We start from the raw sequence: 115,343 nt of genomic DNA, 5'->3' as shown, positions 1-115,343 counted from the left end.
CCCGCCTGGGAGCTTCGGCCAAGGAAATCGAACGGGAAATTGCAGCGGGCGCCGGCGAAGGGGCGGCTTCGCCGACAGAGCTTTCCCGCGTCCTGGATAAAGCGTCAATCATGATTCTTTTTGCAATCGCTGCGCTGACGCCGTTCGCCGTCCGGCCTGCTTTATACGACCAGACCAACCTGCCCCAGACGGTATTCTTCATTATGGGCGCCTTGCTGTTGAGCGCCGTCTTTTGCCTGAAGAGTTACTTTTCCCCAAAAAGCGCAGTCGCGCTCCCCACTGTTTTTTATCCCCTGGCGGCTTTTACCGCGTGGGGCGGCCTTAGCATCTTCTGGGCGGCGAACGCCTATGAGGCTGTTACAATCTGGCTCCCCTGGGCCGCGTGCCTGTTTTTTTTCTCGGCGGCATTCAATATTTCGGACTCCAGGGAACGGCGGCTTTTGTTGCTGAAAGGGCTCTTTTTTTCCGGAACGGCCGTAGCCCTGCTTGGCATACTGCAACATCTGGGTGGAGACGTCCTGCAGCATATGGGCGGGGAAAACTGGTTCGGCGTCAAGCAGGCGGAGCCTCCCGCCTCCACCTTCACCAACCGGAACATGGCGGTCCACTTCATCGTCTTGACCCTGCCCTTGGGCGCCGGCTTTTTTTTGCAGGAAAAAAGGGGCTGGCCAGCCGCTGCATTCCTTGTCTGTACAACCTTGATGCTGAATTATCTGTTTTACACCTCCAACAGGGCCGGTTGGCTTTGCCTGCTCCTGCAGATCGCCGTATTCGCGGCCCTGTTGCTTCTCTATAAAATAAAAACCGGCGCCATTGGCGTGAATCGGGGAAAAAGGATCTCCCTGGCCGTGTGCCTGGCGCTTTTTCTGGTTTTGTTCAATTGCGGGCCCAAGGGCTTGGAATGGCAATTCGGCAAGATTTTCCAGAGAGTTTCGGTTCTCACCCAATCAAACATGGAGAGTCCGGGGACGAGCCCCAAAACGTCGCCTTCGGCGGAAAAATGGCAAGACTCCCCGGCGGCGCCCGGGAAGTATGACGCCTCCAAAAGATTGCGTCTGGACATCTGGGCCAATACCCTGGCCATGATCAAGGAGCATCCCCTGCTTGGGGTTGGAATGGGCTCCCACAAGGTGCTTTACCCCATCTACTCCCGGCGGGCGAAGGTGGAAGGCGTCTTCTCGGAGGAGTCCCAATTATCCAACGTGCATAACGACTACCTGCAGATTGCGGCGGAGTTGGGCCTGCCCGGGCTTGCCATGGCCCTGTGGCTCGGCGTTTCAGCCTTTTTCATCCTGCTCAGGCTTTTCAGGAAGGAAAACGGGGAAGAAAAATTTCTCGTGATCGCCCTTGCAGCCTGCCTGGCCGGCATTAGCTTAAACGCTGCGGCGTCCTTTCCGTTTCAACGGATGGTCCCTTTACTGGTCGTAAGCCTCTATCTGGCGATGTTGGCGGGTTGGGATTCCAAGTATCAGGAAAAGCCTCCCCGCATAACGGCGCCGCCCGCCCGGGTCTGGCTGGTTTGCGCCGCCGCGTTCACGGGGTTGCTCATCGCCGCCGGCTGGGCGGGAAACCGGGCCATGAAAGCAGATGAGCAGTACAAATGGCTGGATGTGGGCGAGTCGGCGGCAAACTGGAACCTGGTCATCTCAAAAGGCAAGCAGGTTTTGGCGGACGATCCTTACAGGGTGAAGGCGCGTTCGTACTTAGGCAGGGCGTATTTGGAAAAACGAATGCCGGAAAAGGCGGCGCCCGAACTGGAAAAGGTCGTTCAGGCATATCCTTATCATATGAACGCCTTGCTGAATCTGGGCGTGGCGTACGGGACCATGGGAGAAAACGAAAAAGCCCTGGAAGTGTACGAAAAGGTGCTGCAAATCAAACCCGACTATGCCAAAGTCCATAACAACATCGGCAACGTGCAGATGAACACGGGAAAAATTCCGGAAGCCATGGAGGCCTTTACAAAGGCTGCGGAGCTGGACGGCGGAAATCCCCAAATCTGGATGAATCTGGGCGTGGCCGCTTTCAAGGCCCGGGATTTTGAGAAAGCAGCCACGGCCTTTGAAAAATGCGCCGTTTTAGCCCCCGGCTGGGCCCGGGCGAACCGGAACGCGGGGCATTTATTGATGCAAATCGGCCAGAGGGAAAAGGGCCTTCGTTACTTGCAAATCGCCGACGCCCTGGAAAAAGCGGAAAAGCAACCCAATGCAACGCAATAAGTTTTTGTAACGTGCGGATGAAGCCATGAGTCGTGTGGAAATGGGCTCCGGCCCCCAAAATATGCTCCCAGCAGTTCCAGGCCGTAAAAAGGTTTACACCTGCCAGGCCTGCGGCACGGATCAAAACATGGGGCGGAGAAAGTATTGCTCCAGAGCCTGCAGGCAAAAGCTCTTGTGGCGCCTGGAAGTGACCGCGAATCTGCTGCGCGCCATGCACACCCGGTACGCGTCCTTTTCGTTCACCCGGGACACGCTCATGCTGCACGTAGTGGCTTCAGGAGCCCCGCATGTGTACACCTACCTCTGGAAGCGCACTCCGGGCAAAAAACCGGTGGACGACCTGGGAGCGCTTGTAGAGCAGTTGGGACGGCTGTGGTGGAAGGAGCATGACAAACTGAGGTCCAGGCATCAGGCTTCCCAATGCGTATTGGAGCAGGCGCGCACCAGCGTGGTCAAGCCCGGGCAGGTTCGCCCTCAGGACGCCTCCCATCCGGTGGTCAGCCAAAGGCATCTGTCCGTTCTTAAGTTAAAAAAATCCGAAGTTATCGGCCCGGAACCCCAAAAGGCCTTGCGATCCGCCTACCGCAAACAGGTTATGGCCCACCACCCCGACCACAACGGCGACCCAGCCCTGTTCCGCAAGGTGCACGCCGCGTATGAGGAAATGAAGGAATGGCTTGAAAATCCCGTGGTGCGCAGCCAGAGGGGCCTTCCCGACAAGTGGAGTTACGACGGCCGCAAATGGGCGCCGCCCAGGAACGCCCCCGTCCCCCATAAGACGGGTTAGGCCTCTTGCGCCCCGAAAAAGCCGAAAAAACTTTTCTCATCAAAATAATAATCAAAAACGGAATATTAGAGTATTCCCCTTTAGAATCTCCTGAACAGCCTTGCCTTTATAGTCAAGATTCCATCCTTTACTGCCGATCATTAAAAATAACCAGGAAGGCGCCCTTGCGCCGCCGCCGGCTTGATGCACAGGCGAAACAGCCCGGGAAGGATGGCTGCTCCCGGCAAAACCCAAAGCACGGCATTTTCAATATTTTCTCTGACAACCTATTGGATGTCAACGTTGACAAGGCCTGTCAGGCCGATACGAACGCCAAAACCGGAGACGGATTTCATGCAGCAATCCAAAGCCAACATTCTGCTTGTCGACGATGAACCTGCAATTCATCGTTTAATGCAGCATATTCTTGAGCGGGAAGGCTACCGCCTCCTCTCCGTCTACTCAGGGGAAGAGGCCTTGGAAACAGTCGCCCAGGGCGGCATCGACCTTGTGATTCTGGACTTATCCATGCCGGGCATGGATGGTTTTGAGGTTGCCAGGCAAATCAAGGAGCAACCGCAGGCGTTCCTCATTCCCATCATCCTGTTTACAGGCCGGGATACGGTGGAAAACCACGCCAAGGCCCTGGAAATGGGGGTGGACGACTTCTTGTCCAAGACGGAGCATAAGGAAGTGATTTTGGCCCGGGTTCGGCTGCATTTAAAATTAAAAGGAATGCACGACAGGCTGGCGGATTATCAAAGCAACCTGGAAAAAAAGGTCGAGCAGCAGACCTGGCAATTGAAAACCGCCTCTTTGGAAACCATCGTGAAGCTGTCGGCAGCGTCGGAATTCCGGGATAACGAAACCGGCGCCCATATTCGCCGTATGAGCCATTATGCGGCGGCCATCGCCAAGACCATGGGATTCAACAAAAAGGTCCAGGAGTCCATCCTGTATTCGGCGCCCATGCACGACATCGGTAAAATCGGCATCCCCGACCGCATCCTGCTCAAGCCCGGGCCATTGACGGACAAAGAATGGAAAATCATGAAGAGGCATCCGCAAATCGGCGCCAGCATTCTTTCCGGCGCCCAAAGCGGCTTCATCCGCATGGCCGAAATGATCGCTTTGACCCATCACGAAAAATGGGACGGGTCCGGATATCCCAACGGCCTTAAGGGCAGGCAAATCCCCATTGCCGGCCAAATAGCCGCCATTGCGGACGTGTTTGACGCCCTGACCTCGGAAAGGCCATACAAGAGGGCGTTTTCAGGCATCGAGGCCATCCGGATCATCCAGGAAGGCAGAGGAAAACACTTTTCGCCGGAGGTGACGGACGCCTTCTTCACCACCCTGGACGAAATCCTGGTCATCAAGGACAAGTTCCAGGACACGGAGCAAGACAAGCAAAACCTGTATGCCAGAACCTATCAGGCTTTGGCCAAAGACGCCCAGGCCCCGATCCATCAGACGGCCTCGGCAATGCCGGGAAAAAACGGCGTTGGAATGCAGCCCGGCTCATCCCGTTTTCAAGAAAATCATTCCGGACCGCGGGTTTCCCTGACCTCCGTAGGTTAGCCTCAAAAGACACAACCCCGCTCCCTCGAGGACGGAAGCCCTTTGCACTGGGTTTCTCTATCGGGCGGACTCCCATCTATTGCCTCCGACATGCATCACAGTTGTTTTTTTATTAATTAATTATTGACAAACGATAATTTTTTCTTGATAATCGTCCCGCCATGGCGAAAAGGCCTATCCTTAATTTTTTGCTAACAGCCACGAAGGAGGCGTGTATCTTGGAAAAAATCGTTCGCGTCAGCCGCGCGCTAAGCGGCTTGTTTTTGGTTTTACTGGCGGCCGTTCCCTTTTTGTACGGGTTATTCTGGCTTTTCTTCAATCACCTGATGCAGTTTGACGGATTAGGCGCCTTTCAGGCATTGGCTTGTGCGGGCGTTCCCTTTCAACTGCCTGTGCCCGGATGGTCCAGGCTTTTGGGTTTTGCGGCGTCCCTGCCGGCCCTGTGCGTGGACTTATACGTGCTGAACCGGCTCAGGATGCTTTTTGGGCTCTACGCCAAAGGGGTCATTTTCGGCGCCGGCAATGTCCGGTGCATCCGATTGCTGGGGATTGCGTTGCTGGTTAAGCAAGGGCTGAATCCCATAGTGCAGGCCATGACCAGCGTCGCTTTGACCCTGCCTAATCCCCCCGGGCAGCGGGTTCTTCAATTTGGATTCAGCGACGCCAACTTTACGGCCTTGATCATCGGCGTGATGGTCATTGTGGTGGCCTGGATCATGGATGAGGGGCGGAAGATTCAGGAGGAGCAATCCCTCACCATTTGATCGCCGGTATGAAAAGGAGTGCATTATGCCGATTGTAGTCAATTTGGACGTCATGCTGGCCAAACGCAAAATGGCCTCCAAGGATTTGGCCGAGGCTGTGGGCATCACGCCGCAGAATCTGTCGATCCTGAAAAAAGGCCGGGCCAAGGCCATCCGCTTTTCCACCCTGGAGGCCATTTGCCTCCACCTGGACTGCCAGCCCGGCGATATCTTGGAATATGAACCCTAAAATGAAATACACCCAGTGCGCTCGTGCCGATGCAGCCGGAGAATCGCTACTGCGCATTGGGGCGGAAGCAGTAATAAGGGAGGCGTGACCATTTTTCGGTGGCCTTGCTTTTCTTACCACGAAGAGGCAAAATGCATGCTGCAAAAAAAAGCCTCTTTGCATATTTAAGGGGCACAGCTCACGTTGCCGGCCGGGGAATAAGCCTTGACACAACGGAGAGGCGCCCCTATTATAAAAAACAATGTTTTACTTAAGCGCAAACCCATTAGCCGGAAAATAACCATGGCCCCAGAAAAGCAGGACGAAAAAAAACTGCCGGTTCCCCAAAAAATCAAAGACCGCCTGTACCCCATTGTCCTGAACTTTTTCGCCCAAAACGACTTCCACCAGGTTAACATCCGAAAAATCAGCCATGCCTCGGGCGTCAGCACCCGGACCATGTACAAGTATTTTCACTCCAAAGAAGATTTGCTCCTGGACGTTCTGGAAGAAAAAATCGGAGAGCTCAAAATCCTGACGGCCATGCACGGCCAGGGGGTGAAAGAAACAAAAGACCGGTTTTACAAGGCTTTTTGGGTGGCTTTGGACTATTACGACCGGAATCCTGAACTGGCCATCACCTTTTTCATCACCGTCCCCACCCGGACCTGGATGCAGCGGGAATCCTACGCCCGGTACGACATCCATGAACTGCTGCGCCAAATCATCAAAACAGGCCGGGAAAGGGGCGATCTGGACCCCAACGTGGACGACGCCCAGATCACCGGCCTTTACTTCATGCACATGCAGCGCGAGGTCACCATCTGGTATTACCGGGGCCAGCAATGGAAGCTGGTGGAGGCCATGCGCTTCTTTTTTCCCTTGTTTTGGAAGACCATTTCCGCGCCTTCGCAGTCATAGTCCTTTTTTATATTCAATTCTAAACAGTTACTTATAAAACGCCTCTTCATCAAGCGGGTTGCGCCGTATTTTTTTATTGACAGAAGAGAAAACATTGTTTTACATACGCCATAGATAAAACATCGTTTTACTTCCCCCGGAGCACAGCACTTTTTTTCACCAGGAGGTTACAATGGCCGAAGCATTATCTCACCAAAAATTCGACCCCTCTTGGGGCGCCGTTCCCCCGAAGGATACTGCGAAAACCCCGGTTTTTGAATTCCTGCGCCAGGCAGCCAGGGAGCAACCCGAAAAGGACGCCCTGATTTTCCTGCACAAAACCACTTCCTACAAGGAGCTGGATCAGTGCAGCGACCGCATTGCAGCCTGGCTGGCCTCCCTGGGCCTGGGCAAAGGCGATAAGGTCGCCACCATGCTTCCCAATTGCACCCAGCATGTCATGGTCATTTACGGCATCCTGAAGGCGGGCTGCACCATGGTTCCTTTTAACGTCATGCTCAAGGACCAGGAAATCCGGTATATCTGCGAGCAATCCGGGGCCAAGGCGATCTTCTGCCTGGACATCTTGGCGCCCATGGTTTTGCCTGTTGCAAAGGATCTGGGCATGCTTGCGGCGGCGAGCGTGCATGCTGCGGATTTCAGCGAGTCCACAGCCAAGGTTCCGCCCCTGCTGGCCATGCCCAAGCAGGACGTGGAAGGCGCGGTGGATTTCATGGAGATTATCGGCGCGGACCAGGATCCGGTTCCCCAGGTGGAAATCGATCCGGAAAACGATCTGGCCTGCCTGTTGTATACGTCGGGCACCACGGGCTTTCCCAAAGGCGCCATGATCACCCATTGCAATTACAATCACGCATCCGGGCTGTTGGTGGACCTCATCGGCCTGGACGATACGGACCGGCTATACATGCTGTTTCCGCTCTTTCATGTGGCCGGCCAAACCCTGATTCTTTTCCCCGCGGTCATGGCCAAGGCGACCTGCGCGGCCATCCCCATGTTCGATCCGGAAGACATGCTGGACCTGATCCAGCGCTTCAAGTTGACCTTTGGATTCGCCCCGCCCACGGCTTATATCGGTCTGCTGAATCACCCGTCCTTTGACAAGTTCGACCTTTCCAGCCTGAAGCACACCCTGGCCAGCGGAGCGCCTGTGCCTCCCGCGTTGCAGGACGAATGGCAGCAGAAAGTCGGGACCTATCTTTACGCCGGATACGGCTGCACCGAGTCCACGGCCTGCGGCCCCGGCATAGTGGAAATGGTCAACAAGAAAAAGCCGGGCTGCGGCGCCCTGGGCGTATGCACCGGCGAGGTCAAGGTGGTGGACGAAAACGGAAAGATCGTGCCCCGGGGCGTGGTCGGGGAATTCGTGCTGCGGGGCGAGGGCATCGTCCAAGGGTACTGGCGAAACCAGGAGGAAACGGACAAGCTCTTCACCAAAGACGGCTGGTGGTACACGGGAGACGCGGGATACATGGACGAGGACGGGTTCCTCTTTTTTGTGGAGCGCATCAAGGACCTGATTGTGGCTTCCGGCTACAACATCGCTCCGGCGGAGGTGGAAAACTATCTCTACCAGCACCCAGCCGTCCTGGAAGCGGCCGTGATCGGGGTTCCCGACGACTACCGGGGAGAAACCGTCAAGGCCTTTATCGTGCCCAAGCCCAACGTCCAGGCGAGCGAGCAGGATATCCTGGATTTTTGCAAAGAGAAAATGGCCGCATACAAGGCGCCCAAGATGGTGGAGTTTATCGGCGAACTGCCCAAGAATCAAAGCGGAAAGCTGCTGCGCCGCATGCTGCGCGAACGTGACTCCCAATAACCCGCGAGCTAAGGAGAGATAGACTCATGACCGGACCTTTTCCAAACATCATCAAACAGCACGCCCAGGAGCGGCCCGACCATATCGCCTATTATTTTTTCGAGCAGCCCGTAACCTATGGGGAATTCGACCGCCAGATCGACCAGGCGGCCAACGCGCTTCTGAACATGGGCATGAAGCCCGGCGACAAAATCGCCACCCTGCTTCCCCAGTCTCCGGCATTTTCCACCCTGTTTATGGCCGCCGGCCGCATTGGCATGGTGGTGGTTCCCTTGGACCCCCGGTTCAAGGCGGGAGAGATGCAGGCCTTGTGCGAACGCACCAGGCCGAGAATCCTGGCGACATTGGCCTATCCTGAGGAAATCAAGGCCGAAGTGGAGCAACTGCTTGGGCTGTATTCTTTTGAGCAGGTATTTTTTTACCTGGGGGCCCTGGATCATCCCGGCGTCCAGCCTTATGAAAAACTCCTGGAGGGCGAAGCCAAGCCCGTCCCGGAAGAGTTCCACCCGGCGGACGAAGACCCGTACATCATCATTTTCACCAGCGGAACCACGGGCAGGCCCAAAGGGGCCGTCATCAGCCACAAGAACTCCTGGGCCATATCCAAGGCCACTACGGATATGTGGGGCATCCTGCACACGGACAAGGTGCTTTGCAACATGCCCACCAGCCACGTGGCCGGAACCCACGATCTGCTGGCCGCCCAGTATTATGCGGGCGCCACCGGGATTCTCATGCCCAAGTTCGACCCCATGGAAACCCTGGCGGCCATCGAAAAATACGGCGTTTCCTACTTCGGCGGAGTGCCGACCATGTATCGGCTGATCTTCAAAAACGCCGACGTGACCGCCCACGACCTTTCCTCCGTCCGCCTGGCCGTGCTCTCCGGAGAGCCTTCCTCCCAGGAATTGGTCCAGCAGGTTTCCCAAGCCTTTCCCAACGGCAAGATTGTGGCCTCCTTCGGCATGAGCGAAACCGCGGGTTTCTTCACCTTCACCACGCCTGATGATCCGCCGGAACGGGCCGAAAAAACCGAGGGCAAACCCGCGCCCGGCTTTGAAATGAAAATCGTGGACCTCCACGGCGCCGACCTGCCCGTGGGCGAGGTGGGGGAATTGTTCGTGCGCGGCGACAGCGTCATCAGCGGTTACATGGACCCGGAGGACGACAAGAGCGTCTTCATGGACGGCGGATGGATGGCCACCGGCGACCTGGGCAGGCTGGACGATCAGGGATACCTGATCTTCATGGGCCGCATCAAGGAGATGTACATCAGCGGCGGCTACAACGTGTATCCCCAGGAGATCGAGGCTTTTCTCAACGCCTATCCGGGAGTCAACACTTCCGCCGTCATGGAAACTCCCGACGAGGTCTGGGGGGAGATCGGCGTGGCCTTTGTGATTCCCGAGCCCGGCGTGGACCTGGACATCGAGGCGCTGAAAGCCCATTGCAAAAAGCACCTCGCCGACTACAAGCGGCCGCGCAAGTTCATCGTGACCGAAGACGTGCCCCGTTCGCTCATCGGCAAGGTGGTGAAAAAGGAACTGAAAAAGAACCTGGATAAATACCTGGATTGATAGCTGAGCAAAATGGGGTCAAGTCTACGTTTGACGTTTGAGCGCGAATTTCAGTCTCAAACGTCAAACGTAGACTTGACCCCATATAGAATGAAAGGAAGAAAACCTATATGGCTAACCCAAAACGATTCAAATTCTCCCGGTCCCGATGCACCAGCGTGGAAGCGGCCGGGGACAACCTCTTGCGCACCGTTTGCCGCCTGAACGACATGTTTTGCGAAATGCGCGTCACGGTGGAAGTGCAATTGCCGGACATGGAAATCAAAAAGGTGGAAGGCGCCATCGAGCGTTGCTACGACCCTGCAGAGCATCGCGCAATTCCGCTTTTGCCCCAACTGGCCGGAATCCGCGTGGGTCCCGGCATGGCCAAGATTTTCAAGGGCCTGGTGGGGGAGGAGGCGGCGGACAGCCAGCTTTTGTTCATGGTGGAGGAGGCCTGCCACGGAGTCATTTTAAGCTCCACCAAGGATATGGCGGCCATGGCCCCCAACGAAGACGATCTGCCGGCGGAAATCTTTCAAAGCATGGCCAAGGCCAACACCCGGCTTATCGGCCGGTGTGCGGCCTACGCTCCGGAATCCTCCATGGTCCGGGGCGCCCTGGAAGAAGGGTAGGAGGAGAAGAACGATGCTAAAATATTTACGCAACAAAACCATGAGCGTGGACCGCACCGCGCCCGATGAACTGACCGTGTTCGGCGTGTTGGACGACGACCTGTACGGCGTGGAAATGACGGCTGTCTTCAGCCAGAGCGCCCTGGAAATTCTATCCGTCTCCGGCAAGTGGCACAGGTACACCACCCCGGAGTGCCCCCGGGCTTTGGACATGCTTCAGCCCGCCGTGGGCATGCGTCTGGAGCCGGGATTCCGGGCCCGGGTCGCCAAGGTGATCGGCCGGGGCGCTTGCCGCCATTTCGCCAATCTGCTATTAGAAATGGGGCACGCCGCAAAAAACGCCAAAATGGCCATTGAATATCAGGAAGCCGCAGCCCTGGACCCGGGGCTCAGCCTGGAAGCCTTTATTGCGGATTGGCGCCCGGACCAGGCGCCGCCCAAGGCCGCAGCCCAATCCATTCACGTGAAGGCTCCTGCGCCGCCCCAGCCCGCTCCGGAAACGCCGCCCCTTGCGGACGCGCCCCGTCCAAGCGGAGGCATGGTCATTGACCTGCACGTCCATACGGCCCCGGCCTCCCCTTGCGCCTCGGCGCCGATTGACGAGATTATCCGGGAAGCCAAGGACCTTGGCGTGCACGGCATGGTGGTGACGGATCACAACTATGTTTGGACATCGGACGACATAAAGCGTTTACGGGATAAACACGGCTTCCTGCTCCTACGGGGCAACGAAGTCATCACCGACCAGGGCGACGTTCTCGTCTACGGCCTGGAGCGCGACATAAAGGGGGTGATCAGGATTGCGGATTTGCGGGCCCAAGTGATTGAGGCCAAAGGATTCATGGTCATGGCCCACCCTTTCCGGGGCTTTCTGATCACCGGCGCCGAACAAATGGGGCTGAGCGTGGAGCAGGCCGCCCAAAGGGAAATGTTCAAGCACGTGGACGCCATCGAAGTGTTGAACGGCAAGGTAACGCCTGATGAAAACGGTTTTGCAGCCAAAGTGGCCGACGCCCTCAGCCTGCCCGGCACGGGCGGCAGCGACTGCCACGAGATGGGAACCATCGGCTGCTACGCCACGGAATTCACGGTAGACATAAACAGCGAGGCCGACCTGGTGCAAGCCCTGCATGCAGGAAGCTATCGTCCGGTCCGGTTTCGGGATTAGGAGGCCTGCAATGGAAACTAACGATCTGAAAGCCGCAAGAAACTGGGAGCCCGTCATCCGGCGCATGGAATTGCTCATGCGCCTCAAGTCCTTTCCCGTCGCGTTTAAAATGCTGGAAAACAAAGAGGATATCGACAAAGTCCCCTTCATGCGCAGATTGAGCCATAAAGCCACCATGTGCCAGCTCACCAATCTGGTGCGCAACTTCGACTGGACCGTGGGCGCCACGGCCGAGGAGTTCATCTCCGTCATGTGCCCCTCCATCATCGGCCTGGCCAAACTGCCCGAGTTCATGACCGACGGCACCTTCCGCAGCATCGTCTGGGCGAAATCCCGGGCGGACGGAAAGAAATACGAAAACGGCATCCCCCGCATTCCCACGGGAAAATACGAAGCCGTGATCATGGCGCCCCTGGTTTACAACCCCTTTGAGCCGGACATCGTGCTCATTTACGCCAATCCGGCTCAGATGATGCTCCTGATCAACGCGCTCCAGTTTGAAGACTACGAAGTCATGCAGTTTTTCTGCGTGGGAGAAAGCTCCTGCTCCGACGCCATCGCTCGCTGCTACAACACGGGCAAGCCGTCGCTGACCATCCCCTGCTACGGGGAGCGCCGGTACGGACACGCCCAGGACGACGAGCTGGTCATGGCACTGCCCGTGGGCCTCATGGACAAGGCTCTGGCCGGCCTGGAATCCCTGTACAAACGGGGCATCCGGTATCCAATCAGCTACGCGGGCGCCGAAGCCGACGTCACCGCCGCCTTTCCGGCAGCCTACGGCGCGGAAGCCATGGTCGCAGCCCTTAGGGGCAATAAACGCCGCCTGCTTTTGGGCGTCACCGGCAGCATCGCCACCGGCAAATCCACGGTGGCGAAAATGCTGGAGGAAAAAGGCGCCTTCACCATCGATTTTGACGTCTTAAGCCGGGTGGTTGTGGAGCCGGGAACCCAGGGCTACAATGACATCGTCGCCTATTTCGGCGAACAGGTTCTGCAGGAAGATAAAACCCTGGACCGGGACAAGCTGCGGGAAATTGTGTTCTCGGACATGGAGAAGCGCAAAAGGCTGGAAGGCTTCACTCATCCCCGCATCGGCGAGGAGTTTTTCAAGCTGGTGGAGGAGTACACGGCAAAGGATCCCGAAGCCATCATCCAGGTGGTCATCCCCCTGCTCATTGAAATAAATATGCAGGGCATGTTCGACAACCTGCTTATGGTCTACGCTCCCGAAGACACCCAGCTGAAACGCCTCATAGAACGCGACGGCAACAGCGAGGATCTGGCCAAGAGCATTATCAAATCCCAGATGCACGTGGACGACAAAAAAGGCTATTGCGACCTTTTGGTGGATAACTCCGAAAGCCTGGAAAAAACCCAAGCCCAGGTGGACGCCCTGTGGGACAAGCTGAAAGCCATCCAGAAGGAGCGCATTGCGGAAGTGGAAAAGCAAAAATAACTGCGCGCCTCCGGCGACTTATAAAAGAGCCTCCGGCGGTAGTAAAAAAAACTGCCTCCGGCGGCAAACTTTTGAAAAAGTTTGATCAAAACCTTTCAACTGCGCTTCGCGCAAAGGATTATTATAGGCGCCGGCCTTACACATTTTAGGGCGCACAGGAACAATGCGTCGGCCGCGTCCTTGCACGCCTTTGCTGGGCAGCCCAGGCAGCGCTGTTTGCTGCCTGGGTCTCCCGCTGCATGATTCAACTGCCTGAGAATCCCGCCTAAATCGATTGCCAGTTCCGGACAATTTTGATAGGAATAATCTCCTGGAGTTATTCAGAAAATAGCCTTTGGATTGTTTGTTGAATTTTGGGCGACGGCACGGAATGGAATTAAAGGCAATGAAGAAAAAAATCGGAATCGTCGGCGGGCTAAGCCCGGAATCCACGGTAAGCTATTATTTGCATATTACAAGAACCTATTCTGAGCGGTTTGGCGATTATGAATATCCTGAAATCATAATCTATAGCGCCAATCTGGAAAGATATCATGCATGGAGAAGCGACAACAGGTGGGACCTCATTGCCGACGACCTGGCCGCCTCATTCCAAAAACTGAAAAACGCCGGCGCGGAATTCGGCCTTATCGCCACGAACACCATGCACAAGGTGTATGACCAAGTTGCAGAAAAAGCAGGTCTTCCATTGATCAACATCATCGACGAAACGGCGGGCAAAGCCAAAGAGTTGGGGCTGAAAACGCTGGGCCTCCTTGGCACCCGCTACACGATGAGCGACGGATTCTATCAAAACCGGCTTTCGCGTTTTGGATTGGAAACTGTGGCGCCGAATCCGCTGCAGCAGGAAGTCATACATAAAATCATTGTTGAGGAGTTGGTCAGAGGCCGCTTTTTGGACAAGTCCAGGCAAAGGTATCTTGATATAATGGAGGAGTTAGTCGCAAAGGGCGCCCAGGGCGTCATCCTGGGCTGCACGGAAATTCCCCTGCTGGTTAGGCAGGAGGACCTTTCCGCCCCGCTTTTGGACACAGCCATCATTCATGCTGAAGCGGCCCTTAAATACGCCCTTAGTTGACCCTGTTCCTTATTTCACCCCGTCCAAAACCCAGGCGGGCACGTCTTTGATGCGGGAGACGGAGCAATCCGTTAACGGAACCTTGGCGGCGAGGTCGCGCACGTCGTCCAGATCCAGGGACGGGCCCGACACTTTCAGCAGGAAAAAGGACCTGAAAATCGGCCTGAGCAGGGCGGGAATTTTCGTGTGCCGGAATAAATTGTCCACGTCCTTGTGGCGGCAGCCCCGGTCCGCCTCCATGATCAGCAGCCTGCCGCCGGGCTTTAGCACCCGCAGGCATTCGGACAATCCGAGGACCTTGTCCGGCCAGTGCTTGATGGAGCCGGTGCTTAATATGACGTCGAACTTGTCCGGGGGATAAGGCAGGTTCAGGGCGCTGCCCTGGCGGATCTGAGTGCGGCTGACGTAAGGGCGCAAACGCTCGTTGGCCCGGTCCACCTGTTCCTCGGAAAGATCCACTCCGGCCAGGGTCAATTGGGGAAATTTTTCCGCCAGGCGTTCCAGGATATGCCCTCCCCCGCAGCCCACGTCCAGCAAAGAGCCTTTTTCCGGGGCCTCGAGCTTCAAGTCGGCCTGCACGCGATCCATAAAAGGAAGCATGCCTTGCGCGATGAAGGCGTTGTAAAACCAGGATTCAAACTTGGTGTATGGAGCGGTTGCGTCATTCCACATGGACAGGCCTCCCCCCTTAGGCTTGTTGTCGTTTTAGTTCTTCCCTCGCCCTTTTTTTCAAAGCGTCCTTAAAGCTGCGGGTCATCATCCATTGCATGAGCGTGGGTGAAATCCGGTTGATTACGGCCAGCATCTTGGCGAATTTGGTCACCACAATGGTGGCTTTGTTTTTTTCCACGCCCTTAAGGACGATTTCGGCGCATTGCTCGGGCGTGACGCCGATCCACTCCGGCGGCCTGACCTTGTCCAACTCATAATCGGTCATCCCCACGAGTTTGGAGTCGTCGAATATGGCGGTCTTGACATAGCCGGGACAGATAACGCTGACTTTCACGCCCCGTGCGGCGCCTTCCAGGCGCAGGGAATGGGAAAGCCCCACCACGCCGTATTTGCTGGCCACGTAGGAAGCTGTTCCGGGAAAGGGGCACAGCCCTTCCACGGAGGCCGTGTTGACGATATGCCCGAAGCCCTGCTCCACCATCATGGGATAGGCCGCGGCCACGCCGTTCACCACGCCGTAGAGGTTGATGTCCAGGACGTTTTGCCAGTCCTCCAGTTCGCAGTCCTTGGCCTCGCCGCCTATGGCTATGCCCGCGTTGTTAAACAAGAAATCCAGGCGGCCGTATTTTTGCACGGCGGAGTCCACCATGTCCTTCACCGCCTGGGCGTCCCGTACGTCCAGGGCGAGGGAATCGCAATCCCATCCCTTAATCGCAAACTCCTTTTCCACCTGAGCGATTCGTTCCGCATTCACGTCGCTGGCAACCACCTTCGCCCCTCGCTCCGCCAGGGCTTGCGCCAACCCTTTTCCAATGCCGGAGCCCGCCCCGGTCACGATGGCTATCTTATCCTTAAAATGCGGCATGTCTTCCCCTCATAAAATGGACGGTTAGTCGGTCCCGATGCCGTCTTCCAGCCAGTCGGCGAAGCCCAAAAGCTGATCCGATGAAAAGCCGGCAAAGGATTTACGTGCGATTTTTGTAAACATGGATAAGCCGGTTTTGATGCCCATGGCCGCTGCCTTGCGTGAGACCGCCCCGGCGTTCACCCGATTGAGCGGTTCTATGAACAAATGCTCCAGGATGATGCCAATGGTCCCGGAGGACACTTGCAGCATTTCGTCCGTGTGCTTGCCCTTGACCGGGTCTTCCCGCAGGGTTTGAGCCAAATTTTGCATTTTGGCGACTTGCGCCTCAGGCATGGGCGCTTTAAGATAATACCCCATACAATCCCCTCCTGTTTTTTTCAATAAAAATGGCCGCTTTTCACAATTTCTTCAAGGCCTTTTCCAAGGCGGCCTGGTGCACATGCCCGGCGAAATGCACCGGGCTCTTTCCATAAATCGGGTCCCATCCCGCAGGATCGGCCACGCAATAAAACTGGACTTTCAGCCCAATGGCCACGCCGGCCTCTTCCACCGGCTTGCCTAAAACGTCTTTGACCGCCTCCCAGGTGGCGCCGCAGGGCGCTCCCCGGATGACGCGGATTTCCTTGACCACCCCGTCCTCGGCCGCGGCTTCCAGTTCGGGCGCTCCAAAAGAGCAGGCGTAGGCGCCCAATTCGCCGTTTTTCGGCAGGCCGCAGCATGTGGGCGGCGTAAAAACGTGGGGCCTGCGCCATTTTTTGGTGGGGGAAACCACGGGTATTCCCCGTTCGGAGCAAATGCGGCATAAATCGTAGGAAAGGTCCGGGTGCTTGAGATAGTCCAGAACCAGGTCCGCCTCCATTTCCCACGCTTCCTTGAGATACGCCTCCGTGTCGTCCAAAACCATGGGCAGGGCATGGTCAATATTGATGACGTCCAGGATCAAGTCGTCCCCGGCCCTTTCCCTGACTGCTGCTATTTTGCGAGCCCCGCTATTGTTCTGCTGAAAAACCTTGATGACCTGCATGCGTTCCTTTTTTCCGGCCCGCCGCCGCAAAGGGTTATGGGCGCCGGCGGCGTCCGCAATGGCTGTTGTGTTTGCGTAATTGCTGTAAAAACGGTATGATCATACCATAGGAATCAAATGCAGACAATCGCCTCAAAGCCGGGAGCAGCCATGAACCAGGGGAAAAACATGCTCAGACAATCCATAATAACCGTTGCAGCCGGAGCCTTAGTTCTGGCCGTGGTTTTGCTGTGGGCGCCGGAGCGGGTTCACCGCACCGTCGCCGTTGTATGCTTTTCCATCTGCGCGGCGGGCTTTTTGGCGGCCGCCTGCGTATATTTTTTCACCCCAAAATTTCTCCCCTATCATCAGCAGGCCTCCGGCCTGGAGTGGGAAGAGCTTTCCCCCCAGTTTCAGGGCATGATTCTTTCCGCGCTTCGTATAGTGGCCGGCGGATTTTTCTGCTCCAGTGCAGCCGTAATCATTTTACTGGCCATACCCTATCGCCAGGGGGAGCCCTGGGCGGCCCCGGCTTTATTTGTCATATACAATTTCATGGCCGTTCCGGCATTGTACGGAACCTATATCGTGGCCGCCAGGACGCCCGCGAAGCCGCCTTTAATCCCTGTAATATTGGCGATAACGCTTTCGTCCATGGGCTTGGTTCTTTCGCTCTAACTGCCAATGAAGTTTTTTTTCAAGAAGCATTTGTATTGTTTTTATTTAAATGTTATATACAAATCAGCCTGGCGCTGAAAGCAAAAAGGAATTTAGCCCATGAGCGATCTGATTCAACAACATGAAATGCTTGTCCGGCTTGGATCGTTTTTTGGGGTTTTTCTTCTGATGGCCTTGTGGGAGGTTCTGGCGCCAAAAAGACGTTTGAACGCATCCAAGCCCAAAAGATGGGCGACCAACCTGGGGATAACGGCCACGGGCAGTTTGGCTGTGCGGTATCTCTTTTCCGCAGGCGCCACGGGATTTGCGGTCCTGGCGCAGGCAAAAGGGTGGGGCGTTCTTGCTCTCATCGATGCGCCTTACTGGTTGAAGGTCTTGGGGGCCTTCCTGGTCCTTGATTTCGCCATTTATATGCAGCACATGATTTTTCATCATCTGCCCCTGTTGTGGCGGCTGCATATGATGCATCATGCGGACCTGGATATTGACCTGACCACCGGCGCCAGGTTTCATCCTGTGGAGATTCTGCTCTCCATGGGAATCAAAATCGGGGTGATTTTCCTGATCGGAGCGCCTGTCCTGGCCGTGCTGGCCTTTGAAGTGATTTTAAACGCTTCAGCCATGTTCAACCATTCCAATGTTCGCATGCCCGCGGGGCTGGATAAAATCCTGCGGCTGTTTCTGGTTACGCCGGATATGCACCGGGTGCATCATTCGGTGATAATCAGGGAGTTCAATTCCAATTTCGGATTTTGCCTGCCGTGGTGGGACCGGCTGATGGGCACGTACCGCGCCGCTCCCTTGAAGGGCCACCAGGGCATGACCATCGGGCTGGCGAAATTCCGGGAGGAAGACAAACTCCAGTATCTCGCCTTGCTTATCATGCCGTTTGGAAAGGAGGTCCAGCGAAACTCCTGACCGAGGGCGTATTACATGCACCATATTTTTCGGGAGGGTAACATGCTATACAAAGTCCTGGCCTTTTTTCAATTCATCATCATTGTTGTGCTGATCGTCGCTTTAGGCAGCCATTACGTGTCCTTTGGAGGATCCAGCCTGGTTGTACGAACCCCGGAGGCGCCCGGCGAGTCGACGGTGGAGTACACGCCTCCGCCGCCGCCCAAGGTCATGGTGGAATCCCTGGCCCAGATCAAAGAGTTGAAAGAAGCGTTTACGCCCACCATCGTCAAAGTCACGGATGACATCTATTACGCCCGGGGATACTCTCTGGGAGGCGTCCAGATGGTTATTACGGACGAAGGCCTGGTCATCATCGACACCACGGAAAGCCTGGACGCAGCCCGGGAAATCCTGGCCGAATTCCGGAAAATCACGGACAGGCCCGTCAAATACATCATATACACCCACGGCCACGTGGATCACATCGTGGGCGCGCCTGTTTTTATGGGGCCCGACACCCAGGTGATCGCCACGGAGGATTGCGTGGAGTTCATGAAAAAGGATTTCGGCTGGCTGGCGCCCTTCCAAAGACGCTGCCGGAAAATCCAGTCCGGCGACATGGATTCGGAATACGCCCGGAAGCCGCCCATGCAGTCCAAGGTGCGCCTGTCCCATACGGCCGGCGAAAAAGACATTGTGTGGCCCACCATTACCTTTGACCAGGAATACTCCTTTGAACTGGGCGGCAAGGAATTCAAGCTGTACCACACCATCGGAGAGACGCCCGATCATCTCATGGTCTGGCTGCCCCGGGAAAAGGCCCTGTTTCCCGGCGATTTGTATTACGCCAGCTTTCCCAACCTCCATACGCCCATGCTGGAGCCCAGGCCGGTGAGGGGCTGGTACGAGTCCCTGGACCGCATGGCGCAGATGGACGCCGAATACCTCATCCCCGGCCATTCCTTTGAAATTATTGGGGCGCCGAAAATCAAGGAAACCTTGGAGGCCCACTCCGCCGGAATCAAATCCGTATTCGACCAGACCATTGAATGCATCAACCAGGGCCTGTCCGTAGACGAAGCCGCGGCCAAAGTCAAACTGCCGCCGGACCTCGCCGCGCGCAAGCATCTGCAGGAGGTTTACGGCCGGGTGGACTGGTCCGTGCGCGGCATCTACCAGGGCGAAACGGGCTGGTACGACGGCCATGGCTCCGGGCTCAATCCCCTTCCTCCGTCCTATACAAACCGGGAAGTCGTCAAATTGGCCGGCGGAGCGGACAAACTGCTGGTCCGGGCTATAGAGTTGCAAAAAGCCAATGAACATCAGCTTGCATGCGAGTTATGCGACGTGGTCATCAAGGCCAATCCCAAGGATAAAACCGCCAGGGCTATTAAGGCGGATTCCCTGGACTATCTGGGATATCAAAGCGGCAACCTGAACATGTTCGGGTTTTATCGCTCCGCCGCGGCCATGGAACGCAAAGCTGCCGGGGTGAAGCCACATTAAATTAGGAATTTTCGTTTTACGCAGCCTATTTCGGACGCTGCTTGTCCCCGGCCTTGATTAGCTGTTGAAATCGCCCCTACTGCGCTGCGCGCCCAGGCAAGGTACTGCTTTGCCTGGGCCACCCCCCCAAAAAAATAGGCCCGCCGCGACATGCAATGCCCGGGGCCAAAGGGGACGGTTGAAATCCCGTTCCCATGCCGTGCGTGGGGATGTACACTTAACTATTTGAAATATTTAATTTTAATATACATGATAGACTATAGAAAACTCCTTGAATTCAATTGCCGTATGGGTTGAAATAAAAGGCGCTCATGCGCCCCGGCAGGGTACTGCTCCGCCGCGGCCGCCTCCAAAAGAAAGCAGGGCAAGCCCTGCATCTACAGAGCTGCCTCAACATAGGCGGAGCAGATAGCCGTCCAGCCAAATCCAGCAGGCATGAACATTATCTTTCCCTTGCAGATACCGCACGGCATAAAACCCGGTTTTAAAAAAGAATGTTGTGAGGCGCCGGCTGTTTTGCTACATTAAAAGCAAAGCAAGCCAATGCAAACCCGCGCCGGTAAAGCGGCGCATCGGGAAATGAGGGGGAATCATGGGAAAAGCCGCGTCTCCCAATGCAGAAGTTCATAAAGCCAATCCTTATTTGGAAAATCCGTGCCTGTTTCCCCAGGCCAGCGACCGCATTTTGGCCGTCAGGGCGGAGTTGATGGCCGAGCCTTACTCCATCTGCCTGGAGCGGCCCAGCCTGTTTTTTGAATTCTGGGAATCCAAAAAGGGCAAGGCGGCCAAGAATCTGCACCCGGCCGAGGCAAGAGCTTTGATGCTCAGCCATATCATGCGCCGCCGCAGGCCCCGCATTTATAATCACGAGCTGATTATAGGCAACATGAGCTCCAAACGCGTTGGGGCGAACTTTTATCCGGAAGGCGGCTCCCTCAATATTCTGGAGGATTTGCTTCATCTGGAAGACCGGCAAATCCCTTTTAAACTGGCGCCCATGGAAAAAGCCGAGCTTTTACGGCTGGGCTTGAAAAGCATTCCCGTCAGCATTGGAGGCAAAGCCCTTTTAAAGCCGGGCAGGTTTTCCCATTTTTTGGATTTCTTCCGCGCCAAACGCTATTTTGTCACCGAAGAGGCCGGCATCAGCCATCAGGCGGGGAATTACGGAGAAGTCGTTAACCATGGCCTGGTCAAGGCGGATTTGTACGCCCGGGACAGGCTGGAATCGGACTCCCTGGAGGACGGAACCCGGCTGAACGCCGACCAGCGGGCTTTTTACAAAAGCGTGCGCACGGTCGTCCTGGGCATTCGCAATATGGCCTCCAATCTGGCGGCGGAGGCGGAAAAAAAGGCCGCAGCGCAAGGCGTGGCCCTGGAGCGCCGCAAGGAGCTTCTGGAGGCCGCCGAAGCCTGTCTGCACGTGCCTTATTATCCGGCCAGGACCTTTAAGGAAGGCCTCCAGGCCTGCTGGCTCGTTCACATGGCCATGAACCTGGAGGATTTCGAGCAAGGCTTGTCTTTCGGCCGGCTGGACCGGATTTTGCTTCCCCTTTACAAGTCTGACCAGAAAAAAGGCCTTTTGACCTACGAAAAAGCCGTGGAGATCATGGCCTCCTTTCAGTTGAAAACCTGCGAGACCATCCCCATTTATTCCGAAAGGATTGACCAGTATTTTTCGGGAAACGGCGTGGCCCAGGGCATTACCGTGGGCGGCGTCAACGGGGGAGGCCGGGACTCGACCAACGAGCTTTCCGGCCTGGTGCTGGACGCCTTCTCCCAGATAAAAACCCGGGAGCCCGCCCTGCACGTTCGGGTGCATAAAAAAACACCGCCGTGGCTTCTGGAAAAAGCCGCGGCCGTGGCCGCTCTGGGATGCGGCAAGCCGTCCTTTTTCGGAGACAAGGCGGTCATCAAGGCCTTGGAAAACACGGGCATGACCAAGGCTCACGCCCGGGATTACGCGGTGATCGGCTGCGTGGAAATGGCCAGCCAGGGCCGCACCTACAACTCGTCTGACGCGGCTTTGTTCAATCTGCCCTTGTGCCTGGAGCTGGCCTTGAACCAGGGATACCGATTCGGATCGCGGCGCATTCCGGCGCTTCGGTTCGGAGCGCCCACCCCGCCCGCGGAAGAGCTGCGCACTTTCGACCACGTCTTAAAAGCCTTTAAAACCCAGGTGCGGGATTCGGTCAATGAAATGGCCAAGGTCATCACCATGATGGAGCAGGCCTATCGCGTGCATCGCACCACGCCTGTCAATTCCGTCATCACCCAGGGATGCCTGAAATGCGGCAAGGACGTGACCTGGGGCGGAGCCATGTACGACCTGACTTCCGTACAGGCCGCAGGGCTGGCCGACGCCGGGGACTCCTTATATGCTCTGAAGCGGGTGGTGTTTGATGAAAAACGCATGAGCCTTGCAGCTTTCGTCCGTATCCTGCAAAGCAACTGGGAAGGCCGGGAAAAGCTAAGGCAGGAGATTTCGCAAAAATTCCCCCGTTACGGCAACGGAGACAAGGAAGCCGACCGCATGACCCAGATTGCGGCGGACGCATACACCGAAGCGGTCACGTCCCATAAAAACTCCCGGGGCGGTCAATACATCGCCGGAATCTACTCCATGACCTGCCACCACGGCTTCGGCAAGGCCACGGGCGCCCTGCCCAACGGCAGGCCCGCGGGATATCGGCTGTCCAACGGGTTGTCTCCGGTGGACGGCGCGGATAAAAAAGGCCCCACTGCCGTGCTGCAGTCCGCAGCCTCTTTGGACAGCTCCCATTGGGGCAATTGCTGCGCCTTGAATATCAAATTCGACGGACGCCAGTTTAAAGGCGGGAAAGGCGCGCGCATTTTATCCAGCATGATTACCGCGTATATGAACATGGGCGGCATGCAGGTTCAGCCCAACATCCTGGACGCCGAAACATTGATGGAGGCCAAAGAAGACCCCAACGCGCATCCGGGAATTGTGGTGCGTGTGGCGGGCTATTGCGCGTATTTCAACGATCTCCAGCCCATGGTCCAGGACGAGGTTATCAGCCGCACCACCCACGCAATCCAGGAATAATTTTTTCAATGACAGCCGTGCAAAAAATTTGACATGGATGGAAACGACTGTTTATTCTAATCTCGTATTCTCAAGTTACAGGTCTGACAGTTCCATGATTTACCATTAAATTTGGTTGAATCACGGACCGCAAAAAGGCGGCTTGCATGCGGAACCAACGCTCGCCCGCCTTGGCTTCGGTTGCGGAATTCAACCATTCCCCCCAAAGGAGGCGCCAATGGACGTTAAGGACTTTTGTAATGGAATGAGTGCGGAATTAACGGCTTGGAAAGCCAAAATGTGGGACGCTATGTCCAAAGTGGATAAACTGGGCACGCCGGAAAGAGAAAAAGTGCTGCCCAATATCGAGGACATTCGGATCATTATGACGGAACTGGAAGACAAGGTGAATTCGCTGAACCATGAATGCCCTTCCGACTGGTCCGGCTTGAAGCAGGATATCGAGAAGGGCGCGACGGACGTCCGTTCAAAGTACGAAGAAACCATGGAATACATCGGCAAGGCAGCGCCCGTTTCAGTTCCGGGATAGCAGGCTCCCGACAGTTTTAATCCCCAATAAGCCAAACGTTGCCAACGATGACAACGTTTGGCTTTTTTATGTGACAAAGCAAAAATAAATCATCCGCCTCCGAAAAAAATCCGCCCTACTTCTTCACCAGCCTCGCCACGGCCTCGATGTGGTGGGTGTGGGGGAACATGTCGATGGGCTGGACTTCCTCCACGGAATAGGTTTCGGACAGCAATTCCAAATCCCGGGCCAGGGTGGTGGGATTGCAGGAGATGTAAACCATCTTGGGCGGCGCCATGGCCAATACCTTTTTGACCACCTTTCCGTGCATGCCCGACCTGGGCGGGTCGATCACCAGCACGTCCGGCTTGTGCTCCACCTCGTCCAGGGTTTCCAGGATGTCGCCCACCAAAAACGTGCAGTTATCCACCTTGTTGCGTTCACAGTTGTCCCTGGCGTCGGCGACGGCCACGTCCACGATTTCAATGCCAAGCACTTCGCCCGCCTTGGGGGACAGCCAGATGGGAATGGTTCCGGCGCCGCTGTACAGGTCCAGAACTCTTTCGCCGCCTTTCAGGTCTGCGTAATCCTCCATGGTCTGGTAAAGATTTTTCGCCTGGCGGGTGTTTGTCTGGAAGAATGAATTGGCCGAAACCCTGTATTCCCAGGGGCCGATGCTGTCCATGATGTAATCCCGGCCCTTGAGGCAAATTTCCGTGTCGCCCACGGCCACGCCGGACTTGCGATTCGTGATGTTGTTGACGATTGCCTTTACCTTGGGAAATTTTTCCGCCAGAGCATCGGCCAGGGGCTGAACCGCGGGAAGCTCCTCCCAGGAAGTGACGATATTAACCAGGTACTCGTCCCGGGCCACGGAATGGCGGATGACCGCAAAACGCCAAAAGCCTTCGTGGCTTTTCAAGCCGTAAGCCGGCAAGGGCGATTCTTTCATATAGGCGTGCACCGTCTGCAGGATGCCGTTGGCGTCCTCGGTCTGCAGCAGGCATTTTTCAATGTCCATGACCTTGTGAAAGGTTCCGGGAACGTGCAGCCCCAGGGCGAAGCTGCGGTCCACTTCCTCTTCCCGGGCGATTTCATCAGGAAGCAGCCACCGGTGGTCGGAGCAGGAGAATTCCATTTTGTTCCGGTATCCGTAAATCAGCTCCGATCCCAGGACCGGATGCACGGGCACGTTTTCCAGCCCGCCGATGTGATGCAGGGATTCGGCCACCTGCTGGCCTTTGTATTCAAGCTGCTTTTCGTAGTCGATGAACTGCCACTTGCAGCCGCCGCACATGCCGCTGTATGGGCAGGGGGCTTGTACGCGGACGGGCGAGGGCTCCAGGATTTCCTCGACGCGGGCCAGGGCGAAGCTCTTTTTCTTGCGGATAATGCGAGCTTTTACCTTGTCGCCGGGGGCCGTTTTTTCCACAAAAACCGCCAGGCCGTCAACCCGGCATAATCCTTGGCCTCCAAAAATTGTCTTTTCTATGCTAAGGTTCAGTATTTGACCCTTTTTAACTGACATATTCGCCTCCGCGGCATGTGGCATATTTCCTGCTTTATTGAAAACTTAGGGGAGGATAGGCTTCAGCCGCCCGGATAAACGGCCTCCCCGGACAAAAGGAGCATTATGGCACAAGAAGACTTGCGAGAAAACGAGAAAATTGTTCACTTTCACGTGGACGGACTTTTGCTCCAGGGAACTTTTCACGATCCCGGCGCCGCCAACCCGCCTGTCATCATTGGCTGCCATGGTCTTTTCGCTGATCGGCAGTCGCCCAAGCAAACCGCTCTGGCAAGGGCTTTATGCAAGAACGGCGCAGCCTTTCTTAGGATAGACCACCGGGGATGCGGAGGCAGCCAGGGAAATTTCAAACAGGAAACCACCCTGACCAATCGATGCCGGGACCTTATGGCCGCCATGGATTTCGTCAAGAACAAAATCGGCCTGAAAAAAAGAATGGGCCTGTTCGGGTCCAGCATGGGCGGTGCGGTCTGCTTAAAGACGGCGCTGCAAAATCCCGTGGACTGCATGGTGGTCAACGCTGCGCCCATGGATTTTTCGTCGGTCATCGACGTTTTAAAGGAAGCCAACCAGGACCAATTGTTAAGCAAGGCTTTTTACGAGGAAAACCCTGTGCTGGCGAAAGACGAAGAGCTTCCCATATCCAACATTTTGATTTTTCATGGCAACCAGGACGAAACCGTGCCCGTGGCCCACGCCCTGGCTTTGCACGCCATGTGCCAGGAGCCCAAGAAGCTGCGTCTGTTCAAAAACGGAGATCACCGCATGTCCAGCTCCCGCGACCAGGGCGTTTTCATCGAAGAATCGGTGGATTGGTATAGGGAGCATCTCTTTTGAACAGGGTTCCCACTCCCCGCTCAATAAAAAAAGGCGGGAATGAATAAATCGCGCCCGGCCGACAAGTCCATATACTGGGTTTCGCACATGCATTTTTGGCTTTAATGATTATTCCAGCGGGAATTGGACAGCCTTTGTAAAAAGCCTTCCGCAAGCTCTACTCAACCTACTATTTTTATGAATAAAACGTAGGTGGGGTAGAACGCCGAAAAAGGGCGTTGCATAAAAAAGAAACGCCTTGCCTAAACGCCTCATGAGATTTATGCAACCGCCGCGAAACCCAACAAAACAGAAGCGCTGCTGCAGTTCTACTTCCTCGCCATTCCCGTGCATGGATACAGCGGGAGTGGGGGATTTTTTCCATTCAAGAATCCTTCATGGTTTGCTTCGGACCGGCCTGCTATGACAGGTCCTCCCCATCCCAGGCGCGCTCCAAGCCTTGTTTCCCTGAACTCCATCCACCACGAGTGTTACCTTTCTGTACGCGCCTGCGACTGTATTATAGGATTTTTGTCGACTTTCCAGGCCGTTTCATCGACTATAAAAGCGCCGGAGGTAAACGGAAAGCAAACTTGGTTTCAGGAGTTTATAAATGACGCATATAAAAAGAAAAACCCAGCGCATTTGGGCTATGACGGCGGCGCTGATCCTATGTCTGGCCCCGGCCTTCGCCCAGAATGCCGAGCCTTTGACCCTGGAAAAGGCGGTGGCCCTTGCCTTGGAGCATAACCAGGATCTGCGCATGGCGCAAAACAGCGTTAAAAGCGCGGAAATCACGGTCAAGCAGGACAAGGACGACTTTTTGCCCAGCTTGTCGGCCAGTACTTCCTGGTCCGCCAGCGCGGACCGGGCGGACTCCACGGAGGACAGCACGTTTCAGTCCCTGAACGCCGCCTTATCCTCCAGCCTGAATTTGTTCAACGGATACGGGGATCAGGCGGCCCTGGAAAAATCCAGGTACTCCCTATCGGCAGAGGAAAACACCCGGAACCGCACCATGCAAAGCGTAATATACAGTACCATGGCGGCGTTTTTCCAGGCGTATACGGCCAGGGAGAAAATCAAGGTTGCGGCAAACAACCTGGAGGATAACGCCCGGCAATTGGATGAAATCCAGGCCTTTTACGACGCCGGCAGCAAGCCGGTGACCGACCTGTATCAGCAAAAGGCCCAAACCTCCTCCGCCCAGTTGGATCTGCTCACCGCCCAAAGGGATTACTCGGTGAACAAAATCCAGTTGATGGAGGCCATCGGCATGCCGGCCAGCGCCAGCTTTGAAATCGCCGCCCCCGCCTTGCGCCAGGACCTGCTGCCGGCCGGCGTCACTACGGAAGGCGCCCTGAACCAGGCTTTGGCCCAAAGGCCTGACATCCAGAGTCAAAACGAAACCATTTCCGCGGCCCAGGCCTCCATCAAGGAAAACAAGGCGGGATTTCTGCCCAGCCTGGACCTGACCGGCGAGGTGGGCACGAATTATTCCAGCGGCGGCGATCTTGGCTTTGAGGATCAGTTCTGGGATCAAAGCATGGACGCCCGCGTGGGTTTGTCCCTGAGCATTCCCATCTTTGACCGAAACATCACCAGGAACAACGTGGCCAAGGCTCGCATCAGCCTGAACAATGCAGAACTGGAGTTGGAAAAGATCAAAAGGCAGGTGGAAGTGGAAATCGGCCAGGCTGTCGCCGACTATCAGACGGCCGAAAAAAAGGTTCAGGTCACCAGAGATCAATTGGAATACGCAACCCAGGCCCTGGACTCCAGCTCGCAACGCTACACGGTCGGCGCATCCACCCTGACGGAGCTTACCCAGGCCCGCACCACTTTTGTGGAGGCCCAGTACGACCAGATTGAAGCGGAAGTCAACTTGCGAATTCAAGCCATGGCCCTGGCGTTCTACTCCGGGACCCTGGACGCCAAAGATATTTCCGCGGAGGATTAGGAATGACGTTTTTAAAATGGATATGGAAAATATTGAAGGTTCTGCTGATGGTTTGCGGAGCGGCTTTTATTGTGTTTGCGGCCCGCAATTTCCTGAGCGCGCCTGAACCGCCTTCGCGGGAAAAGTCTCCCTTCCAAACCGCCATGGTGACAACAGGCGCCATGGAAACCCTGGTTTCCAGCACAGGAACCCTGGCGGCCGTGGGCACGGTGGAAGTAGGCACCCAGGTTTCGGGAACCATAGAGCGGGTTTTGGCCGACTATAACGACAAGGTGACAAAAGGGCAAATCCTGGCGGAGTTGGACACGTCCTTGTTTGAAGCGTCCATCAAGCAAGCCGAAGCGGCCCTGGCCCAGGCCAAGGCCAAGCTCAGACAGGCCAAAGCGGAATACGACCGCAACAAGCCCTTGTTTGAAAAAGGCCATCTGTCGGCCCAGGAGTTCTTGACCTACGAGACGGAAAAGGAAACCGCCGCCGCCTCCGTGCTTTCCTCCCAGGCTTCCCTGGACACCGCCAAAACCAATCTGCGGAATGCGGTCATCAAATCCCCCATTGACGGCACGGTCATTGAACGGGCCATTGAGGAAGGGCAGACCGTGGCGGCCAGTTACAGTACGCCGACCCTGTTTTTGATTGCTGAGGATCTTTCCGACATGCAGATCGAAGCGGCCGTGGATGAAAGCGACATCGGCCAGATTCGGGAAGGCCAGCCTGTGCGTTTTACGGTCCAGGCCTATCCGGACGACGAGTTCACGGGCGTGGTCCTGCAAATCCGCCTGAACCCCGAAGTGGTTTCCAACGTGGTCACCTATACCGTGGTGATCGAGGCGCCCAACAAAACCGGCAAGCTGCTTCCCGGCATGACGGCCACCATCGACTTTATCGTCCAGCAAATCAAAGACCAGCTTTTGGTTCCCAACTCGGCCTTGTCCTTCGCAAAGTCGGAGATGGCGGGACCGGAGGCAGCAGCGGAAGACGGGCCGGCCGTGATGATCTCTGATAACGGAAGCATGCCCAGGCGGGTTTCGCTGGAAACGGGAATCACCGACGGGGCCAACACGGTGGTCTTGTCCGGCGCCATTCAGGAAGGCGACATGGTCGTCACCGGGATTAAAAAGGAGCAAAGCGCCTCCAAGCAAAGCATCTTGTCCAAGCTCATGCCCAGGCCGCCCCGCCGCTCGGGCGGCGGCGGACCTCCCCCCGGCCGCTGAAAAATAGCCGGACCGGCAGGAAAAACAAGAAATACCCGTTGCAAGGATTTAAAAATGGAAACCATATTGCTTAAAGACGCCCAAAAGATATTCACCCTGGGCGGAGAAAAGGTGCACGCCCTGGACGGGGTGTCCCTGTCCATCATGCCCGGGGACTTTGTCGCGGTCATGGGCGCTTCAGGCTCCGGCAAGTCCACGCTCATGAACATTTTCGGCTGCCTGGACACCCTGACTTCCGGAGAGTATTTTCTGGAAGGCAGAAACGTGAGCGGCATGGGCAAAAAACACCTGGCGGACATCCGCAACCAGCGCATCGGTTTTGTTTTCCAGGGCTTTAACCTGCTGCCCCGGACCAGCGCCTTGGAAAACGTGCAGCTGCCCCTGTTTTACAATCGCAATAAAAAAGGATTGAATCCCAAAAAACTGGCGGCCGAAGCCCTGGATAGAGTGGGCCTGGCCAATCGCATGAGCCACGAGCCCAGCCAGCTTTCCGGCGGCCAACAGCAGCGCGTGGCCATCGCCCGGGCCCTGGTGAACGATCCGGCCATCATCCTGGCGGACGAACCCACGGGCAACCTGGACTCCAAGACCACCCTGGACGTCCTGACCTTGTTCAAGGACCTCAACCAGCAGGGAATCACCATTGTGCTGGTCACCCACGAAGCGGACGTGGGCGAACACGCCCGGAGGGTGGTCGCCATGCGGGACGGCAGGATTATCAGCGACGACTTGAACGGCAATAACGCTGAGGCCCTGGCTGCCGTCCAGCCCGGGACGAGACAGGAGGCCGCCTCATGAAATGGTTTAAGTTCGTCAAAGTCGCCCTCCAAAGCATCCTGAAAAATCGGATGCGCAGCCTTTTGACCATGCTGGGCGTCATCATCGGCGTGGGGTCGGTCATCGCCCTCATGGCTTTGGGCGAGGGCTCCCAGAAGGACATCAAGACCCAGATTTCCTCCATGGGAACCAACCTGCTTATGATCCACCCCGGCGCCGGCCGGAGCGGCGGCGTGCGGTTGGGGTCGGGCTCCCTGGCTACCATCAGCATGGATGACGTCAAGGCCCTGCGGGAGAAATCCTCCACCCTGCTGGCTGTTTCCCCAAATGTCCGCGTGTCCGAACAGGTGATTGCGGGCAACGCCAACTGGAGCACCTCCGTGGAGGGGGTGTCGCCGGATTATCTGACTATCCGAAATTACGAAATCGCCAGCGGGACGTTCTTTACGGAGCGGGACGTGAGAACCCGCGCCAAGGCGGCGGTCCTGGGCCGGACCGTGGCGGAGGAGCTTTTTGGGGACAGCGATCCCCTGGGCGCAAGAATTCGGGTGCGGAACGTGCCGTTTAAGGTGATCGGCGTGCTGGCGGAAAAAGGCCAAAGCTCCATGGGCAACGACCAGGACGACGTTATCTTCACCCCGTCCACCACTGCTTTATACCGGCTGTCCGACGGCAAGACCCTCCGGGTGATTATGGCCAGCGCCGTTTCCGAGGAAAAAATGGACGCCGCGGAAAAGGAAATCACCCAGATCCTAAGGGCTCAGCATAAATTGAGCGACAGCGAGGAGGACGATTTTAACATCCGCAGCCAGACGGAAATCATCAACATGGCCTCCCAGATGACCGGGACCCTGACCGCGCTGTTGAGCGCCATCGCCGGAGTGTCCCTGCTGGTGGGCGGCATCGGCATCATGAATATCATGCTGGTTTCCGTCACGGAACGCACCCGGGAGATCGGCATTCGCATGGCCGTGGGCGCCCGGGGCAGCGACATCATGGCGCAATTTCTGGTGGAAGCCATCATCCTGAGCCTGATCGGAGGCGTGTTCGGCATCGTCACAGGGCTCAGCCTGGCCTTTGGGCTGGGCGCAATCCTGGGATGCTCCGTGGTGACGAACCTGTCGGTGATATTGACGGCCGTGGCCTTCACCGCCGGCGTGGGCGTGTTCTTCGGCTTCTACCCGGCCCGCAAAGCCGCCGGGCTGCACCCCATCGAGGCGTTGCGGTACGAGTAATTGTTTAAAAGTTCGTCGCCGGTGTTTATAGTGTTGTCCCGTTGGACAACACTATAAACATGGCAATCTTTTGCAAGAAAAACAGCAACCAATTGGGCGCCCCTCTTTTGCTTCTCCTTTCCTAGTGATTATCCATCAACTTCCCTCTTGACAATGCCTAGTTGAGTAATTAGACTGACATGTCAGTTTAAGCAACCGTAGATTTTTCTAACCCCAAAAAGGAGCGCGCCCCCAATGCGAGTATCCCCCCTGTATGCAAGACACCAAATCCCGGTGATCATGGCCCTGCTGAAAACCGCGGCGGGACCCATCCTGAAAAAAGTCAGCCTGAACAGCGGCGGACAAACAACCGTGGTGGAGGCGGTGCTGCCGCCGCGGCCCCAAGGTTTGATAGAGGATTACCTCCGCCACGTGGGCGGCGAGCCTTCGTGGTACAAAGGGACTTTGCCCCCCAGCCTGTTCCCCCAGTGGGGCTTTCCCCTGATGGCCAAAACCTTGACCGGCCTGCCCTACAACCTGACCAAAGTGCTGAACGGCGGGGCGTCCTTTGTGGTGCACGCGCCCATTCCGGCGGACCGGCCCTTGAAGGTTCGGGCCGAACTGGCCCAGGTGAACGAAACCGAATCGCGGGTTGTGCTGCAGCAGAAGATGGTCACGGGCGTGGAGGACAATCCCCAATGCCTGGAATGCACGGTCAACGCCATCATCCCCAAAAAGTCGGATAAAAAAAGCGGCAAGCAAAAGGCTTTAATTCCCCAAACCGCGCGGGAAATCGCAACCCTTAACCTGGCTTTGGATTCGGGCATTGATTTCGCCCTCTTGACCGGGGATTTCAACCCCATCCACTGGATTCCATCCTACGCCCGGATGGCGGGATTTCCCAACACAATCCTCCACGGATTTTCCAGCATGGCCCGCACCATCGAGGCTTTGAACCGGAACGTTTTGGCTCAGAACCCATACGCCCTGAAGAGCTTTGAATGCCGCTTCGTGAGGCCTTTGGTTCTGCCTGCGGCGCCGGGCGTTTTCGTGGACGGGGGCGCCGTGTTTTTAGGCGCCGCAACGGGAAGCGCGCCTTACCTTTCAGGCGCATACACCGTTTAAAATGTTCTTGAATCATGAAAGATGCGCCGGATTCATCGGCTGCAGAAGGAGAAGGAAAAATGGGAGACATGTTATTGGAACTGGGAAAAAAGGACGCGGCCAGAAAAGTGGTCAAAAACCTGGGGATTCCCCTTTCGCTGCCCCAGGAGCTTAGCCGCCCCGCCGGGCCGTGGGAGGAAATGCCGCTGCTGGACGTGGATGCGGCCGTGGGGCATTTGCCGGGCTCGGAGCTTGCGCCTCAGGTCGCCCGGGCATTGGGCGGCATGGGCGTGCTGGTGCATGCGGCCGCGGACTCCAAAAAATTCAGCCATTACCAGAAGCAGGGCGCTGCACGGGGCAGGCTGGCCAAGGCCCTGGACATGGACGCCAAGCCCGAAGGCCTGAACTTCCGCGTTTTGATATTTGACGCCACCGGCGTTTCCGATCCGGCCGAACTGGAAATGATGTACGAATTCTTTCACACGAAAATCCGCTCCCTGAGCCCCTGCGGCAGGCTCATTGTCCTGGGCCGCCCCGCCGATCAGTTGGAGGACGTATCCCAGGCTGCGGCCAGCCGGGCCTTGCTGGGCTTTGTAAAAAGCGCGGGCAAGGAAATCGGCAAGAAAGGCGCGACCTCCCAGGCCATCTACGTGGAAAAAGGCGCCGAGGACCGGCTGGAGCCCGTACTGCGCTTCTTTCTATCCGACCGCTCCGCCTACGTCTCCGGCCAGATGGTGCGCGTGTCCGCCAGGGTCAAGGCTCTGGAGTCCTTCACCAACATTCGCCCTCTGGACGGCAAAATCGCCCTGGTGACCGGCGCGGCAAGGGGCATTGGGGAGCAGATCGCCCGGACCATGGCCGGAGAAGGCGCAAGGGTGATTGTCATGGATCGCCCCGGCGAGGAGAACCTGACCGCCAAACTGGCCAGGGAGATCAACGGCTCGGCCCTGAATTGCGACATCACGGCCTCGGACGCAGCCAAGGCCATTAAGGATCACATTGCGGAGAATTACGGCAAAAAGGGCCTGGACGTAATCGTCCATAACGCCGGCGTGACCAGGGACAAAATGCTGGCGAACATGGACGCGGACCGCTGGAACATGGTCATGAGCATCAATCTTCTGGCGCTGATTGCGAGCACCAGGGAACTTTTGGAAATCATGCCGGATAACGGCCGGATCGTTTGCCTGTCTTCCATTGCAGGCATCGCCGGCAACGTGGGCCAGACCAACTACGCCGCCTCCAAAGCCGGGGTGATCGGGTTCGTGGAAGCCCTGGCGCCCACGGTGGCGGACCGGGGAATCACCGTGAACGCCGTGGCCCCCGGATTCATCGAAACCCAGATGACCGCCGCCATCCCCTTTGCCACCCGCGAGGCCGGACGCCGGCTCGCCAGCCTTTCCCAGGGCGGCCTGCCCCAGGACGTGGCCCAGGTCGTGACCTTTTTGGCAAGCCCCCAGGCCAGCGGAATCACGGGCGGCGTGCTGCGGATCTGCGGCCAGAACTTCATCGGCGCATAATCAAAATTTCAACGTTTTAATATAAGGGAGACAAAAACCAATGCCAGCAAAGAAAAACACCGCCAAGCCCCGCCGCGCAGTCATCGTGGGCGGCGTGCGCACCCCATTTATCCGGGCTTTCGGGCCTTTCACCCAACTGGACACCATCGCCCTGGGAACCGCCTGCGTCAAAGGGCTGCTCAATCAATTCCCCGTGGAGTGGAAGGAACTGGACAGCCTGGTCTGGGGCGGCACTATCCTGCCCGGCGGCATAGCCGTGAATATCGGACGGGAAATCATCTTTGACGCGGGCCTGCCTGACACCCTGGAATCCTACACGGTCACCCGGGCATGCACCACCAGCATGTTGAGCACGACCCTGGCCGCCGCATCCATCGAGCGGGGCGACGCGGACGTGATCATCGCGGGCGGCAGCGACTCCACCTCCAACGTGGAGGTTCGCATGCCCCCTACCCTGGTGCATAAGGCCGCGCCCGTGGTCATGAGCGCCAAATCCACGCCCGTGGACTATCTTAAGCTGCTCACGAAAATCCATCCGAAAAATGATATTGTTCCTTCCCGCCCCAGCATCCGGGAGAGGACCACCGGCGAACTCATGGGCGAGTCCGCGGAAAAAATGGCGGGCATGCACGGAATAAGCCGGGAGGACCAGGACGCATTCGCCGTGCAATCCCACACCCGGGCCGCCAAAGCCCTGGCTGCAGGCCGGTTTTCCAAGGAAATCGTTCCCGTGGAAACGCCCGGCGGCGAAACCGTATATGCAGACAATATCCTCCGGGGCGACACTTCGGTGGATAAAATGGCCAGGTTAAAGCCCGCTTTCAAGGAAGACGGAACCCTGACCGCGGGGAATTCCAGCGCCCTCACCGACGGCGCATCCGCAGTCCTGATGATGAGCGAGGAAAAAGCCAAGGCTTTAGGCTTCACCCCTCTGGCGGCGGTGACAAGCTGGTCCTACGACGCCGTGGATCCCAACGATCAACTGCTTATCGGCCCGGCCATTTCCATGCCCAAGGCGGCGGCCAAGGCGGGCATGACCGCGGACGACATCGATATTTTCGACATTCACGAGGCCTTTGCAGCCCAGGTGCTTTGCGTGATCAAAATGCTCGGCAATGACGAGTTTTGCCAACAGCGCCTTGGCCTGGATAAGGCGTTCAAAAAGCTCGATCCACAGGACATCAACCTCCTGGGCGGGTCATTGGCCTTTGGGCATCCCTTCGCCGCCACAGGAACCCGGATGATTTCCACCATGGCCAACGAGTTGCACGAATCCGGCAAGCAATCCGCCTTGCTGGGCATTTGCGCCGGCGGCGCCCTTTCCGGCGCCATGGTGCTTGAGGCGGTTTAATAGGCGTCTTATACCAAGTTGATAACATTCGAGTACTTTGTTCATTGTCCGGATTTTAATCCGGATCCGCCAAAACAGCACAATGACACTGGGTCCCCGTTTCCGGGAGTGCAGAGCTAGGGGGACACGATCCTTATCTCATCAGAGTCCTTACTGATTAGATTCGCTATACCCGAGATAAGGTCATGTCCCCCAAACTCATCCCGCCGCCTTTCTTAAAAGCGCCGGATTCCGGCTTGGAGGCTGGACTTCCAGGGCCACCCTCTTTGTTGGGTTCGAAGTCCAATAAGAATAGCGCCTGCATGCAACGCCAACGAAGGACTTCTTAACCCAACCTACGTCTCATCATGGCGCGGCGTAGGTTGGGTAGAGCTTGCGAAACCCAACAAATTCTTATCATTACCCTCCCATTTAAAGAGAACCCTGAGGTATAAAAATCAAGGCCGCATTGCTCTTTGAAGAGCCTTTATTCAGCCAGGATTTTTACTTCCATGAGTTGGCAATGGATTTGCAGATGGTTGGCGGAGGGGTGGAAATTAAAGGCGTCGCCGTCGCCGTAGGGATAGGAAAGAACGCGAATCGCGCCTGTAAACCGGGCGCCGGGGGGCGCCTGAATGAAAGATTGAGCCAAGCCCTCCGGGGTATAGTCTTTGGGGTCGATTCCCACCAAATGCTTGTCTTGGGTGTGGAACAAAAAGGTCAGCATAGGATAGTTGGGATCTTCGGGCTTGTCCTCATTCCGACATGTCAGAATAAGCTGATTTTCCAAATCCGATTTAACAAACACGCATGCGCCGTCAGCCGCAATTTCCAAATCCGGATAATAGACGTGATCCAGGATTTTGAAAGCCTTTTCCTGAAGTCTCTCCCGGCACACCCGGCATTCTTCGGCGCGGGCTTCGGCCAACAGGTCCAGGGCTTCCTGCTTGGGATCTTCGGCGTAAACCTGAAATAAGGATCCCCAAATAAGAAACGCTGTCGCCCAACAGACACAAACTCTAACTCTCATTTTTTTCCATATGCATTTTGATGAAGGAGTCCACCGCGTCCGTGTAAAGCCTCCCGGATGTCATAAACCCGTCGTTGTGGGAGCCGGTAATCTCCACAAAGGCTTTGGGCTCAGGCGCAGCGTCAAAAAGGGCCTTACCCTGCTTGAACGGAATAACCTCGTCCCGCTTGCTGTGGAAAAAGCAGACCGGCGCCTGCACATTGGGAATGCGGGACAGGCTGTCGTACTTCCAGCGATGGAGCAAAAAGCCGGGCGCCCAGGGATAATGGGCTTTGGCCACGTCTTTGGTGGAGGTGAACGAGGAGTCCACAAACAAAAGGCCGGGCTCGATCTGGGTGGCCAACTCAATGGCCACGGCGACGCCCAGGGACTTGCCGAAGACGATGATCCTGTCCGGCGGAAAGCCTTTTTCCTGAACCAGATAATTCCATGCCGCCCTGGCGTCGTCAAAGGTTCCCTGTTCCGAGGGCCGGCCCTGGCTTTGCCCAAAGCCCTGATAGTCGAAAAGCAGGGTGGACAGCTCCAATTTATGAAACATCCAGGCCTGGGAAACGCGGTCGGAAATGTTCCCTGCGTTGCCGTGGCAAAAAAGGACCACCGCCCGGGCGTTTTCGCAAGGAAAAAACCAGGCGTTTATCATTTTTCCGTTAGCGCTTGCCATGTACAGGTCTTCATGCTCCAGGCCAAGCTCCTGGGGCGTGAAGGAAATTTCCTTGTCAGGATGATAGACAAGGCTGGAGAGGCAGCCGTAAAAAACAAGCATCAACAGGATCAGGACCGCCGCTTCAACGCATCGTTTCAAAAATTCCTCCTCGTCTCCCGGACGGATGCGGCCTTTTGCGTTTTGGGGTATTTCAAATATGGAATGATAGCGTCGTTCTTGCTGCCGCCGGTGCCGTCATAAGTGACGGAAACAAAAGGCACGCCCGTGATTTTTTCGATCTTATGCGCCAGGGCTTCCGTGACCATGGAAGGGCAGCAGAAGGCCGGGGTGGTGTGGATAATCAGGGCCAGGTCCGGGTACTGTTTTTTCAGGTACCAGGCTTTGACGATATTGTCCATGGTTTCGCCGGTGTTTTCCTTGATTGCGCCGTATTTTGGCAGGATTTCCTCGAAAGAATCCTCGAAGTTTTCGTTCACGCCGCCCAGCAGCGGGCTGAACAGACGGTGGTATTTCTTTTCGATCTGCATGGCTGCGGTGAGGAATGCCTTGGAGGATATGGCGCTCATATACAGGCCTTCCTTGAACCAGCGGCGAAAATAGGCGCTGGCGACCATTTTAAGGTGCGAGCTGTAGGGCGTGGTGACCGCCTCGCCGCCGGCGGCCTCGATCACGCGGACCAGATCCTGGTTCATGACGTGGTTGTCCACCACGTACACGTCGCCCATAAGGGCCGCTTTGGGGCGGCTTTCCGTACGATCGACGGGAATATTCCTGAACCACTCAACGACCTCTGCGGCAGCCTCGTATTCCCCGCCGCCTTCATAAAAGGCCTTGGCGAGAAGGCGGAGGGATTCATCCATGACGGCGTCGGTCCGGCCTTTTTCACGTTCGTAGGGCCGGATAGAGCACGCCGCCCGGTTGATGAACCCGCCCAACATGTAGCACAAGTAAACGGACAATGGCATTTTTACCGAGATGTCCAGGAACGAGGCGGTTCCGGCATACACGCCGGCCTTTTCCAGCCCCCCGCCCATGCTGTTTATTGCATCTTTAAGGAACAGGGGGAACACGCCCAGATTGCAGGCCCATTTGCCGTCCGGCGCCCAAAGCAAAGTCTTGGCCGGATCCAGGTTATGGCGCATGACGTATTCCTTGAATTCCTCGGCGATCACGTTCATGGGCACGCACTGGCCGGAGTTGTGGCGCATGCTTTTCATGATTACGGGTTCGCTTTCCTCCAAAAGCCGGGCGTCGACGCCCCGGCCCCGGAGCGCGGCTGCGACCAAAGGCATGGCAATGGGGTCCCAATTCGGGATAACCAGGGTCTTGTCCCCGACCTTGTCCTCCCTGGGGGCGGACAAAGGAGACGGAAGCGCGGAAATCCGCTCGCGGGATTCTTCATAATGGGTCCGGAAGGAACGCACCGCGGCCTCAATGCGGGTTTCGTAGCCCACGGCCGAGTCGTGCTCGTCCAGCTGCAACACCAAATAGGGCTTGTCAAAGGCCTCCATGACTCGCTTAAAATAGTCGATCACAAAGGCGTCGGGCGAGCACCGGAACGAAGTGACGAAAACCGGATAAGCCCCTTTGGTCTGGGCCACGGCGGCTGCGGCTTCCAGGATTTTGGAGGCGTAATGCCAATGCAGGCTGTCCAGAATATCCCTGACCATGGTCAGATCTTTGCCTTCCGCGGGAAACATGTCCGAATAGAAAGTCCTGATGCCCATAGAGGAAAATATGCCGGGAATGTTCTTGTTCATGGCCGGGCTCAGGATGGTGTACGGCCTGCCCAACAGCACCACGTTCAGGTCGCCGGCGGAGGCTTGCTTTTCGTATACGCCGGCCAGCGCCTCCTGCCGGGCTGTTTTTTCCTCCCGGGCCAGGTCATAGGCCTCGGAAATTTTCAAAAAGCCCGCGTTCACTCCGGGGATGCGCTTGACGGTCTCGTGAAGCTCCTTTTTAACGTGCCAGGAGCTGTACAGGTAATTCACCAGGGGGCTTAGAAAGCGGTCCGGGCTTCCCACAGACTCTGTCAGCGCCGGAGCGTATTGGGTGTAGTAGCAATACTGCCGCCGGGTTTTGCGCGTGTTCTGCTTTTGCTCCAGATAAAAGGGCAGGAACACATAATCGGCCTTATCCAGCAAATGCTTCACATGGCCGTGGAGGGCGGTGATGGGTGCGCAAAAATCGGTCCGGCACAGGCTCTTGCCGTCCTTGATGGCGGTCTTGTAGTTTTGGCTCGTAATTGTGCGAATTCCCAGGAGGTCGAAAAACCGGCGCCACATGGTCACGTCGTCGAAAAGATGCAGGGCCGAGGGAATCCCCACCACCGGGCCTTGTGTCGCGGACCGGGAAAAAGCGTGGATTTGCTTCCGCTCCTGGAACAAATCAAAGCCGGAGGTGTTGGAATCCACCTTCTTTTGGGTGTCGTAATCCCTGCCGCATAAAAACCCGAAAGCCGCGGTGCGGCCGTTGACCACGGCCTTGGTGATCTTGCAGTTATTGCCGCACAATTGGCAAACCTCGGACTCCACGGGGATCTCCTTTTTGTATAAATCCAGGCCCGCAAACCGGGTTTCCTCAGCCGGGGCGTCAGCCAAAGCCAGGGCGCAGCCCAAGGCGCCCGTCAGATGGCAATACCGGGAAACCATGATGGGCTTGCCCAATTTTTGCTCAAAGGCCGCCACCAGGGCCTTGTTTTTGGCCGTGGCGCCGGTGAAGATGACCTTCTTTCCTATCCTGCTTGCGGTCGCCACCTTGGTCAGGTAGTTTTCGCAGATGGAATGGAGGGTGGAAGCCAGCATTTCGTTCTGCGTGCAGCCGGAGGCAAGGAAGTAATTGATGTCCCGTTCCATAAAAACGGTGCACCGGTCGCTGGTGACGGGCGCGGGTGAGCCCATGGCCCTGGCCGGATAATCCGGCAGCGGGCATCCCAGGCGTTGGGCCTGCTCCTCCACAAAAGAGCCGGTGCCGGCCGCGCACACGGTGTTCATGGTGGAAAAAACCACGGACCCGTTTTTCAGGCAGGTGAACTTGGAATCCTGGCCGCCGATTTCGATGATGGTGTCTACGGCGGGCTCAAGCTGGACGGCCGCCCGCGCATGGGCGGTAATTTCGTCCAGCACAAGATCGGCGCCGATAATCTGGCCGATGAACTTGCGCCCAGACCCGGTTGCGGCCGCGCCCGCAATGGTCGCGCCCGGAGCGTATTGATTCAGAAAGTCGTCCACGGCCTGGAAGACCTTTTGAGCGGCGGACAAAGGCCGGCCCGAGGTGCGGGTGTAAAATCCGCCCGCCACCCGCCCGTCCGGCAGAATCAACGCCGCCTTGGTGCTGGTGGAGCCGATGTCCAGGCCGATGGTCAGGAAAGGCTTTTCCGGCAAGTCCGTGATGTAGGCGTCCACTTCCACGGAGTCCGGGGTTTTGGCCTTGTCCCGGGGATACAAATAAGCCTGGGCGGAAAAATCGGGATGAGTGGACAGATTTAATTCCAAAGGAGGGAAGTAGGAGGTTTCCAGCTCGTCCTTTTCCTTAAACACAGCGTCCACGGACCGGGACCGGCCAGCCCCGGTGTATTCGTCAACCAGTATGCAGGCGGCGCCAATGGCAGGATAGGCGCCCGTGGCGTCCGGGGTGATCTTCAAGCCCATGAGGCTTTCCAAATGCCTCAAAACCGCCTTGTTCCGGGATACGCCGCCCGTAAAAACCAAGGGCTCGCATAATTGATCCGCCCCGGAAACCAGAGTGTCGGCGATGTTCCTGGCCAGCCCCAGGCACAGGCCGTCGCAGATTTCGGGCAGGGAATAGCCCTCCTGCTGGGCGTGCACCAGATCGGTCTTGGCGAAGACCGCGCACCGGGAGGCGATCTTGGGAATGGCGCCCTCATTGGACAAGGCCACCCGGCACAGGTCCTCGATGCCGTCCAGGTTCAAACGATTGGCCTGCTGATCCAGAAAGCTGCCCGTTCCCGCCGCGCAGGAGGTGTTGGACTTGTATCCCGAATAGTCGCCCTGCCCGTCAAAATGAATGAGCCCGAATTTCTCCGCGCCCACAATCAAAATGGACCGAACGTCCGGGTGAAAAAGCCTGGTTCCGGCAATCGCAGCCACCCGGTTGTCGATGCGTGCGTCCGCATTGATGAAGCCAGGCGTGGAGGTGGTCGCCGCAATGGCTTCCACGACGGAAAGGTCGAAATTGTCGTGCAGGATCTTGTTCAGGCAGCCGGCGGCGTCGCCGTGATGAAAACCATAAGCGGTTTGCACCACTTGCTTGTCTGGCGTAATCAAAGCCACGGAAACCGATACCGAGCCAACGTCTATTCCCAGGAAACACCTGTCCATTTATCATAACTCCCGCGTGAGTTGTTCTTGATCCGTTGGGAGTCATCTTAAAGGGTTTTCCGCCGCCCTGCAAGTTAAAGTATAATTTTATCGGATATTTACCGTGTGTGGAATAATTAGGGAAAGGTATTTAGGGCCGCCCCTTTTGCGCTTACGCGCCCAGGCAGGATACCGCGCTCTGCCCAGGGCGCCCAAGCAAGGGCGGCTTAAACCTGCGCTGTTCAATTGAGGAGGATTTCGGGGGACATGCACTTTATCTCTACAAAGGCGATGAACACGCCATAAAGATCGTTGAAATAAGTATCGCGTCCCCCGAAATCATATTTTCCTTACCCCATGAAGCAGGCTTCGGGGGTGCTGACCACGGCGTCGTTGGTGGCGCCGATGGCGTTCATCTTGCCGATGGTTCCAGGCAGGATGGAGTTGATGAAGTATTCGGCCGTCTTCAACTGGCTCAGGTAGAAAGCGGCTTCCTTGTTCTTGGCGGCCACTTCGGCGGCGTCCTTGCCGCCCACGATCTTGTCCAGTTTGGGAGCGGCGATGACGGCCCGCCACAGGAGCATCCAGCCCATGACCACGTCGCCCATGACTTCCTGGAACGGGGTGGCGAAGGAGAAGGCTTCCTTGATCTTGCCGGAAGCGGCGGTGGAGCCCAGATGCATGGCGATTTCGCTCAGGCGGGTGACGGCTTCTTCCAGCTTGGAGGCGTCCTGGTCCAGGGCGGGATTCTGCTTGGCCTGGGCCACGATCTTGCCGATTTCCGACAGCAGGTTGATGAAGTAAGCGCCCTTTTTCATGCCCATTTTGCGGCCCAAAAGGTCCATGGCCTGGATGCCGTTGGTGCCTTCGTAGATGGAGTTGATCTTGGAATCGCGCATGATCTGCTCCACCGGGAACTCCTGGGTGTAGCCGTAGCCGCCGTAGCACTGGATGGCTTCACCGCAAACCTGGAAGCCGCGATCCGTGCAGTAGGACTTGATGATGGGCGTGAGAATTTCGATGATTCCCTGGTAGTATTCCTTTTGCGTTTCGTCGGTTTCCAGTTTGATTTTATCGAACATGTTGGCGCCGTAGTAGCAAAGGCTGCGCATGCCGTCCACGTGGGCTTTCATCCACAAGAGCATGCGCCTTACGTCCGGGTGCTTGATGATGGGCACTGGAGCTGCGTCATGGTTGAACATGTCGTCCAGGTCGCGGCCCTGGATGCGTTCCTTGGCGTAGTTGACGGCGTAGAGATAGGCTGCGCTGGCGTTGCAGGCGCCTATGGTGCCCACCAGCAGGCGGGCTTCGTTCATCATGTGGAACATGACCTGCATGCCCTTGTTGACTTCGCCCAAAAGCACGCCCTTGCATTTGCCCTGGCCGCCGAAGGTCAGGCTGCATGTGGAGGAGCCCTTGAGGCCCATTTTATGCTCGATGCCCGTGCAGACCACGTCGTTGGGTTCGCCCAGGGAGCCGTCGTCATTCACCCATATTTTGGGAACGATGAACAGGGAGATGCCCTTGGTGCCCTTGGGAGCGCCTTCGATGCGGGCCAGAACCGGGTGGATGACGTTGGGGGTCAGGTCCTGCTCGGCGCCGGTGATGAAAATCTTGTTGCCGGAAATGTTGTAGGTGCCGTCGTCGTTGGGCGTGGCCGTGGTGGACAGGTTGCCCACGTCAGACCCGGCCTCGGGCTCGGTCAGAACCATGGTGCCGCCCCATTCAGCGGAGTAGAGTTTCTTCAGGTACAATTCCTTTTGCTTGTCCGTGCCGAAAATCTCAATCATCTTGGCGGTGCCGTGGCCCGCATAACCATAAGCTGCAAAAGCGAAGTTGGCGCCGATGATGTATTCGATCACAGCCTGGCCGATGGTCAGGGGAAATCCCTGGCCGCCCACCTCCGGGTCTTCGGTCATGCCGACCCATTCGCCCTCCACCAGCAATTTGTAAGGCTTTTGGTAGCATTCGGGAACCGTGACCTTGCCGTTGTCAAAAATGGCGCCGCCTGCGCGGTCGCCCTCGGTCAGGGTGGGCAGGACTTCCTTGACCGCATAATTCCTGGCCTCGTTGATGAGCAGGTCAAAGGTTTTTTTGTTGAATTCCGCGTATTTTTCATGCTCGCAGAGCTTGTCCGCCTCCAATTGCTCGAAAAGCACAAAGTCGATATCCCTACGATCTGCAATATACTGCGCCATGCCTATATCCTCCTGTTTTATGTTTTAATTAAGGCCTATTAACGGCAAACGCCGCCAATACCATTACACCGATAATACAGCTTGGGTTCATTAGCCATTCTCAGGATTTCGCGGGGACGCGATCCTCGTCTCATGGGACGCCGCGCCTATTTAACGGGCTGTTTCCAAAATAAAACCATGTCCCCCGAAATCCGTCAATACATTACACCTCCAGGGCGGCTTCGTATCCTTCGCGTACGGCGTCGCCCAGATTCCTGACGGCTTTTGCGTCGCCCAGAAGCAGGACTTCCATGCCGTCGCTCTTGAACTCGTCATATAAAGTTTGGACCGGAGCCGCGCCCACGGCCATGACCACGGTGTCGGCCGGGATGGTTTCCGTGCCGTCCGGGGTTTCCACCACCACGCAGTCGTCCTTGATTTCCACCAGCTTGGTCTGGGGCTTCAAGGTCACGTCCGAGAGCTTGAGGCTCTTCATGAGGGACCATTTGCTGGTGCGGCCCACGTTGGCGGCCATTCTGTCCAGCACGTCGATGATGGTGATGTTACGCAAGGACTTGCGGGACAGGCCGGTGAGGTATTCCGGGGTTTCCGCCTGATGATAGGTCAAAAAGGCCAGGGTGGCTTCGTCCGGAACGTCCATGCAGGCGATGGTGTGGGCCGTTTCGCAGCCGGTGGCGCTGCCCCCGACAACCACCACGTTCTTGCCGATGTGCGGGGTTTTGCCCAAAAGGTAGTCCCAGGCCTGAATCACGTGGGGCTTATCAGCGCCGGGCACGGGGATGGTGATGGGCAGGGCGCCGGAGGCCACGGCCAGGACGTCGGGCTTTTCCTCCCTGATTTTTTCGGGCGTAAGCTCGGCGTTCAAAACAACCTTGACGCCGTAATGGTCCATGCGTTCGATCAGGCTTGTCAGAATCCGGCCGAATTCCTCCTTGCCCGTGGGCGCCATGGCCAGGATCAACTGGCCGCCCAGATGGTCCTGCTTCTCGTACAGGGTCACGTCATGGCCGCGTTTGGCGGCCGTCAGGGCGAACTGCATGCCCGCCACGCCGCCGCCGCCGACAAGAATTTTTTTAGGCTTGTCCGTGGGGGTTTCCACCAGGTGCTCTTCCATGCCGCACCGGGGGTTCATGATGCAACGGACGGGCTGGCCGCCGAACAGGATGTCAAAGCAGCCCTGGTTGCAGGCGATGCAGGGGATGATTTCCCAGTCGCGGCCTTCCTTAACTTTATTGGGAAGCTCGGGGTCGGCCAGCATGGGGCGGCCCCAGCAAATCATGTCGCAGGCGCCGGAGCGAAGCGCTTTTTCCGCCACGTCGGGATCGCCCATGCGGTTGGATGCGATGACCGGCACATTGACCTTTTCCTTGACGCCCCGGGCCAGGTACACATACGCGCCGGAAGGCACATTGGAGGTCAGTTGGGGAATGTTGGTTTCGTGCCAGCCGCCGGTGACGTTCACGTAATCCACCCCGGCTTTTTCGGCGATGACCGCGAAGTCGGAGGACTCCTCGTTGGTGTGCCCGCCGGGCATGAAGTCGTTGCCTGAAATGCGCAACCCCACAATATAATCGTCGCCAACCGCCTTGCGGACCGCTTCGATGACTTCCCGGCCGAAACGGGTGCGATTCTCAAAGGAACCGCCGTATTCGTCTTTCCTGTGGTTGGTCACGGGAGACAGGAACTGGTTGATCAGGTATCCGGTGCAGGCCAGGATTTCCACCACGTCATAATGGGCGTCCTTAACCCTCTTTGCGGCGTCGGCGTACAACTGAATCGTGTTCTTGATGTCGTCGATGGTCATTTCCTTGGGAACTTCCCGGGTGATGGCGCTGGCCAGCGCGGAAGGCGCAAGGGGCGGCAGACCGGTCAGCATGGAATGGGCGTAGCGGCCCTGATGCAAAAGCTGGCCCACGGTTTTCGTGTCCGTCTCCGCGTGAATCTGGTCGTTCAATTCCCTCAGAGCGGGCACGTTGGCGTCATCAAACAAGCCGACAATAAAAGGCGCCGAGCCCGCCTTCTCAAACCCCAGGGGGCCGATGGTCATAAGGCCGATGCCGCCCCTGGCCCTTTCAAGGTAAAACTCCTTGAGACGGCTGTTCATATTATAATCGGTGGTGTACAAAAGCCCCATGGCCGGCATCATTGTACGGTTGCTGATTTGGAGGCCTTTGATGGTGAATGGTTCAAATAATTTGACGTGTTCCATGATGAATCACCCCTCTGTTTTGTGGTTGGAAAGCGTGAACCTTAAAGTGCCGGTCCGCTGTTTGTGTGCGCTTTTTTATTCGGGGGCGGTATCCGCATTGAACCCAAACCCCCTGAAAATAAATTCTTCCATGACATCCGCGATTTCCTCCGGAGAAAGACGCCCGGAAGGCGAGTACCACATGGGAACCCAGTTCATGGCCCCCATGGCTGCGAACGCGGATATCCGCCAGTCCTTGCAATGGACCAGGCCCGCTTCCTGCCCTTCCCGAATAAGCTGTTGAATACATTCCAGAATCTGGTCTCTTTTTTCCACGACCTGGGGACGCATCTTTTTGGGCAAAAACCGGGATTCCATCCTATAGGAAGCCAACACCTCGTTGCGCGTTGCTATAAACACCAGCGTCCTGATGGCTTTGCGCAGCTTCTCCAGCAAGGGAACTTCCGAATCCACAACCTTCTGCAGCGCCTCCGCGCTTTCGGTCATGGCCTGCATATGAAGCTGAAACAGAATGTCGTCCTTGCTTTTTATATAATGATACAGGCTGGCTTTGGATAATTGGAGCTTGGCGGCGATTTCCTCCAGGGAAACCTCTCCAAAGCCTTTTTGCGCAAAAAGCTGCGCGGCGTTTTCAAGAATTTGCTGCTGTTTTTTGTTATATCTCTGCTGTCTGAAAGATATTTTCGGCATAGACGGTTTTTTCCTACCCATGGTTGATTTTCGACCCTCGGTCGAAAGACTAAAGAAAACCCGACTTCCTGTCAAGCAAGAACCACGACCGGGCGTTCAAAAAAAAATTTGCGCAGAAAAATTGACCGCCCGGACCAAGTGACAATAGGGGAACGAGGAAGAAAGCTGGATTCCTGCGTTCGAAGGATGAAAACCGGATGGCAGGACAGGCGCCCTTTTCAAAACCAGACAAAAACCGGAATTCAACCTACGCCATGCGCCCGCCGCCCCTCCCCAAACCAACTTTCTATTCCGGACGCACCTTTCGGCCTTCGGCCCCAGGCAGCAAACTGCGCTGCCTGGGCCACCCTAAAAAAAGCAGGGCAAGCCTTGTGACTACATTGTTTCATTTGGCGGCGGCGGTTGAATTCAATATTTATAGGCGGCGTTAGCTTTGTTCGGTCACAGCAAGGAAAAAATCGCCTTTCAAAAAACGCCGGTTTTTTATATGCTTGGCTGAGTTTTTTCATATTCTTTCATTCATCCGGCAACAATAAGGGGGGCGCGTGGCGATTATCTTCGGCTTATCATTCGGAGTGCTATTCATGCTGATTTGCGGCCTGATAGGCGCCGCCATCGGTTATGAGGTCCTCCACATCGGCTTTAGCCTGGCCTTTATCTTTGGGCTGGGCGGCTTTGTACTAGGCGCCTATGTGGGGGCGATCTTGGGACGAGTTCCGAGGCTGCTTGAAAGAATCAACTCTCTGGAGTCCAAGCTGGCCCAAATGCAAACGGACATAAGGGCCATGCGCGCGGCCCGGTCCAAGCAAAAGGATGAGGAGGCCGCCCCGGCAGCCCCAGCCGCGCCGCAGGAAGAACTTCAGCCGGAACCCTCCCCTGGCCTTGATAAACAGCGGCCTGCGCCGCAATATGAAGCCCCCCAAACCATTGTCAAGCCAGCTGACGAGCCTGCCGCCGCCAAACAGGCAGCGATGAAAAAGCAGCACGCCGAAGAGACTTCCAAGCCAACGCCGCCTCCCATCCCGCCCAGGCCGCAAGCCAGGCCGGTTGCAAGCCCGGAGCCGTTTTCAAAGCGTCAGGCCAGCTCCATCGAGCAAGGCGCGGCAAAAGTTGGCGAGTTTATCAAGAATTTCTTCACCACAGGCAACGTTGTGGCGAGGATAGGAATCATCGTCCTGTTTTTCGGCGTTGCCTTTTTGCTCAAGTACGCCTCGACGCGGTATCACGTGGCCATAGAATACCGGTTTATGGCAGTGGCCGTCTTCGCCATGGTCCTGACCATCCTGGGATTTCGCCTGCGGGAGAGGCGGAGAGGCTTTGCGCTTTTGCTGCAAGGCGGCGGCATCGGCATTCTATATATGACCGTGTTTTTTGCAGCCAAGCTGTACCACTTGATGCCTTTGGGCATGGCTTTCGGGTTGATGGTCGTCTTGGTGGGGCTGATGGGCGCTGTGGCGGTTTTTCAGGACGCCCGGGCCACGGCCTTTCTCGGCATGGCAGGCGGCTTTCTGGCGCCTGTGCTGACTTCCTCGGGCGCCGGGCAGCACGTCATCTTGTTTTCGTATTACGCGGTGCTTGGGTTGGGCATTCTCGGCGTGGCCTGGTATAAATCCTGGCGCGAGTTGAACCTGCTGGGCTTTATGTTCACTTTCGGCGTGGCCGGCTTATGGGGGGCCAACCATTACAAGCCGGAGCTTTTCGCCTCCACCGAACCTTTCCTGATTATATTCTTTGTGTTTTACGAGAGCATCGCGGTCTTGTTCGCTCTGCGCCAGCCGGTCCATTTGCGGGGCTTTGTGGACGGGACCCTGGTTTTCGGCACGCCCATTGTGGCCTTCGCCTTTCAATCCGTTCTCGTCAGGCACATTCCTTACGGGCTGGCCTATACGGCTCTGGGCGCCAGCATTTTTTACCTGATTTTAACCAAGGCCCTGTGGAAGAAGCAAATTCCCGGGCTGCAAGTGCTTACGGAATCGTTTTTGGCATTGTGCCTGATTTTCGTCAGCCTGGCGATTCCTTTGGGGCTGAGCGGCAAGTGGACCTCCGCCATTTACGCCTTTGAAGGGGCTGGATTGATCTGGATAGGCATTCGCCAGAACCGGGTGTTCGCCCGCTTCTTTGGTTTCCTTCTGCAATTGGCCGGGGCCGTTTTCCTGATGGAAAACCTGGGGCATTCCCGCCATTTGACGCCAGTGGTGAACAGCGACTGCCTGGGCTTCGCTTTTGTGGCTTTGGGCGGGCTGTTTTCGTCCTATTTCTATTACAAGCACAAGGACGCAGCAGGAGAGATGGAAAAGCCCCTGCACCTTGTTTTTTTGGGATGGGGCGTTTTATGGTGGCTGGCCGGAGGCCTGCGGGAGGTGGAGCTGCATGTTCCCCACACCATGGACTATTGGGAGGCCGCCTCCTACACGGCCAACATGGCCCTGTTGTTTATAACAGCCACGGCCCTGGCCATGCATGCCCTCATCAAAAAACTGGATTGGAAAGCCATGGGCTATGCCCTTGTTAGCTTCGCACCGGCCCTGGCCTTGTTCTACTGGCTTGGACTGGACAAAGGCTTCTACCACGACAACCCCTTAGCCAAACTCGGCTGGACGGCATGGCCCTGCGCCCTGGCGGCCTTGTATTTTATTTTAAAACAGCATGAGGACGAAGCGCCGAAAAAAGCCTCCAAAGCCTGGCACGCTTTAGGCTGCTGGCTGGTCATCCTCCTTTTGGCGGCCCAGGCCTCCTGGGGCTTGGATGAGTTGGTCAAAGGCTCCAAGGTCTGGCCCATGGTTGCCTGGGGCTTGATTCCCGGCCTGTTCGCAGGCTTGCTGCTCTTTCGAGGAAATCGCCTTGGCTGGCCCGTATCATGGAACAGGTCTTTATACAGAGGCGGCGTGCTTTGGCCGATCCTGGCCTTTTGCCTCATATGGTGCATAGCGGCCATTGTGCATCCGGGAGATCCCAAGCCATTGCCGTACATACCGGTCATCAATCCCCTGGAGCTTACCCAGGCCTTTGTGCTCATTGTTTTATTCGGCGCGGCCGCGGGCTTCAAGCAAAGCCCCTGGAAGGCGGTGGACGATCACGGGTTTAAAATACTTTGCTTTGGGTTTTTAGGGCTGCTGGTTTTTATTGTGAGCAACGCGATTCTCTGCAGGTCCGTCGTGAATTTCGCGGACATCCGTTTTAACAGGCTGTGGGATTCCATGCTGTTCCAGATGGCCCTCTCCCTGTTCTGGACCTTGTGGGCCGTGGGCCTGACCGGCGCAGCCAGCAAAAAAGGCTGGCGGATGGTCTGGTTTGCGGGCGCCGGATTGATCGGCGTGGTGACGGTCAAATTGTTCTTTGTCGATCTTTCCCATTCCGGGGCCTTATGGAGAGTGGCGTCCTTTATCGGGGCCGGACTTCTCATGGTGGTCATAGGGTATACGGCGCCTTTGCCTCCCCAGCAAATCAAGGATGAAAATTTATGAAGACCCTCGTTAAAACCGCATTGGTATTTTTCCTGGGCCTGGCTGCAACCGGCTTTTGCCAGCCCGCCCCCAACGACTTCGCCTACGGAATAGCCCTGGAGACTCCAGGGGAGTCGGCGATTTATCGGCTTGAAACTCCGGACGCGGTGTATAACTGGATTATGGACCCGGCATTGGGAGACGTCCGCATTTTCAACGGCGGCGAGCAGGTGGTTCCCCACACGCTGCTGAAAAGCCCGTCCGAGGTAAAAAGCATTCAGCCCGTATATACGGAAAGCGCTTTGCCGCTTTTTCCCGTGTTGGCGACAGCCGACGGCAGGGAATCGTCGGTTAACATCCGGATTGAAACCGACGGCAAAGGCGCCCTGGTGAATATTAACGGCGGCGCCCAGGCGGGCGAGGATTCGTACATCTCATATTATATCCTGGACGTCTCCGCTTTCATGACGGACGACGGCGACCGGCAAAAACGCCTGGACTTGCTGACCCTGGAGTGGTCCCACACCGAAAACGGGTTTGTATCCAAAGTGGACGTTTTCGCCGGTTCAGACCTGTCCAACTGGCGCAGGATCGCCCATAATGCAGCCCTGGCGGACATGACATTCGGCGAGCACAAGCTGATTCGCAATGAGATTCCGCTTCCCGGAAGCATGGACAAATATCTCAAACTGACCTGGCCCAAGGGCAAGGAAGGCGCCGTCCTGAACAAAGTGGTCGCCCGTTTTCGCAAGGACCGTAAAAAGGTGGCCAAAACGGAGCCCAAGACGCGAACCATGGATTTGCAGGCTGTCCGCGGGGAGGAGCCCCAGGAGTATCTGTTCCAGTGCCCCGGACGTTTTCCGGTCCAAAGCGTGGAGGTCGCCCTGCCCCAGAAAAACACCCTGGTCAAGGCCAGCCTGTTTTGCCGGGATGCGGTAGATAGGCCTTGGGCCAAAATGTTTTCCGGCCTGATCTACGACCTGAACGTGGACGGAACCCGGATCGCCAACGAAACCATAACCTTCGAGCCCAAGGGCGCCCTGTACTGGAAGCTGGCGGTCAATCAGGGGGAAGGCGGCATGGGGCCCGGCCTGCCTGCCTTCAAAATCGGATATCAGCCCCATACCATATGCTTTGTGGCCCAGGGAGAGCCGCCTTTTACCCTGGCCTTCGGCAGCTATAAATACAAAAAGGGGGACGCCCTGGTGGATCCTTTGCTGTCGGGCCTTTCCCTGAACAACATGCCGAACCTGATCAAGCCCGCCAATCCCGGCCGTGAGTTCGAACTGGGAGGTCAGGCCGCCTTAACGCCGCCCAAGCCCCCTTTGCCCTGGAAACGCATTATTCTGTGGGCCGTCCTGTGCCTTGGCGCGGTTGTCGTGGCTTTTATGGCCTGGAAGCTGTCCCGGCAAATGCCTGACAAGCAGTAAGGAGCTTATATTTTGAAAACCGACGAAGCCGTGAGTAAAATGGAAGCCGCCGCTGAAAAATTTGCAGCCGATCGCATCGCCCCAGCCCAACTGTACAAGGCCGAAGAATTCCCCATGGAAATATGGAAGGCCATGGGCGAGGCGGGAATTCTGGGAATTGGAGTTCCTCAGGAATTCGGCGGACAGGGCGGAGGATACACCGACATAGCCCGGTGCGGCCGTATTCTTGGCGCGGCGGGGCATAGCCTGGGCCTGACGGTTTCGTGGATGCTCCACCTTGCCGCGGCCAGATTTCTTATCATGAACATGGGAACCCGGGAGCAAAAAGAGGATTTGCTGCCTAAGCTGGCCCGGGGGGACATCACCATGTCCCTTTCCATTTCCGAACCCAAAACCGGCGCCCACCCCAAGCACATGAAAACCCGGGCGGTCCTTCAGGACGGAAGCTACATGATCTCGGGGGAAAAAGCCTATCTCACCAACGGGCCCATCGCCGGCATGTACGCGGTCATCGCAATCACGGATGAGAAAGAAGAGAAAAAGCAGTTTACCGCCTTTTTGGTCCCCCGCGAAACCCCGGGCCTGACCGTGGGCGAAAACATGGCCCTGGACTTTTTCAAGCCTTCGCCCCATGGTGGAATCGTCCTGGAAGCGTGCAAGGTTCCTGAAAGCGCCGTGCTCGGACCTTTCAATCAGGGGTATGAAGCCATTGTCAAAGCCTTTCGGGATACGGAAGACATCCTCATGATGGGGCCTGTGTGCGGCGGCATGGACCGCATTGGGGTATTGCTGGCCGAGCAACTGAAAAAAGCCGGAAAGCCGTCGGATGAAAAGCTGGAAGCCCTGGGGCTTTACCTTTCCCTGTGCAAAGGTTTGTTCGCCCTGGCCCTGCACGGAGCGGAAAAGCTAGATAGAGGAACGCCCGACCCGGACCTGGCCATGATTCCGGTTGCGTTCCGCTTTATGTCCAAAAAGGCTTTGGAAGTCGCGCAAACGATTTTAGAAGACGTGAAACCGGAGGAAGGGAGTGAACTGGCCGTAACCTTGAACGACCTGATCTTTTCCGGCCGCATTGCGGGAAACGTCTCCAAAATCAAACAGAAAATGATGGGGAAAGCGGCTTTGATTTAAATAGAGCCAGAAACAACAACCTAATCCGGGGGGATGAAATGGAAAAACCAAAGGCCTTGGCTGTGCTGCAGATCATTACCGGCGCGGGAATTATTTGTTTTTGGATCGCATTTTTCACGGTCGGGCTGGCGCCTGAAAACCCGCCGGACGGCTATTTTGCCTTTGAGCATTCCTTTCCCTTGCCGGACGGAGTGCTTTGCGTGGGCCTGATCGTCTCGGGAGCCCTTTTGCTGAAAGGCTCGCCAAAGGGCCGAACCTTGGGCCTGATAAGCGCGGGCGGACTGCTTTTTCTGGGATTGCTGGATTTTTCCTTCAACATCCAAAACGGCATGTACGCCATGGGGCCGGGCGAATCCCTGCCCAACATGTTTATCAACGCCTGGTGCGTAGGATTGGGCGCAGCCATGGCATTTAAATTGCGACTTCGCGCCTAACCCGCCAACGGATCGGCCAGGGCCTGAACGCCTTGAACTCGTTCCCATGCTGTCAGCCTGCGTCGCGCAGTAGTTTTTTGCGACGCGGCTGTCGCGTGGGAATGCATACTGGAGCTGAAAACCTCCTCAAACGTCAAACGTAGATTTGACCCCATTTCAGGCCAACTGATCGGCCAGGGCCTGAACGCCTTTGCTGTACTCGCCGTGGGGGCATTGGGAAAGAACCGGAACCAGGCAGCGTGCGCTGTTTTCCACTTCCTCCCCGTTGGGAAGGCAGCCGGAGTACCGGACGTCGATGTTCAGCATTTTTCGGGAAACCTCCCTGATTCTGTCCACCACGTTTTGCGTCTTGGCGGGCCGATTTTCCCGGTTGATGGCCAAAAACGGGCTGTACCCGGACACCGCTTTTCTGACTGCCTGGGCGTAGGCCGGCTGCTGGGACTCCACCCGGGACAGGATGTCGGTCACCGTGCAGGCTTTTTGGTCCCCCTTGGGCATGGTGGCCGTGCGAATCAACTCCTCCAGGGGCTTGTACCGTTTCGCCGGCACGGGGTTTTCCTCCCCGAATATCCGGTTCAACTTCCTGAAAAGCCCTACCTTGATGAAGTTATAGGCCTCCAGGTAGGACGCGGGATCGCAGGTGGTCAAAACCAGGCCCCGGTCCGCGGACAGGAAAAAATCCATGACATTGAAGGACGTATCGCCGCCCAAGTCCAGGATAACGTGATCCGCGTCCAAGTTTTTTACGGCCTTGATCAGGCGCATCTTGACCGCGAACGGAATGTTTCCGGCGCCCAGCCGGGAACTGTCCCCGCCGATCAGCCAGGGGCCGTGCTTGGTCTGGGCCATGATGCTCTCCAGGGTTGGGGCGGTCCGATCCAAAAAATCGTTGATGCTGCGCTGCATTCGGGTCATGCCCATGTATAAATGCAGATTGGCCCCGCCCAGGTCCAGGTCCACCACAACGGTTTTCCTGCCCATCCGCGCCAAGTGCACGCCCAGGTTGGCCGCCAGGATGCTTTTCCCAATGCCGCCCTTGGCTCCGCCCACGGCGATGATCCTGGGGAGAGGCCTTTGGACCGCCGTCTCCTCCTTGGGAATGCAGTCGATAATCAGCTCGTAAGCCTGACGGGCTCTCATGAATTGCTCGGACCATCGCGCCGCGGCCAGGCTGGATTCCCCCCGATGCAGGTCAGGGTGGCAATGCCGGGCTTTTTCCCGGAAAGCCTTGCGCACCTGTTCCATGTCCAGGGAGCGTAAAAAGACATCGTCATTTGCTTGACGGGGTGAAAACAGACAAGCGCAGGCAGCACGCATCTGGCGCAGCTTGTCCGCCGAAATATCGATAGAGGCGCTGTTCATGTAAGTTCCTGATTTTTTGAATATGTATAAAACGGCCCCGCATTTGCCGCGGGACGTGCTGATTTCCTCCCTCCAAACAGAGCAAGGTTCATGCCATGGCCGAGGCTGACGCCGCCCATTTGACGGGCGTATACAAGGTCTTCCATCTTATGTTTTTGCAAGCCCTATGGGCGCCGCAAACTGCCTCCCGATCCCAAGGCGTCCGCCAAAATCCTGACGTCAAAATGAATCCAGAAAAAGGCTGGCGCCAAAATCTTGTAATACAAAAACGGCCATTGGCCCAAGAATTCCTCGGATTCAAAAAACAAAATGAGTAAAAACGTTCCCCCGCACAGCAGCATGGAACACAGGCAGTGCTCTCCACAATAAATATAAAAAATAGAAACAATGTAACTATTTGATTTAATTTATTCTTAAGAAAGTTACAAGACAATCACCATTGTGTTGGAGGCGTTAATATTTTAGTGTGGAGAAAAAACTCCTTGACAATTTGAGGCTTAGTTCTATTTTATGAATCTAAATTCACGAAATGAGGAAAAGTTCATTTTCGTGAATTAATATTTTTCAAGGGGTAGAAACATGAAGGGAAAACGGCTTTCCAGGAAAGAAAGGGAAAGGGAGCGTCAGAGGCGCGAAATCATGGCGGCGGCCCACACCTTGTTTTCCGAAAAGGGATATCACGGCGTTTCCATGCAGGAAATCGCCGATCAGGCGGAGTTCGCTGTAGGCACCCTTTACATTTTTTTCAAGAGCAAGGGGGATTTGTATCAGGAGTCCATGCTCGAAGAGACGGAAAAATTTATGGGGCAGTTAGGCAAAGTCCTTGACGAACCTGTGGACGAGGTTGCAAAATTGCGGAACCTTGTCAGGGCGAAAGGGACGTATTTTCTAAATAACGCCTCCAAAATACGCATATTTCATGCAGAGCTTCGACAGGCTTCGGACAGCGCCATCACCGAACTGGATTTAAAAATCCAGACAAAACGCCTCAGTTTGATGAAAGATGTGGCGGCGGTTTTTGAAAGCGGCATGAAAAAAGGAACCTTCCAGCGCATCGGAGATCCCTATATTTTAGCCAAATCTTTGGACAACATTACGCACTCTTTTTTATTGTCTTGGATAGAAGATCCCGAGCAGTATCCCTATCCGGAAGATCCCGACGTGATTTTAAACATCCTGTTTAAAGGGCTTATCCAAGACTAAATCCATATTCCACGCGCCGGGCGCATGATCTTGTCTGCGCCCTTGAACCATTTTTTTTATTTGGGAGAACATCAATGACATTGCCCCGTCAACAAAACGCCTACCGGTTGATCGGCTTATTAGCCTTTTTGCTGTTTGCATCCTTAGTACTGGGATGCAACGAGCAACAACCTCAGAACGCTGCTGCATCAGCAGCGGCCATGCCGCCGCCGGAAGTGGGTGTGGTTACGGTCTCGCCGCAGTCCGTCACGCTCACCACGGAATTGCCCGGACGCACCTCGCCTTTCTTGATTTCCGAAATCCGGCCCCAGGTAAACGGGCTGATCCAGAAGCGCCTGTTTGTGGAAGGCGCGGACGTGGAAGCCGGCCAGGTCTTGTATCAGATCGATCCGGCGCCGTTTGAGGCGGCTTACGAAAACGCCGAAGCCAACTTGTCCGCCGTCAAAAAGTCCGCGGACCGCGCTCAGGCCGCCCTGGAAGCGGCCATGGCCGGCGTGGCCCAGGCCGAGGCGTCATACAAGTTGGCTATGACCAACGGCGAGAGGTTCACCAAGGCTTATGAACAGCAGGCCGTTTCGGCCAGCGAGCGGGACCAGGCGGTGACTCAGGTGGAAGTGGCTCGAGCCACCCTGGAAGCGGCTAAAGCCCAGGTGGACAGCGAACGCAAAGCATTGGCCACTGCCAAGGCGAGCATCAAGCAGGCTGAAGCCGCCCTCAAGACCGCCCGCATCCAGTTGGACTATACACAGATCACGGCGCCTATTTCCGGCCGCATCGGCAGATCCGCCGTGACGGAAGGCGCTATCGTGACTGCGTATCAGCCCACTGCCCTGTCGACTATCCAGCAGACCGACCCGGTGTTTGTGGACGTTCCCCAATCCACGCTGGACGTCCTGCGGCTTTCCAAGCTGGCCAAGAGCGGCGAAATAGTGACCGACGGAGAAGGACAGGCTGAAGTCGGCCTGATGCTGGAGGACGGCACGGAATACCCCCATAAAGGAACCTTGGAGTTCCGCGACGTAACCGTGGATCCCACAACCGGTTCCGTCACCTTGCGTATGGTCTTCCCCAATCCGGACCAGACCCTTTTGCCCGGCATGTTCGTCCGCGCCGTGGTCCAGGAGGGCGTGGCCAAAGACGCCATCATGGCGCCCCAGGACGGGGTTCGGCGCAACCCCAAAGGGCTGCCTTTGGCATACGTGGTCAACAAGGACAATGTCGTGGAGCAACGGCTCCTGACTCTGGACAGGGCCATCGGGGACAAGTGGCTTGTGACTTCCGGCCTGCAGGACGGAGACCGGGTTATTGTGGAAGGGTCTCAGAAAGTCCGCCCGGGAGCGACTGTAAGGGTTGCTGATATGGCAAAAACCGGCGCCGGCGCCGGCGCCCCCAAGGCGCAGCCAGAGGCTTAAAGGAGAAAGACGATGTTAGCAAATTTTTTCCTGGATCGCCCGGTTTTCGCCTGGGTTATCGCTATTATCATCATGCTGGCGGGCGGGCTGGCAATCTACAACCTGCCCATATCCCAGTATCCGCCTATCGCACCGCCGTCCATCGCCATCGAAGCGATGTACCCCGGCGCCTCGGCGGAAACCGTGGAAAACACGGTGGTCCAGATCATCGAACAAAAAATGGTTGGTTTTGAAAACCTGCTGTACATGTCCGCGGAGAGCAGTTCGTCAGGCGTGGGCAGGATTGAAATGACCTTTGTGCCGGGCAGCGACCCTGACATGGCCTGGGCCAAGGTGCAGAACAAATTGCAGCTTGCCATGCCCAGCCTGCCCGAGGTGGTGCAAAGCCAGGGCGTCAGCGTCAGCAAGTCCACCCGAAACTACCTGATTATCGTCGGCATCATTTCCGAAGACGGTTCCATGGACTACAGCGACCTGGCCGACTACGTGAACTCCAACCTGGAAAAGGTTTTGGCAAGGGTTCCCGGAGTCGGCGAGGTGGAGGCGTTCAGCCCCCAATACGCCATGCGGATCTGGTTCAACCCGGAAAAGCTGAACAGCTACAAGCTGACCGTTCAGGACGTGATCGCCGCGTTGAGGACTTATAACGTGGAGGTTTCCGCCGGAGCCTTCGGAGCCCAGCCGGCTGTGGAAGGCCAGAAAATGAACGCCTCCATTGTCGTGCAAAACCTTTTGCAAACGCCCGCGCAGTTTGCAGCCATTCCCATCAGGAACAATCCGGACGGCTCGGTCATCAAAGTCGGAGACGTTGCCAGGACCGAACTGGGGTCGGAAAGCTACGCGGTCAAGCCCTTGTTCAACGGCCAGCCTTCGGCGGCCCTGGCCATTCGCCAGGCTGCGGGCGCCAACGCGCTGGAGACCGCTCAGAACGTCCGGGACAAACTTGCGGAAATGGAAAAGTACTTTCCGCCCGGCTTAAAGGTGACCTACCCTTACGACACCACGCCCTTTGTGCGGGTGGCCATCCATGAAGTGGTCAAGACCCTGTTCGAAGCGGTCCTCCTGGTGTTTTTGGTCATGCTCCTGTTCTTGGGGAGCTTCCGGGCCACACTCATCCCCACCATCGCCGTGCCCGTGGTTTTGCTGGGCACCTTCGGCGTGCTGGGTTTGTTCGGCTTTTCCATCAACATGCTGACAATGTTCGCCATGGTTTTGGCCATCGGCCTGTTGGTGGACGACGCCATCGTGGTCGTGGAAAACGTGGAGCGCATCATGGAGGAGGAGGGCCTGCCGCCCAAGGAGGCCACCCGCAAGTCCATGCACGAAATCACCAGCGCCCTGATCGGCATCGGCCTGGTGCTTTCCGCCGTGTTCGGCCCCATGGCTTTTTTCGGCGGCGCCACGGGCGTCATCTACCGCCAGTTCTCCCTGACCATTATCTCGGCCATGCTGCTTTCCGTGGTTGTGGCTTTGATTCTAACCCCGGTGCTTTGCGCCTCCCTGCTTAAGGAGGGGCATCAAACCCGGAAGGGTAAAAGAACTTTTACTCCGCTTCGCGCCTTTGTGGCTCTTTTCAATAAGGGCTTCAACTGGGTCCGCGACGTCTATTTAATGATGGTGGGGGCCATTCTCAGGTTTAAAGTGGTTTTCATGCTATGCTTCATTGGAATCGTGTTTGCTTTCGTTCATTTCTTCCAGCAAATGCCTACGGCTTATCTGCCCAATGAAGACCAGGGAATCGTACTGGCTATGGTGCAATTGCCCACCGGGTCCACCATGGAGCAGACGGACGAAATTTTGGCTGAAATCCAGGATTACTTCCTGGAACAGGAAAAAGAAGCCGTCAAATCCGTTCTGACGCTTTCAGGCATGAGCTTCGCCGGCATGGGGCAAAACAACGGACTTGCCTTTATCAAGTTGAAGGATTGGGACCTCAGGCTTCGGCCTGATTTGAAGGCGGACGCCGTGGCGGGCAGGGCCATGGGCCGTTTCATGCAGATCCGAAACGCCCGCGCTTACGCGTTTACGCCGCCCGCCGTGTCCGAACTGGGCCATGCCAAGGGCTTTGACTTCCAGTTGCAGGATCGCAGCGGCCTGGGTCATGCAGCGCTGGTTGCTGCGGAATATCAGTTGCTGGGCATCGCGTCCCAGGACAACCGCTTGGCCAATGTGCGGCCCAACGCTATTCCTGACCAGGCGGAATACCGGGTGGACGTGGACTGGGAAAAAGCGGGAACGCTGGGAGTGCCCCTGTCGGTCATTCACAGCTCCGTTTCCGCCGCTTTTGGAAGCGCTTACGTAAATGACTTTATCCAGGCGGGCCGCGTCAAGCGTGTTTATATTCAGGCTGACGCTCCCCACCGCATGCTGCCGGAGGACTTGAACAAGCTCTACTTCCGGGGCAATTCCGGGACCATGGTTCCGTACTCCTCGGTGGCCACGGGACGCTGGACCGAAGGCGCCCAGCAGCTTCAGCGGTATAACGGCTTTCCCTCCATCAACTTTCAGGGGGAAGCGGCGCCGGGCAGGAGCTCGGGCGAAGCCATGGCAGCCATGGAGGAAATCATGGACATGCTGCCTCAGGGCTTTGGATACGACTGGACGGGCATTTCGTACCAGGAGCGGATGGCGAGCTCTCAGACCGGCCTCTTGTACGCCTTTTCCATTCTGGCGATCTTCCTCTGCCTGGCGGCCTTGTACGAAAGCTGGCCCATTCCCATCTCCATTTTGCTGGCATTGCCTTTGGGCGCCATTGGAGGCGTGTTTGCCACGACTTTGCGCGGACTGCCTAATGACGTGTACTTCCAGATCGGGCTTTTGACCACCTTGGGCCTGACCACCAAGAACGCCATTCTGATCGTTCAGTTCGCCAAGGCCAAACGGGAGGAAGGCATGGATCTGGTTTCGGCCACCCTGGAAGGCGCCAAGCTGCGGTTCAGGCCTATTATCATGACATCGCTGGCCTTCGGGTTTGGCGTGCTTCCCTTGTTCCTGGCCAATGGCGCCGGAGCCGGCGCCCAGATCGCCATCGGCACCTCGGTGCTCGGCGGCATGGTGACAGGCACGGTTTTGGTCACCTTGTTCACGCCCTTGTTTTATGTGATCATCGCCAGGCTGTTCATCCCCAGAAAAAAACTGGCTGGGGCTCAGCCTCAATTGTCCGAAGCAAACGAGGAAGAACCCGAAACGGCGCCAGCCGAAGGATAGGAATTATGAAAAGATATTTGATAATCCCCGTTGTCGGTCTAACCCTGCTGGCTGCAGGATGCTCCCTTAAGCCCCAGTACACCAGGCCCGAAGCTCCGGTAAGCCGGGACTGGCCGGAAGCGCAGGCTGCCGTTCAGGCTGAACCGGAGCGGCCCCAGCCCATGGACCTGGAATGGCGGGAGTTCATAACGGATCAGGCTTTGCAGGTGGTCATTCAAACCGCGTTGGAAAATAACCGGGACCTTAAGCTGGCCATGTTAAACGTGCAACGGATGCAGGCCCTATACGGCGTCCAGAGGGCGGAGCTGTTTCCGTCCGTGGGCGCCAGCGGCTCTTCGTCTCATACTAAAACCCCTGCGGATCTCTCCTACTCCGGCCAGGTCACAGAGTCGGATAGCTACAGGGTGGACCTGGGCGTGACCGCCTGGGAAGCGGACTTTTTCGGCCGCATCAGAAGCCTGAAAGACGCCGCCCTGGAAAGCTACCTTGCGACCGAGGAGGCGCAGCGCAGCGCGCAAATCGCCCTGATATCCGCAGTGGCCAACGCCTACTTGAAGCTGGCGGCCGATCAGGAGCATCTGAAACTTTCGGAATCCACGCTGCAAAGCCAAAAAGAGGCGTACAACCTGATTAAAAGCCGATTCGACCTGGGCCTGGCTTCCGAACTGGACCTGCTTCGCGCACAAACCCAGGTGGAAACGGCCAGGGGCGACATAGCCAGGTACACCCAACTGGTGTCCCAGGACAAAAACGCCCTGATTCTTTTGAGCGGAACCACGGTTCCCCTGCCCGAGCGGGTGTTCCCTCAAAAGCTGGAAAACGTGCAGCCTTTTAAAAGCGTATCGGCCGGGATTCCTTCCGAAATCCTGCTCACCAGGCCCGACATCCTGGCGGCCGAGCATCAGCTAAAGGCGGCTAACGCCAACATCGGCGCGGCCAGGGCGGCTTTCTTCCCGCGCATCGCCTTGACGGGTTCCGTGGGAACCGCCAGTGCGGAACTGAGCGACCTGTTCGGCTCGGGCCAGGGAACCTGGAGCTTCATGCCCCAGATTTCCGTGCCCATTTTCGACCCCAGGGTCTACTCCGCCTACAAAGTATCGCAGGCGGACATGGACATCGCCGTGGCGCAGTATGAAAAAGCCATCCAGACCGCATTCCGGGAAACGGCCGACGCCATCGCCGTGGAAAATACGGTGGGCGAGCAGCTCTCCGCCGGAGAAGCCCTGGTGGAAGCCCTGGACAAGTCCTACACCCTGGCCGGCGTGCGCTACGACAAGGGCATCGACAGCTATCTGAGCGTCCTGGACGCCCAAAGATCCTTGTACGCGGCCCAGCAGCAATTGATCGACATTCGCATCGCCAAGCTGGCCAATCAGATTCGCCTGTACACGGTTCTGGGGGGCGGCGCCCAATAGCGATTGCAAGATAAATCGGCATTACCTGAAACAGGCCGGGAGGATGATTCCTCTCCGGCCTGTTTTTTGGAGCCCCAATTAATCAACCAAAAAGAACGATGGGTCCCGGCTTGCGGACGATCCTGAAAAGCGGATCGCCCTTGCCTGGATCACGCTCTTTCCGGGTTGACGCGAGTTCAAACGACGCGCGGGATTTCCGGAGACATGAACTTATCTCCCCGGCAGTCATGCCACTCACTGTGCAAGCCCCTGGAGATAAGTATCGTGTCCCCGAAATCCTGTCTTGATGCAACTTGGCATTATTGGTTGTACTGATCCCTGAGGATGCGTTTGAGGATCTTGCCGGTGGGAGTCCTGGGGATTTCCTCGGCGAACACCACCTGCTTGGGAGTCTTGAACCGGGCCAGCTTGTCGCGGCACCATTCAATGAGCTCATCCTGGGTCAGGCTTTGCTCCTTGTTCAAAACGATGACGGCCTTGACCGCCTCGCCCCATTTTTCATCCTCCACGCCGATGACGCCCACGTCCGCAATGGCGGGATGGCTGAGCAGCGTGTCCTCCACTTCCGCGGGATAGATGTTTTCGCCGCCGGAGATGATCATGTCTTTTTTCCGGTCCAGGATGTACAAGTAGCCGTCTTCATCCATCTTGGCCATGTCGCCTGAATGAATCCAACCGTCAATGATGGTCGACGCCGTCGCTTCGGGATTGTTCCAATAGCCCTTCATGGGGTGCGTGGTCAAAAGAAGGAGTTCGCCCAATTCGCCGGTGGGAACCTCTTCGCCTTTGTCGTCCACCAGTTTGATGTCGCAATGGAACATGGCCGGGCCGGTGGAGCCTGCTTTGACAATGGCCTTGTCCGAATCGATGACGGCCGCAGGGCCGGTGCACTCGGTCATGCCGTAAAGCTGACGCACGTTCATGCCCTTTTCGGCGAATTCCTTAATCAGGGTTACCGGAACCGGCGCCGCATAGACCAAGGCCATTCTGATGCTGCTCCAGTCAAAGGTCTCAAACTGGGGTACGGAGCGCAGGAACATGAGCACCTGAGGCACGGAACCGAACCAGGAGATATTTTCCGTGGCGAGCAGTTGGAGGAATTCCGCCGGGTCAAAGGCCCGCTGGAAAACCATGGTCATTCCAAACTGCACGCAATGAGGCACGGGCGCCAAAGCTCCGATATGGAACAAAGGCAGCGGCATAAGCATCTTGGTTCCTACGTCGCCCAGAGTGGCCCGGAGGTTGACCGATTCGTGAAAGTAACCCGCGTGAGTCAGTTCGGCGCCCTTGGGCTTGCCCGTGGTGCCGGAGGTGTACAGGATCGTCAGGGTGTCGTCATCGCCGCCACATGCTCGGGCTCATCCGGAGAGCCGGTTGCCAGAAAATCATCGTAGCTTTGGGCCCATTCCGGGATGGAATCGCCAAGCGCATAAATGCTGTTGGTGCAAAGATCGCCCTTGATGGCTTCAATCACCGGGAAAAAATCCGCACCCACCACCACTTTGGATGCTTCGCAATTGTTAATGATATAAAGGACTTCAGGCGGGGCGAGGCGAAAGTTCACCGGCACCAGAATGGCGCCCAACTTTCCCAGGCCGAAATAAAGATCGAAAAACTCCGTTTCATTCAATCCAAGATAAGCCACCCGGTCTCCCGGTCCTATCCCTGCGGACTTCATGGCGTTGGCAAGACGGCTCGACCGCTCGTTCAACTCCTTATAGGTGAAACGGAGCCCGCCGATAACCAGGGCTTCCATATTAGGGCTGTGCTGGGCGCGTTTGGTAAGAAAACTCCCGATGTTGATCTGCATGAAAATCCTCCTTACATAGTGGTGCGATTATAATATGCTACGGCTATGACTCTCCGCCCTTTTTAAAGGCGGTTTGGAACTCACACAAAAAATTTTGGGGGGTTGAAATTTGAAGACGGTCAAGGCCATCTGAATAGAGCAGTAGTAGTCTCCGGGGGAAAAATTAACCTTGAAAAACCGGTTTTGGCAAGGCTTTTTTTGAAGAAAAATGCAAAAAATTCAGTTTTTCAACTATTCCTCGCCTTTACACGCACTATGCGTTTATTACACAGTCGATGAAGTTTTTCTTCCGAACCTGCGCCACAGGCCGTACAGCAGAAAGATAAAAAGGGAAATCCACTGGGAGGCGGATAACGGGCCGTAGTATGCCCTGTCAATGTCGGCCCTTAAAAATTCAATGAAAAAACGGAATATTGCATAATAAAAAACATAGTGAAAAAACACGTGGGATTTATTTTTTAAGGAGGCGCGTAAAGCGAAAAAAGCCAGGGCGAAGAGAAAAACAGCGCTGATCGCCTGTGTGGGAATGACCGGCAGGGAGGGAGGGGCCACAAAGCCTTTTGTGAGGCCGCGCCTCAGGTGCTCCCAGGCCGCCACGGAATTCATGGGGAAGCGGACGCCGAAGGTTTCGGAACATACGCCGTAGCAGCACCCGTTTAAAAAGCACCCCACCCTGGCGAACCCCAGCACCAGGAAAATGATAAAGGTTTTTTTGTTCAGCAGGTCATAAAAGCGTTCGCTCCGGTCCACCAGGGAGACCAAAAAAATTCCCAGGGGAAAGGCGAAAATAAGCCCGTAAAGCACTTTGATGGTTTTTAAAGGATTGGCGAATACAATATCCGCCATGGACAGTTTGTCCCAAACCTTGTCGGATATGTTGTCAAAAATAAAATGGAAATAAACGGTCGCCTGAAGGCAGAGCAAGCCAACAACCCAAAACGCCAGGGACAGGCCCAGCAATTTCCTGACCCTGGCCAAAGGAGTGGACGCCTCCCACAAGCGGTAGTCCCCCAGCACGTAGGCGGCCCATCCGCACAGGACTGCCGTTAATAGAGCGACGTTGTAGGAACTGACATACCCTGTGCCAATGTGTATCTGGGGATACATACCCTCTCCTTAGGCAACGGCCCCGGCGGCGCTTTTCCAAGGGTCCAGGACCCACTCTTTAAATCGAATGGATAAGAGATAAACGCATAACCCGGCCGCCAGATCCACGATATAATGCTGCTTGCACAAGACCGTGGAAACAATAATCAACCCTCCCCAGATGCAAAACAACCACTGCCGTTTTTTACCCAGGCTATAGTGAATGGCCAGGGCGCAGTTGGCCGTATGCAGGCTGGGAAAGCAATTGTTGGGAGCGTCGAACCACAGCCAAAAATCAAGGAATGCTTTCGTGAACGCCGAGCCGGCGTAATACTCGTGCCTGGGAAACGAAACCGGAAAAAACACGAAAAACAAAGCGCACACCAGCAACTGGAAGTGGGTCAGGTAAAACAGGTCGTTCAACTCCCGGTTATCTTTGGAGTTCGCCAGTATCAGACAGCCGAACAAAAGGTAGCTTACATAAACGGGCACAAGAAAGGAAACAAAAGGCAGATGTGCATCCAGCCATGTGAATTCAAGTTCAATGGGAGGGAACAAGAGGAAACGGTTGGTAGCTTCGTAGACCAGGGTGTATGGGACCCAGTATAAATAATAAACCAAAAAACAACGCGGTTTTTTAACCAAGATATAATCCAAGCTCAACCCCGGGTCTCTCGAAATCCATTCAGCGCGTTTGCAAAGCGAAAAACGTTCGTCAGGCGAATCTAATATGACAGGAGGCGGTTTTTCAATAGCCGCACCGTCCGGCAAAGGCGTTTCCAGCAGGAGCGGTGCGGCTCTCACTCTTTATTGCTGCTGCACGCCGGGCATGACTCCCGTGGCTCCGCCCTCCCAGAATGACCAGTACAGATCGTCGAAGTAACAGGTCTCCGTTGGGTTTCCGTTAGAGTCCGCCGTTGCGTCAATTCCCAATGTGTGGAGGCCGAACTCCACTTCCTCCACATTAGAGGTAAAGTCGTAATCTTCCGTAGTGAAGGTTCCGGAATAGGTCACCACATAGTCGCCTTCGCTGTCCTGGCCCCTGCCTGCCAGTCTGACAATGTCGTAATCATCGCCGCACCCCCTGGGCGCGGTAATCTCCTTGCTGGTGTAATGGCGTGACCCCATGACGCCCAACGTAAAATACTCCGAATCCTCGGGCCATTTGACAGGCGAATTTCTTGCATAAGCGACCCTATTGCCGTCCTTATCGTCTGATGAGGCATTCGATCCGTTGGCGTCCGGAGACGCCGCGTACATGGCCACGGCGTTAACCCGGTTGTCATCCGCGCCGTCGCAGTCAAAGTCCCCCTGCATTTCAATAATCCGCACCATGAGCGTAGCCCACTCCTTGGGATAGATGCGGTAGTTGTTGGTGCCCTTGGATTGTTGATACGAATCGTTGACAGATTCGGGATCGACTATGTATGCCACATTAGGCACGGGGCTTCCCGTCGTGGAGGAATTTGCGCTGACCGTTGCAGGATTGCGCACAATGGCGCCGCCCGGGATGCCCAGTACGGTGACGCCTTCCACGGTGCTGGTGCGGAACAAGCCGTACTTGTCCGTAAGTTTCCAGGCGGTATAGGGGCCCTGGCGCGCCCATTGCCTGCTCCATCTATCAGAGCATAAATACAGGCGCGAATTCCTCGAGTCGCCGGGAATTTCTCCTTCGTACCATCCCCCTGCCCAATTTACATCATATTCGTCGAAACGAAGGATTATACCATGCCAATTCCACTCCCCCCAACAAGTAACCGGCTCATAATAGTAGACGCTCACTTCCTCCACATCCACCAATTGCACGTAGGAAATCCAATCAAAGAGAGACTCTTCTCCTCCCCCGCACCCGCTGCCCGAGTCGTCGTCCGGGTCCAGGTATTTTTGCCAGAACATAAGATAGGGGACGCCGTCCTTGGGCGCGTAGTCGTTCCAGCTGGAGTAGGTGTCGCCGCAAACGGATATGGAGGTGTTGCTCCCATGCTCCGAAAAGAAGCCGTCCGCAATGTCGTCATCCTCTTCATACGTGGAGTCGCCGCCGCCGCATCCGTCGCCGCCGGAAGAGACCTCAGTCCTCCCTTGAACGCCCCGCATAAAGGATAGGCCGTAGTAGTTGCATTGTCCCCCGCTGCAATACGTCCTGAAGGACAGGCCGGGCATGTAGCTTCCGGGCACATTGACGTAAGGCGGCGTCAGGTCGTCCTGGTTTTCGGTGAATTTGACCTTTACCTGGAGATCGTAGCTGAGCAATCTTGAGGACCTGTTCCAGATATCCTCCAGGTTCAAAGTATCGATGAGTTCGTCCTGCCAGTCTACGGCGATGAGGCTTTCCTGCTGGTAAACAACGGGTTCGGTGTAAGAATAAGTCTGCTCGGTTCCTGTAATCTTGATTGCCCCGTCTTCAATGGCCGCAGAGCCTAAAACGGGATCGACCTTGTTGATGTCATTGGGATCGTTAAAGTCTATGCCGCCTTCCACGCCCCGGTACATGCTCACAGTTCCCATGGACTGACTTCTACTGATGGTGTCTTGCGCTTGAAACCCCGCCTCGCCGGCGATTCCGGTGGAGACGAACATGGCGTAGCGCTCCAACTGGACCGGAGTCCCTGCATTTACGGTAATCCCTCCGGAGGGCAGCGCCGTCCTGCCGGGACAGTTTCTTATCCCCACCAGCTTGTCGCTGTCATAATCCACCGAATCGTACATGATGTACCAATCTTTGTTTGATGCATCGGTCACGGTGATGATGCCCATCATTTTCGGGAAAAGGAAGGTGTCGTTTTCGCCGGCAAGAGAGTCCAGGTCGATTTCCAGGCTATCGCCGGATGAATCGCCTAAATTCGCCGCCCGGATGGTCCCCGCTGATGGAATCTTGGCCGCAGGCAAAATGCGGCCGCGGCTTTTATATGTCCCGGAAGGCGTTGAAGTAAGGCTAAAACCAATATCGTCCGATGCGGCGTTAACGGTTATGCTGTTGTACCTGACCAGTTCCGAGGATCCGTCGGATTTTTCCACGGTAAGGAATCCTCCGGCGTCATCGGGGATTGTCAGCACTTTTTTAGGCAGCCCGCCCCAAGCGGAAGCGCTGAGGTTGGAAGACGGCGTTGTGGAGGTTCCTATGTCGTACCAGTAGGTAAGGATTTCCAGATAAAAGGAGTCGTCATCCACGGCAAAACTTTTTTTGTGCAAATCGGTCGTGATGAAGGTGTCGTCGTTCAGGTTGTCTTCCAGAATCCAGCCGGCGTAACGAAGTCCGGATTCGGCGATATAGTGCGCCCTGGCGGTAAAGGGGGTGGCCGCGGAAGAAGTATTGGAGGCGCTGTACATGGATACCATGCCCGCCCCGATGGCGGCCATGACCACCATGGCGATCACCAGGCTTAAAAGCACCGCGCCCGAGGCGCCTGCAGGGGCCGCGCCCGCTTTCCTGCGCTCGTTTCGGGCCGCAATGACCAACCGGGACAGCAGCCAGGCCATGGCGCCGATTAAAACAAACCCCAAGGGAAAGTACATGGCCAGGAAGGCGAATCCCGCCGCAGGGAGAAGCAACAGCCGCACCAGGGATTTCAGCCAATAATGAGAGTGAAGCGTTTGGGCCATTCCCGGACCGTTCTCATTGTAAAAATCCAAAAACCAGCGGCCCAGGCTGTATTGGGTCAGGTATTGATCCCGGAATTGGGTTAAGGCGAAAACCCGGGAATCGGAATCGCTTCCAAAGGCCGCTGTGGCCACAAAACATCCCGGGGCGGAACCTGTGGTGGAGCCCGCCGGATAATAGCGCCTTTGGATGTCCGGAATATATGTATTTCTGGGCACCACATAATTGGCGAAGGACATGCTTGTCCCGTTTGGGCCTTCCATGGTGAGGGTGAACTCGATGCGTGCGAGGTCTTCGAGATTGGAGCCGAAGCTCCACGCCGAGTCGTCGGCCATTTTGTAGGACAGGCTGAAAGAGTCGACCAGATCCGTGAGGGTGTTGGTCCCGGCGCCGCTTTCCGAGCTGGTAAGCATCAAGTCGCTTCCGCTGACATAATAGCGTTCGGTGACAATGGTTTCGCCGCTCAAACGCGAAACGCCGATGGAACTGGACGTGGCCGAGGAAATGTCCGTCAGGTTTTCCAAAGACCGGCGCAGGCGGTCCATGGCGAGCTCCGCCTTTTGCGAGAGCGCCGTCGCCTCGCTGTTGAACGCAAAGGCTTGCGCGGCTTTGACGATACCCATGCCCGCAACGGCGGCCAGAACTCCCACAATCACCAGAACGGCGATCATTTCAACCAAAGTAAACCCGCTGTTTTTTGTATGTCTTCTCATGGATAATCTCCAATGAATAGGCGCGGGGCCTGCTTATCTCACAAAAAAGGCCGTGAGTTTGATAGTGGATTCTCCGGCCACAGGCTCCAGAACGATTTTGAGCATGGTGTCACTGGTTTGCGCGCTGGACGTGACTTCCTCGCGGCTGGCATTGTAATACACCCAGGACTTGGAGGATTTGTAAGCGCCGAAACCGGTGGAAGGATCCGTGTCCTCGCTTTCGATGGCGTTGTACAGCCTGGACAGGGCGTCCTCTCCATGGGCTACGTCCACGTAATACCCGGTGATGTTTTCCATGACCTGCTGCAGGCCGTATATGTCGCTCAAACGGGCGGCCGGCTCGCCGGCGCGCTGGACTGCGGTCCCCGTGAATGCAATAAGCACGGTGGCCAGGACGGCGGCGACCGTCAGCGTCACAATGATCTCCAGGAGAGAAAAGCCGCTGGAATTTTTAAAGATTAAGCATTTCATGGTATGAACCCCGTATTTTTTGTAACGGTTATTGTCCGGGACACACTGCCTTTGGATACGGTCAGGGTGAGGTCGCTGGTGCGCGGCGAGGTTCCTGAGTCGCCTGTGCAAGGCCTGCCCCAGGAGTCAAAACTGACAATGGCGCCGGTCACGCTTATCCCTAACGAGCCTAAATTGCGGGAAGCACTGGTCGCCCCCGGCATGGAAACCGTGTTGCGAGTTCCATCATAATAGAACATGGAGTAAGAGTTGCCGCTAATATTGATTCCCCAGGGATCGCCGCCTGTCATGGACCTTCTCTGGGCGTAGCGCAGTTGAGCCTTGAGCGCCTCCGCCTCGGCCACCATGGTGACGTCCAATGACATGCTGGCCCGGGTGATAACCACTGCAGAGAGAATGCCTATTATCAACAGGACGCTCACCAGTTCCAAAAGCGTGAATCCATGCTGGGAGCCTGGAGTCCGGGCCGTCTTATTGATATCCGTGATACTCATTACGCCGTAACTCCTTCAGTAAAATAAGAGCAATGGCCGCCCCGCAAGCTCCATATCCCAAAACAGCAAGTGCGGCGGACAGGTCAGCCAATTTTAAGGACAGGCCCACGGAAGACAGGATGCATCCTGAGCCCGTGATCAAGCCCACTGCATAGGCGGTTCTGATTCCGATTCTCCCTCCGCGGACTAAACCGCACCCGGCCGCCCCCATAAAAAGGGAAACCATAAACGAGGCGTTGCGGGCCAGATTCAAGCCCTCCAGGCCCACTCCCTGCAGAGCCCAGTAGCGAACTCCGGCGGCCAAAACCGCAAACAGGCAAAAGAAGAAAAAACCCGTGACAAAGAAGACCCAGGCCAGCGTCAGCGGAGGGGAATTTACAGGCCCGGCCGTAATTTGATCCATGACATGCCGGGTCAGGTCCTCCGGCGGATCCTCTTGTTTAAGGTCTTTAATCCATTGCTTTATCGTTTCGTCCTTCGGTTTCATGATCAGCCTTTGTCCAACAAGGTTTCCGGTAAAATGGAACGCAAGCGGTCCAGCCCTCGGGCCGCCCGCATTTTTGCAGCGCTGTTGGAGATGCGTAAAATAACCGCAATCTCATCATATGTCAGGCCTTGAGAATAGCGTAAAAGCAAGGCTTCGCGCTGCCCCGTGTTTAATTTCAGCAAAGCGGCCTGCACCTGGTCGGCCCTTTCCTTTTCCAAAAAGGCGTCCTCGGGGCTGGCTTCTTGCGACCCTTCCTTTTCCTGGTCCTGCAAAACCCGGCGCCTCTTGGAAACAGATTTAAGACGGCTGCGGATCAGGTTGATTCCGATGGTGTATAACCATGGGAAAAAACGCTTTTCAGAGTCAAAGGATCCAAGATTGCGAAAAGCCCGCACAAATATTTCCTGAACAAGGTCTTCGGCGTCGGAGCGGCTGCCGGTCATGCGCCAAGCCAGGTTGAACAGCGCCCCTTTGTGCGCGTCCACCAAGAAGGCGAAGCGATCTACGGCGCCCGCTTTGACATCCAAAACGGCCTGTCTTTCCTCTTCCTGGTCCATGGTTCCCCCGTCACGGTCCGGCGTTACGCAGGGGAGCCCAAGCCTTTACCTGATTTACTCCCCTTAAGGAAAAAAAGTCACAAATAATATTAGGATATTAACTTATTCTTTACACATTTTGGCTCAATATGCCATATAAAGTCAAATCAGGTTTCACTTTTCCCCAAATTTTCAATTCAATTCACGCAGGTTTACAATGACGCACCTTCAAGAGGAAGCAATTTCCGTATCCGTGATTATGCCCGCCTATGAAGAGGAACAAGCCATCGGCGGAATCGTGGAAAGAGTCCGAAAAGTTATGGAGCAACTGGGGCTGTCCCACGAGATTATTGTGGTGAACGACGGGTCCAGGGACCAAACGGCCCAGGCGGCCCTGGAGGCGGGCGCCCGGGTTTGCACCCATCCCTACAACATGGGCAACGGCGCGGCCGTCAAAACAGGCATCCGTCATGCCATGGGGGACTCCATCGTGCTCATGGATGCGGACGGCCAGCACCCGCCGGAGGAAATCCCGCGTCTTCTGGAAAAACTGGGGCCTTACGACCTGGTGGTCGGGGCCAGATCCACAGGCACCAAAGCCAGCATGCACCGAAATTTCGCCAACGCTGTGTACAATCGTCTGGCCTCCTACGTAAGCGACCGAAAAATCGAGGACCTGACCTCGGGCTTCCGGGCTGTGAAAACGTCCATCGCCAAGGAATTCGTTAATATTCTGCCCAATACCTTCTCGTACCCCACCACCCTGACCCTTGCCGTGGTCAGGACGGGTTACAGCTTGGTGTATGTGCCCTTTGCAGCGCCGGCAAGGGAAGGAAAAAGCAAGATAAAAATATTCAGGGACGGCGCCAGGTTTTTTCTGATCATCCTGAAAATCGCCACCCTGTTCGCGCCTTTGAAAATCTTCCTGCCCGCCAGCCTTCTTATGTTCCTTACGGGCATGGGATACGGGCTTTTTAAAATTTTTGTGCTGCACACAAGATACGGCCCTACTTCGGCCATGCTCATGACCATAGCCGTGGTGGTTTTTTTAATGGGCCTCATATCCGAACAGGTGACGCAACTGCGCTTCGACCAAATAGGCAGGGTAATCTATAGTCAAAAGGCAGATGATGAAAAATAGTCCGGAAGCGGCCTCCCGCGTTCAATCGGGAAAAGCCCGGATTTGGTACGGCAGGGCCTTGCTTTTGCTTGTGCTCTCTTTTGTGGGCTGGGTTATTTTCCGGCACGCCAGGGAGCTTGGCGCCTATACGCTCAATATCTCGCCCGCCTATCTTGCGCTGAGCATATTGTGCTGCGCCGCCGGATATTTGGCCAACCTGGCGGTTTGGATCAGGCTGGCCTCAGCTTTCGGCATCCGGGAGGACTTCGTGACCACCGGGAGGGCCTGGCTTCTATCTCGCATGGGCAGGCACGTCCCCGGCAAAGTGACGATTTTGCTGGTCCGGTTCAATCAGTATAAAAACCACCCCAACAACGCCATTACCGCGGCCACCATTACCGAGCACCTGTCCAGCACGGCCGCCTCAGGACTCATCGTAACCCTGGCCGTGACCTGGGGGTCTGTGGACGTTCCTGTGAGCCTCCAATGGATTTCCGGTCTGGGCGCCCTGGCCATGCTGGTGAGCCTGACGCCATGGGTCATGCCCTTTATGCTGCGCCTGGTTTTTCGCCTGGCAAAAAAAGCGCCGCCGGAAAAATATCCGCCCTACAGCATGGTCCTGCGGCTGGTCGGGGCTTACGGGGTTCCCGCCTTGTTTACCGGCGCCTCTTTCTTTTTTCTGATAAGGGCGCTATATGGGGTGGAATGGCAGCATTTTTTGGTGGTTGCAGGCGTCTACTACGGCGCCATGCTCATTGGGATGGCGGCGCTGTTCGCGCCCGCCGGCATAGGCGTTAGGGAGGGGATTATCTTTTTGATTCTGCCGGTGATCATCCCGCAGCCGGTGGTGATCGCCGCCGCCATAGGCATGCGGTTGATCGACACCTGCACGGAAGCCGCCCTGGGAGGGGGATTCTGGCTTGCCTCCAAACTCGTTAATAAATAGCCGCATCCGTTTTACATAGCATTTTGATTCCACATCCGTTCTTAAACGAACCCATCGCCGTTTAAAGGAAAGGAGTTGGACGCCTCATCATGCCGCAGGAAGGCAAGGGAACAGATTCCTATGATTTCGACCTGAAAGGGTCTTTTGGCAAATTCCGGCCGACGCCTCACGCATTCGCGTTCATCTCTTTGTTTTTTATATTGATTCTAATTTATTCCAACTCCTTCCACGGGGTTTTTGTCTTTGACGATATGAATAGAATCGTCAAAAACGAGTACATCCGCATGGAACGATTGGACTTTGAGTCTTTGACCAATCCATTTAGGGATGAAAAAACAGGGGAATTCCGGCTGTGGAGGCCCCTGGCCTTTTTCACCTTCGCCTTGAACTATTACACGGGCGGCCTGGAGCCGGCCGGGTTCCACGCCTTCAACCTGGGCGTTCATTTTTTGGCGGCCTGCTTTTTGTTCCTGTTCATCCGCGCCATGCTTAACCTGCCCATGCTGAGGGAGAAATACGGAGCCCTTTCCTACCCTCTCGCCCTGTTAACCTCGGTGTTCTGGGCCGTGCATCCCATCCAGGTCACCTCCGTTACCTACGTTGTACAGCGGATGGCTTCCATGGCCGGCTTGTTTTATATCGCCGCCCTGTATTTTTATGTCAAAGGACGGTTTGCCGATGGAAAAACCAAATGGGGATGGTTCGCCGCCGCCGGAATTTCCGGCCTGTGCGCCGTCGCCTCCAAGGAAAACGCCGTGCTGCTGGCGCCCGCACTGGCCTTGCTTGAGTTGATATTGATCCATGGAGCTTCCCCAAAAAATATCGCCAAATTCGCCAAATGGACCTTCCTGATCTGCGCCGCAGGGGCGCTGGCCGCTTTTTTACTGACCAACCCGTTCAATGCGCTATCGTATTACTCGGTCCGTCCCTTTTCCATGTGGGAGCGACTGGCCACCCAACCCAGGGTTATGATGCTGTACCTCGGGTTGCTTTTTTTTCCCGCCCCGGGCCGGATGACCTTTTTGTACGACGTTCCCTTCTCCTCATCATTATTGGACCCGATTTCCGGTCTTTTTAGCTTTTTGTTTCTTTTGGCCGCCTTGGGGACCGGGCTGGGATTGATGAAAAAAGCCCCCATGGTCAGTTTTTGCATTCTCTTCTTTTTCTTGAATCACACGGTCGAAAGCACCTTCCTGCCCCTTGAAATGGTCTATGAACACAGAAACTACATCCCCTCCATGCTGCTTTTTCTTCCTGTCTTCCTGTTAACATTCAAGCTGATCGCGCGGATTTCACACGAAAAATCCGTCAAGTTCCTCGGCGTCTGCATGGTCGGCGTTGTTATCATTGTCCATGGAAATACCACGTTCCACCGTAACGGCCTTTTTACAAGCAAGGAGGCGTTCTGGTCGGACAATGTCTACAAAGCCCTCCACCGGGGCGCCCCCTATATAAGCCTTGGCAGCGCCTATTACCAATTAGGGCGGCTGAATCTGGCGGAAGCGTGCTTCCAAAAGGCCCTCCAGCTCAACCGGTTTCAGAATGCCGGGTCTGTAGAAACCTGCCTTTTCAACCTGGGCATGATCAAATTATATCTCCACAACCAACCCAAGGCGGCGCTTGCATTTTTTCAATCCGCCAAAATTCATGCGCCCGGCAAGGTGGAGAATGATAGGCAGATGGCCCATTGCTGGATGCTGTTAGGGCGGTATGAGCTTGCTATGGATAGGATTGATAAAAGCCTGAACAGGTTTCCCGGAGATCCGAAGCTGCTGCACTTGAAGGGCGTCGCGCTATTCAAATTAGGGAAATACGAGGAGTCCGCCAAAGAGGCCGGACGGGCTTTGAACATCGCCCCGTCCTTTATCGAACCTATCCTGACTCTGGCGGCCATAGAGCAGAAAAAAGGCAGGTTTGACTCGGCCGTCCGCCTGTACAAGGCCTTTGCACTTCGATCGCCCAACAGGCTGGACTCGATTCTGGCGCTCATGGAGTTGGGAGTCCTTACAAAAGACGAAAACCTGACCAATGCCAAGGTCAGGCTGCTGCACAAACTAAAAGGAGAGGCTTCTTTTAAGGAAATCTTTTCCGAATTCGCCAAGGATCAAGCTGTCCGGGCTTATGAGCCGGATTTTGGAGTTTTGGCCCCTTCATTAAAAAAAATAAAGCCGCCGCTATGAAAAGCGACGGCCCTATGGATAAGACAAGTTTTAGGCTGTCAGCCTGATTGGCTACGGCGCCTGGCCGGGACGGTCGATTGTGCCTGTTACGTCAACGGCGCCGTCAAGAGCGCCGCCAGTCACGGCGGAAACCGTATAAGTCGGATCCCCCCCATCATCCTCAATATCGACGGTCATGTCGCCCAAATCAAGCTCTTTGGTATAAAAACCAGATACTTGCGTATCAGCAACCGTGGCGCCGCCCAAGATGGCCTGGGCAAAAGTCATATTAACATAAGCAACGGCTTCCGCGCCTCCGCCTTCCAGGGCCTGGTTGAGGGACTGTTGCTGCAAGTCATAGTACTTGGGAACGGCCACGGCGGCCAGGATGCCCAGGATGACCAGAACCGCGATGATTTCAATGAGGGTGAAGCCTTCTTGACCTCTGACCTTATTCTTCCATTTTTCTAACATAGCGCTACTCCTTTCATGGTGTGTTGCGGTTAAAAGAACTTGAGATTATTAAAAAGAGCCTATGCTTCCTATCGTTGCCGTTTAAACGAAGCAAATACTGTGCCTCAATCAGGCGGCTGCAAGCTAAATTGGGTTCAGATTTACAATTTTATTTGATTTTCGGAGCGTTATAAAATAAAGCCCCCCGCCGGAATTTTGGACGAAAACCGCATCAAACGGCATATCTACACTTTTTGTAGATCGATCACCAAAAAATGCAGGGCTAATTCCCCGGCTTTCTCCGCATCCGGGAAACGTCAATTCCGTACTTCTTCACCCGATGCCAAAGACTCCGCTCCTTGATTCCCAACAAACGGGCGGCCTGAGCCTGCACTCCGTCCGATCGCTTTAAAGCCTCCACCAAAATCCCTTTTTCCAACTCCTGCAGCCGATAATCCAAGTCCAGGGATTCCTCCTCCCTGGAAATAAACACCCCAACGGGCGTCGGGATCGCCATGCTGCCGGAAAGGGCCGGAGGCAGATGTTCCGGCTCCACGGTTTTTTGGCTGTACAGCATGGCGCTTTCCACAACGTTTCTTAACTCCCTCACGTTGCCGTGCCAGGGATGGGCGCATAAAATGTGCATGGCCTGGGGAGACACCGAGGCCTCTTTATCGGAATGCGATAAAAAGGCCTCCACCAAAAAAGGAATGTCCTCCGGCCGCTCCCGTAAGGGCGGCAATTGGATGGGAAACACATTCAGGCGAAAAAACAGGTCCTCCCGAAATTCATTATTATCGACCATTTCCTGAATATTTCTATTGCTGGCGGCGACAACCCGTACATCCACGGGGACGGGGCGCATCCCTCCAAGCCTGTCCACTTCCTTTTCCTCCAGGACCCTTAAAATTTTCGCCTGGGTTTCCAGGGGCATGTCCCCGATTTCGTCCAAAAAGACCGTCCCGCCGTTGGCTTGTTCAAACTTCCCGGGCTTGCGGGCCGCCGCTCCTGTAAAAGCGCCTTTCTCATACCCGAACAATTCACTTTCCAGCAGGGTTTCAGGGATGGCGGCGCAGTTTATCTTTACAAAACGCTTTCCGCTGCGTTGGCTGTGCCGGTGAATGCTGTCGGCGACCAGTTCCTTGCCGGTTCCGCTTTCCCCTGTTATCAAAACAGTGGAGTCGGTCGGGGCCACCCGTTTTATCTGGGAAAGAACCTGGCGCATGGCTTTGCTTTGGGCCACGATTTCAGGGAATAGCTTCCTGGCCTCCACGCGATTCAAAACCTCGCTGACCTGTCTGAACACCGTGGTGTAACGCGCCATCTCGTCCTTGCCCGAAGGACCATTCTGCTTGGAATCATTGGGCGCCGCAACGCCTAAACTCTCCGCTTCCACAACGAATTTTTCCACGGGCCCCAATATGGCCCGGATTAAAAATAGGCCGCAGACAAAGGTAAAGCCTCCGAACAGCCCGCCCCATAACAGCAGATGAGGGGCGGGATCCACTCCCGCTTGAATTCTTCCGGCGGCAATCCGGTAGGCGCCGATAAAGGAAAGAATGGAAAGGCCGCTGAATATTAAAGGAATTATTATATATAATTTTAGGTGGTATAGAGACTTTTTCATATATAACTTCATGACATCTCATGATTCGGAAATCTTCAACAAAGCAGCCACCCGTTGCGCAACGGCGGGCGCCTCCTGGGCGCTCTGATTCCCGCTTGCTCAGTTCTGACCCCGGCGCCGGCATTTACAAAACGGATATCGAAGCACTATTTCTTGACCATCTTGGTCATGTCCCACATGGGGAGGAATATCGCCAGGGCGAAGAAGCCGACAACCGCCGCCAATGCTATCGTTAAGATGGGCACAATGGCCTCTGAAAGCGCATTTACGGCGTACTCCACTTCGTCGTCATAGTGGTCTGAAATAACCTGAAGCATCTCCTCCAGGTTTCCGGACTCCTCGCCTATGGCCACCATATTAATGACCATGGGAGTAAAAAATTTCGCCTCCCTGAGCGGCTCTGAAATGCCTCTCCCTTGCTCCAACCGTTGCCGGATGCCGTCAAATTGCCGGGACATAGCTGCGCTGCCTATGGTTCCCGACAAAATGGTAAAGGAGTCCAACACCGTCACGCCGCTGGACTGCAATATAGCGAAGATGCTCGCAAACCGGGACATGGCCGCTTTTGTGAGCAGGTCTCCGAATATGGGTATATTCAACAAAATGCTGTTAAATGTGTATTTTCCCTGCTCGGTTCTCAAATAGAAAAACAGAAAAACGGCCAAAGCGACGGCGGCAAGCACCAGATAAACCCAATAGGCGCTTAAAAACGAGTAGATGCCGATGCAAATTTTCGTCGGGAGTGGAAGCTCCAACTGCGCTCTTGAAAAAATTTTCGCAAAAACCGGCACCACCTTAATTTCCAAAAAGAAAAAAGCTCCAGTCAGGACGATTGTGACCAGCGCCGGATAAATCATGGCGCCCTTGATGTCCTTCTTAACCTTTTCCTCATGGTCGATGATGTATATCAGGCGTTCCAAAACCTGGGGCAGAGCCCCGCTGGTTTCGCCGGCGCGCATCATGCTTAAATATAAGGGGGAAAACACGGAGGGATGCTTTTTCATGGCCTGATGAAGGCTGGCGCCCTCCTGGATATCCTTGGAAATCTGCGCGATAACCCTTTTTAGCTTGGGATTTTCGGTTTGCGACTCCGCAACCTGAAAAAGATCAATGATGGGAATGCCCGCCCTCAGCATGGTGGCGAATTGCTTGGTGAAGAGGATAATATCCCTGGCCCCCACCCGGCCCATTCTGTTGCCCAGGCCTTCCTTTTCAGCTTTTTCCTCTCCACGGACTTTGGTGACTTTGGTGGGTATAAAGCCGCGAGAGCTTAAAATCTGCCGGGCGCCGTCGGAGGTCTCCGCCTCCAGCGTGCCTGACACCTTGGTTCCCACTTCATTCATCGCCGTGTAGTTGTATGTCGCCATGATGCTTCCTGTCGTCCTGTTCCTAAGTCATGACTGCAGAGGCTGCCTCTTCCAGGGTGGTCCTTCCGGCGAACACCTTGTCCAGGGCGTCTTCCCTCAAAAAGCGCATCTTGCCCGCCGCCCTGGCCGACCGGGCGATCTCCTGGGACGAATCCCGCCTGGAAATCAAATCCTGAATGGTGTCGTCGTTTTTCAAAACCTCGAAAATGCCGGTTCTGCCCTTGTACCCGGTTTGCATGCACATGGCGCAGCCCTTGCCCCTTTTGAAGTCCACTCCGGCCACGTCCGCCCGGCTGAGGCCCCATGCGGCCAGACTTTCGTCAGCGGGGATATAGCTCTCCTGGCAGCCCGTGCACACGGTGCGCACCAGGCGCTGGGCGAATGAGACCAGCAGCACCGAGGAGACCAGAAAGGGCTCGATGCCCATGTCCACCAAACGGGTGACGGCGCCGGCCGAATCGTTGGTGTGCAGGGTGGACAACACCCTGTGGCCGGTGAGGGCGGCCTGGACCGCGATGGAGGCGGTTTCGCCGTCCCGGATTTCGCCGACCATGATGACGTCCGGGTCCTGGCGCAGGATGGCCCGCAAACCGCTGGCGAAGGTCATGCCCGCCTTGCGGTTCAGCTGGATCTGCTTGATTTTTTCCAGGCGGTATTCCACCGGGTCTTCCACGGTGATGATATTGATGTCCGGCTTGTTCAACGCCTGAAGAATGGCGTAAAGGCTTGTACTCTTACCGCTGCCCGTGGGGCCGGTGGAAAGAATCATCCCATAAGGCTTGACGATGACGCTCTCGATCTTGGCGCGGTCGTCCTTGTTCATGCCCAACTCGTGCAGGGAATAGATGCCGCTGCTCATGTCCAGAAGCCTGAGCACCAGGTTTTCTCCGTAGATGGTGGGCACGGTGGAAGCGCGGACATTGATCTCACGGCTTTCCATTTTCAGGGTGAACCTGCCGTCCTGGGGAATTCGGGTGGTTGCAATGTCCATGTTGCTGAGAATTTTGATGCGCGAAATCACCGGCATGAGCAGGGATTTGGGCGGCGCAGGCACCTCGTGCAGCTTTCCGTCAATGCGGAACCGGACGTGGGCGTAAGTTTTCTCGGGACCTATGTGCACGTCCGAGGCGCCTTCCCGGATGGCCTGGGACAGGATGGAGTTCACCAGTCTGACGACCGGGGCTTCATCCACCATGCCGGCCAGGGACTGCACTTCGATTTCCGTATCCGCAGCCTCTTCCTGGACCTGGGATTCCGGCCCCATTTCCAGGCCCTGCACTTCCTCCATGCCGTCCGCCAAAGAGGAAAAGCCGTAAAGGCTGCTAATCAGCTGAGTCAGCTCCCGTTCCGTACAGATGACGGCCTCGACCTCGGTGTTGGTGTAAATTTCAATGGCGTCCAGGCTTTCAATGTCCATGGGGTCCGTCATGCCGACGGTCAAAAGATGGGGCTTTTTGGCGAGGGGGACCAACTGATGCCTCTGGGCCATGTCCATGGGGATGACATTGGTCAACTCGGCGTTCACCGGGTATTTGTCAGCCCTGTAGCGGTCGATTTTCAACTGGGAGGCCACCGCGTCGATCATGGCGTCTTCCCGCACGATGCCGCGCTGCACCAGGAACTTGCCAAGTTTCATGCCGGACTTTTTGTGCTGGGCCAGGGCGTCCTTCAGTTGTTCGTCGGTTAAAAGCCCCCCCTCAACCAGTAGCTCGCCCAGTCTTTTTCTGATTCTCATCTCAGCTCTTATCCTCTACACGGGGCTGTTGGTAATGATACAAGTTGACGATTATGCGAAAAGGATCATGTTCCACAAAGTGCTCGATTCCTTCCAGGTTGAGGGGCAGACCAATGCGCGCCTGAACGTTTCCATCCCCTTTTTTCAACATCACCCAGCCTGGAAAACTGGAGTATTCCCTATAGGAGGCCACCTTGCTCACGGCGTTAAAAAAGCGGAATTCCGCTTCCCGCGAATGGAGCGCCGGCCCTTCAAAAGCAACTTCCTTATCGAACCAAAAAATAATCTGGGAATAACCGGAAAAACGCCCGCCCCACATATTGACCAGGCCGGCCGGAGGAGCCGCCGGTTCGGGTTTGGCGGCCGCCGGCGCCGCTGCAGGCTCTTTTACGGCGGCGTATAAAGGCTGAGTCCGGGAGGGCGGCTCCTCAAGCCGGGATGCAGCAATCAAAGGCTTTTCCGGCGCTATGGGAGCGGCGTCTGCAGGGACAGGCGCCTCCTGGGCTTGCTGCTCAGGCGTCTCGGGGGCTGACGCTGCAACCGCCGAAACAGCGGGAGCGGCCGGGGGCGCCGCCGGCTTGACGGCCGGAGGCTTGACGGCCGGTTTGGGAACGACCGCCGCCGGGGCGGCCGACATTAATTCAACGTTGGATTGCGGTGCAAAGCGCTCCCAAAGGCTTGCGACATCCTCCGTGGACGCCGCGCTTAGCCCCAAGGCAATGGCCGCGATAAGCAATCCGGCGAACACCGGCCTCAAGACAGGCTCCGGGCCCTTGATGGGCGTTCCCCGTTTGGCGCAGGAACGCACCAGGCGCCAGTTCGCCTTCCGTCTGCTTTGAACGATCAGGGCGAGCAGCACCCTGTATCCCAGCTCCACGATTTTCCGGGGATATCCTCCCGTGGATCGATACACGGCCCAAAAACCGCTTTCGGAAAATATGGCCGGTACAACGCCTTCTGCGGCCTCTCTGAGCCGGAACTGCACCAACGCCTTGGTTTCCTTATAGGAAAGGGGCAGGAGCTTGTGGTAAAGGCTGACCCGGTCGGCGAAATTAGGGTGTTCCTGAAGAATCTGGTCGAATTCCGTTTGCGCAAAAATGATGATTTGAAGCAGCTTGTTGGAATTGGTCTCGTAATTCAAGAACTCCCGAAGCACTTCCGTGCAGTGGTAGGGGAGCTTTTGCCCTTCGTCGATAATGAGGGCCGTGACCTTCTCCTTTTCCACGCCTTGTTCGAACAGGTATCCTTTGATCTTTTCCTTGAGGCGCCGTTCCGTATCCTTTTCCGGGTCGACCGGAAGGTTGAACATCTGGGCGATGATGCACAAAAACTCGTGGGCCGAGGAGCACGCGGGGTCCAGCAGGAGATGGGTCCGGACGTCCTTGTCCGCGGCGAAGCGCCTGATAAGCTGGCGGCACAGGGTGGTTTTGCCCATGCCCACGTCCGCCGTGATCACGTTCAGCCCGCGGCGCAGGCGGACGGAGAGTTCCAGTTTTTGGAGGCACCCCAAGTGTTGCCGCGACCCGTAAAAAAACTCAGGGTCCGGAGAGTTGGAAAAAGGCTCCTTCTTCAGGTCCAGCAGTTGAAAATAATCCATGGCGCCTTATTCCTGAGCAATCAGGATTCATTACCCCCCGCAGAAGCGGGCATGTTGACGTTTTGCTCCTGCACCATTGCTTCTCCCGGCTTGGGCAAAACATTGGGGGTGAGGAAAATCAGGACTTCCTCCATGGCCTCGGCTTTGCTCTCCCCTTTAAATAGGTATCCCAGGCCGGGGATGTCCTTCAACCAGGGGATTCCCGTATCCCCTTCGGCGTTTCTCGTCTTGGACAGGCCGGATATGACGATCGTCTCGCCGTTTCTCACAATCAGATTCGTGCTGGTGCGTTTTTTGAGGATGAACGGGTTGCCGTCCACGGTGTTGGACAAGTCCACCTCGTCCTTTTTGATTTCCACCTTCATTTTCATCTGCCCTTCGTCAATGACGTGGGGCGTGATTTCCAGCATCAAGGTGGCGTCCTTGAATTTGACTTCCCGGTCTCCGTCTTCATTGATGGTCACATAGGGAACTTCCGTTCCGTTTTCCGTGGACGCGGTCTGGTTGTCCAGGGTCGTGATGGAGGGCGTGGAAAGGATGTTGATCTTGCCTGCTTCCGCCAAGGCGCTCAACTGGACCTCCAGGATGTTGCTGCCCACCTTGCCGAACATCAGGCCCATGGTGGCGCCCATGGCGTCTTCAAAATCCACGGGAAAGTTAATGCCGTTGCCCTGGCCGCTTACGCCCTTGCTTCCCGTACCCGCGGTGTAGGCGCCTGTAAGAGGGGCGTCCCGGCTGGCCGCCGATCCGAAATTGCCGCCTGGGGTGAGCCAAAAATCCGTATCGTTTCCCAGGCTGTCGTACCGGCCGTACATCCAGCCCCATTGGATGCCCAGGTCGCGGGCCGTATCCCGGCTGGTTTCCACGATATTGGCTTTAATGTGCACCTGATAGGGCGGACGATCCAGCTTGTTGATGAGCGCAAGCATTTTTTTCAGGTCTTCCCGGACGGCCATGAGGACCAGGCTGTTATTGTGCTTGTCCACGTCAACCGAGCCGCGCGCCACGCTGTTGGATTTGTCCTTTTTACTCTTATCTGCGGCATTTTCGCCGGCGGAAGTGGCCAGGATGCTGTTCAAAGGCTCCACCAGCCCTTCGGGGTCCGCATAGTCGATTTGAACCACCTTCATGAGCAGGGGCTCCACGCTTTTGGCAACCAGCTTCTGGCGTTTGGTCCGCTCCTGCACCTGCTGGACGGCCAGGTCCTTTTCCATGTCCTCGGCGGTCATGATGCGGATGATGTCGCCCTCCCAGGCATAGCGCAGCCCTTGAGAATTCAGGATGCTCAGGAACACTTCGTTCCATGGGACGGCTTTCACCTCCACGCTCACGCGGCCTGTGACATTGGAGTTGATCAACAGGTTTTGCCCCACGCCCCTGGCAATGGCCCTTAAGACCACTCCAACCTCGGAGTCCTTCATTCGCATGGTGACAGGCTGGCTTGGAAGAGGGCGCTCGGGCGCCATTTCCTCTTCCTCGGTTTCGCCGATCAAATCCATGTCATCACCGGAGCTCACCACCTCCTCCGAGGCGTCAATGGAGAACTCCCTGTCAACGGGCGAGGTCCCCTTGGCGGTCATGGACATGGTTTTCCATTTTTCAAAAAATGGATCGGGTTGCGCCTCTTTTTCCGTTTGGGCGCAGCCGGCCCATACCAGGAGAACTCCCAAGGCCAGCAGCAGCCCGCTATACTTTTTCAGACCATGCTTGATAAGAGCCATGTGCTTATAACCCTTCTTCCACATAAGGAATTAGCGAGGTGAATGTGCCCTCGCGGCTGACTATTTCAACGCGATCCTGATGAATAGACTTAAGCAGAAAGCCTGTCGCCGCCACGTCGTCGCCGACTTCATATTCCAGGTTATTGATGATGGCCATGCGTTTTCCGCCGATCTGAATAAACCCGGTATAAAAAAGCGCAATGGAGGGCGTCGGAATTTCTTCCTCAACCTCTTTGGCCTCCTCCGGCTCTTCCACTTTGATTCGGTAGTAAAACGGGTCCTGGGGAAAAGGGGCTTCCGAATTGGCCACAATGTAAACAGCCAACTCCTCCGGCTTGGCCTTGCCAACCTTTGTCTGCGACTCTTCGATGCTCTTCCGCAACTCGGCGAGTTCGGCGGCCGGATCCTTTCCCTGACTCGTTTTTGAAGCGGAGGCCTTGCGCCCTTTGTCGCCCCCTCCGCCGGAGAACAAAAAAGTCGCCCCGTATCCTAGCACTGCAAGGATGGCCACAATGACAATGAACTTTTCCCGTTTAGCCATTAATCCGCGTCCCCTTTATCAATCAACAATCGCTTGCGGCCTAAATTTCAGTATAAAAACGAACCTTCAGGTTCATTTCTCGGGATTCAGGAATTTCGCGCATGGTAATCTGCAGGAACTCCTTAAACGCAGGATGCGCTCCCAAGTCATGCAAAAAGGACCAAAGGCCGGTGTAGCTTCCCGTCACCCTGGCATCGACCACGATTTCCCCCTTGTCTCCCATAAGCGAGGTGACATCCGGACGAATGCTATCGGGCGTAAGCCCCACGTTTTCGGCCATGGCGCTCAGCGCCGCCCCGATATCCGCAGTCTCCTGCAGGGTCAGGCCGCGGCGCTCAATTTTCAATATGCTCGCCGGATCCATTTGGCCGGCTTTGGCGACAGTTTCCGGAACGCCGGCTCCGGCGTCCTCTTCGGCCAGGGGGGGTTGCCCTTCCTTGGCCGAGGGCGGCTGCGCCTTGCTTAAAGAACGATTGTCTTCAATGTTCTTTTCCAGGGTTTTTACGGCCAGCTTAAATTGGAGGGCGGCTTCCGCCAACAACTTCTGCTCTTCAATGTCCTGCTTCAGATCGGAAATTTGCTGATCCAGTTTTTGAGTGGTCTTGTAAGACCAGAAGGGCCCCCCGATGATTAAAAGAATAAGCAGCAGCGTAAAAATCAAAATTATTCTTTGGCTGGATGCTGGCAATCGTTTTTTGTTTTCACCTGCCATGATGATAGCGCTCCATCAAAGGTCCGTATCAGGCAACATTCAACTTCATGAAGAAATGCAGGACTTCGCCGTCGTCGGCGTACTCCTGAATTTCGGACTTGTGGATTGTTGCTTCCGAAAACAGCGGGGAATTGTCCAAATGCATCCAAAAAGTCGCCAGAGTGGCCTCCAGGACGTCCCTCCGGCCAATGACCACGCCTTCCAGGACAAGGCCCATCCCCGGTTTAACCGCGTCCTCTTTTTCATCCATTTTGGAATTTTTGCTTTTCTTGCCGGCCCCCACAACCTGGAAATCCACCGTCACCCCTAAAAGCTCCACCCGCTGGGGCTGCATTTCCCGCGAAACCCGCGCCAGTTCATTCAAAGCCGCCAAAGACTGAAAGCGCATGCTGTTTTCCACGACGTTTTCGTAGGCTTTGCTTACTTTGGACGCTTCCACCAACACCTGGCCAATATCCTTGGCCGCCCCGAACTGCTTCAATTCCGCGTTTAACCCGGCTATAACGGCTTTCCGGGAGTCTACCGCTTTTTCCTGTACGAGGTACACGCCAAAAGCCGCTATGAATAAGAGCAAAAACACGCCGATGATCATCTTGTTGATGCTGTTAACCCGATCAACGGCCTCGCGCTGTTCGTGCGTGTACAAAAGGTTGGGAGTCTGTTCGTTGGTGGACAGGGCCAGGCTCAGGGCGGGGGCGGTGCAGGCCCGCTCCGACTCAAGAGTGGGGGGCTCATCGCCCGATGAAAGGGGCAGGCCGGGCGCCCAGGGATCCACCCCTTCGCTTTTTATGCCCAGCTGCTCCCCGATGTAATTCTTGAAAGGAGCGTGCGAGCTAAGAAGGCCTGACACCAAAATTTTTGAGACTCTTTGACTTCCAGGGTTGTTCTGGAAATGGGTCAAAGTTCTTTCCAATTGGCGGACAAGGCGGTCGGCCGCGGAAAGGGTGAAGTCAAAAACCTCCTCCGCGCTCAATCCATAGCCTGGGTCTCCTGATTCCAGGGGGGGGCTTTCCCCCGTCTCCCACAACAACACCCTCCGGGCCAATTCCAAATCCAGGGACTGAGGCTCCTTGGACTCCTTGAAAGAAGGACCGGCCGGCGCCGGCGTTTCAGAGACGGGCGTTTCGGACGCGGAATCCGGCAAAGGAGGAGGCTCCTCCACCGGGGAAATTTCAACCACGCCCTCCGGCGTCTGTTCGTCCTGATAGGACGACTCCATCGTCAGTTCATGAGGGAGGTCATAGGAATCCGATTCGATAACCAGTTCCTGCATGGGAGCGGAATCCTGAGAGGAGGCGCCGGTCGCCCCTGAAACGGATTCCATGCCTTCCGGGCTGAGCTCCAGGGTTATTTCCTGACCGAAATCCTCTTCCTTCTGTTCAGCCATATGCAAGGTGGAATACCGCCATTGTTCATTGTACGATTCCACCAGGGCTTCGCTCAGGCTGTGGATGCCCGCTTTAATCCCCCGGGTCAACACCAAATTCGAGCCCGAAAAAATGTCAATACGGGTCCGTTCATCGCCAACATACAAAACCGCCACCGCTTCATCCGGCGCTCTCAGCCAGCCGGAACGGAACAGGTTCTGTACAAAAAAGGGCGGCGCCGTAAGCCCGGTGAGAGGATACCCGGCTTTGTCAAACAGATCTCTAAGTCCATTCACTTCCCCGCGATCCGCCGTGTATGCGATTACTGCGATCTTCGCAACTCCCGAATCCCGGACCTCCCCTTCCACCTGAAAGTCAAAAACCACTTTGGCGTCGTCAAAGGGGGATTCTTTTTTGAATGTCCAGAAAACCGCCTCAGGCAGTTCGTCCCGTCCCACCTTGGGGACGAAAATTCTTCGAATGTCAGCTGATTGGGAAGGCACGGCGGCCCATACCTGCACCGAAGAACCGGAGCAGAAGTCGGAAAGCGAAGATCTGAGAAAACCGGCGAAATCCGGGGAGGACGGATTCACCCCCACGGGATAAGGAACGATCTTCCGCCCCATGGTGCGCCAACGCTTTTCGGAAATCTGGCTGGCTTTAACCAAAACCAGACGTTCACGGCCAAAGGTTACCCCGACATTGACGACTTTACCGCCGCCCCGCACCTTTTTGGGCTTGGAGGGCTTTTGCTTCTTCTTGGCGGAAGAAGACTTTTGCTTGGAAGCATTACGGCGAGAGGCGGATTTTGAAGACGCCTCTTCCTCTTCCTCTCCCCGAATAACATTCAACAGTTTTTCGGTTGACGAAATTTCATCTCGCGAATTCAATGGCAACTCCTGCTTGCAGCCCCCATCTCCCGGTCCTGTAATTTTCTATCGCCTTTGCACATACCGGACCCCTGGAAACCGCCTTAGTAATCAACCCAAGTATAAACAGCTGAAAGTCAGTAAATTCCGTCTAAAGATCCACATATTGTGGCAAACACAAGAGACATCCCCCCATCTGGTACATTTATCCCCTCCCCAGGACCTACCGGATTGCAATTGAATTTTAGTTTATCTCAACATATCAAATAGCTATCACACTCGTCCTAAGTTATGCAAGTTAAATTTAAGAAAAATTGTGAAATGGCCCACTTCCCAAAAATGCAGCGCTGTATTTCTTTTTTCTACGGCCGCTTTAAACCCCTTCAAAAACCATAAACCTGATAAAAATGCATGGTTTGTATTGACCTTGCACCCAACTCGCCATACAATGGCTTGCCATTATAGATTCCACTGCAAGGAAAGCGATTATGCCCAAAAATAACTACTCCGCGGCCGCCAAACAAAAAAAACGCAAAAAGCCCCAGAAAAAAAGCCTGCTCTTCAGACTGTTTAAATTTTTCTTTGCTCTCATGATCATAGGCGCTGTTTTAGCGGCCTGCGCCGGGGGGGCTTTGTATCTTCACTTCTCTCAAAACCTGCCGCAAATTTCTAGTTTAGCTGACTACCGCCCCCCCATTGTATCCACGGTTTATTCTGATGACGGACGCAAAATCGGAGAGTTTTTTAAGGAAAGACGCATTGTCATCCCTCTGGAGCAAATGCCGCCCATGTTGCTGAAAGCCTTTGTGGCTGCTGAGGACTCAAGATTTTACAAGCATGCAGGAACGGACTTTTTCGGGATCCTGCGGGCCATGATAAAAAATATTGAGGCCGGCGCCATCGTCCAGGGAGGAAGCACGATCACCCAGCAAGTGACCAGGTCGTTTTTGCTGACCAGGGAAAAAAGCTATGAAAGAAAAATCAAGGAAGCCATCCTGGCCCGGCGAATAGATAAAGCCTTTTCCAAGGAAGAGGTCCTTTACCTGTACCTTAATCAGATATACCTGGGCCACGGGGCCTATGGGGTTGAGGCTGCGGCCCAGAATTATTTCGGCATTCACGCCTCCCAAATGACCTTGGCGCAATGCTCCATCCTGGCCGGCCTGCCTCAGGCGCCCAGCCGGTACTCGCCTTTCCATCATTGGGAAAAGGCCAAAGCCAGAGCCGTATACGTCCTGAATCGGATGTTTGACGAGCAATACATCACCAACGTGGAAGTGGCCAAGGCGGTCAGCGAACTGGACACGCTGGACATCAAGCCCCGCCGCAACCTCTATATGGAGCAGATTCCCAATTACACCGAGTATGTCAGGCGTTATGTGGAGGATAAATACGGCCAGGAAATGCTGTTGACCGGAGGCCTGACCATCACCACGGCCGCCAATATTGAAATGCAGAAAATCGCCCGGGAAGCCATTGAAAAGGGTTTGGCAGACCTGGATAAAAGGGAAGGCTACCGCGGCCCATTGGAGCACATCCAGCCTGAACAGATAGAAGGTTATTCCGCGGAGCTGCCCCAGGAGCCTCCCGCCTTGGACTCCATTGTCAAGGGCGTGGTGGTCTCCATTGCGGACGACGACAAACTGGCCATGGTCCGCATGGGGGCGTCCATGGGAACGCTGGTTATTGCTGACATGAAGTGGGCCAGAAAGCCCAACCTGGATATCGCTCCCTACGACTGGGGCGGGACCATCCAAAGAATATCCCAGGCTTTGGAGGTGGGGGATGTCATTGAAGTAAGAGTCAAGGAAAAGAAAGAAGGCTCCGACCTGTATTCCCTTGCCCTGGAGCAGGAGCCCAAGGCGGAATCCGCCCTGCTATGCATAGAAACCGAGACGGGCCATGTAAAGGCCATGGTGGGCGGCCGGGATTTCAGTTCCAGTAAGTTCAACCGGGCTTATCAGTCCCGGAGGCAGCCGGGCTCGGCCTTCAAGCCCATCATCTACAGCGCGGCCATTGACAAGGGCTACACCCCGGCGACCATCCTGCACGACACCGCCGTGGTCTTTAACGATTCGTCCAATGACTTCACCTGGAAACCCCAGAATTACAAGGAAAAATTTCACGGCAAGACCCTCCTGCGGGATGCGCTGGCGCAGTCCAGAAACGTGCCTACGGTCAAAATCATGCAGGATATTACGGTTCCTTACGTCATTGACTACGCCCGGAAATTCGGCATCACCTCCGACCTCTCCCCGGACCTGTCTCTGGCCCTCGGGTCTTCGGGGCTTTCCGTGCTGGAGCTGGTGCAGGCTTATTCCGTGTTCGCCAACCAGGGCTTTTACATCGAACCCTGCTTCGTCACCCGGATTACCGACCGGGAAGGCAATGTGCTTGAGGAATACACCCACAACAGCCGCAAAGCCATCGACCAGAGCACGGCTTATGTCATGACCCATCTTTTGCAGGGGGTTGTGGAGCACGGCACCGGCTGGCGGATTAAAGCCCTTAACCGGCCCGCCGCCGGCAAGACAGGCACCACAAACGACCTGTACGACGCCTGGTTTGTGGGCTATACGCCCCGATTGGTGACCGGGGTCTGGGTGGGCTACGATAACGAACGCCCCATGAGCAAAGGGGAGACAGGCTCAAGGGCCGCCAGCCCCATTTGGCTGGACTTCATGCAGCAGGCTTTAGAGGACAAGCCCGTGCGGGTGTTCCCCGTGCCAGAAGGCGTGGATTGGGCCAAAATCGACGCGGAAACCGGCCTTTTGGCCATTCCCGAGTCCAAAAAGACCGTGTTTGAGTGTTTCAAACAGGGAACCGCGCCCACAAAATACACGCCCAGACCGGGCGAGGTGGAAGAGGCGAGCGACTTGTTCAGGAACGATCTGATCCAGTAAAGCCCGGGAGCATGGGAATTATCCAAGGGCAAGCTGATCCCGCCGCAGCCCCCGGTCTTCTATAACGCCGGGGCGCTCTCCCAGGCGCCCTTCCAGGGCGTCCATGTTGGAATTTTTCAGGCCGCGCAGCACCGAAACGCTTTGGGGATGCACCCTGAAGACAACCGGCCCACCGGAAAGGCCCGCATCTTTTAACAGGGCAAGAGCCTTTTCCAAAAACCAGGCCGATAGCGCCAAATGCCCGAAGGCCGGGTGATAAGGCCCGGCCAGAACCGCGCCCTCCTCGTCCAGGGAGTCCGAAGCGGCCAGCCCCATGCGCACAACCGGAATATTCGCCTCATGAAAGATGCCGTACGCCTTCGAACACAAATCCACGGCCCGATCCAGACTTAAGGCCCCGTAGCGCCCGCTTCGCCACATTTCCGCCAGGGGGCTGTTTTCCAAAACCACCGTAGGATAAATCCGAACGAAGTCCGGAAAAAGGGCGGCGATTTCGCGGGCGCTGGCCAGGGATTGGGCGCCGTCGTCCCCGGGCAGGCCGATCATCATCTGAAGGCCGGTTTCGTACCCTTTTTCCCGCAACAGGGCATGAGCAGTCCTGGTGTCCTGGACAGTATGCCCGCGCCGGGAGGCCGCCAAAACATCCTCATCCATGGATTGCACGCCAAGTTCCACGGTTTTAATCGGATATCCTTCCAATAGGGACAGGCTCTGAGGACTCACCGTGTCAGGCCGGGTGGAAAAACGGATGCCGTCCACCCTGCCCTGGCTGACATATTGGTCCGCCAGGGTCAATAGATCCTGGATGCGCTTCCGGGGAATCCCCAGAAAGTTGCCGCCGTAAAACGAAATGATGGTTGGCCCTTTGGACTTGCGGGAAAAGGAAAGGCAACGCTCCACCTCCGCCCGGGCGTCCTCGACGCTGAACGGCCGGAGGGCGCCGGTGATGGCCCTTTGGTTGCAAAAAACGCACTGGTGCGGACACCCCGCATGGGGCAAAAAGATGGGAATGACAAAGGGCCTTTTTTCTTTTTCCATTGCAACGCACCGCCAAATATCACACTTACACGGAAACGTTTCACCCATAAAGGAAAAAACGCGCCGTCCTTTGACCCGGCCCGCTAAACTGCCTCTGGCGGGCGCCTGTCATGTATGCTATGACGATTTCGTTGGAAATAACGGCTCAGACGACCATTACCTGTCCTGAAAAGGAAGACTGAACATGCCCGGCTTGGTTGCAGAAAAAGACGGAGGCTTGGTTTTTCCCATTAAAGTGCTGCCCCGATCCAGCGTCAACGCGGTCGTGGGGCTTCAGGACGGCGCCCTGAAAATCAAGCTGAAAGCCCCGCCCGTGGGCGGCGCGGCCAACAAGATGTGCATTCAGTTCCTGGCCAAAACCCTTAAGCTGCCCAAATCCTCCATTAAAATCCTGAGCGGCGAGACAGGCCGGTCAAAACAGATTATGGTCCGCCCCAGAGAGGAAGGCTCCAAAAAAGAGTTGGCCCAGTTGAAAAAAATCATCGAGGAACTCGCCGTTTAATTCTTTTTCGGCCCGGAGCAGCCAGCCAATTCTATTTTTTCCCGTCTCAGCATAAAATTTTTCACTGCGCTGAAATCCTTTCCCAATCTTCAGTTTTACATCATAAATTAAGGTCATAGCCCCGCATCCCCAGATTAATCGCCACACCATTTATATACGGACTTTTGCCGGACCATGATAACGGAGATAGGTCATAAACTGCTTTATTTTCCGGTCTCGGTGCGTTTTAGCTCTTTTTACAAACAAGCAATTGAGCCGTATAAGAAACCGTAATCACAGCATAGATATGATATGGACAAATAATAAAATACCAGATTTAATCCAATGATCAGGTTTTGTTCTTGATATTGCCCCGCGTCCGCTTATAAAATGTAGATATTCCTCCATGAGCATCGACAATGAAACCCCAGCGCCTTAGGAATTTTGACATGAAAGGAGCCGCCACGCTTATCCCCCCCTGGAAATCCCTGCTCTGCCTTTTTGTTTTCCTCGCCCTGACCGGAATGGCCAACGCAGACAACCTGTACGTATCCCAAGACGGCGATGACAATGCGGGCGCCAACACTTGTTTGGACTGCAATCAGCCTTGCGCCACAGTCCAGCAGGCTGTTGACCAAGCCTCTGCGGGAGACCAAATCCTGGTCGCCGGATCGGAAACTCCTTATACCGGGCTCAATACCCGGGGAGGCTCTCCCCAAATAGTCTATGTGGACAAGTCCCTATCCTTTTTAGGCGGATTGGACGCATCTGATTGGGAACCCGGGGAACATGCTTCCGTGTTGGACGCCGAAGAGGACGGACGAATTTTTTACATCACCGGGTCGGATGTGGCGGTTTCCATCAGGAACTTCACCCTGACCGGAGGAAACACCTATGGCCTGGACGGCCACCTGACATACCGCGACGCCGGGGCGGGGATATACGTGGATCAGGCCTCTTTGACGTTGGAGGACAGCCGTATTGAAGGCTCCGTCTGTGTTGACTCGGAGGGCGCTGCCGCTAACGAGTCTTTTGGAGGCGGGCTTTATGTGCTTCAATCCGCGAACTGTTTGATCCAAAACAACATCTTTTCCGAAAATGACGGGGTCGACGGCGCGGCCATGTATTTTTATAAATCAAACGTAAATTGCATTTCCAATACCGTGACCGCCAACTTCTGCAGCGCCGCAATAACCTCCAGAGGCGCCGTCCTCTCCTTAGGGCATAACGGCCGGCAAAATGTTTTCCAAGGCAACTTGATTACCGAAAACGAATTAAAAGGTCTGCACCTGTTCAATGATAACTGTTTGGTCACGGATAATATTATCGCCAATAACGCACACACGGGTCTGATCACGGAATCGGCCTCGGATTACGGCTCCTATTCCGGCCCGCAGATTATCGACAACCACATTTACGGCAACGGCTCCGGCATGCATATCTCAGGCGCCCAGCAAGCCCTGATCAAAAACAACCTCATCGAAAACAATGTGACGGCCGGGGACGGCGCCGGCATTTACATGTACGGCGCTAATAACATCATCGAAGGCAACCGGATTATCGGCAATGCGTGCGGCAATCCAGACAATGACGGCTGCGGAGGCGGAATCTACATTAATGGAGGCGCGCCTCTCATCATCAGCAACGTCATCGCCGGCAACCAAGCGGACATTCAAGGGTGCGGCATCTATTTGACCAAATACGCCCTCCCTTCCATAATAAACAATACAATCGCCGATAATTTCGGGGGAGAAGGCTCCGCCATATATGCTTGCCCGTACGGCCCCGATCTTCACATCTTCATGATCAACAATATCATTTCCGGCCATGAAATCGGCGTCCATCGCGGAACGAATCTCAATTACACGGTGGGTCCGGTAACCATGATCAGAACCCTCTGGTACGATAATAATGAAAACATGAACGACCTGCCCATAGAAGACCGCCTTCCTTTATCGGGCGACCCCATGTTTACGGAAGACGGGACCTGGCATGTCGATCCCAACTCGCCGGCCGTCAATAGCGCCGCGCCTTTTGACGAAAACGGGGACCCCATCGATTATGCTGACCGGGTTGACGTGGACGGCCAGCCTAGGGTGATGGAAGCGACCCCGGACATCGGCGCCGACGAAGTCGCCTGGTCTTCGGACTTCACCGTGTCGCTGGATTACGCCGGAGCCTCCACCCAAGTGGAGGCGGGGCAAAAAGCCGTGTACTCCGCATCAATCAGCAACCTGGGGCCGGATACGCCTTCGGACGCCGTGCTGGAAGCGGTCTTCACGCCCGCCCAGGCCGTGGGAAGCATTTCCGCATCTTCCCTGGCCATGGCTGACGACTGGACGGCTTCCGGCAACGCCATTTCGGGAAACCTGTATGCCATCCCTGATTATCTGCCCCGGGACGTGGTCATCACCTGCACGGTCGCCCAGGATTACAGCGGCGTGCTGTCATGCAGCGGAGAGGTCTTCGCAGGAGACGGGGTTGTCGATGAGTATGAAGACAATAACCGGGACGACGCCCGGGATATTACCATCATTGCCGCCACGCCCGACCTTTATCTTAATAAAACAGGCCCCAGTTATGTTGAATCCGGAGAAGCCGTTGCATACACTTTGGCTTACGGCAATCAAGGCGGACTCCCAGCGGAAGACGCCGTGCTGACAGACACCCTGCCGGTCCAGGTTTCCTTCGTCTCCGCGGAAGGAAGCTATGGATGGGACGCGGCCAGCCGCACCCTCTCATGGATTTTGGGGGATCTGGCTTCCGGCGACAGCGGGGAAATCGCCGTCCAGTGCCTGGCCAACGCCGGCCTGACCAACGGCCTGGAGTTGACGAATAAAGCCCGCATCAGCACATCCTCAGCCAGTGACCCGGACGGAAACAACACAGCCTCAAGCACGGCAACGGCTGTGACGAAACAGGCCGCCGTGGAGATCATTAACTTTGTCAGCGCCGAAACCGTCGAAGTCGGCGACGTGGTGGACTTTTCCATCACCATCAAAAATACCGGCCCCATCGGTTTAAATCCCACCTTTACGCAAAAAGTCCCTGACGGGCTGGAGTATGTTCCGGGATCGGCCAGCGCCGACCAGGGCCGGTGCGTGTACGACGACATGATCAATTCGCTGTATGAAGAACTGGACGGCCCCTTGGCGCCGGGCGCCCAACTCTCCTTTTCGTTTTCCCTAAAAGTGACTGCGTGCGGCGGGGACGAGTGCGGGACCATTGACAATACCTTTTACATGGATTTTCCCGACCAGGCTTACCTGTCAAAAAAAGTCGGCGCCGTCCTGACCGTGCAATGCCCGGATCTTAAGGTGGAGCTTAAAGGCCCCAGAAACATAAATGCCATTGAGGCCCCCAATGATTGGGAAATGGAAGCCGTCGTGACCAATGTGGATAACGGGGCAAGATCCGGACTGGCGAAAGACGTGATTCTAACGATCACGGAAGTCGATGAGGACAGTGAGCTAATCCCCCAAGGCTGCGATCCTCAGCCCAATTTTGTGAATGATCCGGTCTTTGAATGGAATCTGGGAGACATCGAGGCGGGCGAGAATAACAAAAAAGTCGTCCGCCTGCGTGCAATGGGGGATGTTGCGGCGCGCATGGCTTTTCAGGCCGCGGCGGACTCCGAAAACCAGGAATGCGAGGGAGGCGCTTTTAATTTCGACATGCATGCGGCCTATGGCTATGAGTATGGAGTCACCCTGTCCGCCGAACTGACTTTCAATCATGAAGCCGTGGATGTAAATGCATCCGCGCAGGACAAGGAATATAAGCCTTTTTATACAAAAGCTCACGCAATAGAATGCTACTACCGTAATCCGGATCCCCAAAGGCCTCCAATCCTTCCGCCTTTTTACATTCAGTTGCAGGATCTTTCCGGCTTCAGCGGCCGCCCGGAAAACGCTTCCAGCCTTGAGAGCCACTCTCCCCGGAACATAACTTATGACAAAGTGGCGTCTGAATGGGTCTCGGATGAGCCTCTTATGCCTGATGAAAAAATTGTCATATATTATGATGAAAGATTCACCAACAAGAGCTGGGAGCCGGAGAACCCCGAGCATGCCCAGAAAGTAAAGGCCGTTTGGGTATTGGATGAGGCTGAAGAGGGCGGCATTGTGGAACCGGGAAGCGGCAATCCGGAATCCCTGGTGGTTTCCATGACCGTGCCCCTGGCCGGCCCCATCGTATACTCCCCCATGAACGGCGAGGTCTGCCCCGGAAACCTTTATGTGGAAGGCGTCATCCAGTGCAACACCGAGGCGCATGTATATGTGGATTCAGTCGAGGAGGCCGTGGTGCAGGCTGATGATTCAGGATATTTCCAGGCCTTGGTCAACTTGGCCAAACCCGCCCCGGCGTCCTATCAAATCTCCGTGGACGCCTGCTCAAAAATCGCCCCATATAACTGCGTGTCAGGAACCCGGCCCATCACTGTCAATTACAAGGCGGCGCAGCTTTGGAACCCCCAGCTTTCCTCCTGGACCGGCAAAGACATAGCCGGCCAGGACCACACATTTCTCTTTAAAGACCAAGATACCGGATACTTAAGCACATCCAACTGGACAATCCCGGGCGCTTGGGGATTTGATGAATCGCATGTTGAAATTTTCAGCTGCGACTGCAACGAAGATCCCCATAAGCTGACCTTGGTCGCAGACGGCGTGGAGTATGTGGACGACGAGGCCTCGGCATTTGGGAACACATTCAATGTTGATGTCGGATTCGCGCATAATATAAGCCTGCTGGTCACCTGCGGAGAGGAAACGGACGGCGAAGAACAGGGACAGGTGCTCATCGATCCGGACGGATACGTGGTCAACTCGACCCTGGGCTGGGGCAATGTGGTTCCAGGCTCCATCGCCACATGCATGTGGTGGAACGAGAATCAGCAAGCCTGGGTGGCATGGCCCGCCCATCTGTACGAGGACCAGATCAATCCCCAGGTCACGGGCGAGGACGGATATTTCGCCTTTTTCACGCCGCCGGGATTCTATTACATCCAGGTGGAGGATCCAGAGGGCTGGCAGTCATGGCGCAGCCAGGTGGTGCGGGTGATCGCCGAAATCGTGCACGTCAACGCGCCATACACCCCTATGGAGGAAAACGAGTCGGACATTGTCCTATACGTATCCCCGGAGGGCATGCACCTTTTGGATAACAAAGGCAGACAGGACGTTTCCGCCATCGTCATCCAGGAAGGCCAGGCCGTGGAATGGGTCTCCCTGCCGCCCACGGATGCGGACGCGGACGAGACTGCCGAACTTAGGAAAAATCCCGTGGTGCGCGTCCTTTCCGCCCTGGATCCCCTGACCAACCCGAACGGCTTCGACTCGGGCATGATGGCGCCGGGAACCCACTACATCCGGCGCTTTGAAACGGCCGGAGTCTATCCCTATTCCACGGGCGCAGGATTAGCAGGAACCATTACCGTCACCGCCCTGCCCGTCTCCGAGGCGGAGGAGGCCGCCCTGAACATGGACTCGGACGGCGACGGGGTCCTGGATAATGAGGAAAGCGGCGCCGACGGGCTGGATGCCGGCTACGACGGCGACGCGGACGGCGTGGCCGACAAGTATCAGGCGACGACGGCTTCCCTGCACACGATCAACGGGGATTACGTCACCCTGACTACCTCCCAGGGCGAGTTCGCCTCGGCGGCGGCAGCCCCCAACCCTTCATCCCAGGACATGCCGCAAGGCGTGGACTTCTCCCAGGGATTCTTCCAATACACCATCGTAAACGCCCCCATCACGGCTACGGTTGAGGTGAGCATCCTGTTCCCCGCCGATCCGGGCGCGGATGTGTACTACGCCTACGGGCCGTCACTGGATCAAACGCTCCCCCACTGGCAAGCCTTTGATTACGACGATCAAACCGGCCTCGGCGGGGAGTTTTCCGGCGACGAACTGGTCATCCATTATAAAGACGCTTTCACTGGCGACCACGACCTGTCCGTGAACGGAGAAATCCGCGGGTCTGGCGGCCCGGGCAAAGCCGGGCTCGTGCAATTGGCCGTGGTCAAAACAGGCAACGGCGAAGGCGCCGTGACAGACGGCGCCGGCTACTTCGACTGCGGCCTGGACTGCCGCCGGATACTCACGGCAGGAGAGGAAATCACGCTCACGGCGGCGGCGGGCGAGGGCTCCACCTTCACGGGATGGGGCGGCGGCGTATGCTCTGGCACAGCGGCCTGCACCTTCACCCTCACCGAAAAAACGGCCGTGACCCCCAATTTCACGCAGCCCATGTACGACGTGTCCGTCCAACAAACCGGGAACGGCGGGGGAACCGTCAAAAGCTACCCCCTCGCCCGGATAGTCTGCCCGGACGCATGCTCCGCAGACTTTACCCAAAACACGGAGGTCGCCCTAAAAGCCACGCCGGACGCCGCCTCGGTGTTCGTGGGATGGAGCGGAGATTGCACCGGGGAGGACTGCACCGTGTTTATTGACGGCGCCCAATCCCTGACCGCGGAGTTTGCGCTCTTAAAGGCGGGCGACGCCAACGGAGACAATACCCTTAGCCTGGCGGACGTTATCATCATGCTGCGCCAGACCGCCGCCGATCCCTATGTGTATGAAGAAATCAGGCTGGCCGACGTCACCGGCGACGGCAAGGTGGATTTTTCCGACGCCTTGTACGTGCTTCAGCATCTGGCCGGGCTGAGATAAGATCCGGAACGCTTGAAGCGTATGGAGAGGAATATATGGCAGCAGCAATTTTTTTGCTGACAATGGGGCTGGATGTGTGTTAGAGGTCCGTTTCGCTGATTCTCGCAAGAAACGGCGTGTTCAAGCGCGGCCCGTCAAGAGGCCGTTTGGAGGGCGCAAGGAACAATGAGCGTCGGAGCCCCTGAAATCACTGGATAATGCAAGTAAAATCCCCTGATGGATGCGGACTTTCCAAATAATATCTTGACATATGAACCGCCTTAATCTATAAGGTGGAATTCCTGTTGCGGGGTGGAGCAGTCTGGTAGCTCGTCGGGCTCATAACCCGAAGGTCGTTGGTTCGAATCCAGCCCCCGCTACCATAGCAAAATCAAAGGGTTAGCCAATTTCGGCTAACCCTTTTTTTATGCCATCCTTTTTCAGTTCCAACCCTATTTCCAACCTGCAGAATAGAAATTAAGGTAAACAGGGGGAAAAATAATTTTTCCAACCGGGACGATTTTCAAGGCCCGACCGCCCTGTCGTTCAATCCAAAAAAAATTATTGGGGTGTGTGGGGTCAATGTGGGGCGACATTCAGGTTGCCCCACACCTCGACAAGCTCTCTCCAATTACCGGGCACCTAAAATCATCTGCGCCTTTGGGAAAATCTTTGAAATCCGACCCGCGGTGATTCGCCAGGCTCTTCTTTTTGAAAAGCCGATAAGTGGAGGACCTGTCCCTGTTCCAAAAGAGCTGCGCCGCTGATCGTCCAGGAATCGATTCGATAAAACATGCCGCTGCCAACCGAGCCGTGAGCATGCGGTGTGCTTTCCATCACCGAGTTGAAGAAGTCGTGAGCTTTTTCCGGTCTCATCGGTTTGGATGCGGCTCCCTCTTTCATGTCGATGGCGTCCAGGGCATAGCTCCTTAACAATTTTTCAAAAAACCGTTTAAACGTGTCGCTATAGCCGAAGCACTCCAGCCCCAGCACTTTTCCATTGATCGCGAAAATCGCTCCGACCTGGCATTCCATAAGGCTGAATCGCTGCATGTAGCCTTCAAGGAGATCCTTGGAGCTTTCATAAACGTCGGACATGGCCCTTGTAGGGGCATTGGCCTTAAGTCTATGCGCCTTCCCGCTGATGTCGTCCCATATTTTCATCTGGTCGGACTGAAACCCGCGTCCCGCAGCCATGTTCAAGCAGACGTCCTGCTGGCTTTTCCTGCGGAGGCTGGCGTGCATGACTTTGTCGCTGGTTTTGAATTCCCGGCTGGTGTAGTCCCATCTTCCGTGCTCGACGCAGCTAACCGGAAGTTTTAGCTCCGTTTTCCTGGGGATGAGAAAGGTTGCGTTCACAACCCGGTTTTGTTTGGCGCCGACAAGTTCTTCGCCCTCAAGGATCAAGATGCTGACTTCGCCCCGGTTCCGCAGGAAGAGCTCCGGGACGCTGCCCGACTCGTCCACTTCTGTTACTTGGACAAAACCTTTTGCCAGGGCTTCTTCCAGGGTGAGATAGCCGGGGTCGCCATTTTGGGGAGCCAATAGAGGGAAAACCGTCATGTTCTGAAAAGTTTGCTTGCCGGCGATCTTAACCGCATCTAAAAAATCTTGTACCTGATTCATTGTCATCCTCCTTGTTGATGATTTCTGGGGAGGATAACCCATGTAGATGTCAGATACGGTCACACCGCAAAAAAATATATTGAATTGGTGTCCATAGTTTTTGGATACATACTTTGGAGGGATCTGATCAGGCGCACTCTCCCACCAATGCCACTAGTTCGGAATGAATATCTTTCCAGTCCTGGCACAGATTAAGAGTTTTTACACGGAGATCATGACCGGGCAGGGAATAATGGAAATCCAAGTCCTCATCCACGGCCGCATATAGAAGAATGCCTTTGCAGTTGGAGTTAGGCCCTTTGTCCGCCTCCAGGTTCTTGAGGTAAGCGTACAACTGATAAAGGTGCGCGGAATTGATTTTTCCTCTCGCCCCCATCCTGGATCGCAGGACCTTTTTATAATATTTTGTCTCCACGACGATTTTCCTGGATCCGTCCACGGCGGTCAGGGACGTGTCCGTCTCCATGTAGGGAAGATAGGCGTCATCCAAACTGGGCTGGGCGAGCGTCCATTGGATGTATTCCGTCCCCACCCGAAAGCCGCTCAGCTCCTTGCGGTAGAAATTCCGTACAAACTCCTCAAAGACCGCGGCCATACGCATTTCGTCGCGGATGAAATCCATAAATCGCGCCTCGCCAGCGGCTTCATCCACAAACACGGACTCGTGAATTATACGGCAGATCTGAAGGAGGAAATCATAAAAGTGGTTGTTCCTGTTAAGGCGGACCTGGGAAAAATGCCGGCTCTCAAGAGTAATGTCCGAAATTGGGGGGAATTTTTTATAAAGGACGGCCAGTTCCTCTTTCAAGCCTTTGTCCAAATCCCCCACCCGTAACAGGGTTCTGAAACTTGCCTTAAGAATCCGGTTATGCAGCACATCGTAGGAAAGTTCGTCGTAGCAACAGGACGCCATGGAGCGCCGGAAGAGATTCCTTTTAATGGAAGGGGATATGCGGATTTTTCCGCGAAGGCTTCTTGTGTCCTCGTTGACATCCAGGTACCCGCGATCCAGCCCCCGTTTGAAAAGATAGGTCGTCCCGTTGATTAAAACCTTGGCAAACAGGTCCGCCAGATTGGTTTCATCGCTCAGGGAAACATCCACAACTTCCCGTTCTTCCAACTTATCCCATGCATAGCAGAGCAGATAATAAATGTTTTGAATGGGCACTTTCATATATATAGCAAGTCCGCCCTTTCTTCCGCCTTTTCAGGGGCGTCAAACCAATATTCCATGAGTTGGGGCTTAATTTCCAACCGCACGATCCTGTTATACCAAGTCCTGGCGTCCGCCACCGTTTCCAAGGGACAGAAGAAGCTATGCCCTATCTCAAAGCCGGGCCCCAGGTTTTTCTTATCCGCGACAATGAAGCTGTTCAGTTCCGATACCCGGGAGACAAGCTGTTCAATCAGTTCGGAGCTGACGCCGAATTCCGCCAGATGCTTTTTGAACTTGCCGCCGAACTCCGGCTGCAGGCTGAAAAAGGAAAACCTTCTGCGCAGGGCGTAATCCACAATGGTGATGGACCTGTCCGCAGTGTTCATGGTTCCGATCAGATACAGATTCTTGGGAATATAAAACCGCTCCTCACTGTTTTTGGCGTAGGCCATGGGAATGGAATATTCGGCGCCGCGCTTGTCCGCTTCGATGAGCATCATCAATTCGCCGAAGACCTTGCCGAGATTGGCCCGGTTGATTTCGTCAATCACAAAAAAGTATTGATGGTCCGGATCCTGTTGAGCCCGTTTGACAAATTCATGGAAGACGCCGTTTTTCAGGTCGAATCCCCCATTGTCGGTGGGGCGGTAGCCCTGGATGAAATCCTCATAGGCGTAGGATTGATGGAACTGGATCATTTCGACCCGTTCGTTGTCCTTCTTTCCCATCATGGCGTAGGCCAAACGCTTTGCCAGAAAGGTCTTGCCCACCCCGGGAGGCCCCTGCAGGATGATATTCTTCCGATACGCCAGGGCGCTCATGATTTCCACAAAGGTCTTCTCATCCATGAAAAGCTCCGAAAGAGCGGTTTCCACGGAATATTCCTCCGGGTCGGGAGGGGGCGTAACAATGATAGGGGGACTAGCGTCTTCCAAAGCCTGGGCGATATTCATAAAATCCTCGATGATTTCCTCTTTGATGTCATGGTCAATGGACGCGACGTCCTCGCTGGAATAGCGTTTCTGGACAAGCCAGACGTTCGTGCCGCCAAAGAGGGCGGAGCCTTCCTTGTTGATGAATTTGCTTTCGGCTTCCAGGCTTTCAAAAAACCGGGTCACTGCGTCGGCGTATTCGGCCTTGCCCCACCAGCATACCCCCCACCAAATGGAATGATCCCCGCCCTGGATCCTTTCTCCCAAGCCAATCTGGAACTGAATGGGATTAGGCCCTAAATCCGGCGTGGGGTTTTCAAAATTCCACTTGATGCTATACAGGCACTGCCTTTCCTTGGCCGTGTCTTTTTTGGGCCTGTTGTACTTTACGGCCTTTCCCACCGGGATTTCCGCATCCTTGATGGCTTTGGCGAGATCATTGTATACAGGCGCCAGAATATCGCCGACTTTTTCCTTCCAGACATTATAAGAGCAATTCCTGTCTTCTTGAAGCGCGCCGGCGATCAGTTTATTGTGCAGGGTGTGTTGCGATCCGAGATGCTGGAAAGCCTCCCAACTGATTTCGTTGAACGGGCCGGAAAACTTTTCCTTAACGGCTTCCAGCATGGCCATGTAGCTTGCGTAGTCATCCACATTTTGATTTAAACCATGATCCGCCAGGAATTTTTGAGTCAGTGAATCATATGGCAAAATTTCTATCGGGCTGAACCAATACAGCCCGATGGACAGCTTGGAGATGCTCAGCTTTTGGATTTCCAGACATCTGTTAAAATGGGCCTCGTCAACCCTGCGTTCTTTAACCAAGATTTCAAAAAGCCGCCAAAGGCTTTGTATATCATCCGCCTTCCGGTCATACTTATAGGCGAAAAACCAGGCATTCAAATTGTTGACCCGGGGCACGCCGCTAAAATCCCCCGGAACCTCCGCGGTCAGCTGAAAAACCTCTTTAAACCGGCGAAGTATAGCCTTACGGTTATCCTCCGTAATCCCCCGGTTGGCGGTTGCTAAAAAGGTGAAAGGATCGATTTCCTCCAAGTTCATGGAAGCTCCGTCTGCCCCCTTGTCCCTGAGAGGGAATATCTTCGCCCCCTCGGACTTCATCTGCTTGAGGAATTCGATCAACTTCGGCTGGCGATCCTTATAATCGACAAGTTTTTCCGCCAACTCTTCATAAAAGGGAATCCAAGAATACATTGCATCCTCCACACGTAGAAAATCCGCTTTAGCCGGATTTATTATTTTTTACCTTTGCAAGTCTGTCCGCCAAGTCTTCCAAATATTCTGACTTTTCGATCCGGGATATCCAGTCCCGGGGTATGGCTTCCAGCCCCAGATAGGCCCCGCTGATTCCTCCCGCAACGCAGGCAATGGAGTCGGAATCCCCATTGGTGTTGGCGGCGCGAAGAACCGTTTTTTTATAATCGTTTGGATATCTCAGGAAGCAATACAGAGCCAAGGCCACCGCTTCTTCGCCGATCCAGCCTTCTCCCAGACAGGACAAGGCCTCGTCTTCGTCGTCCCAGTCCAGGCAATGGGTTATTTTCAGTATGGCTTCGTCAAACTCTTGTGAAATGCCTTTGGTAAACTCTAGGAGCCTGGGAACCATATCGCCGGGATCAATGCCGTCCAAAGCCAACTTGACCAAATAAGCGGCGCCTATGCAGGCGGCGTCCCCGGTGGGGTGGCCATGGGTGCAAATGCCCGTCGCGCTGGCAACCTCTTTGAGCTTCTCAGGCTGATTCTGGTACAAATAACCTACAGGAGCGACGCGCATGGCGGATCCGCACCCCTTGGAGTCGGCAACCCCGGATTGCGACCAGTGAATTCCGGTCTCCATGTTTTCCACCCCGATAAGGCAGGCGTTGCCCGGGGCGCGATTGTTTTCGGGAGAATGGAGCCACTTGATGAATTCTCTGCGGACCTCCGCCATGATGGACTCCAAATCCTTGTCGCCGGCCTTTACCAGGGCTTCGGCGATGGCAATGGTCATCTGGGTGTCGTCGGAAAACAAGGCGTCTTCCGGTAGATCCGTCACGCCTTCCCTACCGAACCTCTCATAAATATGGGGCAGTTTTGAAAACTCCACCTGAAATCCCAAAGCATCCCCGATAGCCAGGCCGTATAGTATGGCCTTAAATTTTGCATCTATATTGCTCATTTGGCTCTCAACGCAGTTAACCGTCTTTAAAGACCAAATCAATAATGGGCCTGGTCTTATTGCCAATGCCGAAACACTACCCTATTCCAATCGACCTCACAGCCTCTATGGCTGCTTTCCTTTTCTCCGCCTGCTTACCATTATCAGCCTCAAGCCAGGCCTTGATATGGGACATACCCGCGCCGGAAGGGTGCACCAGGTGGACCCAGATCACCGCCCCGTTTGAATATGCCACTTCATTGATTCTTTTTATCTCCGGATGAATCTCGGCCATCATGTTAAAACAATCGCCAATATAGTCGTCTCCGTTTCCCATCATCAAAATCAATTTCAGCCTCGTAGGCAGGTTGAACAAATACTCATTGCTGCAATTCCTAATGTACTGACGAGCTGGTTCTTCCCGGAACGACGCCTTGATGAGTCCACCGCTTTTTCTTACAGCCCCTTTCCCGGAGTCCCACAGGCCCAGGCTGCATCGAATCAGGGAGCCAAAAGCCAGTTCATTCTCCTCGCCGTGAATTCTCTGATCAATTGATTCACCCAGCGACAAAATTCCCAGCTTTTGCAGGATTCGGGTCAAATTATTCCGCATGCCTTTGAAGGGGATTTCGTCAAAAGGAATGCTGAGGATTTTCTTTGCTTGGCGATCTCCTTTGGAATACCCCAAAATCAGGATTTCCGGGTTCCGGCTGCCCCATGCCCCCGGGTTATTCTCGAGAGTCCAGCCATTGCTTTCGATAAAAGTCTTCCCCCATTGCACGGGGGCGCCTTCAAAGCACCTGCTGCATTTGATTTTTCCGTGGATCGGAAACAGTTTTGACATAGAAACCTCAATTTAATTTTCCTCAGAAAATTGCAATTTTATAAATTTTCTTTGGGCGCTTGTTAAGCCTTCTCCGTAAATCGATCAGCATATAAGCGACTCAATATATCTGATTGCCTGATTGGATTTTTGGCAAGCAGTTTCTTTATGGCGCCGCCGTTCCAGAACTCAACGCCATAAATCTTCTTAATTTCGTTTTCTTTCGCCGAAATTTTTTTGACGTTGGTGCACACAATCAGGCGTTGAAATTTGCAGCCGGCCATTTCCTCGTAGAAAGGCTTTGAGCTATGTACCTCTCTGCTTGCCATCTCGCCGCTAACCGCCCCCTTGCCGGAGTGCTTGCACTGTATGAGCATGTTACCATGATTGGCGCTCATTACGACGACATCGCAGCCCCGGTCGCCTGAAGCCGGGGTCAGCCAAGCCTCTGCATCAAAGGCTCTAACGGCCAGTTCAGCCGCCAACGCTTCAAAATGAGCCCAAGGCATTTCGTGAACATCTTCCATCCCAAGCGGCTCCTGCTTTGGTATGGAAGCGCTATGGCCAAAAATCCCTTGTGCGTAAATCTGATCGGGCGACACATCCGGGCATGTAACAACGGCATCCTTGAGGTCTGTTTTTCTTGATAATAATGTGTTCAAATTTACTTCAAACGAGGGCATCTCAGGATGATGGGCCACAGGTATGTAGACATTGACCACTCTCTCTTGACCAATCCTATAAACCCTGTCCGTAGCCTGATCTTCTTTCGCCGGATTCCAGTGCCTCTGAAAGTGAATCACATTATTGGCCGCCGTCACTGTCAGCCCCACGCCCGCGGCAAGGGGGGACATGATCAATACGCCAAAACCTTTTTGCGCTTGAAACTTAGCAATCATAGTGTGCCTCGTCTTGGGGTCACGCCCAGTACCTTGCCCTTTTGTTTCGCCATTAATAATGTCGACGGGTAGGTGATATTTCATTTGCAGGACAGTGGAAAGATATCGTTGTAAACGTCGATTGATCAGAAAAATTATTACCTTTTCATTTCGATCCCTGATTTCATCAATGAGAAGAAGCAATCTCGCCAGTTTTGCCGACTCTCCCTTCCCTGCTTGGATGTCCAAAACTTTTTCCGGTTCCGGAAGGACTCCTCCATCCATTATCCCAGAGTGCAAAGAAACATCCCGCAACTGATGGAGGCCTTTTAAGGCTGCGCCCTTTTGTCCTCCATTCTGGGCGTCAAGAGTAGCTGTTATTATGCTATCATAAAGCAAGCGTTGACGGCCTTCCATCATACACTCCAAGTTTGGTGCGTGCTTTACCTTGATTTGGCTGCTACTGACAGACGGAACGGGAGCGCCCAATCGGATTCGTTTTTCCGGCAGCCCTTTTAAGTTCTCCTCCTTTGTTCTCCGGAGCATGAATTCACCCACATGCTCTCGAAGCTCTTTGCCGACTTGTTCACGAGTTTGCCCCACGTTGTCCGGCGGTGCGTTACAAATGGGCGCCATGTATTGCTTGCGGAAATCTTGATAGGCTCTTAAGTAGCCTGGGAATGCCGTGTCAAAAAGGCACCAAAAATCCCTAAGATCGTTTTCGACAGGCGTGCCGGTCACCAGAAGGTTGAAGCCTGAACGAAGGCCTTTTGCCGCTCTTGTTTGAAGGGAGTTGGGGTTTTTAATGGCCTGAGCTTCGTCAAAGACCACCATGGACCAGTCCACGGAGCACATGGAAAATTGATAGTTCCGGAGTGTGTCGTAGGTTGTGAGGACAAGCCGGTTGGGCATGTCCAACCGATCAATGGGATAATCCCGGCCCCCGACTTTCAGGCAATATCGAACATCTCCGCCATCGCCATGGATTTCATTGCCTTTGGCGCTTTTAAATTTTGAGAGTTCCTTGCCCTGGAGGGTGACGATGTCTCTAAAGGGAGATTGGTGAAAGGTTGCTTCCACCTCCTGGTTCCAGACATCCAACAGGATGGAAGGCGCGACCACCAGGACCGGACCGGTGGAAAGCCACAAATCCTTACGCATTTTGAGGAAAAGCGCCATGGCGACCAAAGTCATGTATGTCTTACCAAGCCCCATGTCATCCGCAAGAAGACACCCGCGAACTCCACTTTCCGGCCGCGGGTGCCTCAAAGCGCCGTCCATGTGCCCTAATAGCCATCGCACCCCTTGTTCCTGATGCGGATACGGCGACCGTTTTACAATCGACCAATCAATTGGTTGCGCCCACGGACTAAAATCTATATTTGTTCCATCAGAAAGACACTCCGGCAGGGCCTCGTCGTGGGTGTCAATATCCGTTGTCAATAGAGCGGGCTTGTCCTTGGATAGAACCTCTTTATCTTCTTCGTGTTGCTCATGGGTTTCTTCTCTATTTGTTTCAAACTGGGTCTCTATCTCTTTAAGTTCCGCCTCCAATTTAGCCGATTCCGAGAGAGAAAATTCGTATTCATTAAAGGGAAAGGTTTCTGCCCCTGCATGCCTGGCGTCCTCCATGCGCTCGCGAAACGCGTATACGTCATCCAATTCCTTTATGACCCGTTCCAGTTTGGAAGGCGTTTCCGCAGGCCTTTCCTTAGGCTGCTCAATAAGCTGAAACCACTCGATACTGGCGGCGTCCGTCCTCCCAAAGTACGCGTGTTTGAATTCGGTGGCCCCATGCATGCGGAAGGAAAAGCCCAGCTCAAGGTTTACCAGAGAAGCATCCAGATACGCAGAGGGCGTTTCAAGAAACTGTTGGACCTGCTCCTTGGGGATTCGGCGGTGTTCAATGATTTCCCTTGCGGCGTTAAATCTTGATTCATCCAGCAGAACTATTTTGTTTTTCACCCGAAAACTTGCAACCGGATTATCTGAGAGCTGCCCTAACCGTTTTTCAATATCCATTTCTTCGGCGCCCAGATTTTCAAAACTTGGAAGGAGAAAAAGGTCTCCATTGTCCGCCAGGCGGCCGGCTACCCCTACGGAGCCGGGGACTGCGGTTTCCAAATCCTCAAAATGCGCGAGTTGAATCCGGGCTCCCTCTTTTTTTGCTTCTTGCAACAAATGGACTGCCAAAAGATTGTTATATTCGGTGCGCTTTTCTCCAGGCAGGTCATGATGCCATTTAACGGCGTCAAGAATTGTCCACTGCGCATGATCCGGCAAATAGGTTTCCTGTTCGCTCAATCTAAGCATAGGTCCGTTGAGGCTGTACTGACGCGTTTTGGCGCCGTCCAGGAAACAAAGGGAACATTGAATCTCAAAGCCGCTCCTGGTCGTCTGAGCGATAAAATTAACGTCAAAAGAACCAGGCCATGGTTCCGGGAGGCCCAGCAATTCACGGTTTTCCTGATCCAGACAAACGGCGTCCGCGGCAAACACCCGAAACCCGTTTGCCAATTGCTCCGCCGCGCCTTGCTCCTCCAACATTTTCAGGGCGACGAACTGGTGCGTCACGAAGGGCTCTGCTTTGCCGTCAAGGCATTCATCAAACTGATCTTTGGATAATGAAAACAACAGACTTTTACTATCCGGGCGCACCTCGAAGGAGGACTTGGATTGATGCCGCAATGACCGGATTGCATCCAAAATACCCATGAACTAAGCTCCAAACTTTTCCAGGTACTCATCATAATCTTGGGCCGAGAGAACCTTCTCTGGATCAACACGTAACCCAAACTTCTTCATGCCTTTTATCGCATTTTTTTGCCAAGTTAGATTGCGGCTGTGGATAACCCCAATAGGAGGAGGCCCTTGTTTGCCTGTCCTTATCGCCTTTTCGTACTGTTCTTTCAAGCCCATGCCCAAATCCCTGGATGACAAGCCGGAAAAAAAAGGAAAGTCGATTGGGTTCTTAGGCGGCAGCTTGCCGTGCAACCACAAACGGTAGTTGTGAGTCCCTTCAATCAGGTGGCACTTTCCAAGATTAAGATAAATGACAGAGGTGTCATAATCTGAAAGAGAGTTATAGTGCGGCAGCTTACTTTTGGGAATGGATCGTTTTACATAAGACTCAGCTGACCAACTCAGAAACAGTACTGATTCACAAACAAGGCCGGATTTTTCCAGCCCCTCCAAAAAGAGCCTGCGAGCCGGAAACATCCTTTTCATGGCATCCGTTGTAGAGGATTCTTGCAAAACACGCAGGAAGAGATTCAGATCATACCTTGAGAGCCACCTCAACATGCGGCTGCGGTATTCTCCTTCCAAGGGAGACCACCACCTTTGGTAATTACCCCCTCCTTTTGACCTCCGCGGATCTCCCGCGATACTCAAAACGACCTGTATCCAGTTGTCGGGCATTACGGTTTTTGAGGCTGACACCCTGTCAATCATGGCCCGAACTATGTCATGCCCAAAAAACTCTCCGTTCCTTTGGGAGGGGCTTTCCTTAACGGAAGTCTTGTTAACCTCTGAAAATATGGCGGACTTTGCACCAATCTTAAGATTGGCTATTGTTTCGAGGTAATATTGCTGTTTTGCAAGCTCAAGAAACCGCCCTCCCATCCCTATAGGCAACCCCTTGTCAAAGCACGCCTGCTCAAAATCTTTTTTGCTCCTGATACTCTCTCTTGCCAGAGCCCTTGGCCCATCAGGGCCAAAAAGAATTTCTTTATTGTCAAAAATTCTTCCCTGATCCCCCACAAAAGGACTTTGGGAATAATTCTCCATCATTTTTCTTACCGTTTGGCTCAAAGACTGTGAATCCGGGAGATGATCATACTCTCTAAAAAACAGATCAAGCAAATTAATGACTATCTGCAGACTCGGCCTTGGAAAAAGATTGTGGATGATTTCCAGCGTCTTGGACGATGGCGGATATGCTTGTAAAATCGCTCGATCTTCGTTCCAGAGAATGGCAAATATTTTTGCATCCCTTTTTGTTTTGAGCATTCGGGATAATGGAGTTCCCTTTCTGCACAATCGACTGATTTCATCTTTCCGAAGCAAAAACTTGTTTGAATTCGTCCCAATGTTACGGGACAGGCTCTCAAGCGCGTCCGTCATGGAAGATGCCCAGTCGGCCCCGCCCATTTCCCCCCATTCCGGCAGATTGATTTTAGGAGGCCTGATCCTGGACATTCGCCTTTTCTCCCCCCAATAAGTCAATGACGCCTTGATAGTCGGAAACCACTGGCTTCCTCATGGAAAAACGCAGGTCGATTCTTCTGTTTCGCCGAAAAGAGTCTTCACAGACCTCTTCCAACTCCACTCGGCGAGTCGCCGCGTACCCGCTAACGGAAAACATGTTCTGGCCTTGCATATTCTTCATTTCAAGCAAACCCGGCCCGTAATCAGTTTCTTCGGACCAATATTTCCAGACGGCAATGGCTCTGTAGGTTGACAGCCCCCAGTTTCCCATGGCCAAGCCGCCAGCCCTGCGGCTGTCCGTATGGCCTTCAATAAACACCGTATCCACATGCGTGAATCGGTCATCCTTTATCAAGGCGTCATGAAGCACCCTGCCAATTTCTTCAACAAGCGTAAGTTTCTCCTTGGGGATTTCATAACTCATTGTCCTGAAATACAACTGGTCGTCCGGAACGCGCAGCACGGAAGAATTTTCCGTTATCTCAACGGCAATGCCCTTGGCGGCAAGCTCGGCCTTGATTTCCTGAAGCATCTCCTCACGTAAGGCATTGATTCCTTGAATTTCCTGGATAACCCGTTCCACTTCAACCCGCCTTTGCGCCATTTCCTCATTCATTTTTGTGAGTTTCATAATCAGGACGACACAGGCCAATATAAAAATCACGAGAAGCCCCGCCATGATATCTGAAAAGGAAATCCAATAAGGATTGTCATCGTCTGCGTAAGGTGAATTGTTTTGATTTAAAATCCTCATTTGGCGGCCCTGTCCTCCATTTCAGCAAGGACGCTGTTCATCTGGCCAACGACATTAACCATTGCGCTGCAAAAACTGCGGGTCTGCCTATTCCATTCCTCCAACCGCTCCACTGTTTGCGAATTCACTTGATCGGAGTATTCTGAAAGCAATGTTTTTACTTGCTTTTGCAGGCCTTCGACATGTTGCTTCAATTCGTCTTGGAGTTGCCTGTTTTGGACGATTGACGACTTCATGCCGTCCACCACGGATTCGCTTGCTTCCTTGATTCCCTGCCGGGTGGTTTCTATTTGCTCCTGGGTTTCCCTCACCATGACGAGAGATCTGTGCAGATTTTCGGAAACGCGAGCGCTTTCCTTGGAAGCTGTCGCCGTGTTCTGGCCGGCCTCCGTCAAAGCAGCCGCCATTTGGTCAGAGGCGCTCTTTAAAGTGGAAACAAGTTCATTAATATTTTTTGTAGCGTCGCCAAACCCTCCTATGACCCGTTCGAGTTCCGAAGCGGCTTGTTGCATGGATTGCTGGCTTTGATTAACCACGCCCGCCAATTCTTCCTGCTGGGCCTGCACTTTTGATGTCGAGGTATTGTTTGCCTCCACCCCCGCCCTCACATTTTCGGATAACAGCTTTTGCTGTTCCCTCATCTCTTCAACAAACAACTCAAAAATGGTGGATCGGCTTTCATCCTGGGAAACTGCTTCGCTGTATTTTTTGTCCATGACTTCGCTCAACTGCTCAAAGCGTTCGCTGAAGGACTGCAGTTTTTCAAGCATTTCCTGATTGGATGAACTGAGCCCCCCAACCATGGCTTCGCTTGCCTGCTGGATGCCTTGACGGGTGATCTCAATCTGTTGCTGGGTATCCGTAACTATTGCAAGCAACTTGTCCAGGTTTGCGGTTACCTGGGCGCTTTCGGAGGACGCCGCGGAAGTAGCCAATCCGGCGTCTTTCATTGATGAGGCCATTTGTTCGGAAGCATCTCGCAATGTCGACACAAGTTCTTTTACATTATCTGTGGCCGAGCCAAAACCCTGCACCGTCTCGCCCAAATCGTCCGTTGTTTTCCTCAAGGCGCTTTGGCTTTTCTCAACAGCGGTTAGAAGCTCCGCAGCCTGCTTTTGGATTTCAACCACGGACTCTCTGTTCGCCTCAACGCCGCTGCGGACATTGTCAGACAGTTGGCTATGTTGACTTTGCAACTCCTTGACAATGGTTTGAAACATTTGCGTCCTGGATTCATCCTGGGCAAGGGCCTGTTGATGCTTTTGGTCCAGGGAGTCGCTGAGTTTTTCAAAATAGGCCCCAAACGAACTGAACTGGCCCTGCATCTCTCTGTTGGCGTTCTCCATGGCCTTGCCTTGCTCCTTGGCGCGCTTTCCAAGAGTGTTGGAAAACTTTTCCACAAGCTCGGCCAAGGCTTCATGGGCCCCATTTTCCTGGCGCCCGGCAAACTCGTCCGCCTTTCCAATCAGTTTTTCAAGGGCAGGCGTCAACATATCCGTTACGCCGTCCACCATGGATTTGCTCAGGCTTTCCATGGTCTGCTGCATCTGTACTCCCATCAGGTTCACGCTTTCCTGCATGCGATCGCCGATTTGCTCCGCAAGGCCTTGCAAAGTTTCCCGTGATTGGCGTCCATGCTGTTCGATCAGCAATAACGTGTCCTCTGGGTTCAGGCTTGGAAACAGATCATTTATTTGCCGTTGCAATGAACGCACCCGATCCCGGACCCTACGCTCAGTTAACTTTTCAATTAAATTGAATGCGATGCTGCATATTACTCCCCAAACCGAGGTGGAAAAGGCTAAAGATGCACCAGTAATCAGATGGTTTACGCCAGAGGATATGTGCTCCATGCCCTTGTCAGATAAGTCCAATCCACCCAGGCCAATGGACAACCCTAAAAATGTCCCTAGTACTCCCACCGCAGTCAAAAGACCCGGGACAGCGGCAAGAAATCTGTTGTCTACAATTTCCGGGGCGATTGCTCGGGAGTAAAAAAATTGGGAGGCGTTCACTGTGGCATACAAATTCTTTCCGTCATTCCCTTCCACCAATGTTCCGTCCCATAATCGCCAAATTCTTTTTAAACGGGGAATTTCCTCCGCGCCCAGCAATATATCTCTGCGCTTTTCAACAAGTAACTCCGGAGTAAGCTCCGACAGCAGTTTTTTCATGCTTTTAATTGATTTCAGAGGAAAGAGCGCTGTTACTACGAGATAAGCCGCTACAATCACCAAGAATGCCCAAAGAATGAATATTAATCCAGCGCTCATTCTAGTTGTAAATAATACATCAGGATTTAAAATGTCGTGAAAATTGGGGATTAAAAAACTAAAAAAATTCATGGCCATTCCTAACAATTAAGTCCAAAAGCAAACAAAACCTGCATGTGCTTTAAGCAAATCCTGGTTCTGCAACATCCCAAAAAATATGTTCAACTGCGTCCGTGCAGATAGGAACCCTCTGTTCTCTTTGTTACACTCCAAATGCTCTAACGCCACAGATTAAGATTCCATCTTGATTGAAAACAGGAGGAATGGACAACTGTGCTTCATTGGCATGGTTTGATCGTTCTATTTCTAACTTTCAGCGGCTTCCCGCACTTCCCACGATTCATCCGCATCCGCAGCATTTGTCTCATAACGGCTTAAGGCGGACTTCATTTCCTGCAATACCAAATCCCTCAATTCAACGGGCGAGACAACCCAGGCTTCCTTTCCCAGGCTGAGCACCCATTGCTTGATTTCGTCCAGGCCGGCGACTTCAAAGGTCAGTTCCAGGCCGCCGTCAGGGAGTTTTTCCAGGCGCTGGCTTTCGTGCCAGATTTTCTCCCCCACCCACCGGGACCATTCCTGACTGATGCGGATTTTAACCGTATGCAATTCATCCTGCATGACCTTGAAACTGTTACGGGTGTATTCTTCCAGGGAAAAATCCTCGGGGATGTCAAAGGTGTCGCCCGTGGCGCGCACCAGTTTGATGCGGTCCACCACAAAGGTGCGCACCTCTCCGCGGAGATGGCAAAATCCGATCAGATAGATGGTTCCGTCCAAAAACCGCAAAGCGTAGGGATCCACCTTACGGTGGCTGTCTTTGGAGCTTCGTAGGGACTGGTAAATCATCTCCACCCGCTCCCTTTTGGGCAGCACCTTGCTAAGCTGGTTGAGCATCTCCCGAAAGCGGCCGTAATCCTTGCAGGGACTGATGGCTACGGAAAAGGCGTTCTGAACGTTTTCCATGTAGGCAAGAGTTTCCCGCGGCAGGGTGGCCCGCACCTTTTCAAGCAGGGACTGCAGGCCGTCATAATACCAAGTGTCCTCGAACACCTTAATAAAGTCCCCGTAAAGATGAAGGGACATCAGTTCTGTGATGCTAAACGGCTGGGGCACCTGAAACTTGTAGTCGTCAATAAACATCCATTTGCTTTGACCTTCCACCTTCTCCACATACAGGGGGAACCCCGCCGCCTGCAGAGCCTCCAAATCCCTGTACACAGTTCGGCGTTGAACTCCCACTAAAGAAATGATGTCATTGACGCTCAGGCCGTTGCGGCTTGCCTCGATGCGCCTCAGGATTCTCCATTGTCTTGCCAGTTGATCGCCCCTCATCTATACTCCTACTTACTTTGACGAGTGTTTAATTTTCCATAGCACGGCTTGTAGAATACTTCAATTCCACAAGGTTTATTTAGTAATAATTGTTATCTACATTCAACATCTTGAAGACAATACACTATCCTGCGCCACAGATTGATCGCTGCCGAACAAAATATATAATCATTGGAAACCTAATGGATTTTTTTCTGGAAAATAAAGGCCGCCCCCCCGGGGCGTTGAGGCAGCCCCGGGGAGACGATTTCTATTTTCAATTTAATGGCGTCAACTCCGCTCTCAGATGCGCCGGAACATCCTGAAACAAGGCGACCTTGACGGACTGTCCATCCATATTGAGGGCGGTGACCTTTGGCTCCAGGGATGTGGTGAGGTTGGGAGGGAGTTTCCACATGGCGCCGGTCGCTGGATCCACGATCAATATCCCGATGAGCCCGCCGAAAAGAATGTTGCCGATGTACCACCCATCCAACTCCTTTTGCAAAGTGACCTGGCGGGTTTCGTAGCCCTCCAGTTCATAGGTGATGTAATATTCGGCGCCGGAGAAATAGCCGGCGCTGCTGGCAAGGGTCAAAGTGGTGGGCGTCTTTCCTTTATAAATCTGTGCGCCCTTTTTATCCATGACGGTGATGGTGGCGCCATCGGGCGAACTGTTGACCACGACGGGGTAATTGGACTTGCTCACGATGCTGGCGCAACTGACCAGGCTGGCAACCACGAATACAGCTATAAAGATAGAGATTAGTTTTTTCATCATTTTTTTCTCCTTGTCATGAAAACTTGTTTTGGATTTGATTCTGGAATTGCCTCGCCACTCCGGCGCGCGAAAGGGAATGTACAAGGCTGGTGTGTCAGATCCGGTCACACAAGAAGAAAGTTTTGATGGAAGCCCGAAATTTTTTCCGAATTTTCTTTTCCTTATTAACTATGCGCTCATACCAAGTTGCAATCTAATGAGTAGTTTTTCTTAGGTAGGGAAAATTAGTCATTGAACGAACTTTGCCAGGATCATCCATGAGTTCTAGCAAGCCTTTACATAGCTGCGCCTCCACCTGATCCAGAGAATTCAGTGCTTTGTTATGAAAATGCTTTTCTCGCAGCTCTTCCCATATGTGCTCAACAGGATTCAATTCAGGACTATGAGGCGGTTGTTTGATCAATCGTATGTTTTCCGGCACTTCAAGGCTTTTTGAGACATGCCAGCCAGCCCCATCCACGAGCATGAGGATAAAATGCTTCGGATATAATTCTGACACATGTCTCAAGAACATGGACATCATCTGGCTATTGGCCCATGGAAGGACCAGTGCGGCCATCTCCCCGGAGTTCGGACAGACTGCGGCATAGGCATAGATGTACTTGCGGACTATTTGCCTGGGGGCTTTGGGCCGTATTCCCGCAGGAGCCCATGTGCGCCGGACGTCGTTTATTCGCCCAAACCTCCCCTCGTCCTGTGCAAAAAGCATGACCGGCCTATCATCCTCGGGTGCCCTGAAGTCCAGAGCCTCTTTTACAATGTCCGGGAATTTTTTTTAAAGTCCTCTTGTTGCTTGGCGTCACTCTGAACATGAACAGTTCTTGGAACAATTTTTCTCCATCCGTGACGCTTAAGCATTCGATATACTGTTGTTTTATGCACTGAATGCCCTAAGCGCCCTTCCAGTTTGGCCTTGATTTCCATTGCGGTTGCAATCTTACCGGTAAGAGCCTGCTCCTGGAAGGG

Annotated in this window: 83 protein-coding genes and 1 tRNA gene (1 of these 84 running past the window's edge); 40 read left to right on the top strand and 44 right to left on the bottom strand. The window is 55.0% G+C overall.

The features are described from left to right. The 12 genes from BUE18_RS14020 to BUE18_RS13965 all read left to right on the top strand — a co-directional run. A protein-coding gene (locus BUE18_RS14020; protein ID WP_073476708.1) for a tetratricopeptide repeat protein crosses the window boundary here: on the top strand, nt 1–2,219 show its 3' portion. It extends 73 nt beyond the left edge of the window; the window shows 2,219 of its 2,292 coding nt (coding positions 74–2,292); the start codon falls outside the window, past its left edge; its stop codon occupies nt 2,217–2,219. A gap of 25 nt (nt 2,220–2,244) precedes the next feature. Then, the gene (locus BUE18_RS14015) at nt 2,245–3,006 is read left to right on the top strand and encodes a J domain-containing protein (RefSeq protein ID WP_073476706.1); all 762 of its coding nucleotides are present in this window, start codon (nt 2,245–2,247) and stop codon (nt 3,004–3,006) included. A 333-nt stretch (nt 3,007–3,339) separates the two neighbouring features. Beyond that, the gene (locus BUE18_RS14010) at nt 3,340–4,566 is read left to right on the top strand and encodes an HD domain-containing phosphohydrolase (RefSeq protein WP_073476704.1); all 1,227 of its coding nucleotides are present in this window, start codon (nt 3,340–3,342) and stop codon (nt 4,564–4,566) included. Nucleotides 4,567–4,784: 218 nt separating this feature from the next. Beyond that, nucleotides 4,785–5,330, top strand: coding sequence for a DUF2975 domain-containing protein (locus BUE18_RS14005; protein WP_073476702.1), 546 nt, complete (start codon nt 4,785–4,787; stop codon nt 5,328–5,330). A 25-nt stretch (nt 5,331–5,355) separates the two neighbouring features. Beyond that, a complete protein-coding gene (locus BUE18_RS14000) occupies nt 5,356–5,559 on the top strand; it encodes a helix-turn-helix domain-containing protein (protein WP_073476701.1) in 204 nt (67 codons plus the stop codon). A 282-nt stretch (nt 5,560–5,841) separates the two neighbouring features. Next, nucleotides 5,842–6,459, top strand: a complete 618-nt coding sequence (locus tag BUE18_RS13995; RefSeq protein ID WP_073476699.1) for a TetR/AcrR family transcriptional regulator — start codon at nt 5,842–5,844, stop codon at nt 6,457–6,459. Between the two features lie 172 nt (nt 6,460–6,631). Further along, complete coding sequence (locus BUE18_RS13990) at nt 6,632–8,278, top strand: class I adenylate-forming enzyme family protein (RefSeq protein WP_073476697.1); 1,647 nt, start codon at nt 6,632–6,634, stop codon at nt 8,276–8,278. 26 nt (nt 8,279–8,304) lie between these two features. Further along, nucleotides 8,305–9,855: a class I adenylate-forming enzyme family protein gene (locus tag BUE18_RS13985; protein WP_073476695.1), complete on the top strand. Its 1,551-nt coding sequence runs from the start codon at nt 8,305–8,307 to the stop codon at nt 9,853–9,855. Between the two features lie 110 nt (nt 9,856–9,965). After that, entirely contained in the window at nt 9,966–10,469 is a 504-nt protein-coding gene (locus BUE18_RS13980) for a hypothetical protein (RefSeq protein ID WP_073476693.1), read from the top strand. A gap of 13 nt (nt 10,470–10,482) precedes the next feature. Beyond that, on the top strand, nt 10,483–11,637 hold the full coding sequence (locus BUE18_RS13975) for a PHP-associated domain-containing protein (RefSeq protein WP_073476692.1): 1,155 nt from the start codon (nt 10,483–10,485) through the stop codon (nt 11,635–11,637). A gap of 10 nt (nt 11,638–11,647) precedes the next feature. Then, the gene (gene coaE, locus BUE18_RS13970) at nt 11,648–13,096 is read left to right on the top strand and encodes a dephospho-CoA kinase (RefSeq protein ID WP_073476690.1); all 1,449 of its coding nucleotides are present in this window, start codon (nt 11,648–11,650) and stop codon (nt 13,094–13,096) included. A 385-nt stretch (nt 13,097–13,481) separates the two neighbouring features. After that, nucleotides 13,482–14,174: an aspartate/glutamate racemase family protein gene (locus tag BUE18_RS13965; RefSeq protein WP_073476737.1), complete on the top strand. Its 693-nt coding sequence runs from the start codon at nt 13,482–13,484 to the stop codon at nt 14,172–14,174. Between the two features lie 9 nt (nt 14,175–14,183). Here the strand turns inward: BUE18_RS13965 and BUE18_RS13960 are convergent, their stop codons facing one another. The 4 genes from BUE18_RS13960 to dfsP are packed head-to-tail and all read right to left on the bottom strand — an operon-like array spanning nt 14,184 to nt 16,738. After that, a complete protein-coding gene (locus BUE18_RS13960) occupies nt 14,184–14,846 on the bottom strand; it encodes a class I SAM-dependent methyltransferase (RefSeq protein WP_073476688.1) in 663 nt (220 codons plus the stop codon). 16 nt (nt 14,847–14,862) lie between these two features. Continuing rightward, nucleotides 14,863–15,711, bottom strand: a complete 849-nt coding sequence (locus BUE18_RS13955; protein ID WP_073476686.1) for an SDR family NAD(P)-dependent oxidoreductase — start codon at nt 15,709–15,711, stop codon at nt 14,863–14,865. 24 nt (nt 15,712–15,735) lie between these two features. Then, entirely contained in the window at nt 15,736–16,071 is a 336-nt protein-coding gene (locus BUE18_RS13950) for a hypothetical protein (RefSeq protein ID WP_073476684.1), read from the bottom strand. A 40-nt stretch (nt 16,072–16,111) separates the two neighbouring features. Next, nucleotides 16,112–16,738, bottom strand: coding sequence for a DUF166 family (seleno)protein DfsP (dfsP, locus tag BUE18_RS13945; protein WP_073476736.1), 627 nt, complete (start codon nt 16,736–16,738; stop codon nt 16,112–16,114). A gap of 150 nt (nt 16,739–16,888) precedes the next feature. Between dfsP and BUE18_RS13940 the strand changes: the two genes are divergently transcribed. From BUE18_RS13940 to BUE18_RS13920, 5 genes are all read left to right on the top strand, one after another. Beyond that, nucleotides 16,889–17,395, top strand: a complete 507-nt coding sequence (locus tag BUE18_RS13940; RefSeq protein WP_170868369.1) for a hypothetical protein — start codon at nt 16,889–16,891, stop codon at nt 17,393–17,395. A 99-nt stretch (nt 17,396–17,494) separates the two neighbouring features. After that, a complete protein-coding gene (locus tag BUE18_RS13935) occupies nt 17,495–18,313 on the top strand; it encodes a sterol desaturase family protein (protein ID WP_073476681.1) in 819 nt (272 codons plus the stop codon). Between the two features lie 42 nt (nt 18,314–18,355). Beyond that, nucleotides 18,356–19,801: an alkyl/aryl-sulfatase gene (locus tag BUE18_RS13930; protein WP_170868368.1), complete on the top strand. Its 1,446-nt coding sequence runs from the start codon at nt 18,356–18,358 to the stop codon at nt 19,799–19,801. 592 nt (nt 19,802–20,393) lie between these two features. Continuing rightward, a complete protein-coding gene (locus tag BUE18_RS13925) occupies nt 20,394–22,868 on the top strand; it encodes a pyruvate formate lyase family protein (protein ID WP_073476677.1) in 2,475 nt (824 codons plus the stop codon). A gap of 217 nt (nt 22,869–23,085) precedes the next feature. Continuing rightward, nucleotides 23,086–23,397 carry a hypothetical protein gene (locus BUE18_RS13920; protein ID WP_028316003.1) on the top strand — a complete coding sequence of 104 codons (312 nt, stop codon included), beginning with the start codon at nt 23,086–23,088 and terminating at the stop codon, nt 23,395–23,397. A gap of 115 nt (nt 23,398–23,512) precedes the next feature. Here the strand turns inward: BUE18_RS13920 and rlmD are convergent, their stop codons facing one another. After that, nucleotides 23,513–24,904 carry a 23S rRNA (uracil(1939)-C(5))-methyltransferase RlmD gene (rlmD, locus tag BUE18_RS13915; protein ID WP_073476675.1) on the bottom strand — a complete coding sequence of 464 codons (1,392 nt, stop codon included), beginning with the start codon at nt 24,902–24,904 and terminating at the stop codon, nt 23,513–23,515. A gap of 105 nt (nt 24,905–25,009) precedes the next feature. Here rlmD and BUE18_RS13910 point away from each other — a divergent pair, with 105 nt between their 5' ends. The 8 genes from BUE18_RS13910 (at nt 25,010) to BUE18_RS13875 (ending at nt 34,857) form a co-directional block, all read left to right on the top strand. Next, nucleotides 25,010–25,741: an alpha/beta hydrolase family protein gene (locus BUE18_RS13910; RefSeq protein WP_073476674.1), complete on the top strand. Its 732-nt coding sequence runs from the start codon at nt 25,010–25,012 to the stop codon at nt 25,739–25,741. A 592-nt stretch (nt 25,742–26,333) separates the two neighbouring features. Then, complete coding sequence (locus BUE18_RS27525; protein ID WP_073476672.1) at nt 26,334–27,680, top strand: TolC family protein; 1,347 nt, start codon at nt 26,334–26,336, stop codon at nt 27,678–27,680. Nucleotides 27,681–27,682: 2 nt separating this feature from the next. Then, nucleotides 27,683–28,891, top strand: a complete 1,209-nt coding sequence (locus tag BUE18_RS13900) for an efflux RND transporter periplasmic adaptor subunit (protein ID WP_073476670.1) — start codon at nt 27,683–27,685, stop codon at nt 28,889–28,891. Between the two features lie 54 nt (nt 28,892–28,945). Continuing rightward, nucleotides 28,946–29,689 carry an ABC transporter ATP-binding protein gene (locus tag BUE18_RS13895; protein WP_073476669.1) on the top strand — a complete coding sequence of 248 codons (744 nt, stop codon included), beginning with the start codon at nt 28,946–28,948 and terminating at the stop codon, nt 29,687–29,689. Continuing rightward, nucleotides 29,686–30,903 carry an ABC transporter permease gene (locus BUE18_RS13890; RefSeq protein WP_073476667.1) on the top strand — a complete coding sequence of 406 codons (1,218 nt, stop codon included), beginning with the start codon at nt 29,686–29,688 and terminating at the stop codon, nt 30,901–30,903. The genes BUE18_RS13895 and BUE18_RS13890 overlap by 4 nt, the downstream gene beginning before the upstream one ends. 234 nt (nt 30,904–31,137) lie before the next feature. Further along, nucleotides 31,138–32,007 (top strand): MaoC/PaaZ C-terminal domain-containing protein, encoded by an 870-nt coding sequence (locus BUE18_RS13885; RefSeq protein WP_073476665.1) that lies wholly within the window; start codon nt 31,138–31,140, stop codon nt 32,005–32,007. Nucleotides 32,008–32,066: 59 nt separating this feature from the next. Beyond that, nucleotides 32,067–33,506 (top strand): 3-oxoacyl-ACP reductase, encoded by a 1,440-nt coding sequence (locus tag BUE18_RS13880; RefSeq protein ID WP_073476664.1) that lies wholly within the window; start codon nt 32,067–32,069, stop codon nt 33,504–33,506. A 40-nt stretch (nt 33,507–33,546) separates the two neighbouring features. Beyond that, entirely contained in the window at nt 33,547–34,857 is a 1,311-nt protein-coding gene (locus BUE18_RS13875) for an acetyl-CoA C-acyltransferase (RefSeq protein ID WP_073476662.1), read from the top strand. A gap of 466 nt (nt 34,858–35,323) precedes the next feature. On the opposite strand, the gene BUE18_RS13870 is transcribed toward BUE18_RS13875, so the two are convergent. The 6 genes from BUE18_RS13870 to BUE18_RS13845 form a co-directional block, all read right to left on the bottom strand. Next, on the bottom strand, nt 35,324–35,866 hold the full coding sequence (locus BUE18_RS13870; protein WP_073476660.1) for a hypothetical protein: 543 nt from the start codon (nt 35,864–35,866) through the stop codon (nt 35,324–35,326). Continuing rightward, on the bottom strand, nt 35,856–36,668 hold the full coding sequence (locus tag BUE18_RS13865) for an alpha/beta hydrolase (RefSeq protein ID WP_083611019.1): 813 nt from the start codon (nt 36,666–36,668) through the stop codon (nt 35,856–35,858). The genes BUE18_RS13870 and BUE18_RS13865 overlap by 11 nt, the downstream gene beginning before the upstream one ends. Then, on the bottom strand, nt 36,665–40,870 hold the full coding sequence (locus BUE18_RS13860; protein ID WP_073476658.1) for an acyl-CoA dehydratase activase: 4,206 nt from the start codon (nt 40,868–40,870) through the stop codon (nt 36,665–36,667). The genes BUE18_RS13865 and BUE18_RS13860 overlap by 4 nt, the downstream gene beginning before the upstream one ends. Before the next feature lie 329 nt (nt 40,871–41,199). Next, nucleotides 41,200–43,047: an acyl-CoA dehydrogenase gene (locus BUE18_RS13855; RefSeq protein WP_073476657.1), complete on the bottom strand. Its 1,848-nt coding sequence runs from the start codon at nt 43,045–43,047 to the stop codon at nt 41,200–41,202. 202 nt (nt 43,048–43,249) lie between these two features. Then, nucleotides 43,250–45,256: an NAD(P)/FAD-dependent oxidoreductase gene (locus BUE18_RS13850; RefSeq protein ID WP_073476655.1), complete on the bottom strand. Its 2,007-nt coding sequence runs from the start codon at nt 45,254–45,256 to the stop codon at nt 43,250–43,252. A gap of 75 nt (nt 45,257–45,331) precedes the next feature. Beyond that, nucleotides 45,332–45,946 carry a TetR/AcrR family transcriptional regulator gene (locus BUE18_RS13845; RefSeq protein WP_073476653.1) on the bottom strand — a complete coding sequence of 205 codons (615 nt, stop codon included), beginning with the start codon at nt 45,944–45,946 and terminating at the stop codon, nt 45,332–45,334. Nucleotides 45,947–46,491: 545 nt separating this feature from the next. On the opposite strand from BUE18_RS13845, the gene BUE18_RS13840 reads away from it, so the two are divergent. Genes BUE18_RS13840 through BUE18_RS13825 form a run of 4 tightly spaced genes read left to right on the top strand, consistent with a single transcriptional unit; the run spans nt 46,492 to nt 52,384 of the window. Next, nucleotides 46,492–49,410, top strand: a complete 2,919-nt coding sequence (locus BUE18_RS13840; RefSeq protein WP_139264743.1) for a DUF2339 domain-containing protein — start codon at nt 46,492–46,494, stop codon at nt 49,408–49,410. After that, nucleotides 49,407–50,819, top strand: a complete 1,413-nt coding sequence (locus tag BUE18_RS13835) for a DUF3999 domain-containing protein (RefSeq protein ID WP_073476650.1) — start codon at nt 49,407–49,409, stop codon at nt 50,817–50,819. The genes BUE18_RS13840 and BUE18_RS13835 overlap by 4 nt, the downstream gene beginning before the upstream one ends. Before the next feature lie 12 nt (nt 50,820–50,831). Then, nucleotides 50,832–51,950, top strand: a complete 1,119-nt coding sequence (locus BUE18_RS13830; RefSeq protein WP_073476648.1) for an acyl-CoA dehydrogenase family protein — start codon at nt 50,832–50,834, stop codon at nt 51,948–51,950. Between the two features lie 38 nt (nt 51,951–51,988). Further along, nucleotides 51,989–52,384, top strand: coding sequence for a DUF8058 family membrane protein (locus BUE18_RS13825; protein ID WP_073476646.1), 396 nt, complete (start codon nt 51,989–51,991; stop codon nt 52,382–52,384). A gap of 156 nt (nt 52,385–52,540) precedes the next feature. Here the strand turns inward: BUE18_RS13825 and BUE18_RS13820 are convergent, their stop codons facing one another. Continuing rightward, complete coding sequence (locus BUE18_RS13820) at nt 52,541–53,746, bottom strand: P-loop NTPase (protein WP_073476644.1); 1,206 nt, start codon at nt 53,744–53,746, stop codon at nt 52,541–52,543. Nucleotides 53,747–54,325: 579 nt separating this feature from the next. Between BUE18_RS13820 and BUE18_RS13815 the strand changes: the two genes are divergently transcribed. The 4 genes from BUE18_RS13815 (at nt 54,326) to BUE18_RS13800 (ending at nt 60,983) form a co-directional block, all read left to right on the top strand. Then, nucleotides 54,326–54,949, top strand: coding sequence for a TetR/AcrR family transcriptional regulator (locus BUE18_RS13815; protein WP_073476643.1), 624 nt, complete (start codon nt 54,326–54,328; stop codon nt 54,947–54,949). 74 nt (nt 54,950–55,023) lie between these two features. Further along, entirely contained in the window at nt 55,024–56,361 is a 1,338-nt protein-coding gene (locus BUE18_RS13810) for an efflux RND transporter periplasmic adaptor subunit (RefSeq protein WP_073476641.1), read from the top strand. A gap of 12 nt (nt 56,362–56,373) precedes the next feature. Then, nucleotides 56,374–59,568, top strand: a complete 3,195-nt coding sequence (locus tag BUE18_RS13805) for an efflux RND transporter permease subunit (RefSeq protein WP_073476639.1) — start codon at nt 56,374–56,376, stop codon at nt 59,566–59,568. Between the two features lie 5 nt (nt 59,569–59,573). Further along, complete coding sequence (locus BUE18_RS13800; protein ID WP_073476637.1) at nt 59,574–60,983, top strand: efflux transporter outer membrane subunit; 1,410 nt, start codon at nt 59,574–59,576, stop codon at nt 60,981–60,983. A gap of 299 nt (nt 60,984–61,282) precedes the next feature. On the opposite strand, the gene BUE18_RS28635 is transcribed toward BUE18_RS13800, so the two are convergent. From BUE18_RS28635 to BUE18_RS13760, 9 genes are all read right to left on the bottom strand, one after another. Continuing rightward, entirely contained in the window at nt 61,283–62,302 is a 1,020-nt protein-coding gene (locus tag BUE18_RS28635) for a class I adenylate-forming enzyme family protein (RefSeq protein WP_280173698.1), read from the bottom strand. Nucleotides 62,303–62,307: 5 nt separating this feature from the next. Further along, nucleotides 62,308–62,793, bottom strand: a complete 486-nt coding sequence (locus tag BUE18_RS28630; protein WP_083611016.1) for an AMP-binding protein — start codon at nt 62,791–62,793, stop codon at nt 62,308–62,310. A 264-nt stretch (nt 62,794–63,057) separates the two neighbouring features. Then, on the bottom strand, nt 63,058–63,900 hold the full coding sequence (locus BUE18_RS13790) for a prolipoprotein diacylglyceryl transferase family protein (RefSeq protein ID WP_073476636.1): 843 nt from the start codon (nt 63,898–63,900) through the stop codon (nt 63,058–63,060). Nucleotides 63,901–63,909: 9 nt separating this feature from the next. Beyond that, entirely contained in the window at nt 63,910–64,524 is a 615-nt protein-coding gene (locus BUE18_RS13785) for a phosphatase PAP2 family protein (RefSeq protein WP_170868367.1), read from the bottom strand. Nucleotides 64,525–64,686: 162 nt separating this feature from the next. Continuing rightward, entirely contained in the window at nt 64,687–68,190 is a 3,504-nt protein-coding gene (locus tag BUE18_RS13780) for a CFI-box-CTERM domain-containing protein (protein ID WP_073476633.1), read from the bottom strand. A gap of 33 nt (nt 68,191–68,223) precedes the next feature. Then, entirely contained in the window at nt 68,224–68,661 is a 438-nt protein-coding gene (locus BUE18_RS13775; RefSeq protein ID WP_073476631.1) for a type II secretion system protein, read from the bottom strand. Further along, nucleotides 68,658–69,155 carry a type II secretion system protein gene (locus BUE18_RS13770; protein ID WP_073476629.1) on the bottom strand — a complete coding sequence of 166 codons (498 nt, stop codon included), beginning with the start codon at nt 69,153–69,155 and terminating at the stop codon, nt 68,658–68,660. Before BUE18_RS13770 ends, BUE18_RS13775 begins: the two co-directional genes overlap by 4 nt. Next, on the bottom strand, nt 69,133–69,642 hold the full coding sequence (locus tag BUE18_RS13765) for a hypothetical protein (protein WP_073476627.1): 510 nt from the start codon (nt 69,640–69,642) through the stop codon (nt 69,133–69,135). Before BUE18_RS13765 ends, BUE18_RS13770 begins: the two co-directional genes overlap by 23 nt. Nucleotides 69,643–69,644: 2 nt before the next feature. Beyond that, nucleotides 69,645–70,199 carry an RNA polymerase sigma factor gene (locus tag BUE18_RS13760; protein WP_073476626.1) on the bottom strand — a complete coding sequence of 185 codons (555 nt, stop codon included), beginning with the start codon at nt 70,197–70,199 and terminating at the stop codon, nt 69,645–69,647. 196 nt (nt 70,200–70,395) lie between these two features. Between BUE18_RS13760 and BUE18_RS13755 the strand changes: the two genes are divergently transcribed. The 3 genes from BUE18_RS13755 (at nt 70,396) to BUE18_RS13745 (ending at nt 74,424) form a co-directional block, all read left to right on the top strand. Next, the gene (locus BUE18_RS13755) at nt 70,396–71,319 is read left to right on the top strand and encodes a glycosyltransferase family 2 protein (protein WP_073476624.1); all 924 of its coding nucleotides are present in this window, start codon (nt 70,396–70,398) and stop codon (nt 71,317–71,319) included. Then, entirely contained in the window at nt 71,306–72,244 is a 939-nt protein-coding gene (locus BUE18_RS13750; RefSeq protein WP_139264742.1) for a lysylphosphatidylglycerol synthase transmembrane domain-containing protein, read from the top strand. Before BUE18_RS13755 ends, BUE18_RS13750 begins: the two co-directional genes overlap by 14 nt. Before the next feature lie 89 nt (nt 72,245–72,333). Continuing rightward, nucleotides 72,334–74,424, top strand: a complete 2,091-nt coding sequence (locus BUE18_RS13745; protein WP_073476621.1) for a tetratricopeptide repeat protein — start codon at nt 72,334–72,336, stop codon at nt 74,422–74,424. A 51-nt stretch (nt 74,425–74,475) separates the two neighbouring features. Here the strand turns inward: BUE18_RS13745 and BUE18_RS28705 are convergent, their stop codons facing one another. The 9 genes from BUE18_RS28705 to BUE18_RS13700 form a co-directional block, all read right to left on the bottom strand. After that, nucleotides 74,476–74,877, bottom strand: coding sequence for a pilus assembly FimT family protein (locus tag BUE18_RS28705; protein ID WP_073476619.1), 402 nt, complete (start codon nt 74,875–74,877; stop codon nt 74,476–74,478). Nucleotides 74,878–75,139: 262 nt separating this feature from the next. Then, complete coding sequence (locus BUE18_RS28625) at nt 75,140–76,483, bottom strand: sigma-54 interaction domain-containing protein (RefSeq protein WP_073476731.1); 1,344 nt, start codon at nt 76,481–76,483, stop codon at nt 75,140–75,142. A gap of 146 nt (nt 76,484–76,629) precedes the next feature. Continuing rightward, a complete protein-coding gene (locus tag BUE18_RS13730) occupies nt 76,630–77,850 on the bottom strand; it encodes a type II secretion system F family protein (protein WP_073476617.1) in 1,221 nt (406 codons plus the stop codon). 22 nt (nt 77,851–77,872) lie between these two features. Next, entirely contained in the window at nt 77,873–79,585 is a 1,713-nt protein-coding gene (locus tag BUE18_RS13725) for a GspE/PulE family protein (RefSeq protein ID WP_073476616.1), read from the bottom strand. A gap of 1 nt (nt 79,586) precedes the next feature. After that, the gene (locus BUE18_RS13720) at nt 79,587–81,182 is read right to left on the bottom strand and encodes an ExeA family protein (protein WP_073476614.1); all 1,596 of its coding nucleotides are present in this window, start codon (nt 81,180–81,182) and stop codon (nt 79,587–79,589) included. 20 nt (nt 81,183–81,202) lie between these two features. Continuing rightward, the gene (gene pilQ, locus BUE18_RS13715; protein WP_073476612.1) at nt 81,203–82,903 is read right to left on the bottom strand and encodes a type IV pilus secretin PilQ; all 1,701 of its coding nucleotides are present in this window, start codon (nt 82,901–82,903) and stop codon (nt 81,203–81,205) included. Nucleotides 82,904–82,907: 4 nt separating this feature from the next. Next, nucleotides 82,908–83,444 (bottom strand): hypothetical protein, encoded by a 537-nt coding sequence (locus BUE18_RS13710; RefSeq protein ID WP_073476611.1) that lies wholly within the window; start codon nt 83,442–83,444, stop codon nt 82,908–82,910. A gap of 40 nt (nt 83,445–83,484) precedes the next feature. Continuing rightward, nucleotides 83,485–84,105, bottom strand: a complete 621-nt coding sequence (locus tag BUE18_RS13705; RefSeq protein WP_139264741.1) for a hypothetical protein — start codon at nt 84,103–84,105, stop codon at nt 83,485–83,487. A gap of 79 nt (nt 84,106–84,184) precedes the next feature. After that, nucleotides 84,185–86,413: a type IV pilus biogenesis protein PilM gene (locus BUE18_RS13700; RefSeq protein WP_073476608.1), complete on the bottom strand. Its 2,229-nt coding sequence runs from the start codon at nt 86,411–86,413 to the stop codon at nt 84,185–84,187. Nucleotides 86,414–86,880: 467 nt separating this feature from the next. Here BUE18_RS13700 and BUE18_RS13695 point away from each other — a divergent pair, with 467 nt between their 5' ends. Further along, on the top strand, nt 86,881–89,295 hold the full coding sequence (locus tag BUE18_RS13695) for a penicillin-binding protein 1A (protein WP_073476606.1): 2,415 nt from the start codon (nt 86,881–86,883) through the stop codon (nt 89,293–89,295). Between the two features lie 18 nt (nt 89,296–89,313). On the opposite strand, the gene BUE18_RS13690 is transcribed toward BUE18_RS13695, so the two are convergent. Further along, nucleotides 89,314–90,333, bottom strand: coding sequence for an elongator complex protein 3 (locus BUE18_RS13690; RefSeq protein WP_073476605.1), 1,020 nt, complete (start codon nt 90,331–90,333; stop codon nt 89,314–89,316). A 184-nt stretch (nt 90,334–90,517) separates the two neighbouring features. On the opposite strand from BUE18_RS13690, the gene BUE18_RS13685 reads away from it, so the two are divergent. The 3 genes from BUE18_RS13685 to BUE18_RS13675 all read left to right on the top strand — a co-directional run bounded on the left by BUE18_RS13685 (nt 90,518) and on the right by BUE18_RS13675 (nt 97,856). Beyond that, entirely contained in the window at nt 90,518–90,835 is a 318-nt protein-coding gene (locus BUE18_RS13685; protein ID WP_073476603.1) for a DUF167 domain-containing protein, read from the top strand. A 428-nt stretch (nt 90,836–91,263) separates the two neighbouring features. After that, nucleotides 91,264–97,494: an InlB B-repeat-containing protein gene (locus BUE18_RS13680; protein WP_073476601.1), complete on the top strand. Its 6,231-nt coding sequence runs from the start codon at nt 91,264–91,266 to the stop codon at nt 97,492–97,494. 285 nt (nt 97,495–97,779) lie between these two features. Further along, nucleotides 97,780–97,856, top strand: a tRNA-Met gene (locus BUE18_RS13675). 265 nt (nt 97,857–98,121) lie between these two features. Here BUE18_RS13675 and BUE18_RS13670 read toward each other — a convergent pair. The 13 genes from BUE18_RS13670 to BUE18_RS13610 form a co-directional block, all read right to left on the bottom strand. Beyond that, the gene (locus BUE18_RS13670) at nt 98,122–99,099 is read right to left on the bottom strand and encodes an ARPP-1 family domain-containing protein (protein WP_073476599.1); all 978 of its coding nucleotides are present in this window, start codon (nt 99,097–99,099) and stop codon (nt 98,122–98,124) included. Between the two features lie 127 nt (nt 99,100–99,226). Continuing rightward, nucleotides 99,227–100,273, bottom strand: a complete 1,047-nt coding sequence (mcrC, locus tag BUE18_RS13665) for a 5-methylcytosine-specific restriction endonuclease system specificity protein McrC (protein WP_073476597.1) — start codon at nt 100,271–100,273, stop codon at nt 99,227–99,229. After that, nucleotides 100,270–102,402, bottom strand: coding sequence for an AAA family ATPase (locus BUE18_RS13660; protein ID WP_073476595.1), 2,133 nt, complete (start codon nt 102,400–102,402; stop codon nt 100,270–100,272). Before BUE18_RS13660 ends, mcrC begins: the two co-directional genes overlap by 4 nt. 28 nt (nt 102,403–102,430) lie before the next feature. Further along, on the bottom strand, nt 102,431–103,366 hold the full coding sequence (locus BUE18_RS13655; RefSeq protein WP_073476593.1) for an ADP-ribosylglycohydrolase family protein: 936 nt from the start codon (nt 103,364–103,366) through the stop codon (nt 102,431–102,433). A 76-nt stretch (nt 103,367–103,442) separates the two neighbouring features. Beyond that, nucleotides 103,443–104,189 carry a hypothetical protein gene (locus tag BUE18_RS13650; RefSeq protein ID WP_073476592.1) on the bottom strand — a complete coding sequence of 249 codons (747 nt, stop codon included), beginning with the start codon at nt 104,187–104,189 and terminating at the stop codon, nt 103,443–103,445. Between the two features lie 62 nt (nt 104,190–104,251). Further along, nucleotides 104,252–107,761, bottom strand: coding sequence for an SNF2-related protein (locus BUE18_RS13645; protein WP_073476590.1), 3,510 nt, complete (start codon nt 107,759–107,761; stop codon nt 104,252–104,254). Between the two features lie 3 nt (nt 107,762–107,764). Continuing rightward, the gene (locus BUE18_RS13640; protein ID WP_073476589.1) at nt 107,765–109,246 is read right to left on the bottom strand and encodes an EH signature domain-containing protein; all 1,482 of its coding nucleotides are present in this window, start codon (nt 109,244–109,246) and stop codon (nt 107,765–107,767) included. Next, nucleotides 109,224–109,919, bottom strand: a complete 696-nt coding sequence (locus tag BUE18_RS13635) for an OmpA/MotB family protein (RefSeq protein WP_170868366.1) — start codon at nt 109,917–109,919, stop codon at nt 109,224–109,226. Before BUE18_RS13635 ends, BUE18_RS13640 begins: the two co-directional genes overlap by 23 nt. 86 nt (nt 109,920–110,005) lie before the next feature. Then, on the bottom strand, nt 110,006–112,354 hold the full coding sequence (gene zorA / locus BUE18_RS13630; RefSeq protein ID WP_073476586.1) for an anti-phage ZorAB system protein ZorA: 2,349 nt from the start codon (nt 112,352–112,354) through the stop codon (nt 110,006–110,008). Nucleotides 112,355–112,588: 234 nt separating this feature from the next. Next, entirely contained in the window at nt 112,589–113,617 is a 1,029-nt protein-coding gene (locus BUE18_RS13625) for a helix-turn-helix transcriptional regulator (RefSeq protein ID WP_073476584.1), read from the bottom strand. Between the two features lie 256 nt (nt 113,618–113,873). Continuing rightward, nucleotides 113,874–114,377 carry a peptidase associated/transthyretin-like domain-containing protein gene (locus BUE18_RS13620; RefSeq protein ID WP_083611010.1) on the bottom strand — a complete coding sequence of 168 codons (504 nt, stop codon included), beginning with the start codon at nt 114,375–114,377 and terminating at the stop codon, nt 113,874–113,876. 193 nt (nt 114,378–114,570) lie between these two features. After that, nucleotides 114,571–115,086, bottom strand: coding sequence for an IS630 family transposase (locus tag BUE18_RS13615; RefSeq protein WP_073476582.1), 516 nt, complete (start codon nt 115,084–115,086; stop codon nt 114,571–114,573). A 44-nt stretch (nt 115,087–115,130) separates the two neighbouring features. Next, nucleotides 115,131–115,343 (bottom strand): helix-turn-helix domain-containing protein (locus BUE18_RS13610; protein WP_139264738.1); only part of this gene is annotated, 213 nt, incomplete at its 5' end.

This window comes from Desulfatibacillum alkenivorans DSM 16219 (assembly GCF_900142135.1).
GTDB classification, from domain to species: domain Bacteria; phylum Desulfobacterota; class Desulfobacteria; order Desulfobacterales; family Desulfatibacillaceae; genus Desulfatibacillum; species Desulfatibacillum alkenivorans.
This window is presented reverse-complemented; position numbering and strand designations above follow the sequence as displayed.

Bases quoted from the DNA above. Each gene is read 5' to 3' on its own strand.
- BUE18_RS13720 (WP_073476614.1), bottom strand. From the start codon at position 81,182: ATGGATTATTTTCAACTGCTGGACCTGAAGAAGGAGCCTTTTTCCAAC.
- BUE18_RS13620 (WP_083611010.1), bottom strand. From the start codon at position 114,377: ATGATGAAAAAACTAATCTCTATCTTTATAGCTGTATTCGTGGTTGCC.
- pilQ (WP_073476612.1), bottom strand. From the start codon at position 82,903: ATGGCTCTTATCAAGCATGGTCTGAAAAAGTATAGCGGGCTGCTGCTG.
- BUE18_RS13625 (WP_073476584.1), bottom strand. From the start codon at position 113,617: ATGAGGGGCGATCAACTGGCAAGACAATGGAGAATCCTGAGGCGCATC.
- BUE18_RS13875 (WP_073476662.1), top strand. From the start codon at position 33,547: ATGCCAGCAAAGAAAAACACCGCCAAGCCCCGCCGCGCAGTCATCGTG.
- BUE18_RS13745 (WP_073476621.1), top strand. From the start codon at position 72,334: ATGCCGCAGGAAGGCAAGGGAACAGATTCCTATGATTTCGACCTGAAA.
- BUE18_RS13710 (WP_073476611.1), bottom strand. From the start codon at position 83,444: ATGGCTAAACGGGAAAAGTTCATTGTCATTGTGGCCATCCTTGCAGTG.
- BUE18_RS28630 (WP_083611016.1), bottom strand. From the start codon at position 62,793: ATGCAGATCAACATCGGGAGTTTTCTTACCAAACGCGCCCAGCACAGC.
- BUE18_RS13870 (WP_073476660.1), bottom strand. From the start codon at position 35,866: ATGAGAGTTAGAGTTTGTGTCTGTTGGGCGACAGCGTTTCTTATTTGG.
- BUE18_RS13955 (WP_073476686.1), bottom strand. From the start codon at position 15,711: ATGCCGCATTTTAAGGATAAGATAGCCATCGTGACCGGGGCGGGCTCC.
- BUE18_RS13845 (WP_073476653.1), bottom strand. From the start codon at position 45,946: ATGCCGAAAATATCTTTCAGACAGCAGAGATATAACAAAAAACAGCAG.
- BUE18_RS13725 (WP_073476616.1), bottom strand. From the start codon at position 79,585: ATGAGAATCAGAAAAAGACTGGGCGAGCTACTGGTTGAGGGGGGGCTT.
- coaE (WP_073476690.1), top strand. From the start codon at position 11,648: ATGGAAACTAACGATCTGAAAGCCGCAAGAAACTGGGAGCCCGTCATC.
- BUE18_RS27525 (WP_073476672.1), top strand. From the start codon at position 26,334: ATGACGCATATAAAAAGAAAAACCCAGCGCATTTGGGCTATGACGGCG.
- BUE18_RS13825 (WP_073476646.1), top strand. From the start codon at position 51,989: ATGGAAAAACCAAAGGCCTTGGCTGTGCTGCAGATCATTACCGGCGCG.
- BUE18_RS13835 (WP_073476650.1), top strand. From the start codon at position 49,407: ATGAAGACCCTCGTTAAAACCGCATTGGTATTTTTCCTGGGCCTGGCT.
- BUE18_RS13690 (WP_073476605.1), bottom strand. From the start codon at position 90,333: ATGGAAAAAGAAAAAAGGCCCTTTGTCATTCCCATCTTTTTGCCCCAT.
- BUE18_RS13895 (WP_073476669.1), top strand. From the start codon at position 28,946: ATGGAAACCATATTGCTTAAAGACGCCCAAAAGATATTCACCCTGGGC.
- BUE18_RS13790 (WP_073476636.1), bottom strand. From the start codon at position 63,900: ATGTATCCCCAGATACACATTGGCACAGGGTATGTCAGTTCCTACAAC.
- BUE18_RS28705 (WP_073476619.1), bottom strand. From the start codon at position 74,877: ATGTTAGAAAAATGGAAGAATAAGGTCAGAGGTCAAGAAGGCTTCACC.
- BUE18_RS13730 (WP_073476617.1), bottom strand. From the start codon at position 77,850: ATGGCGACATACAACTACACGGCGATGAATGAAGTGGGAACCAAGGTG.
- BUE18_RS13910 (WP_073476674.1), top strand. From the start codon at position 25,010: ATGGCACAAGAAGACTTGCGAGAAAACGAGAAAATTGTTCACTTTCAC.
- BUE18_RS13755 (WP_073476624.1), top strand. From the start codon at position 70,396: ATGACGCACCTTCAAGAGGAAGCAATTTCCGTATCCGTGATTATGCCC.
- BUE18_RS13640 (WP_073476589.1), bottom strand. From the start codon at position 109,246: ATGTCCAGGATCAGGCCTCCTAAAATCAATCTGCCGGAATGGGGGGAA.
- BUE18_RS13805 (WP_073476639.1), top strand. From the start codon at position 56,374: ATGTTAGCAAATTTTTTCCTGGATCGCCCGGTTTTCGCCTGGGTTATC.
- BUE18_RS13850 (WP_073476655.1), bottom strand. From the start codon at position 45,256: ATGGAACACGTCAAATTATTTGAACCATTCACCATCAAAGGCCTCCAA.
- BUE18_RS13960 (WP_073476688.1), bottom strand. From the start codon at position 14,846: ATGTGGAATGACGCAACCGCTCCATACACCAAGTTTGAATCCTGGTTT.
- BUE18_RS13940 (WP_170868369.1), top strand. From the start codon at position 16,889: ATGAACCAGGGGAAAAACATGCTCAGACAATCCATAATAACCGTTGCA.
- BUE18_RS13950 (WP_073476684.1), bottom strand. From the start codon at position 16,071: ATGGGGTATTATCTTAAAGCGCCCATGCCTGAGGCGCAAGTCGCCAAA.
- BUE18_RS13810 (WP_073476641.1), top strand. From the start codon at position 55,024: ATGACATTGCCCCGTCAACAAAACGCCTACCGGTTGATCGGCTTATTA.
- BUE18_RS13985 (WP_073476695.1), top strand. From the start codon at position 8,305: ATGACCGGACCTTTTCCAAACATCATCAAACAGCACGCCCAGGAGCGG.
- BUE18_RS14010 (WP_073476704.1), top strand. From the start codon at position 3,340: ATGCAGCAATCCAAAGCCAACATTCTGCTTGTCGACGATGAACCTGCA.
- BUE18_RS14000 (WP_073476701.1), top strand. From the start codon at position 5,356: ATGCCGATTGTAGTCAATTTGGACGTCATGCTGGCCAAACGCAAAATG.
- BUE18_RS13680 (WP_073476601.1), top strand. From the start codon at position 91,264: ATGAAAGGAGCCGCCACGCTTATCCCCCCCTGGAAATCCCTGCTCTGC.
- BUE18_RS13975 (WP_073476692.1), top strand. From the start codon at position 10,483: ATGCTAAAATATTTACGCAACAAAACCATGAGCGTGGACCGCACCGCG.
- BUE18_RS13750 (WP_139264742.1), top strand. From the start codon at position 71,306: ATGATGAAAAATAGTCCGGAAGCGGCCTCCCGCGTTCAATCGGGAAAA.
- BUE18_RS13860 (WP_073476658.1), bottom strand. From the start codon at position 40,870: ATGGACAGGTGTTTCCTGGGAATAGACGTTGGCTCGGTATCGGTTTCC.
- BUE18_RS13615 (WP_073476582.1), bottom strand. From the start codon at position 115,086: ATGCTTTTTGCACAGGACGAGGGGAGGTTTGGGCGAATAAACGACGTC.
- BUE18_RS13935 (WP_073476681.1), top strand. From the start codon at position 17,495: ATGAGCGATCTGATTCAACAACATGAAATGCTTGTCCGGCTTGGATCG.
- zorA (WP_073476586.1), bottom strand. From the start codon at position 112,354: ATGAATTTTTTTAGTTTTTTAATCCCCAATTTTCACGACATTTTAAAT.
- BUE18_RS13765 (WP_073476627.1), bottom strand. From the start codon at position 69,642: ATGAAACCGAAGGACGAAACGATAAAGCAATGGATTAAAGACCTTAAA.
- BUE18_RS13660 (WP_073476595.1), bottom strand. From the start codon at position 102,402: ATGTATTCTTGGATTCCCTTTTATGAAGAGTTGGCGGAAAAACTTGTC.
- BUE18_RS13650 (WP_073476592.1), bottom strand. From the start codon at position 104,189: ATGTCAAAACTGTTTCCGATCCACGGAAAAATCAAATGCAGCAGGTGC.
- BUE18_RS13990 (WP_073476697.1), top strand. From the start codon at position 6,632: ATGGCCGAAGCATTATCTCACCAAAAATTCGACCCCTCTTGGGGCGCC.
- BUE18_RS13780 (WP_073476633.1), bottom strand. From the start codon at position 68,190: ATGAGAAGACATACAAAAAACAGCGGGTTTACTTTGGTTGAAATGATC.
- BUE18_RS13965 (WP_073476737.1), top strand. From the start codon at position 13,482: ATGAAGAAAAAAATCGGAATCGTCGGCGGGCTAAGCCCGGAATCCACG.
- BUE18_RS13645 (WP_073476590.1), bottom strand. From the start codon at position 107,761: ATGGGTATTTTGGATGCAATCCGGTCATTGCGGCATCAATCCAAGTCC.
- BUE18_RS13655 (WP_073476593.1), bottom strand. From the start codon at position 103,366: ATGAGCAATATAGATGCAAAATTTAAGGCCATACTATACGGCCTGGCT.
- mcrC (WP_073476597.1), bottom strand. From the start codon at position 100,273: ATGAAAGTGCCCATTCAAAACATTTATTATCTGCTCTGCTATGCATGG.
- BUE18_RS13980 (WP_073476693.1), top strand. From the start codon at position 9,966: ATGGCTAACCCAAAACGATTCAAATTCTCCCGGTCCCGATGCACCAGC.
- dfsP (WP_073476736.1), bottom strand. From the start codon at position 16,738: ATGCAGGTCATCAAGGTTTTTCAGCAGAACAATAGCGGGGCTCGCAAA.
- BUE18_RS13695 (WP_073476606.1), top strand. From the start codon at position 86,881: ATGCCCAAAAATAACTACTCCGCGGCCGCCAAACAAAAAAAACGCAAA.
- BUE18_RS13760 (WP_073476626.1), bottom strand. From the start codon at position 70,199: ATGGACCAGGAAGAGGAAAGACAGGCCGTTTTGGATGTCAAAGCGGGC.
- BUE18_RS14015 (WP_073476706.1), top strand. From the start codon at position 2,245: ATGAGTCGTGTGGAAATGGGCTCCGGCCCCCAAAATATGCTCCCAGCA.
- rlmD (WP_073476675.1), bottom strand. From the start codon at position 24,904: ATGTCAGTTAAAAAGGGTCAAATACTGAACCTTAGCATAGAAAAGACA.
- BUE18_RS13900 (WP_073476670.1), top strand. From the start codon at position 27,683: ATGACGTTTTTAAAATGGATATGGAAAATATTGAAGGTTCTGCTGATG.
- BUE18_RS13815 (WP_073476643.1), top strand. From the start codon at position 54,326: ATGAAGGGAAAACGGCTTTCCAGGAAAGAAAGGGAAAGGGAGCGTCAG.
- BUE18_RS13820 (WP_073476644.1), bottom strand. From the start codon at position 53,746: ATGAACAGCGCCTCTATCGATATTTCGGCGGACAAGCTGCGCCAGATG.
- BUE18_RS13855 (WP_073476657.1), bottom strand. From the start codon at position 43,047: ATGGCGCAGTATATTGCAGATCGTAGGGATATCGACTTTGTGCTTTTC.
- BUE18_RS13800 (WP_073476637.1), top strand. From the start codon at position 59,574: ATGAAAAGATATTTGATAATCCCCGTTGTCGGTCTAACCCTGCTGGCT.
- BUE18_RS13885 (WP_073476665.1), top strand. From the start codon at position 31,138: ATGCGAGTATCCCCCCTGTATGCAAGACACCAAATCCCGGTGATCATG.
- BUE18_RS28625 (WP_073476731.1), bottom strand. From the start codon at position 76,483: ATGAAAAAGTCTCTATACCACCTAAAATTATATATAATAATTCCTTTA.
- BUE18_RS13930 (WP_170868368.1), top strand. From the start codon at position 18,356: ATGCTATACAAAGTCCTGGCCTTTTTTCAATTCATCATCATTGTTGTG.
- BUE18_RS13880 (WP_073476664.1), top strand. From the start codon at position 32,067: ATGGGAGACATGTTATTGGAACTGGGAAAAAAGGACGCGGCCAGAAAA.
- BUE18_RS13685 (WP_073476603.1), top strand. From the start codon at position 90,518: ATGCCCGGCTTGGTTGCAGAAAAAGACGGAGGCTTGGTTTTTCCCATT.
- BUE18_RS13670 (WP_073476599.1), bottom strand. From the start codon at position 99,099: ATGAATCAGGTACAAGATTTTTTAGATGCGGTTAAGATCGCCGGCAAG.
- BUE18_RS13775 (WP_073476631.1), bottom strand. From the start codon at position 68,661: ATGAAATGCTTAATCTTTAAAAATTCCAGCGGCTTTTCTCTCCTGGAG.
- BUE18_RS13770 (WP_073476629.1), bottom strand. From the start codon at position 69,155: ATGAGTATCACGGATATCAATAAGACGGCCCGGACTCCAGGCTCCCAG.
- BUE18_RS13920 (WP_028316003.1), top strand. From the start codon at position 23,086: ATGGACGTTAAGGACTTTTGTAATGGAATGAGTGCGGAATTAACGGCT.
- BUE18_RS13995 (WP_073476699.1), top strand. From the start codon at position 5,842: ATGGCCCCAGAAAAGCAGGACGAAAAAAAACTGCCGGTTCCCCAAAAA.
- BUE18_RS13890 (WP_073476667.1), top strand. From the start codon at position 29,686: ATGAAATGGTTTAAGTTCGTCAAAGTCGCCCTCCAAAGCATCCTGAAA.
- BUE18_RS13925 (WP_073476677.1), top strand. From the start codon at position 20,394: ATGGGAAAAGCCGCGTCTCCCAATGCAGAAGTTCATAAAGCCAATCCT.